The sequence below is a fragment of the Blastopirellula sediminis genome, assembly GCF_020966755.1.
GTDB classification, from domain to species: domain Bacteria; phylum Planctomycetota; class Planctomycetia; order Pirellulales; family Pirellulaceae; genus Blastopirellula; species Blastopirellula sediminis.
The window spans coordinates 576,714-692,056 of record NZ_JAJKFT010000002.1; the positions used below are offsets into that span (position 1 = coordinate 576,714).

82 protein-coding genes and 1 pseudogene (2 of these 83 cut by a window edge) are annotated in these 115,343 nt (G+C 60.0%); 31 read left to right on the top strand and 52 right to left on the bottom strand.

The window, feature by feature from the left end; genetic code table 11:
- Window positions 1–782: the 3' portion of a dihydrodipicolinate synthase family protein gene (locus LOC68_RS02775; RefSeq protein WP_230215429.1), read on the top strand. The gene continues 163 nt to the left of window position 1, outside the view; the window shows 782 of its 945 coding nt (coding positions 164–945); its start codon lies off the left edge, out of view; its stop codon occupies window positions 780–782.
- Window positions 783–791: 9 nt separating this feature from the next.
- Here LOC68_RS02775 and LOC68_RS02780 read toward each other — a convergent pair whose 3' ends face one another.
- The 11 genes from LOC68_RS02780 to LOC68_RS02830 form a co-directional block, all read right to left on the bottom strand.
- On the bottom strand, window positions 792–2,255 hold the full coding sequence (locus tag LOC68_RS02780; RefSeq protein WP_230215437.1) for a DUF1501 domain-containing protein: 1,464 nt from the start codon (window positions 2,253–2,255) through the stop codon (window positions 792–794).
- Between the two features lie 15 nt (window positions 2,256–2,270).
- A complete protein-coding gene (locus LOC68_RS02785; protein WP_230215439.1) occupies window positions 2,271–4,724 on the bottom strand; it encodes a DUF1549 domain-containing protein in 2,454 nt (817 codons plus the stop codon).
- 95 nt (window positions 4,725–4,819) lie between these two features.
- Entirely contained in the window at window positions 4,820–6,211 is a 1,392-nt protein-coding gene (locus LOC68_RS02790; protein ID WP_230215447.1) for a hypothetical protein, read from the bottom strand.
- A gap of 29 nt (window positions 6,212–6,240) precedes the next feature.
- Window positions 6,241–7,722: a class I adenylate-forming enzyme family protein gene (locus tag LOC68_RS02795; protein ID WP_230215449.1), complete on the bottom strand. Its 1,482-nt coding sequence runs from the start codon at window positions 7,720–7,722 to the stop codon at window positions 6,241–6,243.
- Window positions 7,707–9,050, bottom strand: a complete 1,344-nt coding sequence (locus LOC68_RS02800) for an aspartate aminotransferase family protein (protein WP_230215451.1) — start codon at window positions 9,048–9,050, stop codon at window positions 7,707–7,709. Before LOC68_RS02800 ends, LOC68_RS02795 begins: the two co-directional genes overlap by 16 nt.
- 40 nt (window positions 9,051–9,090) lie before the next feature.
- Window positions 9,091–10,587: an SDR family oxidoreductase gene (locus LOC68_RS02805; protein WP_230215453.1), complete on the bottom strand. Its 1,497-nt coding sequence runs from the start codon at window positions 10,585–10,587 to the stop codon at window positions 9,091–9,093.
- A 36-nt stretch (window positions 10,588–10,623) separates the two neighbouring features.
- Window positions 10,624–11,388: an SDR family oxidoreductase gene (locus tag LOC68_RS02810; RefSeq protein WP_230215461.1), complete on the bottom strand. Its 765-nt coding sequence runs from the start codon at window positions 11,386–11,388 to the stop codon at window positions 10,624–10,626.
- Entirely contained in the window at window positions 11,385–12,548 is a 1,164-nt protein-coding gene (locus LOC68_RS02815; protein WP_230215469.1) for a Rieske 2Fe-2S domain-containing protein, read from the bottom strand. The genes LOC68_RS02810 and LOC68_RS02815 overlap by 4 nt, the downstream gene beginning before the upstream one ends.
- Window positions 12,539–13,240, bottom strand: coding sequence for a 4'-phosphopantetheinyl transferase family protein (locus LOC68_RS02820; protein WP_230215484.1), 702 nt, complete (start codon window positions 13,238–13,240; stop codon window positions 12,539–12,541). The genes LOC68_RS02815 and LOC68_RS02820 overlap by 10 nt, the downstream gene beginning before the upstream one ends.
- Window positions 13,237–23,994, bottom strand: coding sequence for a type I polyketide synthase (locus LOC68_RS02825; RefSeq protein WP_230215494.1), 10,758 nt, complete (start codon window positions 23,992–23,994; stop codon window positions 13,237–13,239). The genes LOC68_RS02820 and LOC68_RS02825 overlap by 4 nt, the downstream gene beginning before the upstream one ends.
- A 422-nt stretch (window positions 23,995–24,416) precedes the next feature.
- Window positions 24,417–25,262, bottom strand: coding sequence for an MBL fold metallo-hydrolase (locus LOC68_RS02830; RefSeq protein ID WP_230215502.1), 846 nt, complete (start codon window positions 25,260–25,262; stop codon window positions 24,417–24,419).
- Between the two features lie 157 nt (window positions 25,263–25,419).
- Between LOC68_RS02830 and LOC68_RS02835 the strand changes: the two genes are divergently transcribed.
- Window positions 25,420–27,729 (top strand): efflux RND transporter permease subunit, encoded by a 2,310-nt coding sequence (locus LOC68_RS02835; RefSeq protein ID WP_230215514.1) that lies wholly within the window; start codon window positions 25,420–25,422, stop codon window positions 27,727–27,729.
- Between the two features lie 13 nt (window positions 27,730–27,742).
- Here the strand turns inward: LOC68_RS02835 and LOC68_RS02840 are convergent, their stop codons facing one another.
- The 6 genes from LOC68_RS02840 to LOC68_RS02865 form a co-directional block, all read right to left on the bottom strand.
- Window positions 27,743–28,501, bottom strand: a complete 759-nt coding sequence (locus tag LOC68_RS02840) for a hypothetical protein (protein ID WP_230215516.1) — start codon at window positions 28,499–28,501, stop codon at window positions 27,743–27,745.
- Window positions 28,502–28,641: 140 nt separating this feature from the next.
- Complete coding sequence (gene phnX / locus LOC68_RS02845) at window positions 28,642–29,457, bottom strand: phosphonoacetaldehyde hydrolase (RefSeq protein WP_230215518.1); 816 nt, start codon at window positions 29,455–29,457, stop codon at window positions 28,642–28,644.
- Window positions 29,447–30,634 (bottom strand): TIGR03364 family FAD-dependent oxidoreductase, encoded by a 1,188-nt coding sequence (locus LOC68_RS02850; RefSeq protein WP_230215520.1) that lies wholly within the window; start codon window positions 30,632–30,634, stop codon window positions 29,447–29,449. The genes phnX and LOC68_RS02850 overlap by 11 nt, the downstream gene beginning before the upstream one ends.
- A gap of 45 nt (window positions 30,635–30,679) precedes the next feature.
- Window positions 30,680–32,026 carry a DUF5690 family protein gene (locus LOC68_RS02855; protein WP_230215522.1) on the bottom strand — a complete coding sequence of 449 codons (1,347 nt, stop codon included), beginning with the start codon at window positions 32,024–32,026 and terminating at the stop codon, window positions 30,680–30,682.
- 39 nt (window positions 32,027–32,065) lie between these two features.
- Window positions 32,066–32,512, bottom strand: coding sequence for a transthyretin-like family protein (locus LOC68_RS02860; RefSeq protein ID WP_230215524.1), 447 nt, complete (start codon window positions 32,510–32,512; stop codon window positions 32,066–32,068).
- Window positions 32,513–32,541: 29 nt separating this feature from the next.
- Window positions 32,542–33,534 (bottom strand): DUF1559 domain-containing protein, encoded by a 993-nt coding sequence (locus LOC68_RS02865; RefSeq protein ID WP_230215526.1) that lies wholly within the window; start codon window positions 33,532–33,534, stop codon window positions 32,542–32,544.
- A gap of 317 nt (window positions 33,535–33,851) precedes the next feature.
- Between LOC68_RS02865 and LOC68_RS02870 the strand changes: the two genes are divergently transcribed.
- Complete coding sequence (locus LOC68_RS02870; RefSeq protein WP_230215528.1) at window positions 33,852–35,051, top strand: AraC family transcriptional regulator; 1,200 nt, start codon at window positions 33,852–33,854, stop codon at window positions 35,049–35,051.
- Here the strand turns inward: LOC68_RS02870 and LOC68_RS02875 are convergent.
- Genes LOC68_RS02875 through hslV form a run of 5 tightly spaced genes read right to left on the bottom strand, consistent with a single transcriptional unit; the run spans window position 35,048 to window position 39,046 of the window.
- Window positions 35,048–35,686: an ATP-binding cassette domain-containing protein gene (locus tag LOC68_RS02875; RefSeq protein ID WP_230215530.1), complete on the bottom strand. Its 639-nt coding sequence runs from the start codon at window positions 35,684–35,686 to the stop codon at window positions 35,048–35,050. The genes LOC68_RS02870 and LOC68_RS02875 overlap by 4 nt on opposite strands.
- A 7-nt stretch (window positions 35,687–35,693) precedes the next feature.
- Window positions 35,694–36,374 (bottom strand): molybdate ABC transporter permease subunit, encoded by a 681-nt coding sequence (modB, locus tag LOC68_RS02880; protein WP_230215532.1) that lies wholly within the window; start codon window positions 36,372–36,374, stop codon window positions 35,694–35,696.
- Window positions 36,361–37,164: a molybdate ABC transporter substrate-binding protein gene (gene modA, locus LOC68_RS02885; protein WP_230215534.1), complete on the bottom strand. Its 804-nt coding sequence runs from the start codon at window positions 37,162–37,164 to the stop codon at window positions 36,361–36,363. The genes modB and modA overlap by 14 nt, the downstream gene beginning before the upstream one ends.
- Window positions 37,161–38,507, bottom strand: a complete 1,347-nt coding sequence (hslU, locus tag LOC68_RS02890; RefSeq protein ID WP_230215536.1) for an ATP-dependent protease ATPase subunit HslU — start codon at window positions 38,505–38,507, stop codon at window positions 37,161–37,163. The genes modA and hslU overlap by 4 nt, the downstream gene beginning before the upstream one ends.
- On the bottom strand, window positions 38,504–39,046 hold the full coding sequence (gene hslV / locus LOC68_RS02895) for an ATP-dependent protease subunit HslV (protein WP_230215538.1): 543 nt from the start codon (window positions 39,044–39,046) through the stop codon (window positions 38,504–38,506). The genes hslU and hslV overlap by 4 nt, the downstream gene beginning before the upstream one ends.
- Before the next feature lie 78 nt (window positions 39,047–39,124).
- Between hslV and LOC68_RS02900 the strand changes: the two genes are divergently transcribed.
- Window positions 39,125–39,718, top strand: a complete 594-nt coding sequence (locus tag LOC68_RS02900) for an isochorismatase family protein (RefSeq protein ID WP_230215540.1) — start codon at window positions 39,125–39,127, stop codon at window positions 39,716–39,718.
- 643 nt (window positions 39,719–40,361) lie between these two features.
- Window positions 40,362–42,098, top strand: a complete 1,737-nt coding sequence (locus LOC68_RS02905; RefSeq protein ID WP_230215542.1) for an AAA family ATPase — start codon at window positions 40,362–40,364, stop codon at window positions 42,096–42,098.
- Between the two features lie 446 nt (window positions 42,099–42,544).
- On the opposite strand, the gene LOC68_RS02910 is transcribed toward LOC68_RS02905, so the two are convergent.
- The gene (locus tag LOC68_RS02910; protein WP_230215544.1) at window positions 42,545–43,018 is read right to left on the bottom strand and encodes a hypothetical protein; all 474 of its coding nucleotides are present in this window, start codon (window positions 43,016–43,018) and stop codon (window positions 42,545–42,547) included.
- Between the two features lie 568 nt (window positions 43,019–43,586).
- Between LOC68_RS02910 and LOC68_RS02915 the strand changes: the two genes are divergently transcribed.
- Window positions 43,587–44,918, top strand: a complete 1,332-nt coding sequence (locus LOC68_RS02915; RefSeq protein WP_230215551.1) for a Gfo/Idh/MocA family protein — start codon at window positions 43,587–43,589, stop codon at window positions 44,916–44,918.
- Window positions 44,919–45,015: 97 nt separating this feature from the next.
- On the opposite strand, the gene LOC68_RS02920 is transcribed toward LOC68_RS02915, so the two are convergent.
- Window positions 45,016–48,438 carry a secretin N-terminal domain-containing protein gene (locus LOC68_RS02920; RefSeq protein WP_230215558.1) on the bottom strand — a complete coding sequence of 1,141 codons (3,423 nt, stop codon included), beginning with the start codon at window positions 48,436–48,438 and terminating at the stop codon, window positions 45,016–45,018.
- A 295-nt stretch (window positions 48,439–48,733) separates the two neighbouring features.
- Between LOC68_RS02920 and LOC68_RS02925 the strand changes: the two genes are divergently transcribed.
- Together LOC68_RS02925 and LOC68_RS02930 are read left to right on the top strand one after the other, a co-directional pair.
- Window positions 48,734–50,134, top strand: coding sequence for a DUF1570 domain-containing protein (locus LOC68_RS02925; RefSeq protein WP_230215567.1), 1,401 nt, complete (start codon window positions 48,734–48,736; stop codon window positions 50,132–50,134).
- 124 nt (window positions 50,135–50,258) lie between these two features.
- Window positions 50,259–50,966 carry an FKBP-type peptidyl-prolyl cis-trans isomerase gene (locus LOC68_RS02930; RefSeq protein WP_230215569.1) on the top strand — a complete coding sequence of 236 codons (708 nt, stop codon included), beginning with the start codon at window positions 50,259–50,261 and terminating at the stop codon, window positions 50,964–50,966.
- Between the two features lie 56 nt (window positions 50,967–51,022).
- On the opposite strand, the gene LOC68_RS02935 is transcribed toward LOC68_RS02930, so the two are convergent.
- Window positions 51,023–51,802 carry a phosphatase PAP2 family protein gene (locus LOC68_RS02935; RefSeq protein ID WP_230215584.1) on the bottom strand — a complete coding sequence of 260 codons (780 nt, stop codon included), beginning with the start codon at window positions 51,800–51,802 and terminating at the stop codon, window positions 51,023–51,025.
- Between the two features lie 175 nt (window positions 51,803–51,977).
- Here LOC68_RS02935 and LOC68_RS02940 point away from each other — a divergent pair, with 175 nt between their 5' ends.
- From LOC68_RS02940 to LOC68_RS02955, 4 genes are all read left to right on the top strand, one after another.
- Window positions 51,978–53,714, top strand: a complete 1,737-nt coding sequence (locus LOC68_RS02940) for an ArnT family glycosyltransferase (RefSeq protein WP_230215586.1) — start codon at window positions 51,978–51,980, stop codon at window positions 53,712–53,714.
- Window positions 53,715–53,995: 281 nt separating this feature from the next.
- Complete coding sequence (locus LOC68_RS02945) at window positions 53,996–55,372, top strand: DUF1501 domain-containing protein (protein ID WP_230215588.1); 1,377 nt, start codon at window positions 53,996–53,998, stop codon at window positions 55,370–55,372.
- Window positions 55,373–55,414: 42 nt separating this feature from the next.
- Complete coding sequence (locus tag LOC68_RS02950; RefSeq protein WP_230215589.1) at window positions 55,415–57,868, top strand: DUF1549 domain-containing protein; 2,454 nt, start codon at window positions 55,415–55,417, stop codon at window positions 57,866–57,868.
- A gap of 18 nt (window positions 57,869–57,886) precedes the next feature.
- Window positions 57,887–61,282, top strand: coding sequence for a c-type cytochrome domain-containing protein (locus LOC68_RS02955; RefSeq protein ID WP_230215591.1), 3,396 nt, complete (start codon window positions 57,887–57,889; stop codon window positions 61,280–61,282).
- 13 nt (window positions 61,283–61,295) lie between these two features.
- Here LOC68_RS02955 and LOC68_RS02960 read toward each other — a convergent pair whose 3' ends face one another.
- From LOC68_RS02960 to LOC68_RS02980, 5 genes are all read right to left on the bottom strand, one after another.
- On the bottom strand, window positions 61,296–61,970 hold the full coding sequence (locus LOC68_RS02960; RefSeq protein ID WP_230215596.1) for a CBS domain-containing protein: 675 nt from the start codon (window positions 61,968–61,970) through the stop codon (window positions 61,296–61,298).
- A 157-nt stretch (window positions 61,971–62,127) separates the two neighbouring features.
- Complete coding sequence (locus tag LOC68_RS02965) at window positions 62,128–63,777, bottom strand: ABC transporter permease (RefSeq protein WP_230215598.1); 1,650 nt, start codon at window positions 63,775–63,777, stop codon at window positions 62,128–62,130.
- Window positions 63,774–64,721, bottom strand: coding sequence for an ABC transporter ATP-binding protein (locus tag LOC68_RS02970; protein WP_230215600.1), 948 nt, complete (start codon window positions 64,719–64,721; stop codon window positions 63,774–63,776). Before LOC68_RS02970 ends, LOC68_RS02965 begins: the two co-directional genes overlap by 4 nt.
- 4 nt (window positions 64,722–64,725) lie before the next feature.
- Window positions 64,726–66,927, bottom strand: coding sequence for a hypothetical protein (locus LOC68_RS02975; protein WP_230215602.1), 2,202 nt, complete (start codon window positions 66,925–66,927; stop codon window positions 64,726–64,728).
- Between the two features lie 85 nt (window positions 66,928–67,012).
- A complete protein-coding gene (locus LOC68_RS02980; protein ID WP_230215604.1) occupies window positions 67,013–67,303 on the bottom strand; it encodes a hypothetical protein in 291 nt (96 codons plus the stop codon).
- 156 nt (window positions 67,304–67,459) lie between these two features.
- On the opposite strand from LOC68_RS02980, the gene LOC68_RS02985 reads away from it, so the two are divergent.
- The 3 genes from LOC68_RS02985 to nadE all read left to right on the top strand — a co-directional run bounded on the left by LOC68_RS02985 (window position 67,460) and on the right by nadE (window position 70,827).
- Window positions 67,460–67,855: a metallopeptidase family protein gene (locus LOC68_RS02985; protein WP_230215612.1), complete on the top strand. Its 396-nt coding sequence runs from the start codon at window positions 67,460–67,462 to the stop codon at window positions 67,853–67,855.
- Window positions 67,856–67,970: 115 nt separating this feature from the next.
- Complete coding sequence (locus LOC68_RS02990; RefSeq protein WP_230215614.1) at window positions 67,971–68,729, top strand: putative metalloprotease CJM1_0395 family protein; 759 nt, start codon at window positions 67,971–67,973, stop codon at window positions 68,727–68,729.
- 91 nt (window positions 68,730–68,820) lie between these two features.
- Complete coding sequence (gene nadE / locus LOC68_RS02995; RefSeq protein WP_230215621.1) at window positions 68,821–70,827, top strand: NAD(+) synthase; 2,007 nt, start codon at window positions 68,821–68,823, stop codon at window positions 70,825–70,827.
- 309 nt (window positions 70,828–71,136) lie between these two features.
- On the opposite strand, the gene LOC68_RS03000 is transcribed toward nadE, so the two are convergent.
- The 3 genes and pseudogenes from LOC68_RS03000 to LOC68_RS03010 form a co-directional block, all read right to left on the bottom strand.
- Window positions 71,137–73,884 (bottom strand): hypothetical protein, encoded by a 2,748-nt coding sequence (locus tag LOC68_RS03000; RefSeq protein WP_230215623.1) that lies wholly within the window; start codon window positions 73,882–73,884, stop codon window positions 71,137–71,139.
- 337 nt (window positions 73,885–74,221) lie between these two features.
- Window positions 74,222–74,374 (bottom strand): annotated as a pseudogene (locus LOC68_RS28725) (peptide chain release factor family protein); the annotation flags it as partial.
- A gap of 78 nt (window positions 74,375–74,452) precedes the next feature.
- On the bottom strand, window positions 74,453–75,142 hold the full coding sequence (locus tag LOC68_RS03010) for an SDR family oxidoreductase (protein ID WP_230215627.1): 690 nt from the start codon (window positions 75,140–75,142) through the stop codon (window positions 74,453–74,455).
- 81 nt (window positions 75,143–75,223) lie between these two features.
- On the opposite strand from LOC68_RS03010, the gene LOC68_RS03015 reads away from it, so the two are divergent.
- Window positions 75,224–75,730, top strand: coding sequence for a DUF309 domain-containing protein (locus LOC68_RS03015; protein ID WP_230215629.1), 507 nt, complete (start codon window positions 75,224–75,226; stop codon window positions 75,728–75,730).
- A 68-nt stretch (window positions 75,731–75,798) separates the two neighbouring features.
- Here the strand turns inward: LOC68_RS03015 and LOC68_RS03020 are convergent, their stop codons facing one another.
- From LOC68_RS03020 to LOC68_RS03035, 4 genes are all read right to left on the bottom strand, one after another.
- Window positions 75,799–76,911, bottom strand: coding sequence for a thioredoxin family protein (locus tag LOC68_RS03020; RefSeq protein WP_230215637.1), 1,113 nt, complete (start codon window positions 76,909–76,911; stop codon window positions 75,799–75,801).
- A 92-nt stretch (window positions 76,912–77,003) separates the two neighbouring features.
- Window positions 77,004–77,489 (bottom strand): hypothetical protein, encoded by a 486-nt coding sequence (locus tag LOC68_RS03025; protein ID WP_230215639.1) that lies wholly within the window; start codon window positions 77,487–77,489, stop codon window positions 77,004–77,006.
- On the bottom strand, window positions 77,489–78,451 hold the full coding sequence (locus tag LOC68_RS03030; RefSeq protein WP_230215641.1) for a DUF1559 family PulG-like putative transporter: 963 nt from the start codon (window positions 78,449–78,451) through the stop codon (window positions 77,489–77,491). The genes LOC68_RS03025 and LOC68_RS03030 overlap by 1 nt, the downstream gene beginning before the upstream one ends.
- A 468-nt stretch (window positions 78,452–78,919) precedes the next feature.
- Window positions 78,920–79,876 (bottom strand): AraC family transcriptional regulator, encoded by a 957-nt coding sequence (locus tag LOC68_RS03035; protein WP_230215643.1) that lies wholly within the window; start codon window positions 79,874–79,876, stop codon window positions 78,920–78,922.
- Between the two features lie 527 nt (window positions 79,877–80,403).
- On the opposite strand from LOC68_RS03035, the gene LOC68_RS03040 reads away from it, so the two are divergent.
- The 5 genes from LOC68_RS03040 (at window position 80,404) to LOC68_RS03060 (ending at window position 86,803) form a co-directional block, all read left to right on the top strand.
- On the top strand, window positions 80,404–81,480 hold the full coding sequence (locus LOC68_RS03040) for a DUF1559 domain-containing protein (RefSeq protein WP_230215645.1): 1,077 nt from the start codon (window positions 80,404–80,406) through the stop codon (window positions 81,478–81,480).
- A gap of 78 nt (window positions 81,481–81,558) precedes the next feature.
- Window positions 81,559–82,071 carry a hypothetical protein gene (locus LOC68_RS03045; RefSeq protein ID WP_230215647.1) on the top strand — a complete coding sequence of 171 codons (513 nt, stop codon included), beginning with the start codon at window positions 81,559–81,561 and terminating at the stop codon, window positions 82,069–82,071.
- A gap of 191 nt (window positions 82,072–82,262) precedes the next feature.
- Window positions 82,263–82,664, top strand: coding sequence for an ester cyclase (locus LOC68_RS03050; protein WP_230215649.1), 402 nt, complete (start codon window positions 82,263–82,265; stop codon window positions 82,662–82,664).
- Window positions 82,665–82,717: 53 nt separating this feature from the next.
- The gene (locus LOC68_RS03055; RefSeq protein WP_230215651.1) at window positions 82,718–83,251 is read left to right on the top strand and encodes a hypothetical protein; all 534 of its coding nucleotides are present in this window, start codon (window positions 82,718–82,720) and stop codon (window positions 83,249–83,251) included.
- Window positions 83,252–83,530: 279 nt separating this feature from the next.
- Window positions 83,531–86,803 (top strand): serine/threonine protein kinase, encoded by a 3,273-nt coding sequence (locus tag LOC68_RS03060; RefSeq protein WP_230215660.1) that lies wholly within the window; start codon window positions 83,531–83,533, stop codon window positions 86,801–86,803.
- An 11-nt stretch (window positions 86,804–86,814) separates the two neighbouring features.
- Here LOC68_RS03060 and LOC68_RS03065 read toward each other — a convergent pair whose 3' ends face one another.
- The 3 genes from LOC68_RS03065 to acnA form a co-directional block, all read right to left on the bottom strand.
- The gene (locus LOC68_RS03065; protein WP_230215662.1) at window positions 86,815–87,249 is read right to left on the bottom strand and encodes a DUF7832 domain-containing protein; all 435 of its coding nucleotides are present in this window, start codon (window positions 87,247–87,249) and stop codon (window positions 86,815–86,817) included.
- A gap of 85 nt (window positions 87,250–87,334) precedes the next feature.
- Entirely contained in the window at window positions 87,335–89,071 is a 1,737-nt protein-coding gene (locus LOC68_RS03070; RefSeq protein WP_230215664.1) for a hypothetical protein, read from the bottom strand.
- A gap of 213 nt (window positions 89,072–89,284) precedes the next feature.
- Window positions 89,285–91,993, bottom strand: coding sequence for an aconitate hydratase AcnA (gene acnA, locus LOC68_RS03075; protein ID WP_230215666.1), 2,709 nt, complete (start codon window positions 91,991–91,993; stop codon window positions 89,285–89,287).
- A gap of 204 nt (window positions 91,994–92,197) precedes the next feature.
- Between acnA and LOC68_RS03080 the strand changes: the two genes are divergently transcribed.
- The gene (locus LOC68_RS03080; protein WP_230215668.1) at window positions 92,198–93,274 is read left to right on the top strand and encodes an AI-2E family transporter; all 1,077 of its coding nucleotides are present in this window, start codon (window positions 92,198–92,200) and stop codon (window positions 93,272–93,274) included.
- 211 nt (window positions 93,275–93,485) lie between these two features.
- On the opposite strand, the gene LOC68_RS03085 is transcribed toward LOC68_RS03080, so the two are convergent.
- Window positions 93,486–93,998 carry a CAP domain-containing protein gene (locus LOC68_RS03085; RefSeq protein ID WP_230215670.1) on the bottom strand — a complete coding sequence of 171 codons (513 nt, stop codon included), beginning with the start codon at window positions 93,996–93,998 and terminating at the stop codon, window positions 93,486–93,488.
- A gap of 108 nt (window positions 93,999–94,106) precedes the next feature.
- Here LOC68_RS03085 and LOC68_RS03090 point away from each other — a divergent pair, with 108 nt between their 5' ends.
- The 3 genes from LOC68_RS03090 to LOC68_RS03100 all read left to right on the top strand — a co-directional run bounded on the left by LOC68_RS03090 (window position 94,107) and on the right by LOC68_RS03100 (window position 95,894).
- Window positions 94,107–95,030 carry an Lnb N-terminal periplasmic domain-containing protein gene (locus LOC68_RS03090; protein ID WP_230215672.1) on the top strand — a complete coding sequence of 308 codons (924 nt, stop codon included), beginning with the start codon at window positions 94,107–94,109 and terminating at the stop codon, window positions 95,028–95,030.
- A gap of 10 nt (window positions 95,031–95,040) precedes the next feature.
- Window positions 95,041–95,337 (top strand): DUF971 domain-containing protein, encoded by a 297-nt coding sequence (locus LOC68_RS03095; protein WP_230215674.1) that lies wholly within the window; start codon window positions 95,041–95,043, stop codon window positions 95,335–95,337.
- A gap of 152 nt (window positions 95,338–95,489) precedes the next feature.
- On the top strand, window positions 95,490–95,894 hold the full coding sequence (locus tag LOC68_RS03100) for a hypothetical protein (protein ID WP_230215676.1): 405 nt from the start codon (window positions 95,490–95,492) through the stop codon (window positions 95,892–95,894).
- A gap of 63 nt (window positions 95,895–95,957) precedes the next feature.
- Here the strand turns inward: LOC68_RS03100 and LOC68_RS03105 are convergent, their stop codons facing one another.
- The 5 genes from LOC68_RS03105 to LOC68_RS03125 form a co-directional block, all read right to left on the bottom strand.
- On the bottom strand, window positions 95,958–97,052 hold the full coding sequence (locus LOC68_RS03105) for a CPBP family intramembrane glutamic endopeptidase (RefSeq protein WP_230215677.1): 1,095 nt from the start codon (window positions 97,050–97,052) through the stop codon (window positions 95,958–95,960).
- A 7-nt stretch (window positions 97,053–97,059) separates the two neighbouring features.
- Window positions 97,060–97,674 carry a CDP-diacylglycerol--glycerol-3-phosphate 3-phosphatidyltransferase gene (pgsA, locus tag LOC68_RS03110; RefSeq protein WP_230215679.1) on the bottom strand — a complete coding sequence of 205 codons (615 nt, stop codon included), beginning with the start codon at window positions 97,672–97,674 and terminating at the stop codon, window positions 97,060–97,062.
- A gap of 57 nt (window positions 97,675–97,731) precedes the next feature.
- A complete protein-coding gene (gene rimO, locus LOC68_RS03115; RefSeq protein WP_230215681.1) occupies window positions 97,732–99,144 on the bottom strand; it encodes a 30S ribosomal protein S12 methylthiotransferase RimO in 1,413 nt (470 codons plus the stop codon).
- A 224-nt stretch (window positions 99,145–99,368) separates the two neighbouring features.
- Window positions 99,369–100,151: a hypothetical protein gene (locus LOC68_RS03120; RefSeq protein WP_230215683.1), complete on the bottom strand. Its 783-nt coding sequence runs from the start codon at window positions 100,149–100,151 to the stop codon at window positions 99,369–99,371.
- Window positions 100,152–100,162: 11 nt separating this feature from the next.
- On the bottom strand, window positions 100,163–100,867 hold the full coding sequence (locus LOC68_RS03125; RefSeq protein WP_230215685.1) for a PTS sugar transporter subunit IIA: 705 nt from the start codon (window positions 100,865–100,867) through the stop codon (window positions 100,163–100,165).
- A 281-nt stretch (window positions 100,868–101,148) separates the two neighbouring features.
- Here LOC68_RS03125 and LOC68_RS03130 point away from each other — a divergent pair, with 281 nt between their 5' ends.
- Entirely contained in the window at window positions 101,149–102,672 is a 1,524-nt protein-coding gene (locus LOC68_RS03130; RefSeq protein WP_230215687.1) for a UDP-N-acetylmuramoyl-L-alanyl-D-glutamate--2,6-diaminopimelate ligase, read from the top strand.
- A 58-nt stretch (window positions 102,673–102,730) separates the two neighbouring features.
- Here the strand turns inward: LOC68_RS03130 and LOC68_RS03135 are convergent, their stop codons facing one another.
- A complete protein-coding gene (locus LOC68_RS03135; RefSeq protein ID WP_230215689.1) occupies window positions 102,731–103,114 on the bottom strand; it encodes a DUF4345 family protein in 384 nt (127 codons plus the stop codon).
- A 359-nt stretch (window positions 103,115–103,473) separates the two neighbouring features.
- On the opposite strand from LOC68_RS03135, the gene LOC68_RS03140 reads away from it, so the two are divergent.
- The gene (locus tag LOC68_RS03140) at window positions 103,474–105,846 is read left to right on the top strand and encodes a right-handed parallel beta-helix repeat-containing protein (RefSeq protein ID WP_230215691.1); all 2,373 of its coding nucleotides are present in this window, start codon (window positions 103,474–103,476) and stop codon (window positions 105,844–105,846) included.
- A gap of 20 nt (window positions 105,847–105,866) precedes the next feature.
- Here LOC68_RS03140 and LOC68_RS03145 read toward each other — a convergent pair whose 3' ends face one another.
- From LOC68_RS03145 to LOC68_RS03160, 4 genes are all read right to left on the bottom strand, one after another.
- Window positions 105,867–106,403: an SMI1/KNR4 family protein gene (locus tag LOC68_RS03145; RefSeq protein ID WP_230215693.1), complete on the bottom strand. Its 537-nt coding sequence runs from the start codon at window positions 106,401–106,403 to the stop codon at window positions 105,867–105,869.
- A 637-nt stretch (window positions 106,404–107,040) separates the two neighbouring features.
- Entirely contained in the window at window positions 107,041–107,370 is a 330-nt protein-coding gene (locus tag LOC68_RS03150; protein ID WP_230215695.1) for a DMT family transporter, read from the bottom strand.
- 24 nt (window positions 107,371–107,394) lie between these two features.
- Window positions 107,395–108,732, bottom strand: coding sequence for a trypsin-like peptidase domain-containing protein (locus tag LOC68_RS03155; protein WP_230215697.1), 1,338 nt, complete (start codon window positions 108,730–108,732; stop codon window positions 107,395–107,397).
- A 222-nt stretch (window positions 108,733–108,954) separates the two neighbouring features.
- Window positions 108,955–109,509, bottom strand: coding sequence for a hypothetical protein (locus LOC68_RS03160; RefSeq protein ID WP_230215699.1), 555 nt, complete (start codon window positions 109,507–109,509; stop codon window positions 108,955–108,957).
- Window positions 109,510–109,903: 394 nt separating this feature from the next.
- On the opposite strand from LOC68_RS03160, the gene LOC68_RS03165 reads away from it, so the two are divergent.
- The 3 genes from LOC68_RS03165 (at window position 109,904) to LOC68_RS03175 (ending at window position 113,424) form a co-directional block, all read left to right on the top strand.
- Window positions 109,904–111,103, top strand: a complete 1,200-nt coding sequence (locus LOC68_RS03165) for a vitamin K epoxide reductase family protein (protein ID WP_230215701.1) — start codon at window positions 109,904–109,906, stop codon at window positions 111,101–111,103.
- Window positions 111,104–111,181: 78 nt separating this feature from the next.
- Window positions 111,182–112,009, top strand: coding sequence for a hypothetical protein (locus tag LOC68_RS03170; RefSeq protein WP_230215703.1), 828 nt, complete (start codon window positions 111,182–111,184; stop codon window positions 112,007–112,009).
- Between the two features lie 290 nt (window positions 112,010–112,299).
- On the top strand, window positions 112,300–113,424 hold the full coding sequence (locus tag LOC68_RS03175; RefSeq protein WP_230215705.1) for a hypothetical protein: 1,125 nt from the start codon (window positions 112,300–112,302) through the stop codon (window positions 113,422–113,424).
- A 52-nt stretch (window positions 113,425–113,476) separates the two neighbouring features.
- Here the strand turns inward: LOC68_RS03175 and LOC68_RS03180 are convergent, their stop codons facing one another.
- Window positions 113,477–114,499 (bottom strand): Hint domain-containing protein, encoded by a 1,023-nt coding sequence (locus LOC68_RS03180; protein ID WP_230215707.1) that lies wholly within the window; start codon window positions 114,497–114,499, stop codon window positions 113,477–113,479.
- A gap of 531 nt (window positions 114,500–115,030) precedes the next feature.
- On the opposite strand from LOC68_RS03180, the gene LOC68_RS03185 reads away from it, so the two are divergent.
- On the top strand, window positions 115,031–115,343 hold the 5' end (the start) of the coding sequence (locus tag LOC68_RS03185; protein WP_230215709.1) for a Gfo/Idh/MocA family protein. 770 nt of this gene lie beyond the right edge of the window; 313 of the gene's 1,083 nt are visible here — the first part of the coding sequence; its start codon is at window positions 115,031–115,033; the stop codon falls past the right edge of the window.

A 115,343-nucleotide genomic window follows, 5' to 3' on the forward strand; every position in this document is an offset into this window, starting at 1 on the left:
GAATCTCGCTGACCAGCGACGAGCGCAAACAGGTCGCCGAAGCGTTCGTCGCCGCCACTCGCGGTCGAATTCCGGTGATCGTTCAGGTTGGGTGCGAAAGCCTGGCCGCAGCCCGCGATCTCGCTAGCCATGCGCAGCAAGTCGGCGCCGACGCCGTTTCGGCGGTCAGTCCGGTTTACTTCAAGCCGGACACGGTCGAGTCGCTGGTCGACTCGATGGCGCACATCGCCGCCGGCGCGCCTGACTTGCCGTTTTACTACTACCACATTCCGGCGGCGACCGGTTTGACCCACTCGCCGCTGGCCTTTCTCGAACTCGCCAAAGTCCGCATCCCCAATCTCCGCGGCATCAAGTTCACTTCCCCGGCCGTGTTCGACTACCAGGCCTGCGTCGAATCGGCCGGCGACGACTACGAAGTGATGTGGGGTCTCGACGAGATGTTGCTCTCCGGATTGACCGCCGGCGGAACCGCCGCGGTAGGGAGCACCTACAACTTCGCCCCGGCCGTCTATCACCACATTCTGCAGGCGGTAGAGCAGGGGAACCTGGAAGAGGCCAAGCTGTGGCAATCGCGCTCGCAACAAGTGGTCCGCGCGTTCGTTCCCTTCGGACCGCGAGCGGCGCAAAAAGCGATCATGGCGATGATCGGACAAGACTGCGGTCCCAGCCGCTTGCCGATTCGTTCGCTGACGCCGGAAGCGTACACGCAACTGCGATCCCAGCTGGAAGAAATTGGCTTCTTTCAGTGGTCGCAATTGGCGACCAGTTCCGCGAACGCGTAAGCAAGTCGCTTACGCGAAGAGTTCCTTCACCGGCTTCCCTTTGCCGTCCTGCGTGACGTAGAAGGGGCGTTCTTCGATCGTGAAGCCGGTGCGGGGACTGATCCCCATCGCGGTCATGATCGTCGCGTGCAAATCCATCACGCTGACCGGGTTCTTCGTCGCAACCAACGGGCGTTCGTCGGCCGTTTCGCCATAGACGAAGCCCTTCTTCATGCCGCCGCCGAACATCACCACGCTCGTCCCGCCGGTGAAATGGCGATGCAGACCGTAGTGCTTCATCTCGGTCACTTTGTCGACCTTGAAGGTCGCCTGATCGTTGGCGTTGGAGCCTGGCTTCCCTTCGACGATCGCGTCGCGGCTGAATTCCGACGCGACGATCACTAGCGTCCGATCAAGCAGCCCGCGTTCTTCCAGGTCGAGCACCAGCTGCGCGATCGGGCGATCGATCTCGGAGTGCATCCGGGCGACCGTTTCGTGTCCATTGGCGTGCGTGTCAAAGTGGAGGAACGGCACGTACTCAGTCGTGACTTCGACGAACCGGGCGCCTGCTTCGACCAGACGACGCGCGAGCAAGCAGCCGCGACCAAAGCGGCTGGTGTCGTACTTCGCCAACGACGCCTTCGGCTCGAGCGAAAGATCGAACGCGGCGCGGTCTTTCGAGCTGAGCAACCGATAAGCGTTGTCGAGCGAGCGGAGCATCGACTCTTGCTGGTAGTCGCTCATGTAGTCGCGCTGCGGCGTTTGGTCGACCAGCTTGCGGAACAGTTTGTTGCGGTCGGCGAAGCGATCGGCGTTCATTCCTTGGGGAGGACGAACGGCCGCGGCCGCTTCTTCCGGGAATGGCAAATTCATCGGACCAAATTCGCTGCCGAAGAAGCCGGCCGTAGTGAACGCCTTCAGCTCTTCCTTCTCGCCAACTCCTTCCAGACGCTGCCCGATATTAACGAACGGCGGCATCACCGGGTTGTTCGGGCCGAGGACCTTCGCCATCCAGGCGCCAATATGGGGACACGCGACCGTCTGGGGCGGGACGTAACCGGTGTGCCAATGGTATTGATGACGCGAATGCAAAATGCTGCCAAGGTCGGGCTGCACCGCCGAGCGAATCAGCGTCGCGCGGTCCATCACTTGGGCGACGTTTTCGAGCCCTTCGCAAATCTGCAGCCCGTCGACGCTGGTATCGATCGCCGGAAACGTGCTGAGCATGCTGTCGACCGACATGCCGGTCTCAAACGGCAGGTATTTCTTCGGATCGAACGTTTCGGGCGCCGCCATGCCGCCGGCGAGCCACAACAAGATGCACGCGTCGGCGGTCGCCTTCGGCTGCTCGACCGGACCTTCTTCCGCAGCGGAGACCAACTGCGGCGCGCCGGTCATCCACGCGGCGGCGCTGGCGGCCGATAGCTTTCGCAGGAAGTCGCGGCGGATCGCCACACGATCTTGACGCATCGATTCGTCGGTATGCTCAGCCATGATTTTCGCTCGTCACTAACGGATGATCATGAATTCGGGAAGCATCAGCACCGTCCAGAGCATATCCTGCACGCTCTGCTGGTCCGGCTTGTCGCCGATCGCCTCGGCCAAAATCGTTTGCTCGTTGTCGGTCGCATGTCGCGACAAGAGCGACATATAAACGTGATCGACCAGTTCGCGGGAACTGGCCCAGTTTTGCGTTAGCAGTTGCTGCGCTCCCCGGGCAAGCGCGGCGTCCAGTTCCGGTCCATTGGCCAAACTGATCGCTTCCAACGTCGTCAACTCGTCCGGGCGGGAAGAGACGACCTGGTCGCGGTTCGGTCGACCCAGCGCTCGCATCAGGAAGTCTCCCTTCATCAGCGCGGCTCGCACCATCGGGGTTTCTCCCGTCAGCGACAGCTTCGTGGCGCTTTCGACGCTGGCGGTCCAAACGTCGAGCGCCGGGACAATGGTCGCCGACTGCGCAGACTTCGCCCATTCGGCGAGCGGCTGCCGAGTAATTATTTCTTTCTTCGGCGCGGCGGTCCAATTCCACGACTCGTCGGAAGCGATCGTGACGATCTCTTTGCCGGCGAGATCGATCTTCGCCTGGAAATAAAGTCCCGCGGGATTCGGGCCGCTGCCGGCATTCTTGGCGATCACCACCACCTCGTTCGGCCCCTTTTTCAAATGGGGAGTCAGCGAGACAGATTGCAGGTCGGTCCACGTCGTGCTGGAGGCGACTTCCTTGCGATTCACGAACAGCTGGAACTCATTGTCGCAGGTGATCGCGGCGATCGCCGACTGCGGCTGGGCGCCCAGATCGAACGTGCGGACCAGCGCGATCGTTTCATCCGAGGGAGGAATCTTGCCGCCGGCGGCGGAGTCTCCCCAGATCCACTTCGCGACCAGCTTGACCTCGGCCGATTCCGCCGAGTCGGTCTGAAGGCGATTCACCTTGGCGTCCATCACGCGCGGCGCGGCGCCGGAGAGTCGCCAGACGGCGTCGACGAATTGCTCGGCCGTCATCCGCTTCGCTTGCGGACCGCGATAGTCGTATTCGCCATCCTTCGAGTCATCCGAGATCACCTCGGTCTGCGATTGATACGCCTGGCTGTTGGCGATCAGACGCATCAGCTGCTTCAAGTCGTAGTTCTCGTCGGCCAGGTAAACCGCCAGGTAATCGAGCAGGTCCTCGTTCCAAGGACGCGACTGCATCGCATCGAGCGGATGGACGACGCCGCGGCCCATAAACCGTTGCCAGACGCGATTGGCGATCGTGCGGGTAAAGCGGCCGTTCTCGGGCGCGGTCATCAACGCGGCCAATTGCTTCAGCCGTTCCGGTTGCGACGCTTCCGGGTCGATATTGCCCAGTTCCGGAAAGAGCCAGGCCGCTTTGGCGATTTCGCCGGTCGGCTTGTCGCAGCGATGCAGTTCGATCGGCTGGTCGGCGTAAACGGCGGCCAGTCCATAGGCGTCGGCCAGTTTCCAGTGATCAATAAAGCTGTTGTGGCACGAAGCGCACTTCATATTGATGCCAAGGAGCGACTGCGACACGTTTTGCGAAAACTGAATCGCCACCGTTTGGCCGGCGCTCACTTCGCCGCGCCACTTGATGCCGTCGATGAATCCGCGGCTACCGGCGGTTGGCGGAGCGATCAGCTCGCGCGTCAAATGATCGTACGGCTTGTTCTGGCGCAGCGCGTCGTAAAGCCACGTGGTGATCTGACTGCGACCGCCGGTGATAAAACCGGTGCCGTCGTAATCATTCCGGAGCAAGTCGTTCCAGAAGCTGAGCCAATGGTCGGCGTAGTCGATATCGCGGGCCAACAACGCATCGATCGCCTTCGCCCGTTTGTTCGGAGAGGGATCGGCGAGAAACGCTTCGAGCTCTTCAATCGTCGGCGGCAGACCAACAATGTCGAGCGAAACGCGGCGAAGGAATTGTTCGTCCGAAATTGGTTCCGGACGCGCAACCATCTTTTCTGTTAAGTACGCGTCAATGATCCGGTCGATCGGGTTCTCGCGGCCGTCAACTGCGGCCGGCAGTTCAGGACGCCGCGGCAGGAGCGGGGGCTCGTAGAACTTGTCGCCAAACGAGAATCCAGCTTCCCACGGCATATCGGCTTTGACCCAGCTTTGCAGCAGCGCGACTTCTTCCGCCGAGACGCGGGCCCGATCCTTCGGCGGCATCTGCATGTCGGGATCATCCGAAGCAATCAGCTCCAGAAAGTAGGAGCCGTCGACGTCTCCGGGGATCGCCATCTCGTCATCCAGGAACGACTCGCGATCGTTGATCGAGAATCCCCCTTCCGCTTTTCCGGCCGAGTGGCAGGCGGTGCAATGCTTTCGCAAGATCGGCACGATCTGATGCGAGAAGTCAATTTTCGCCGGGGGCTCGGCGGCTTGAAGATCTTGGTCGCTGAACGTCGATACGCCGCAAAATGCCAGGGCGCAGAACAGGACCGTCGAAGCGCGAAGAATTCTCATAGGGCGGGCAGTTGCTAGGTGGGAACAGCATCGATCTGTTCACTCTAGTACACCCCAACATCGTGCACAATCACTTATTGGCTAAATGTTTGCGTCTAACGCGCGAGCTCGGCAGTTTGGGTAACCTTCGCTGCAAACATTTTCAAAAGATCTGTCGATTCTTGTCTCGTAAACTGGAATTGATCCTGTTTTAGCGACAAATAAATCTGATCGGCAGTCGTCGTAACGCTGAACGCCGCGGCCGTCCGCGGCCGAACCGGCGGTAGCCCGATCAAAGAGTCGTAAACCAGATTTCCGGCAACCAGACCTCCGTTGGCCATCGGCAGTTTCGTGGCGAAGCGACGCCACGAGTTGCCCAAGTTCGTCAGCACCGCGGTAGCGAAACAGAAGCGACCGTTGACGATCCAGGGATGAGCGCCGACCGACTGGATTCCAGCGAGTCCTCCGATAAAGTAGCGCGACAAGCGATCGCCACGAATGGCGCTCGTTTCCCAGGCCAAGGACTTGCGCAACTCTTCCGGCTTCTGACAGAAATCGCCGCGACGCGTTAGAAAGGCAAAGCCAACGTCGTTGGTTGTGGGCATCGCATTATCTCCCTTGCCGCGAAGATTCTGCGGCATCAGCACCCGCAACTGTCGGCGTTTGACGGGATAACCTTGCGACTCGATCTGTTCATGCAGCGTCAGGAACAGGTCACGCAGCAGCAAGTCGTTGAGCGTCACCTTGGAGTCGGTCGAGAAGCGCCGCAGGGCAACGGTCGTCTCGTTGGACAGCGCGACCGTCACCGGACCGCTTTGCTTCCGTTCCGCTCCCGCTTCCAGCACCGGCAATCCGCTGGTCAGCGGCAAAGGGCGATCGGCAAAGAAGCGAAACGCCGATGCAATGCCGCTCGCCACGTCGCACAGTCCCTGCCAGACGCTGGGATTCTCGAGGGCCGAGTTACAACGATTCAGCAAACGTTCCGGCTCCAGCTTGCGCGGCGTCGCCGGCTTGGCGCCCGGCGTTGCGTTGTTGTATCCGGTGAGGAAGTCTTCGATGAAGGCGAAAATGCCGACGCCATCGGCGCACGCGTGATGAAAGTGAAACATCACGGTCGAGCGTTCGCTGCCGCTTCGGACGTAAATGCGCAGACCAACGTCTTTGGTCAGATCGATCAGCTCGTCATAGCCGGTGACGTACGGCTCGCCATATTCGCCCCAATCGACGTCGGGCTTGCGATCGGACAATCGCCAGACCAGGCCCCGCTTTTTGTCCTGCTCGATGACGCTGCGGAAGATCGGGGCGCGATCGAGGGCGAACTGGAGACCTTCTTCAAACGGACCTCGTTCGACCGTTCCCTGAAAACGGGCTTCGCCGTCGCAGAACATCGGATACTGCGTACGCCCATCGGCGAACATGAACTTCTCTACCGGCGAAAGCGGCAGAGGAAAGATCTTGTTCAGCGTAGCGTCGTAGTCCGATTTAGGAACGTCTGCGACCTGCGACATCGGCGGGCTCCCGACAGAATAACGTGGGACTAAGGAAGTTGATCGCGAACGATCTTTCCGGCCGGCGAACGGGGCAAAGCGTCGACCAGGGCGATCGCTTGCGGACGTTTGTAATAGACCAGATGCTCTTCGCAGTAAGCGCGAATCGACAGTTCGTCGACGCCCGGCTCGACGGCGATCGCCGCTTTGACGATCTCGGCCTGCGAAGCCAGGCGACTTCCATATACTTTCACTTCACGAACGCCCGGCATGGCGGCGATCGTTTCTTCCACTTCGCAGGGAACGACCTTCAGCCCCAGGACGTTGATCATTTCGCCGGTACGACCCCGCAAATGAATCACGCCGTCTGGCGCAATCCGGGCCAGGTCGCCAGTTTCAAACCAACCGTCAGCGTCCCACGGATGGAGGATAGCGCCTTGATCGTCGAGGTAGCCGGCCATCATCGAGCTGTTTTGAATATGCAGCTTACCGACGCCCGGTTCGAGACCTTGGTCATCCGCATCCGCCGGCGGACGGACGCAAACCTTCACGCCGTTCATCGGGGGACCAACCCGCCCGTCGACATCTTCGCCGTCGGCGGTGGTCGCGACCGAGATGCCGCCGGTTTCGGTCGTTCCGTAAAGGGGGCAAACGGTAACGCCGGTCTTCTTGCGGAACTGGACCGCCGAACGCCGCGGCATCATCGAGCCCGCGGTCAGCAGCCAACGCAACCGACCAAAGTCGATCGCACCGCCGAACAGAAGCATATCGATATGCGCCGGCACCATCGGCAACACGGTGACCGGATAGTCGCGGAGAACCTCGCCTAGCTTTTTGATGCTGAAGTTGGCGGTGGTCACGATGCTCGCGCCAGAGAGCATCGGGGTCATCACCGTCAGGCCATAGCCATAGGCATGGCTCATCGGCGGAATCGCGAACAGGCAGTCATCTTCGCAAATCGCCATCGTCGCGGCGTAGTGCCGCGCTTCTTCCATCGCCGCAAAGCCCGGCCGGAGGGCGATCTTCGGCAAACCGGTCGAACCGGAGGTCGGGTGAAGCGGCACGCCGCGCAGTTCCGGTCCCGGCACAAAGCTCGGCTCAGGAAAAGCGCCCCAGAGCAAGTTCCAACCGGCGAGCGGCTGGAGTTGCTGCGAAGCGGTCAGTACCGACGCCACTTGCGCGTCTCCACCGAAAGCAGCCAGCCACTTCACGCCGAAGCGTTTCGAGTAGCGAGCCAATTCGGCCGACGGCGTCATCACGTGCACCAGCAGCGGCGAAGCCTCGCAGGCCAGCAGCGCTGCAAGCACCGCCGGAAAGAGGGGCCCGTTGCCGATTGTGACCAAGACGCGATCGCCAGCGGCCAAACCCTGCTGGCGAAAGGCGCGCACGAGCGATTCTCGTGCGCGAGCGAACTCATCCGCCGAAATGACGCGCCCCGCGTCCAGGTCAATGATGCAGCCGCGATAGTTCTCGACGGCATCCAGGATCGGCGAGGCGCTCCAGATCGAATCGGAAATTACCGGACCAGACACTGACGTGCTCCATCTTCCCATCGTTCCAGCACTTCGTCGATGTCGGCCGAAGTGTGAGCGGTTGACAGGAACATCGGTTCAAATTCATTCGGATGGAAGTAGACGCCGGCACGCTGCATGTGGTGCTGGAACTTGATGTAACGTTCGAAGTCGCAGTGACGGCGAACGTCGCGGTAGTTGTACAGACCTTCGACTTCGGTCTTGGTGATCAAACCGGCCAACAGCGGGCCGAGGTGATAGACTTGGGCCGGAATGCCGAGACGGGCGTAGATCTCTTTGATGCCGCCGGCCAACTGATCGGCGATCGCGTGGAGGTGAGCGTAGATGTTCTCTTTGTCGCCCAACACCGTATCGAGAACCGCTTCCGCCGCCGACATGACGACCGCATTGCCCGAGAAGACGCCGCCGTGGAACAACGGGCCGTTGGCGATGCAGCTCATGATTTCGGCCGAGGCGCCGAACGAACCGACCGGGTAACCGCCACCCATCGCCTTCGAGACGACGGTGATGTCGGGCGAGACCATGTAGTGCTCTTGGGCGCCGCCCGCCGAGACCCGCATGCCGGTGATGACTTCGTCGAAGATCAACAGACCGCCGCGATCGTGGATCATTTCGCGGACCGATTGCAGATAGCCGTCGCGCGGCAACAGCAAACCGGCGTTGCCGGAGATCGGCTCCATGATGACCGCGGCCGCTTCGTCGCCGTGCTCTTCCAGGCAGCGCTGCAGCGCGTCCAGGTCGTTCCACTGGCAGACGATGACGTCGGTCAGCGAGTCGCTCATGCCGGTGGTGCCGGGGATCGCCGGACCGTAGCCGCATTCCGGCAACATTTCGAGCGGAGCGTGGTACTTCGTGAAGACCGCTTCGCTCCAGCCATGATAATGGCCTTCAAACATGATCAGCTTTTTGCGGCCGGTGTAGGTGCGAGCCAGGCGAATCGCCGAGGCGCACGCTTCGGTGCCCGAGTTGGCGAAGCGGAGCAGTTCGATGCACGGGAAGAGCTGCTTCAGCTTTTCGGCGACGCGAATCGTCACTTCGGTCGGAAAGCCGAGCTGGCTGCCGTGTTCCGAGATCTGACGATAGACCGCTTCGATCACTTGCTTCGGGCGGTGGCCCAAGAGCAGCGGCCCATAGGCCATGTTCAAGTCGATGTATTCGTTGCCGTCGACGTCCCACAGGCGGGCGCCTTCGCCGCGGTCGGCGACCAGCGGAATGTGGTACGGCAGAACTCGCATCGTGCTGCTGTCGCCGCCGGCGATGCTTTTACGTCCGCGTTCCAGCGTCTTCGCACTTTGCGCCGCTCCGCTTGAATCCGTTTTGGAAATCATTCCCGTCATGGCATTACCCCCGTTCATTGCAGTGTGTCTTTCAGTTGGCGCAGTTATTAGTGGTATCGGAGCAGGTCAAAGAGGCAAGATCGTGAAAACAACGAGCGAGCTGTTCGGAACTTGCCGCATGTCCCGTCGTCACCAGACGACCTGACTGCAACGCCGATTCCCAGGAGAGCTCTCCACGCGTCAAGCGCGTAAAAGTGTCGCTGTTCAAATAGCAGGTAGGACTGTCGCCGTTTTGCAGGCCCGGCCCAACGCCGACCAGTCGGCCATGATCGACGATCATGTGCCATTGGCCGCCGCCGCTGCCGCTAATCTGCAAGCTGACGTACCGCCGATCGCTCGATCCGTCGGCAAGGTCCTTGGCGTTGTCGACCAAGGGGGCCAGATCCTGAGCGATCGGATATTTAATCTTGGCCGACGCTTCACGCGGCCAGCCGAAGTTCTTTTCCAGCGCGAACGCGACCAGGCGATCCATCATCGCGTCGTCGACGGCCGGGCAGGGGAGGTAAGGCAAAGCCTGCTCCGTATTGCTCGAATCGAACGAAGGGTCGTCGCTCCAGTAGGACTGGTAAACCCACATCTGCTCGCGGAAATTCGCGGCGACGTCGTCGATCGAAATGTTCTTGGCGGCTTCCGATCCTTCGTCCGGACGAGCCAGCGCCATCACCATCGAAGCGAGCGCTCCGAGCATGTCGGCCACCGTCGCCGGATTCGGATTGGTGAAGTGATACGTCTTGCCGTGCAGTTCCGGCTTGCGGATCACTTCGGTCATCGCAGCCGACACCCAGTCGACCGGAACCAGGTTCTTCCGTTCCGAGCCGTCCAGTTTCAACGCGCCCAGCAGGTCGCATTGGACGAACAGGTCCCACGGCAACGAGGTCACCAAGGCGTGAACCAATCGCAGCGGCGTGTAGAACCCGTGGTACGAAACGGTGAAGCCGGTCAGCGCGTCGCCGACGATAATCGACGGGCGATGCACCGTGAGGACGTCGAGGAAGTCGGCGGCGCGAACTTCCTTTTCGGCCGTCAGCTTGCTCGATTCGTAGTCGTTGCTCGGTTCCTGACCGACGTCGACTTCATCCTCGCGAATCACATCGCGTCGGCGTCCGCAAACGTAGGCGGTCGAAACGTGATGCAGTTGACGAATTCCCGCGTCGCGGCAGAGCCCCAGAACGTTGCGCGTTCCCAGGATGTTGCTCCGCCACGGTTCGCCATCTTCTTCGTCGGCGTAAAACGTGAGCGACGCGGCGGAGTGGACCACCGCTTCGCAATTCTTCGCCACCCAGGCCTGATCGGAATCCGATAGCCCCAGGCCGGGCTTGGTAATGTCCCCTTCCAGGACGACGGGTCGGACGAGCGCTCGTCCGAGTTCCGCTTCCCAGTAGGCCATGGCGGTTTCGATTCGCTGAGCGGCCGACTCAAAACGAGAGCCGCGCACGACCACCGCCAGCGGAATGTCCGCTAGCGTCAGGTCGCGAATCAAGTACCGGCCGAGCAAGCCGGTTGCGCCAGTTAACAGGTGATACTTCATTCTGAAAAAACTTGCCCTACGTTTCCGAACAATCGACTACACGTGAACCGCGGCGCCGCCGTCGACGACCAGCGTTTCGCCTTGAACCAGATCCGACAATGGCGAGGCCAAAAACAGGACCGCGTCCGCAATGTCTTCGACCGACAGCATGCGATCGCCCATCATCGTCTTGTCTTTGCGATGATCGAACATCTCGCCGGCGCCCGGCAGACGCTTCGTCGAGTCGGTTTCGACCAAGCCCGACTTCACGATGTTGACGTTGACGCCCTTGTCGCCGACTTCCAGCGTCAAGTGACGAGCCAGGCTTTCCAGCGCGGCTTTCGAGCTGCCGATCAGCCCGTACCACGGCAAAGCCATGTCCGAACCGTGGCTGCTGATGCCGATCACCTTCGCGCGGCCCTTGCTCTTCACCAGCAGCGGCAGACCGGCTTGCACCAGGTAGAGCATCGCCAACACGTTGGTGTGGTAGGTGTTTTCAAAGTGTTTTTCGTTGGCGGCCATCAGCGGACGGAAACCGCCGGTCGCCGCGTTGCTGACGATGATGTCGAGCTGCTGGATGTGCTCGCCGATGTATTCCATCATCGATTCGACGTCGTCTTTCTGGCTCACGTCGGCCTTGACCACGAAGGAGCGTCGCCCCATCGCGCGAATTTCTTTGGCCGTTTCCATCGCGGCGGTACGCGAAGTGACGTAGTTGACGATCACGTCGGCGCCTGCTTCGGCCAGTCGCAATGCGCAAGCTCGCCCCATGCCGCGCGAACTTCCGGTAACCAGTGCGATACGTCCGGAGAGGTTAATCATGTTGCGTTTCCTGAAAATCGATTTTGAATTACATCGCTTTCGTCTCGACAGCTCGCGACTCCGCTCGCTTTCTCGACGTATTTCTGAAAATGAAAAATGCGTTCTTCACGCGTGGAGATCAGACCGCCCATCGGCTCTTCCGGGGCGGAAATCCCCTCTTGAACCTGCACGAGCACGCCGGCGTCTTCCGCGCCGACCTTGGTCAAAAAGTCTCGCGCCCATTTCGTGATGAAATAGCGATTCCATACGCGTCGCAGACGTCCTTTTTCGCCGATGTGGCACATCAAGCGGACGACGGACAACGACTGGCTGGGCGAAACCGGAATCACGCACTCCACCCAGCGATACAGCGACAATCGCGCCATCATCACGTTGGGGTAGTGCAGGATGTGTTCATACGATCCGTCGCGCGGACGGCCGACCAGCAAGTGGCCGATCGCATCCATCGTAGCGCGAACCGAACGTTCTTCACTGTAATCAACGAACATCGACGTCCAACTTTCTTCCATGGTGTGTTGGATATCTTTTTCTTCCGGAAAGGTTCCGAATGTTTGCGGATGCACGGTTGTAGTGTGGTAGCTTTCCAGCGCGTTCTCGACCAGGCACTTCCAGTTGGCGTTGATCGTCCGCGTAACGGTGATCGCCGTATGCATTTCGGGCGTGAACCAGCTTTCGTACAGCTCGAACTTGTCGCCGAGAAACTCTCGCAGGCTCGGGCCTTCGTCGGTCAGGTTCAAAAAGATCAATTGGCCGCAGCGCTCGATCCGAAATTTGCGCAAACCAAGCATTCCCTGGGCGAGCGGACGGAACGTCTTCGCGTCGGGGATCTTGCGAACGTTGCCGGTCTCGTCGAACTCCCAGCCGTGATATTGGCAGTGGAGTCGTTCGGTCGCGCCGCACGGTTTGCAGGTCAATTTGGCGTAGCGATGCGGGCAGACGTTCAAGAAGCCGCTGACCTCATCTCCCTTGCGCCACAGGATGATCGGACGACCGAAGATCTCCAGCGTCAGGAACGAGCCGTCTTTCGGCAGTTCGTCCATCAGCGCCACGGCATGCCACGTCGGCATCATCAGCGTTTCCATCTCCTGATCGAAGACGGATTGATCGAAGTAGGACTGACGCGGCAGAACCTGGGGATGATGTTCCTTGCTTACAAACATGATGAAAGCTCCTGCTGGGGATAGGCTGGAGTATCATTGGCCGTCGCTTGCCAGACGGCCGTCGCCATTCCCCGACTCGACGGACGAGTCCACATCGCCAGGGGAGCGAGTTGGCGTCCGTACAACGTGCAGCGAACTTCATGGTCGCAATACGATTCGATTTCGACGCCGCGGGGGTTCCACGTTTGACCGGCGCCTTGCGATTTGAAAATCGCTTCTTTCAAGCCCCACAGCAGCGAGGCCGACTCGGGGCGTTCGGCGAGCCAGGCTTGCTCCCGCTCGGTAAACCAAGCGGCCGAGAAGTGCCTGTCTTGCGGAACGTCCCAAGCGAGATCGACGCCGATCGAGGTCGCGTCGGTCGTCATGCCGACCAGCAGCGCGCCGCCGGCATGCGAAACCGAAATGCGGTAGTTGGTCGGCTTGCCGTCGACGAAGACTTCCGGAGCTTTCCCCAGCCCGTCCGACGAACGCGACAAGACTTCCACGCGGCGCAGGTCGGCCGGTTCGCACGAGCGCGTAATCAAACGCTTGGCGATCCAGCGCCCGCCGAGCCATTGGCTGCGGCGGTCTGCGTGGGCGAAGAAGTCCAGTTCGTGCCGTTCGGCGGCGCTCAACCAAGCGGCCGAAGCGGAAATGGGGAGGTTGCCCGCATCGGCGACATAGCGCACCAGCCGGGCAGGAGCATACGTCATGCAACGCCTCCTCGGCCGAGAATGACCTTTTGATAGCCGTACGCCTTCAGGATCACCTCTCCGTTTTCGCCAAAGAGGGTCAGATCGTAGAGGGCCGACTTTTCGGCCACGTCGCGGCAAACGAAGTGGACATAGCAGTTTTCGCCGTCGCTGGGCATCCGTCCCAGTTCCAGCCGTTCAATCTTCCGCGGCAGGGAAACCGCGCCTTCGCTGTGCATGTACAACTGGCAGCCGCAAGCGTAGAGGGCCGAATCGAGGATGCACGACGGAACCCGCCATCCTTCGACTCGTTCCGGCTTCGTCAAATCGGCCAGCGGCTCGGCGACGATGTGACCCCAACCGCCGGAAGCGTCGCAGCTAAGCGCCTTCAGGCAGCGGAACGGAGTTCCATGGTAGATCGCCGCATCTTCCGGATAGGTGACCGCGCTCCACTCGGTCGGGAACGGCGGCAGTTCCGCGGTCAGCGCCGCCGGTTGGTCAGCCACTTCGACCTTCGCTTGCAGGTAGAGACGATCTTTCTGGATCAGTCCGCCGGTACGGTTGCGGAAGTCGCAAGTCCAGCGGCATTCGGCCAGGTTATCGCCGACCATCTTGGCTCGCGCCTGGGCGGTCGTCGCGTTGTCGGTATGGAAGGCCAGCCCGTCGATCATGTCGACGTCGCAGAAGGCGACCGTCTTCTTGCCCGAGGCCAGCTCGGCCGCTTCCCGCAACGCTTCCAGGGTGACCACCACCGGCATCAGCGGTTTGCCGCGCAGACGATGGAGGGCCAGGAAGGGATCGTTGATCGGATCGAGCGGAACGTCGCCGACCAGTTCGTCTCCCTCGGTCCGCGAAGTCGCGACCAGCGGGAACGAGCCATCGACCGCTTCGCCGCTGCGCGGCTTGAATTCGCCCAGCGGGAACTGTTCGTTCGGGTAGAACATCGGGTAGAAGTCGCCGAACGTGTAGAGCGTTTCCGCCTTGTAGCCGCCGCCAGCGAGTTCTTCTTCGAGACGACGAACTCCTTCTTCCGGCAGCATGTATTTCATCTTCATCACCGAACGCGGGCCCCACGCGAACCGCGACAACGTCGCGATGCCGGCGCCTTCCCACGATTCCCAGTGAATGCAGAGCGTGGTGCAGTCGGGTCGAGCCGCGCGGAACCAGTCGAGCGCCTTCGACATCGAGTCGTTCCCCGCCGCGTAATCGCTCAGCCCATTGCCGCCGAAGCGACCGCTGATCGAACCGAAGCCGATGCAGTGGGTCAGAGGATCGTTCTTCGTCAGAGCGAACAGATGCATCAGGCCGTCGAACTTCGCCCGAATCAGTTTTTCGACGAACGGACGACGCTTGTGGTCGAAGCGACCCGGCTCGATCAAGCCGGCGCCATGCATCAGCCCGGTGATCGGACCGTCGGTCTTGCGAATTTCTTCCAGCACCGCGGCGACCGCATCGCGATCGGTGACGTCGCACTGGTGATAGGTCGCTTGCACGCCGGCGTCGGCGAACTTTTGCAGGTTGTTGAAGATCTCGCAGTCTTTCAGGACGCGGTCCCATGCCTGACCGGGCGAACCGCCCGAGGCGACCGCTTCGCGCGTGATCTGCGTCTTGTAGGTCTTCAGTTGCTCTTCGTCGAAGTTGCGCCACACGGCGTCAGCTAGCGGCGCCGGGCTCTTCCCGAGCAAATGCAGCTTCCAGCCATATTTCGCCGCTAGTTCACGAGCCGCGATCGCGGTGATGCCGCGAGCGCCGCCGGTTACCGCCCAGACCCCGCCACGCGGAATGTTCGCGTCGGGTCCCATCGCCAGCGGAGTGCCGATCGGGCGAACCACCCGACGAACGCCGCCGATCCAACTGACTTCGACTTCCGGCTGATCGGCCGCCAGTTCGCGCATCATCGCGTCGAACAACGCCGCCGGCGATTCGGACGCGGGAGCGTCAATCACCTTGCAGCGAGCGCCGCGGTTTTCCAGCCGCGAGTCTTCAATGTGCAACGACTTCACGAAGCCGGCGACGCCGCCCCCGTCCGGAAGTTGCACGGTCGATTCAAAACCAAAGTCTCCGCCGAGCGAGATCGCCGCGACCAGGTCGCCGGTCCCCGCTTCCGGGAATTTCAGATTTCGCTTGTACCAGTTCTGCGCGACGAAGTAGGGGAAGATGATCCCTTCGTGACGGCGACGATCGATTTCGGCGGCCGAAAGGGGATCGGTCGACACGGCGTCGCGGCTGGTCATCAGGAAGAGCCGTTGGGCCGGCTTCTCCGGATGGAGCGAATCGAGCCAAGCGAGCGTTTCGTCCAAGTCGGCGCGAGCGCCAAAGCGATAGACTTCGACGCCGGCTTGCGCCAGACGTTGTTCCAGTTCGACCGCGTCGGCGTTTTCGCCCAAGATCCAGACCGGACCGGTGAAGGTCGGCGCCGCGGCGGTTCCCGTCGGCAGCGGAGCGTCAATCAGCTTCAGCTCGCAACGTTCGGTCCGCAGTTCGACCGACGCGTCGGCCGGACCAAGCGGATCGCTCGAAACAGGTTCGGCCGGTTTCGCCGGAGCGGCGGCCGGCGCTTCGGCGCGGCTTTCGGCCAACACGCCCAAGCCGTCGGCGAATCGCTGCCAGTGACGACGTTCGGTGATCAAGATTTCGCCGCGGGGGACGTCCGCTTCGATTTCGCGAATCAGATGGCCGATCCCTTCCGCCAGCGGCATCAACTTCAGGGCGCTCTTGTCGTTCAGAACGCTCTTCGTTTCGGGGCGAGCGGCCATGCCGACTTCGTCCCAACCATGCCAGTGGAAACCGACGGCGCGAACCCACGGTCGTTGACGACGATAGGCGCCCATCAGTTTGCAGAGGAGATCGCTCGCCAAGCAGTAGTCGGCCTGACCGAAGCTGCCGAGACGACCCGCGATCGAACCGAAGCCGATGAAGTGGCGGATCGGATCGTGCTGCGTCAGCGCGGCGAGATGCACGATGCCGCCATCTTTGATGCCGATCGTCGCATGAACGACGTCACGGCGTTTCTTTTCCATGCGGCACGACTTGTCGATGCCGGCGCCATGCAGGATGCCGGAGATCGGACCGTCGACCCGACGAATCTCGTCGAGCGCCTTGGCCAGCGATTCGCGGTTCGAGACGTCGCATGCGTGGTACGTGGCCGAGACGCCGTTGTCGACGAACGCTTGCAGCGACTTGTCGATTTCCAGACTCTTCTGCACCCGTTCCCAAGCCTGCGGCGCTTGCTGTCCCGCTTTGCGGGCCGCAATCATCGTGTCGGCCTTCAGCTTGTTCAGTCCCGCTTCGTCCAGGCTACGCCAGGCCGGATCGATCGTCGGCAGTTCGCTGGAACCGATCAAGTGGAGCTTCAGCCCGTAACGTTTGCCAAGTTCCAGGGCACAAGCGGCCGTGATGCCGCGGGCGCCGCCGGTGATGACCCAAACCCCTTGCGGCAGTTGGGCCGTCGCATTGGCCACGCCAGGTCGATCCATCGCAAACGGAACGCGACGAACGCCGCCGGCGTACGAAACTTCGTAGTCTTGATTGCCCGAAGCGAGTTCAACCAGGATGTTGCTGGCGATCTGCTTCGGCGCGTCTTGCAGGCTCGTGTCGAACGCTTTGACGCGCGGGCCTTTGCCGCCACGCATGACGGTGAACTCGATGAAGAGCGCCTTCATCAGGCCGGTCAGGGCGCCACCTTCAACAGCGGTCGCACCGCGGCTGAAGCCGAAGTCGCCGCCGAGGGCGGTCACCGCCACGACGGTCGTCTTTTCGAGCCAACCGCCCGCCTCGGCGAGGGTCAACCACTTCTGACAGACGAACAGCGGAGTTTCCATCGCAGTCGGTTGCACCCCGTTCCAGCTCGCTTCGACGCCAAACTGCAGATGCTTCCGCTCGTCGCGAGCAGTCGTCATAAACAGATGAGGCGCCGGACCAGCCGCACAGATCGCTTCGATCTGAGCGACGGCGCTGTCGATATCGCTGGCGTCCGCAATCTGATAAACCGTGACGCCGGCTTGCTGCAGTTGTTCGATGAGAGCGGCGGCAGTCTCGCCGCTACCCAGAACAATCGCAGCCCCTTCGTAAACCATCGAGGTAGGTGCGGTCTGCGCCAGCGGCGAATCGCACATTTCCAGCTCAAAGCGAGCCGTCACATTGGCCGGAGCCAGCGGAGTCGCTTCGCCGCGCTGCGGAGCGGCCGGAGCCGACGAGTTACCGTCGTCCAGCAGTCCGGTGAGCGAGTAGCTCTCGATCGAGCGCGACATGGTCGTGCTCTTCAGCGATAGTTGACCGGCGCCGAAATCGAAGAGGAACGCCAACGCGTCTCCTTCGGCCGTCAACAACAAGTTGGTGACGTCGGTGACCGAGATTTCGCCTTGTTCGGTGGCGGTCGATCCGCCTGCCAGCGCCATCAGGCGATTGCCGCAGTGGATCGTCGCTTGATCGCTGACGATTTGACGATCGCCGCCGCACGATTGAACGCTCGACAGTCGACCGGTCGCCAGTTCGCCCAGGATCACGCTGCTCGCGCTGCTGGGCGTTTTCAACGCGACGTCGATCGCCGATTCCAGGTTCACGCCGTTTTGCAGGACGGCGGCGGAAGCTTTTTCGCCGCTGAAAGTCAGTCCGGCGGCGTTCACGCCGCCCAGTACGAGTGCGGTGCCGATTGGCGCCACAGCGACGTGCGACAAGCCGCTGGTCGGCTTACGCAGGAACGCCGCCAGGCGAATCGTCTCACGCATCGGATTGATCGCAGGGGACTCCATCTGAGCGGCATGCGCCAGCGAACCGTCGCTCGCCGCGGCTTGCTCCATCGAGGCCAGCGTTTCCGCGACCGCGAAGTGATGGGCCACCACATTGCTCAGGGGAGCTTCAATCGCGTTGGCGATGCCGAGCAATTCGTCCCATTGATCGGGCGAAAGGGTTTGGATCGCATTGGCCGATTGAGTCGAGCCGGGAAGCTCGTCGATCGACTCGCCGACGTACTCCGCATAAGTGCGGAGTACGCGACGAATCTCGTCCCGATATTGGCTACCGTGACGCCACCCCATCTCGTACGGCGTACCGACGAGAGCGAGCGGCGCTGCGGCGCCATTGTCCAAAGTCTTACCAGAGAGTTCCGCAGGAGCGCCATTAATAACGCTCACCGCGGCCGGCGCATCTTCTTTAATTTCCAGAGCCGGCGCCGGAGCGGCCAGGGAAAAAGATGCTGGTTCCTCGGTGGTCGCCGAAGCGGTGCCCGAGAGGAAGTTCAAAACGTGACGCAGGGTCGGGAAGTCGTCGAGCGACAAGTCAGTCGCCGACGTGCTGATCTCGAAGTACTCCTGCAGTTCGCCGAACAGCTGAGCCTTCTTGATGCTGTCGATGCCGAGGTCCGCTTCCATGTCAGCGTCCAGGTCGACCACTTCCGGCGGGTAACCGGTTTGTTCAACGACGAAGTTGATCAGGAACTTTTCGAGTTCCGCCGTGCTGGCTCCGCCCGAAGCCGGGGCTTCCGCAACCGGAGCAGCCGCCGGAGCCGGGACGACCGGAGCGGCAGGAGCCGGAGCAGCGACCGGGGCCGCGGCGACCGGTTGGCTTTCGCTGGCTTGGCCGTTGGCCGAGAGGAAGTTGAGCACGTGACGTAGGGTCGGGAAGTCGTCGAGCGACAGGTCGGTCGCCGACGTGCTGATCTCGAAGTATTCCTGCAGTTCGCCGAACAGCTGAGCCTTCTTGATGCTGTCGATGCCGAGGTCGGCTTCCATGTCAGCGTCAAGGTCGACCACTTCCGGCGGATAGCCGGTTTGCTCGACGACGAAGTTCACCAGGAACTTCTCCAGCTCGGCCGTGCTGGCGCCAGTCGAAGCGGCCGCGGCAGGCTGAGCCGGGGCAACCGGAGCGGCAGGAGCCGGAGGTGCGACCGCAACCGGGGCGGGAGCAACTGGAGCAGGAGCAACCGGAGCAGGAGCAGCGGCCGGAGCGGCGGCGGCGCCTTGTCCGCTGGCGTTCAGGAAGTTCATGACGTGACGCAGGGTCGGGAAGTCGTCGAGCGACAGGTCGGTCGCCGACGTGCTGATCTCGAAGTACTCCTGCAGTTCGCCGAACAGCTGAGCCTTCTTGATGCTGTCGATGCCGAGGTCGGCTTCCATGTCAGCGTCCAGGTCGACCACTTCCGGCGGATAGCCGGTTTGTTCAACGACGAAGTTCACCAGGAACTTCTCCAGGTCGACGCCGTCGCTCTTGCTGGCGGCCGCCACCGGCGCAGGCGCCGCAGGGGTCGGAGCAGGAGCAGGCGGCGCTGGCATCGGCGCCGGCGCCACCGGAGGCGCAGGTGCAGGAGCGGGCGCTGCCGCAAACGTCGGTTTCGGAACAATTGGCGCTGCGACCGGTGCCGGCGCGGGAGGCGCGACTGCGGCCGGAGCCGGAGTCGGTGGCGCTGCCGCAGGCGGAGCCTGAGCAGAGCCGCGCATCTTCGCGCGTCGACGCTCGGTAGCGTCAAAGTGCGGAATATCGTCCATCAGGTTCTTCTCGTTGGTGCTAATCGGACTACGGGAGGAAGCGACTGGCTGCGGCTTAGCTGGCGCGCGGTCGGTCGAAGAAGACATCGTTTGGGAGACGGCGGCGGCGGCCGGCTGCGGCGGAGCGAACTTCGCACGCGACTCGGTCGCCGTCACGGCAGCGGCCGGCTTCGGCTCGCTCGCGACTGCGGCGCTGACTCCCAGGCATTCCAGCAACGCTTCGACGCACAAGATCGGCTCAATGCCGCCGCGCTTGGGATTGTCGGAAGCGATGACGGTAGCGTCGCCGGAGAGAATCCGGCGATTTAGCTTGGTAAGCGTTTGCTGCGGCCCGACCTCGACAAAAATTGTCGGAGTTTCGAGCGCCAGTTGTTCGATCAGCGGCGCGTATTTGACCGGCGTGGTCAATTGCACGCCCAGGTTGCGGCGGATTCGCGCCGGATCGTCGGTCAAGTTGTTGTCGACGGTGCTGATGAACGGCGTTTGCGGCGAACGCAACTCGGCCGTTTCCAGCGCCTGCTGCAACATGCGGCTCGAGCCGGCCATCAGCGGCGTGTGGAACGCCGCCGGAACCGCCAAAATGCGAGCCGGATACGACTTCGCGGCGAGCGCCTTCGACAATTGCTCCAGCGCCGTCAACTTCGCGCCGATCACCGTTTGGTCCGGAGCGTTGTAGTTGGCCAGGTAGGCCTGGCAGCCGCACGCGGTAATGATCGACTTGATCTCTTCCGGCGGAGCAGTCGTCGCCAGCAAACCGGCGTTATTGAGCGAGGTCGCGTTGATCCCGTCGCAGCGAGCGCGGGTCATACGAATCACCGCGTCGAGGTTCCAGACCCCAGCGGCGTAGAGGGCCGGGAACTCGCCGTAGCTATGTCCCAGCACCACGTCGGGCTTCACGCCTCGTTCGGCGAGCGCCGCCAGACAGATCAGGTCGGCCAACAGCATGGAGATCTGCGTCTTCCAAACGTCGGCGCCCAATTGGGTCGGAGCGTTCCAGGCCAATTCGGCGAAGGTCGGGTAACCGAGACGACGCATCGCAGCGTCGGCGTCGGCCATCATCTTCGCGGCGGCCGGCGATTGGCTCACCAGGTCGCGAAGCATTCCTTCGTACTGCGATCCCTGGCCGGGGAAGAGGAAGGCGATGCGCGGTTTGGTCGAAAGCGGTTCGCGGCAGAAAATGCCTTGTTGTTCCAAGACCTGGCGCGACGCGGCGTTGCCCAGTTGCGGCGACGCCATGGTCAGCTTCTTGGCCAGCGACTCGGCGCTGTCAGCGACAATCGCCAAACGGATCTTGTCGCTGGGCGCGAATTTGACCGTGTCAGCGGCCGAGAAGGCATGGCTTGGGTCCGCCATCGCAGCGTTGATCATCGTCTTCAATGCCGGCAGCGAAATGGCGCCAAAGCGGACGATCTTGGCCGACGACGAAGTCGGTTTCGCGACGGCCGGAGCCGCAGCTTTCGGCTTCGGCGGAACCGGCGTGCCGTCATCCAGAATCAGGAAGAAGGCTTGTCCCTTCGACCAGTTGGCGACGGCGCCAAGGCCGCGACCGTTGAGTTTGACGTTGAACGAAGCGGTTTGCACGCTCGACGAAGATCCGTTGAACGCCGCAGTCGGCTGTTGCAGCTGACGCGCCGCGGCAACTTCATGGTTTTGCGCTTCGAGCGCCGCTTTCAACACGGCGATCAGAGAGCTGCCGCCCCCCATGTTGCCCAGCTGCGCGGTCGCCGAGCTCAAGTGGAGCGGCTGTTCGCGTTCGGGCGACGAGTGTTCGTGGGCGATCGTCGCCAGCGCCTGCGCGACGCTCGCATTGTTTTCATCCGTTTCAATGTCGACGAATTGGATTTCGCCGGGGGCAATGTTCGCCATTTCGGCGGCTCGCTGGACCGCCAGACGCATCGCTTCAGCCGGCGACTCGTCCGACGCGACGCCGAGTCCGCGAATCACCGCACGAATCCGATCGCCGTCGCGACGCGCGTCGGCCAATCGCTTCAGCACCACCACCGCGGCGCCTTCGCTCGGCACAACGCCGTTGTAGCCGGCGTCGAGCACGTTCTTCGGAGCCCCGTCGCGATGCAAGTGGCCCGACTCGCTCAAGCCTTGGAACATCGTCAGCCCCATCCGGCGTTGACCGGCGGCGCAGATCATCATGTCGTTGTCGCCCGACAGCAGCGAGTCGATGCAGAGCGAGATCCCCGACATGCCGGAGGTGGTGCCGCTGTCGATCGCCACGGCGCCGCCGTTCAGGTCGAGCGTCTTGCTGATTCGCGAAGCGAGCGTGCTGCTGGTGAAGCTGCCGGTTTCGTCCACCAACGCGGGCCACTTCTTCAGCAGCACGTTGGCGAAGTCTTGGTTGATCGCTTCAATCTTCTCGGCCGACAGACCGCGTTCGGTCAGCATCCGCTTCAGCTTGTGCTGCATCTCGGGGAGACGCAGACCCATTTCGAGTTGGTCGCCAAAGTCGCCGCCAAACTCGGTGCCGATCACGACGCCGCAAAGTTCGCGCTGGATCGACTCGCGCGTGTAGCCAGCGTCGGCCAGCGCCTGTTCGCTGGCGTCCAGGAACATGAACTGCAGCGGGTCGGCTTCGGTGACTTGCTTCGGCGGAACCTTGTGTTTGCGCCAATCGTAGGCGTAGTCGTTGATGAAGCCGCCGAGAACTTTGATGCCGCTCGCTTCCGCCTTCTGGCGAGCCTTGGCCGACCAACGATCCGCCGACGGTTCCCCCTTCGGATCGGTCCCGTTCTGCAGGAGATCCCAGAACTGATTGATTTCGCTGGCGCCCGGCGCGATGCAGCCGAGACCAATGATCGCCACGGCGCGATCGTCCGCCGTTTCCGTAACGGGACGCGGACCGCCGGTGATTTGCTCAGCCGTTTGACCGACGTATTCGTCGATCACGACGTGCATGTTCAAGCCGCCGATGCCGAAGGCGTTGACCGCAGCGGAACGAGGACCGCCGTCGGCCGGGGCCGGCCATGGCGCCGATTGCATCGGCACGAAGAAGGGCGATTCGCTCCACGGCACCTTAGTGTTCAACTCTTTGATGTTGATCGCCGCCGGGAAGCGCTGGTGCTGCATGCTGAGGATCGTTTTGATCATCCCCGCAATGCCGGCCGCTTCGAGCGCGTGGCCGATGTTGGCTTTGGCGCTGGTGATCGGAATCTTCTTGCCGCTCGGGAACTGCGGCTCCAGCACTTCGCGGAGCGTTTCCAGTTCGGTCGCGTCCCCCAGCTGGGTCGCCGTGGCATGGCATTCGAGATATTGCAGACGCGAGACGTCGACGCCGCGGCGATAGGCGCGACGCATCGCCCGCATCTGACCTTCTTTGCGGGGCGCCCACAGGCTCTTCCCTTTACCGTCGGTCGCGACGCCGAGACCGCGGACGACCGCTTGAATTTTGTCGCCGTCGGCGATCGCGCGTTCCAGCGTCTTCATGACGAGCGCGACGTAACCTTCCGACATGATCAGGCCGTCGGCGTTCGAATCGAACGGGCAGCTGTCATTCTTGGTCAGCGTCTGAGCGGCGGAGAAGAGGACCAGCGAGTCGGACTTGCAGTCCGAAGCGCCGCCGACCACCACCATGTCGGCGCGGCCGCGCTGCAGCGCTCGGGCGCCCATCAGCATCGCGTGGAGCGACGAAGCGCAAGCCGAGTTGAGCGCCAACCACGAGCCGGTCAAGCCAAACGCACGGGCGACGGTGCCCGAGACCATGTTGCAGTTGAGATAGCGGAACCCTTCGGCGCCGTCCGGAATCGTCGCCATCAGCTCTTGCAGCAACTGCTGTTCGACTTCCAACCGCTGCTGCGGCGGCAGATCCTGGAACTGCGGCGTCGCTTCCAGCAGATCGATCGCTTCATCGAGATAAGCGCGGAAGGTCAACTCACCCAGGCGCGAGCTTCCTTGGGCGTGACCAATAAAGACGGAACAATTGCGATCCTTGAGCTGGAACGGATCGTATCCCGCGTGACGAAACGCTTCGGCCGCCGTTTCCGTCATCAACAAGTGCGTGTTGTCGACGGAGTCAATCAGGTCTTGGGGCAACGGGCAACGATCGCGATTGAACGTACGATCCGCAAGCGTCGCCGCTTTGGTCGAGTAAGTCTTGCCGCGAACGCCTTTGTCCGGATGGTAATAGATCTCACGGTTCAGACGGTCCGCAGGGACTTCGCTGACGGCGGACCGACCTTCCGAAATCAGTTGCCAATACTCATTCAAATTGGCTGCGCCGGGGAGACGGCACGCCATGCCGACAATCGCCACCGGGATATCGGTTCGATCAGTCGAGATTGTCATATTTTCCTATCCTGATTTCGTTCCATGACCTGCATGCGTTTCACAATGCGCAGTGCAGGTAAACATTGGCGATTCACAATCAAACCGTCAGCCCATCGTGGGCTGTTAGTCTGGTGAATATCGAAGTTAAGAGTTCGATTGCGAGGTGGGGCTGATGTAGGGGTTTTCCCATGCGTCACCGCATTGAAACTCCCATGATTACACAAGATGGGGTAAATGCAACATTTTGATAGAATGCGAGGGCCCATTTTTATCTACCTATGGGCCGTTTGTCTGCATCCCCCCCGAACCTCCAGAAGCAATCAATCAGGTAGGGCAATCTAAACCACCTAGTTTATGACAAGGCGGTATTTAAATTCTCTCTCAGAAAAGCGAGTTTCCGTCCTATAGTTTCGCTAGCAAATTACCCAATACCAAGAACTTTAAAGATTTTCTCGGAGTTCCACCGGCACATACTCGCGCCGAAGATGCCGCTCGATCCGGCTAATCGGGTTGTAACGGTCGTGATTCCAAACAACCCAATAACCCCGGTCCGCCGCATGGCCAAACAGCTCCGATTTCACCCGTCGGGACTGGGGTAAGTCGAGGTCATACGAGGTACACCACATCCGCCGAATATGGGCGACGGTCGGCGCGATATCCCCCAAGAACATCAGCCCTTCGCTACCTGAGGTCACTTCAACCGCCTGGTGGCCACGGGTATGTCCGCCGGTTTGAATGACTCGCAGTCCTGGGACAATTTCGTGCGAACCGTCGACCAACATAAGTCGACCTTCACTTGCGAGCGGGAGATAGTCGTCATCCTGATATCCCCCCGAAACCTCGAGTGAATTCGAAGTCGCGTCGGCCCATTCCTGTCGTTGAACGTAGTAGGTCGCGGAAGGAAACGTCGGCCGCACGTTGCCGTCAATCCGCGACGTCGCTCCCCCGGCATGATCCCAGTGCAAGTGACTCAGCAGGACGATGTCGATATCCTCCGGCGCCACTCCAAGTCGCGCCAGATCGGTCAGCATCGGCCAACCAGGTTCGAGACTGTGCGACTTGCGGTCGAGCGGCGAAAGCTTGTCGCCGTGCCCTGCGTCAATCAACACCGTATGCGTTTGATTGCGCGCTAAGACGCAGTTCATCGCCAACGGAACGCGGTTCTGTTCATCGGCCGGGGTGATCGTCTGCCAGATCGACTTGGGGACGACGCCGTACAGAATTCCCCCGTCGTGCAGAAACCTTCCGCCCGAGACCAGGTCCACTTGCCAATCGCCAATCCGCATGATTCATCGCCGCCGGTGGTGTGAGGGAAGTTCTTGATTACTATAGGTTTATCCTATTTGAAGCTCGGGCGATCTGTTATGCTCTTTCGACAAAATCGACGAGCAATCGTCCGTTTCTCCCTCACTTCGTCGCTGTAGTCCTATTTCGTAAATCGACATGTCGTCTCCTCCTCCACGCGCCTGGCAAGACCGGTTCGGCTGGCTGATCATCGCTCTCTTTCTCGCGGTGACGCCCGTTTTGACGTATGGCGCCAAAGGAGCGTGGGACAGCATCAAGAACCGGCTAGAGGACTGGCTTCCCGATTCGTTCGAAGAGACGCAGCGGCTTCGCTGGTTTTATAATCAGTTCGGTACCGACGAGCTGCTCATGATCAGCTGGGATGGTTGCACGCTCGACGATCCGCGTCTTGAACAATACAAAGCGGAACTCACCAAGCCGGACGAAAGCGGCGATGAGCCTGTCTCCTGGTTCGGCGACGTCGTCAGCGGCAAAGACGCCCTCGAATCGCTAACCGCAGATCCGCTGGAACTTTCGCACGACGAAGCGCTCGCGCGGATGGAAGGTTGGCTGATCGGCGGCGACCATTCGCAAACCTGTCTGGTTGCGATCGTCTCGAAGGCAGGCGAAGGAAATCGGGCCGCGGCGATTGATTACGCTTATCGCTGCGCCGATCAGGTCGAGGGGGTCTCCCGCGACGAAATGATCATTGCCGGTCCGACCAGCGACGGCGTCGCTGTCGACAACGCCAGCAAGAACTCGCTCGACTTGCTCAATGCAGGCTCCTTCTTCGTCTGCATCACGATCATGTATCTCGGTTTTCGCAGCATGCGGGCGACGATGATCGTCTTTCTGATCGCGATCTTCTGCGAACAGCTCAGCATGTCGATCATGTACTTCAGCGGTCAAGCGATCGACTCGGTGTTGACCTTGGTCGCCAACCTGACCTACGTCCTCAGCATTTCGTCCGGCGTTCACCTGGTCAATTACTATCGCGAATCGCTCGTCGATCGTTCGCCGAAAGAATCGGTTGGGTGGGCGCTCCGTGCGGCGCTCGTTCCTTGCTTGCTCTCCGCCGGAACGACGGCGGTCGGCATGCTCTCGCTGATGGTCAGCCAGATTCGCCCGGTCACCAACTTCGGCATGTACGCGGCGGCGTCCATCGGCGCCGGGGCGATCGTCCTGTTACTCCTCGCGCCGGCGGCGCTCTACAAGTTTCCGGTCGATCCAAAGGGTTGGCACGATCCGAATCATGGCCCTCGCTGGTTGCACGTCGTTTGGAACAAGCTGTCGATCGGCATCGACTCGGCGCGGTGGGGAATCTTCCTCGGTTCGCTGGCGGTGATCGGTCTGTGCCTGGTCGGCGTCTCGCGCATCAAGACCTCGGCCCAACTGCACGATCTGTTCTGGCCCGAAGCTCGCATCATCCGTGACTACAACTGGCTCGAAGACAAAGTCGGCCCCTTGGTGCCGATCGAAGTCGTATTGCGGATGCCGGCCAAGACCGATGAAGATTCGAAAGGTCTGAAGCTCGACGAAGAGTTTTTCATCCTCGACAAAGCGCAAAAGGCGATTGCCGACGTCGAAGGCATCGGCGCATCCATGTCGGCCGCCACTTTCGCGCCGGAGTTTCCCGATCCGAAGCAACGCGGGATCATCGCCATCTCCCGCCGCGCCTCGTTCCGCAAGATCCTCGAAAGCCGTCTCGATCAATATGTCGAGATGCACTATCTCAGCACCGAAGGGGACGATCATCTCTGGCGGATCAGCGCTCGCGTCTCGGCCGGCGATCGTCTTCACTACGGCGACTTGATGGAACGGGTCAAAAAGAACGTCAATGCGACGCTGGCCGAACATCCCGAAATCGAGCCGATCTACTCCGGTTCGGTGCCGCTGGTCTTCAAGGCGCAGACCGAGATGCTCAACGACTTGATCAAGAGCTTTGGCCTCGCCTTCGTCATGATCGCCGCCATCATGATCATCCTGCTGCGAAACCTCTTCACCGGCTTCTTCAGCATGGTCCCCAACATCCTGCCGACGCTGATCGCCTTCGGCACCATGGGTTGGCTCGGCGTGCCGGTCGAAGTCGGCTCGCTCTTGACCGCTAGCGCCGCGCTCGGCATCGCCGTCGACGACTCGCTCCACTTCATCAGCTGGTTCAACAAGGGACTCGCCGCCGGCGCCAGTCGCCGCGAAGCGACTCGCCTGGCGTACGAACATTGCGGCGCCGCGATGATCCAGACGTCGCTCATCTGCTCGTTCGGCTTGCTCGTCTTCGCGCTTAGTCCCTTTACGCCGATCTCACGCTTCGCGTGGATGATGTTCTCACTGCTGTTGATCGCGCTGCTGTGCGACCTGTTCATCCTGCCGGCGATTCTGCTCTGCTTTTCCAAGGACAAGCCGAAGGCGGAAGGGGAAACGATCATTGTGCCGGCTCACGAAGAGTCGCCGGCTCGGACCGAGTCGTAAGGCGGCGGATTTGTTACAACGGCGTTGCGATCAAGTGGGGAAAGCTGCAATCGGAAGTTTGCTGCAGATAGCGGATCGCCTGACGCATCGCTCCCGCAACGTCCCCGCGCAAATGGCTCGCCCAGGTCGGTCGACTTTCTCCCCGTGCCAGCGTATAGATCGCCAACGTATAGCCGTAGGCATTCAAGCTGAGGCTGGAGCCCCGACTCATGCTCCACCAATAGACATTGCCGACCCGACCTGTCGATTCCTTCACCGACTCGTTCGCCGTCAAGATTCCCAGGCCAAGAAAAACGGTCAGCATTTCCGCGAAGACCATCATCGCCCCTTGCTCTTGTTCCAACTGACAATCGTCTTTGAGCAATACGAACGCGATCTCGACGGCGAGGGACGCGACGAGCAGCAGCGGGTCTCTCGCAATCGATTCTTCCAGCCAGATTTCGATCCGGCCATCGGCCGGTCGATTCGCATCTAACGCGGTCTTACAATCGTCCACCGCATGGACCGGGTCGTTGTCGGAATAGAATTGAACGACGACGCGCCCTGGAACGACTCCCATGTAACTAGCGACGAGATTCTTCAGATTTTCCACTTCTTCCGGCGTCTCCTCATAGCTCGCCGGAAAGAATTCGGTCGTCGGTAGAATCGTTGTGGCCGTCCGTAAACGTTCGACGCCTTGAACGCTCGCCAGCCAGGAAAAGCCTTCTTCGATTCCCCGCTTCTCGTCATTCGTGACAGGACAACTCGCGGAGGAGAATAGCCAACCGAACATCGCGCAGCATCCTGCTCAACGGGGAAGGGGGCGGAGTAAAAAGTTCCTCAAGCATATCGCCCCCCGATTGCGTGTCAATTTCGACGACGAAATTGCCGGGACGCCGGCGCACATTGGGCGGCGTCCCCAATGAAAACCGCTTACGGCCGCTCGCCGGCGGCCAGTTTCGCGTTGATCTTCGTCAGCACGTCCGGCAACTCCGTGACGCTGCGAACAAAGAAGTGCGGCTTGACCGACTCGAAGCGAGCGACGATCGCCGTGCGGCGTTCTTCTTTCTCCGCCTCCGATAGGGCGTCGTATTCGGCAAGCGTCAGTCCCATTTCGTTGCCGGTATCAGTGACGGCGACGGTCCAAGTTCCCGCCGCGTGACCGGCCGCGATGCCGACCGGCGTGTCGTCGACTTTCACGACGCACGACATCGGATAGACGTTGGTCCGCTGGGCGATTTCAAAAATCATCCACGGGGCAGGGCGCCCTTCGCGAACTTCGTCGGAGCAGATCTCCGCATCCGGGGCGTAACCTTGCTCGGCCGCCGCCGGAGTGACGACGCTCATCAGCTCGCGGGTATAGCCGGTCGTTCCGCCGACGGCGATCTGTCGCGAGCGCAACTTCTCGACCAGTTCGGCGACGCCGGGGATCAAATCGCAATGATCCGACAGCACTTGCTTCTGCAGCGGCAAAAACTCGCGATAGAGAGCGTCGACCTCGGCGTCGGTCGGCACTTCGCCGAACTTGTCGGTCCACGCTTGATAGACTTCCGGCATCGCCAGCACGGCGGCGATGTGAGCTCGCTTCGCCAGGCCCATCGGCTCGCGGGCCTGACGCGCGGTGATTTCCAATCCCTTTTGTTCAAAGACGCGGCGAAAGACGCTGGCCGGGGCGCAACAACCGAAGTCGATCACCGTGCCTGCCCAATCGAATACGACCGCTTTGACTCTTAGTTCGTTACCCGACATGTACCGCCTCTCCTGCGTTGGCGCCAATTGCCTGCTCGCCAATCAATCGACTAATTACCTCTTCGCCGACTCCCATCGACAACGTCATGCCGGCTCCGCCGACGCCGTTGACGATCGTCACGCCGGGCTTCGGCTGTTCAAACACGATCGACTTTTTCGCACTCTTCGCATAGTACCCATGCCAACGTTGTTGCACGGTCCAGTCGGGGAGGCGAATGATCTTGTGCAATTCTCGCAGCATCAGCCCTTCGATCTCGGCCAGGTCGAACGGTTCGATCTCGTCCCCATACTGGTGCGAATCGCCCAGCACGACTTCCCCTTCGTCGGTCTGCGAAGCCATCACATGGATGCCGTACTGATCCAGTTCCGGCGTCTCCCGCGATACGCGCTCGTTCAACGCCGCCAGCGAATCGCAGCTGCGAAACGCTTCGTAGTGCCGCAAGGTAAGTCCGCCGGCCAGGTGCGGACCGATCTTGAAATCGCCCAACGGCGCCGTTCGCAACATTTGCAGCTTGCAGTTGTAGAGTCCCGCTTCTTCATGCGTTTGCGGAAACAAGTTGGCGAAGTCGGCGCCGCTGCAAATGATCGTATGATCGGCGAGCCAGCGTCGACCGTCGGCCGCCTCCACTTCGCCGTCGCCGACCCGAATCACCGTCGTCGAAAACTCAAACTTCACATCAAACTGATCGATCAAGAAGCTCGGGATCGCCGCGACCGCGACGCGCGGATTGACCCGCATCTCGGTGTTGCTCCAGAGAGCGCCGATCAGACCTTCCGGTTTCGCGGCCGGGGTCTTTTGATGGACATCGTCGGCGCTGATCAGTTCGGTTCCGTATTGGGCGCCTTGCTTGGCTTGAAACTCTTCCAGGACCGCCCATTCGTCATCGCGAAACGCCAAGTGCAGCGATCCGCACGTGTGAATCGGAATGCCCGCCTTTTGCGCCAACTCGAGCCACAGACCGCGGCTTTTCATCGCGGTCGACCACAGCCCCGCTTGCGTCTGACCAACCGGCCAGATCATGCCGAAGTTTCGAATCGACGCGCCGCTGCCATAAGGTCGCCGATCGAGCACCAATACGCGCAGTCCGCGCTGCGCCGCGCGCCATGCGTGCGCTAGTCCGACGATGCCGGCGCCGACGACCGCCATATCGTAACGCTCGCCACCTGAGTTCTTCATTGCCTGATCTGGTTTCACTAGCCTACTTTCGATCCAAGAGAATCTTTAGACGACTTCCGCCGCCGTGTTGTCGACAACCGACGCGTCAGCAGGCAGCGAGTTCGCCTCTTCGCTGTTGCCCGCCGCACTCGGCAGCCGCAAAAAGAAATAGCCGCTCGAAACGAGCGAAGCGACGCCGATCGTCGCCATGAGTAACGAGAACGTCGTAAAGAAGCCGACCCGCGTCGCATCGGCGGCGAAGCAGTCTTTGTAAAGCATCGCGCCAATCGAACTGATATAGCCGAACGAGTCGGCGATATAGATGCCGAAGACGGCGGTCCCAACCGATCGGGTCGAGGCCAACAATCGCTCGAACAAAACCGCGTTATACGGGACGTAGGCGAGATAGCCTCCCAGCCCGATCGCGATCATCCAGGTCAACCCTTCGATCCAACCGAGCATAAAGGCCGTCGTCGCAGCGCCGATCAAGACGGCGCCGCCGAGCATCGAGCCGAAGATCGCCCATAGGCTGACGCGATGGTTCTTGATCATGATCAGCGCCGCCAACATGCCGGTCACGATAAACGCAATCGGCGCTTCGACTGCCGTGAAAATCCCTTTGACCTCGCCGAAGCCGATTTCGTCCAGGATCTCTTTGCCGAAGCTATCGCGAAAATCACGAAACGCCGTCAGGACCGCGTAGAAAAAGAAGAGCGGAATCAGGCCGGGCCAATACTGCCGCAAGAACGACATCCGGTCCGCTTTGCCCATCGACTTCCGCTCGGTCCGTTCCTCCTGGTCGCCAACGCTCGGTTCCGGCAGACGTTCCAACAGCCAAACGGCGAGCAGAAACGGCGCGAAGAACGACAAGCCGGTCACGGCCGGCATCCAGAAGTCGCTCACTCCCATCCGAATCCACAGCAAGCCGGCGTCTTTCACCACGCCGCTGGAGATGATGAACGAGCAGCAAAGGGCGGCGAGCAAAAAGTCGGACGACTTTCGTCCTTCCAAGTACCGCACGACCAGGCCCCAGATCATCCCGAGCGGTAGCCCGTTCAAGAAGATCGCGGCCACTTTCCAGTCGCCCGGCACGATCGCGAAGAGGACGAGCGCCAGCTCGGCCCAGACGATCAAGCCAATCAGCCAGAAGGCGCGCCGCTCGCGGGCGACTTCCGAACAGAACCGAACGCCAATGAATTTGGAAAGAGCGTAACCAAGCACCTGGCTGATCACCAGCGCCGACTTCAGCGCGACTGCGCCGCCGAGAAAGAACTGCGCGTCGTATTCGATCGCCGTAAACGGTTTGCGAAACGCGTACATGCAAAAGTAGGCGGTGAACGCAATTGCGGCCGCCGCCAAACTTCCTCGCCAATGCAATGCGCTGGAATTGCCGCTGCTAGTGGATGAGCTCATAGCCGCAACTACTTTCGACCCCCAATACAATTCGCCAGTTTACGATTTACCGGAAGTAATATCGTACTGGAAATCGTCGATCGGAACGGTCGTTTTTACCGGGCTCTTTTTCGGATCGCGCAAAATGGCAGGCGCCAGGTCAATCGCGTCAATCTCCGATGATTTGACGTCTGTTGGCAGATCCTTGCCATTCTTTAGCGCGGGCTTTGAGAAGGTCACCACGCACTGCCGAACGTCGCCGAGCGCAATGTTCTGAACTTCAAAGGTTCCGTCGGCCGAAGTTGCAGTCGAGAAGAGAAACTGATCGGTCTGCCCCTCATTCCAAAAGGTGACCTCCACCCCTTCGCGCGGAGCGCCATTGAGCGACACCCGCCCCCGAATCCGGGCGGTTTCCACTTCCTGGCTGCATCCCGAGCAAAGCAAAGCCGCGACGCACAGGACGCCGCTGATCCATCCTCGGATCAGCGGCAATTCGTTCTTCGTCATCGTCAAATCTTCTCCAACTTCTATCCCTGTTAGTTCTCAGAAATGACTTCGCCGCCGGCGCGGGTTCCATACCCCTTACGCGTGTTCGCGTCGATCGTTTCGGCCAGAAAGCGGACCGAACCGTCGGTCAGGCAGAACATCGCGCCGCCGGGATGCAAGCTGCTATAGCCGAACTCGTAGGCGTCGAATCCGCTGGCGCCGCCGGCGACCTTCGGCGAGTTGATGGCGACTCCCAGCGTGCCGAGCATTTCCGACATGTCGCGGGTAACGTCGATATCGTCGCCGCCGATGTACCAGTGGTCCTTTTGGGCGCCGGAGCCGTTGTTGCGGTCTTCGGTGGCGCCGGTATCTTTCGGATCGGGAACCGCTTCGCCGAAGGCGACCGTATTCGAGGTGCCGTCGGTCACGTCCGAAAAGCCGAGCGTCTTGGAGTTCTTGAAGATGCCGTTCAGGTCGGTTCCGTTGGTCCAGTCGATGCCGGCCGAGCTGCTGTCGGTGGTCAGCGTGCCGGAGCAATTGCCCAGGTAGCTGCCGGGGACGCGCTTCAAGGCGAACCAGTTGTCGGTCGACTTGTCGCGGACGTTCTGCGGAATCGGCGCCGAAGGACAGCGAAACGCTTCAATGACCGTTTCCAAAGCGGCGACGTTTCGTTCGGTCGTGCTGCTCGAAGAGATCGACGCGTTGCTGATTCCGCTCCCCGATCCCCAGTTGGCGCCTTCGACGTCCAGGGTCAGCGCTTCGAAGATGTTGTTCTGTTCGATGAACGGCAGGAGGTAGGCGCTCCACATCGCGCCGTAGGCTGCGCCGTTCGGTGCGCCGGCGCCACGGGGGAATTCGCCGAAGGTGTCGTGATGGTTGTGGAGGGCCAAACCGAGCTGCTTTAGATTGTTGGTGCAACTCATGCGGCGAGCCGCTTCCCGCGCTTGTTGAACGGCCGGCAACAACAAAGCGATTAACACCCCGATGATGGCGATCACCACCAACAATTCGACCAGCGTGAACCCGCGCTTTTCACGTTTCATGTTCCGTCAGCTCCCAGTAGTTTCCGATTGGAAAAAGCGAATAGATGAATGACGCCGATCAGAGCGAGACGGCGTCAAAACGCGCCGCACCCCTCGACTTCTGGACAATCGTAGCTCTGAGGGGAAAACCGACCCATGACAATACGCGCATATCTATTGACAATATGCACGCACGGTTTACGCTCTCCTAACAGGCGTCGCGTAGATCCTTAACAGGCGAATTAAAACCGGCGATAGTCCCCCATTACCACTAGTTTGAACCGCATTTTCCGCCATTGAGCCGACTCGTTGGCGACAACCTTCTGGCTGAGCTTGTTATGTCGAATTCACTATTGGGCGTTCCCGCTCGTCGTTCCATCGCGTTGATCGTGCAAACCGCGACCGAATGGAGCCGAGACGTGCTGCAAGGCGTCGCCGACTATGCCCGCGAGCAAGGTGGCTGGGACTGCTTTATCGAGCCGCACGGCTTCTGGGACGAACTTCACCTTCCCACCGACTGGAAAGGGCACGGCGTCATCGGGCGTTTGACCCACCCGACCCTCGTTCGCTCGATCACGCGGCGAAAGATTCCCTGCGTGAACGTCTCCTGGTCGCGCGAGCATTCGGTTCGCTTTCCGAACGTCGTCTCGGATCAGCGGGCCTGCGGCGAAATGGCGGCGCGGCATTTTCTCGATCGCGGGTTCCGCAACATCGCCTATGTCGGCGCCGCGCCTCACATGGGATACAGCACGCTGATCGAAGATACGATTCGCGCCACGGTCTCGGAGGGAGGCTCCGAGCTCTACAGCTTTCAATACAGCCCGAAACAGACGATGATCCGCGAACATGGGATCCGCACTGATATCGCCGATCTGCAGCGGTGGCTGCTGGAACTTCCCAAGCCGGTCGGCGTGATCGTCTGGAGCGCCATGATCGGGCGATCGGTCATGACGATGTGCGCCAACGCGACAATCGACGTGCCGGACGATGTGGCGATTCTGTGCGTCGAGCATGACGATCTGATGTCGGCGCTGGCCCCGGTCGAACTCTCGAGTCTCGATCAGGCAGGCCGCACCGTCGGTTACAAAGCGGCGGAACTGCTCGACCAGATGATCCAAGGAGAACCGGCGCCGGATCAGCCGATCGAAGTTCCCCCGCGCGGCGTCGTCGCGCGGCGCTCCTCCGACGCGACCGGCTTTCAGGACGAAGTGGTCACCGAAGCGATCCGCTACATTCGCGATCACGCCGACGAGCCGATTCAGATCCACGACGTCGAGAAGGCGCTCAATGTCTCGCGCCGCGTGTTAGAAAACCGCTTTGAACGATTGGTCGGTCGCTCGCCGGCTGATGTGCTACGGCGCGTGCGCGTCGAACGCGCCGCCGTGCTGCTCCGCGATACCGAGTTGTCGATTCCCGAAATCGCGTTTCGCTGCGGGTTCAATCACCCCGAGTCCTTCATCCGCTGTTTCAAACGAATGATGGACGACGTCCCGAGTCACTACCGCCGCACCAATCGAGAAGGGGAACGCAACGGTTAACCGCTAACGCTCCCGTCTTTCACCCAAAACGTCCGCTCCGCCATCTGCTCGACCAGTTCCACCGAATGGCTGACCAGCACGATCGGCGTGGCGAACTCTTTGGCGACCCGTTTGACGTATTCGGCGATACGCTCTTGCAGGGAGGGCTCAACCGAAGTGAGCGGTTCGTCCAGCAGCAGTAGTTCCGGCGAACTGACGATCGCCCGGGCGAGCGCCACCCGTTGCTTTTGCCCGCCGCTCAGACTGCCGACAGGACGCTTCAAGAGATCGCCGATCTCCAGCGTTTCAACCGCTTTCGCCATCTGCGTCGCTTCGCCCCGGCGGCGTTGGAAACCGTAGTTTAAGTTTTCCTGCACGTTGAAATGCGGGAAGAGCCGCGGCTCTTGGAACATCACGCCGACGCGGCGCTGGTGGGGCGGCACAAACTTCTTTTCGGCGACGTCCACCCAGCTGGTCTCACCATAACGAATAACGCCCGACTGCGGCTGCAGCAAACCGGCGATCAGCATCAGGATCGTCGTCTTGCCGCTCCCCGACGCCCCGCAGAGCGCCGTCACGTGCGCATCGGAGGCGAGCTCGGCGTGCAGCGAGAATCCTTGCTCGTAGCGGAAGGTGCAATTCAACGACAGCGACATACGTTTCTCAATGCGCGGCAGGCTCGACGCGGCGTTCCAGGTACTCGCTGACGAATAATGCGGCAGCCGAAATCGCGATCGACGCCACGATCAGGGCGATAATGTTGCGCTCTCCGCCGGGGGTTTCCAGTTCGCTATAGATCATCAGCGGAATCGTTCGCGTTTCGCCGGCGATATTCCCGGCGATCATGATCGTCGCGCCGAACTCTCCCAGCGCTCGAGCGAACGCGAGCACCGCGCCGGCGATCACCCCGCGTCGCGCCAGCGGCAACGTCACGCTGAAAAACAGATCCCACGGCGCGGCGCCCAGCGTTCGCGCCGCATCTTCCAGCCGCACATCGACGCCGGCGATTGCGGAACGAATCGAGCGGACCAGTAGCGGAAACGACACGACCGCCGCCGCCAACGCGGCGCCTTTCCAGTCGAAGACCAACTGCACGCCGAACCACTCTTGCAGCCAACTGCCGATCACCCCTTCGCGTCCAAACGCGACCAGCAGCAAGTAACCGGTCACCACCGGCGGCATCACCAGCGGCAAGTTGACGCACGTTTCCAGCAGCAACTTCCCCGGAAACCGCTTCCGCGCCAGCAGCCACCCTGCCGCGATCCCCAGCGGCAAGCTGCAGATCACCGCGACCAGCGATACCTGCAAGCTGACGGCGATGGCGCTGATCTCAGCGGGGGTCACTGGACTCTCCGGACTCGGCGGGCAACACGACGAAATGATGACGCGCGAAGATCTCCTGCGCCGCCGGCGATTGCAGGAATGCGAAAAACTCCTTCGCCTCCGCAGGCTCCGCCCCTTTCAACAGGATCGCGGGGTAGCGAATTGGATCATAGCTGGCCGGGTCAAGTTCGCCTAACGTCGTCACGCGGTCGGTGATCGCCGCGTCGGTCGCATAGACGATCCCCGCGTCGACTTCTCCTTGCTCCACATAGGCGAGCGTCGTCCGCACATCGTTGCCGCGGACAATCCGCTTGGCGACCTCGTCATACAACCCGGACGCGTGCAGCGACTGATCGGCGTAGATCCCGGCCGGCACGTTTTCGCCGGCCAAGGCGATCCGCTTCGCTTTCGCAGCGATCTCACTCGGGTCGGCGATGCCGGCGCGGTTTTCTTTCGGAACGATCCAGACCAAGCGATTCGACAACAGCGCCACTCGCTTCTCGACCCGATCCTGCTCGGCCAACGCGTCGGCCCATTGCTCGTTCGCCGAGAGATAGATGTCGGCCGGTGCGCCTGCCAAAATCTGTTGCGCCAGCGCATTGGACGGGCCGAAGCTGATGCGGACCTTTTCCCCGGACTCTTCCTCCCAGGCGTCCGCCGCTTCCTCCACCGCATCGGTCAAACTGGCGGCGGCCAACACCAGGATCGTACGGCGAGAACGAGCCTGATCCACAACCGGGCCGCAAAATAGCGTGGAGAACAGCACCACGCAGACCGCAGCCCCAATCGCTAGCCAGATGTTCCGCGTCATAGGATAAACCTGCTCAGATCTTCATCTTGCGAGACCTTCGTCAGACGCTCCCGCACATAGTCGGCGTCTATCGTCACCTGTTTCTCTTTCCGATCAGGCGCCTCAAAGCTCAGCTCTTCCAGCAGCCGCTCCATGATCGTGTACAGCCGGCGAGCCCCGATGTTCTGCGTCGTTTGATTCACATGAAACGCAAACGCCGCCAACTCTTCGAGCGCGTCCTCGGTAAACGAGATCTTCAGCCCTTCCGTTTCGAGCAGCGACTGGTACTGCATCGTCAGCGACGCGTTCGGCTCGGTCAGGATGCGAACGAAGTCCTCCTTCGTCAGGTCGTTCAGTTCGACCCGAATCGGGAAGCGGCCTTGCAGTTCCGGCATCAGTTCGCTGGGAGAAGTCTTGTGGAACGCCCCCGCCGCGATGAACAGCACGTGGTCGGTCGAAACGTAACCATGCTTGGTCTGAACGTTCGTCCCTTCGACGATCGGCAGCAAGTCGCGCTGCACCCCTTGGCGAGAAACGTCGGCGCCTTTGCCGTCGGTCGCGATGATCTTGTCGATTTCGTCCAGGAAGATGATCCCCAGGTTCTCGGCCAGTTCGATCGCCGATTGGCTGATCGCTTCCTTATCGAGCAGGCTCTCGCTTTCCTGCTCCAGCAGCACGTTGCGAGCCTCGGCGATCGTCATTTCGCGGCGGGTCGAATTTTTAGGAAGGATCTTTTCGAACATTCCCTGCAGGTCGACGTCCATCTGTTCCAGTCCCATCCCGCCGATCATCATCGGGGTCGACTTTTGCTCGATCGTCAGTTCAACTTTGCGTTGCTCCAGTTCGCCGCCGCGGAGCATCCCGCGAAATCGCTCGCGGGTCCGCTCGTAGTGATCGGTCGCGTTTTCCTCTTCGCTCGCCATTTCGTACGAAACAGGGCGGGGGACCAGCAGATCGAGCAGCCGCTCTTCCACGCGAACCGCGGCGTCCTTTTCGACGTTCTTCCGTTCCCGCTCGCGGACCATCGCGATCGACGTTTCGACCAGTTCGCGAACCATGCTTTCGACGTCGCGGCCGTAGTAGCCAACTTCGGTGTACTTGGTCGCTTCCACTTTCAGAAACGGGGCGCCGGTCAGCTTCGCCAACCGCCGCGCGATTTCGGTTTTGCCGACGCCGGTCGGGCCCATCATCAAGATGTTCTTCGGCGCAATTTCGTTTTGCAGCTCTTCCGGCAGTTGCTTGCGGCGCCAGCGATTGCGGACGGCGACGGCGACGGCTCGTTTGGCGTCGGCCTGGCCGACGATGTTTTGATCGAGCGCCGCGACGATCTCGCGCGGCGTCAGCTCTTTCGGCGCGGAACTCACGATGGGCACTCCATGCTTTCGACCAGGATGTTGTCGTTCGTATATATGTCGATGCCGGCGGCGATCTCCAGCGACGACCGGACGATCTCGTCGGCCGTCAAAGTGCTATGCTTCACCAAGGCTCGCGCCGCGGCCACGGCGTAGTCGCCGCCTGATCCGATCCCCAGCACGCCGTCGGTCGGCGCGATGACGTCTCCGGTCCCGCTGATCAAAAAGGTATGCTCGCCGCTGATCACCGTCATCAGCGCTTCCAACCGCCGCATCGCCCGGTCGGTCCGCCATTCTTTCGCTAGCTCGGTCGCCGCCTTGGGGACGTTGTTGGGATAGTCCTTCAGTTTCCCTTCAAAACGTTCTAGCAGCGAAAACGCGTCGGCGGTCGAACCGGCGAAGCCGCAGATTACTTTGCCGCCTAACAAGGGGCGAATCTTGTGCGCATCCGATTTCATGACCGACGAATTCATGGTAACTTGACCGTCGCCGCCGATCGCGACGCGGCCGTTGTGCCGCACGGTCAAAATCGTGGTAGAACGTATTTTCATCGCAAAGAATTCCTGGGTTTCGATCCTTGCTATTGTGACGGATCAACCTTCTCGCGGCTAGGACCGCTCGCCCCGCTCATGAACGCCTCGTCCGACTCTTCCGGCTACTTCCGTAGCCCGCTGCTGATGTCCCGCACCGATACGGCGCTGCTGATGATCGATCTTCAGGAACGGCTGGTACCGGTGATCGACGACTCCGAATTGATTATCGAAAACGTCGAGCGTCTCTTCCTGACCGCTCAGATGTTCGATATGCCAATTCTCGGAACCGAACAATATCCGAAGGGACTCGGCTCAACGGTCGAGCCCCTCAAGTCGATGCTCCCGCCGCTCCCCGAGAAGCTCGCCTTCAGCGCCGGCGGCGTCGCAGGTCTACTCAAGGACCTGCCGAAGCGGGCCATCCACAAGCTGCTCCTCGTCGGCGTCGAAGCGCACGTCTGCGTGCAACAAACGGCGCTCGATCTGATCGCTGCCGGGTTTGACGTTTATATCGCCGTCGACGCCGTCGGCTCGCGATTTCCGCTCGAAAAAGAGATCGCCCTCCGCCGCATGGAAAACGCCGGCGCCGTCCTCACGACAACCGAAGCCGCAATGTTCGAATGGTGCGAAACCGCCGCCACGTCGCACTTCAAAGAACTAAGCCGCCTGGTCCGGAAAAAGCACGCCGAATAGCGATCTAACTAGCCCGCAGCGCAAGCAAGGGAATGCGTCCGAAGGAAGAATAGAACACGGAAGCCACGGACGAGTCACGGTAAGAACACGGCAAGAATAGTAGCCCGCAGCGCAAGCGAGGGAATGCGGCCGCAAGGGAATGACGAATGACGAAGCTCGAATGACGAACAACCAACGATTCGTCATTCTGGTTTCGATATTCGTCATTTAGAGGTAGCGTGCGTCGAGACGCACCACGGACCTGCCGCATCGCCGGTTTCGCACCTCGCGTGGCAACCCAACTCTGCGGCGCCTTTGCGTTACCACGCGATGACAAATCGACATCGTTCGGCGCCTCTTGGTGCGTCCAGACGCACCCTACCCGGAGCAACTTTCTCTATTGCAAAACCGGGCGACTTTTGGGACATTACACCCCTCAAGATGCGGGCGTCTGATCAACCGCTCGCACGTCCATTTTTCTACCCGCCTCAAACTCGGACTGAGGCGTTTCTCACAGCACGAAACCGCTACGACAGCAGCTCCGTGTGCGTCGCGACGAAAAAGGGGTCAGGTCTCTTTTTCGCGACAAGATTTTCTACACCACAAACTTCCAACCGCGAAAAAGAGACCTGACCCCTTTTTCGTTTTCGAAGAGGAACGCCAAATGCGAAAGGCCCGAATCCGGCGCCTCGGCGCCCTGCTGCGCGCGAAGCAAAAGAAGAACAAACAGGCGAATAGCACCGCGGTGCACGAAGAGCTGGTCGAAGCGCAGTGGCTGGCCTGCATGATGACGTATCCGGAGCGCTTGAGCGAAGACGCCCTCCCGCTCCAAATTTTTCAGGTGCAATATCATCGCGACATCTACTCGGCCCTCCTCACGCTCCACATCACCGGCGACACGGACAAAGACGCGCAGCAACTCCTCGCCGACCTGCTCACTTACGGCTACGACAAGCTGACCGCGCCGGCCCTGATTCAAGCCGTAATGCATTCCGGCGGCAACATCGACCACCTTGCCGACTACGCAGCGACCTTGCGCAAACGACTGACGCCCGAATCGGAGCCGGTCGAGTTGCCGCCCGATGGCGAAATCGTGCGCCTCGAACTGGGCGGCGGCAGTTCGTTTCGAACGCTCACGACGGAGGAACTCTTTGCCGAACAACAGCCGCGCGAGTGGCTGCTATCGAACTTCCTCACGCGCAACGAACCGGCGGTGCTCGTCGGCCCCAGCAAAACGCTGAAGAGCTCGCTCGCGGTCGATCTATGCGCGGCGCTCGCCAGCGGCGGAAAGTTTTTGAATCATTTCGCGGCCGAAAAACCGCTGCGCGTCGGCTTCGCGTGTAGCAGTAATCAACAGCAAACGCTGACCGATCTTGCGCAGCGGTGGGGCGAAGCTCGCAAGGAAACGCCAAGTCGCAACAATCTGATGTGGCTGCTCACCACCGACGATCCAGCCGATCCCGAGACCTTGGGAAAACTCCGCGATTGGATCACGAAGCACGAGTTAGAAGTGGTGGTGATCGACGCGATTCACTTAAGTTCGACCGGCAAACGCAAACAGGCCGAGGCGCTGCAGACGCTCGCACAGTGTTGCCTCGATTACGGCGCCACGCCGATTCTTTGCATCCAAACGCGGAAAGAAATGAAGCCTGGCAAGTTGGAAGCGTCCATCCTCGCCGGCAGTCTCGACTTCGCCCAGCAATGGCTGTTGGTGAATCGTCGCCAAAGTTATTCGCCAGGCAGTGGAGAACATCGCCTCTGGCTCACACTCGGCGGTTACGCCGGACAAGGTGGCGAGTGGGGCGTCGATGTCGAAGAAGGAAGATTGACCAGCGTAGGGCAGGCCGTGCCTGCCGAGATGTTGGCGCTCGCAAGCAGAGCGGCAGGCACGGCCTGCCCTACGACTACGACCGTGCGACGCTGGCAAACGATCGTGCATGAAGCGGAAGCGTTACAAGATGAAGCCGAACGCCTGAAAGACGCCGCGCTCGATCAGCGGATGCGATCCCGAATTCGCCTGGCGATCACCGACCTCGGCGAGGCGCATGCGACGAAGCTCCGCGTCCGCGAAAACTGCGGCATGAACGGCACGAAGTTCGCTCGCGGTTGGGATCGGATGGTGGCGGCGGGGGAGATTGAAAAGATCGTTGACGAGAAACGGTTTTACGATCCGAGGTATCGATTGATCATGCCGGCCCCAGAAAAAAATGACGCGGCCGAGTCCACTCCGTTCGTAGGGTCCGCTGTGCGGACCATGGGAAGCGATAGCAGATTGGCCACGTCGATTGACGCCTCTGCGGTCCGCACAGCGGACCCTGCCGTAGATGCGCTACGCGACGAAAAAAAATTGGGAGCTGCGGTCCAGTCGGTTGATTCTCGTTGCGCGTCCATCGCGAGTTGACGCGCGCGGGCGATCTTTGGCAATTCGATCTTGGCAATTCGATCTTGGCAATTCGATCTTGGCAGTTGGCTTGCGGCCGCATTCCCTTGCTTGCGCTGCGGGCTAGTGTTTTGCTTCTTGGCCGCTTTCGGCTCTCCGCTTTCCGCTTTTCTTCCCGACCGCATTCCCTCGGCTTGCGCCTCGGGTTAGTGTTGGGCTAGTGTCGGGCGTTGCCCGCCTTCGTCATTGGCGAATTCGCGCTTGATTCGTCATTCGAACTTCGACATTCGTCATTGACTTGCGACCGCTTTTCCCTCGCTTGCGCTGCGGGCTACGATGGGGCGAGCATGCTGCTCGGGGGCTTACTCTGACCGTGTTCTTACCGTGACTCGTCTGTGGCTTCCGTGTTCTATTCATCTTCCCGGCCGCATTCCCTCGGCTTGCGCCTCGGGCTGGTGTTGGGCGATTTACGCGGCGAGCTTTTCGAATTGGGCCAGGATCTCGCGATCGTCGTCCCACATTTGGCGGCAGCCGTCGGGTTGTTCGAGCCAGACCGAGCGGGCTGCGTCTCGGCCGACGACGCGCCACGTTTCGCCGCCGCGGTGGACGCGGATGATTTTGCCGGAAGCGTCGAGGATCGGCAGGGAGTTGCGGAGGCGAATGCGATCGCCTGGTTCCAGAGCCGGGCAATCGGAAATGAGACCGGCCGAGCGTGCGATCAGCGCGTGCAGGGTCTCGTGCTGCAAGGCGCATTGCCAAACGGCGCGGCGGACCGCCGGCGAAGTGAGGGGCCGGAGTCCTTTCGTGCGGCTGTCGAAGAGGGCCCGATTCAAGCCGTCGCGAGCCGGGGTTCCCCGCGTCTCAAACCACCACTGAATCAGGTTTCGCGAAGCGCAATCGGCGACATACGCCTGAAGCGTTTGTAGCTCCGAATTCAGCACAGGCGACCTTTCCCAAAGTCCAAAGCGGCACGTCACTCTCCCTTCATCGACCGAAAGGAGCATCGGACTGCAAGATCGACGGCGATAGCTGCCTGGAGAAGGAGTGGAACCTAGGAAGAGTTTGCCGGTAATTCCGCGTCCCGTGCGACAGGCGCACGAAAAAGGGCCGAATCGCTTCGGCCCCGATGGCGATCTGGGAGGATTTCAGAATCGCTATCGTGATTTTGGACGGTCGATCGGGGCGATCTCGGAATGGGAGCCGTCGGCGAGATTTATATCTGGGACAAGTACAACTCCAACACCGAATTGGGCGCCGGCGTCACTGCGTACGGGAAGAATCATTTCGACTTCGCTCTGCAGTCGAAGCAGGGGGGCTTTCCACCTCCCAATCGGTCGCGGGAAATAGCGGCCCCAACGCTAATTTGCGGCGATTTGATCTCAGGTGATATCTTTTTGGCCGATCCAATGCCCCTATTTTATAAAATCAGGTTGACGGCGACTATTCTCGTGGGGCAGACTAGGGGTTCCTACCTGGATGCCCCACCTAACTTCTCTGTTGAGAAAACTCATGAATCAAAAGACAAGTCGACGTCACTTTGTGAAACAGCTCGGCCTGGCCGGCGCCGCTCTCGCACTTCCTGCCGTCTCTTATTCGCGCGTGCTTGGCGCCAACTCGAAGTTGCGCGTCGCCAGCGTCGGTACCGGCGGTAAAGGTTGGAGCGACTTGCAAGGGGTCGCCGCCAGCCCGGCCGTCGAAGTGGTCGCGCTTTGCAATATCGATAGCTCGGCCCCGCATCTCGGTCGCGCCGCCGAAACCTATCCGTCGGCTCGCACCTATGCCGACTATCGCAAGATGCTGGACAAATCGGACGACATTGACGGCGTGATCGTCTCGACGCCTGACTTTATGCACGCCCCGGTTTCGCTCTCGGCGATGGCGCTCGGCAAACACATCTTCTGCCAGAAGCCGCTGACCCACACGGTCAAAGAAGCCCGCCAGATGAAGGAAGCGGCCGAAAAGAAAAACCTGGTGACCCAGATGGGGAACCAAATTCAATCGCATTCCGCCTATCGCACCGCGGTCGCGATTGTACATGCCGGACAGATCGGCAAAGTGCTGGAAGTTCACTCGTGGCAATCGGGTCAGCCGACCTGGCCGCGGAACATCGATCGCCCCGCTGGTTCCGATCCGGTGCCGACGACCGTCGCGTGGGATCTGTGGCAAGGGGTCGCGCCGCATCGTCCTTACAAAGAGGGAATGTACCATCCGTTCAACTGGCGCGGTTGGCAAGCTTACGGCACCGGTCAGCTGGGGGACTTCGGCTGCCATATCCTTGACCCGGTCTTCAAGGCGTTGGAACTGACCGCGCCGCTGGAACTGACGGCTGACGCTCCGCCGATCAAAGCCGAATCGTGGACCGATAAAGCGACGGTCAAATATCTGTTCCCCGGCACCAGCCGCACCGCCGGCGATACGATCAAGGTGACGTGGTACGACGCCGCCGGCATTCGTCCGCCGGCTGAGGCGCTGACCACGCTTCCGGCCTCGGCCGAGTTGCCGGGCGCCGGTTCGATCCTGATCGGCGAAAAGGGAACGCTGATCATTCCGCACGTCGCGATGCCGAAACTGTACCTCAAAGGGGAAACGGCCGAAGCGAAGTACGACGTCGTCGCAGGGGTCGATCACTACGTGCAGTGGGCCGACGCCTGCCGCGGCGAAGGAAAGACGACCTCGAACTTCGACTATTCGGGTCCGCTGACCGAAACGGTGCTGCTAGGCACTGTCGGGATTCGCTTCCCGGGCCAAACGCTGAAATGGGACGCCGCCAAGCTGACGCTCCCCGGCTTCAGCCAGGCCGAACCGTTCCTGACCAAGCAGTACGCCAAGGGCTGGATGTAAGCGCAGCTTCGCAACACGCGAAACAGGACATTCTTGCCAAGAAAGAGACCGCACGCTTGCACGTGCGGTCTCTTTTCGTCTCTTGGCGCGATGAGTACTAGCGACCGCCGCGGCCGCCGCCTCCTCCGCCAGGTCCCCCACCAAATCCACCGCCTCCGCGACCGCCGCGATCGCTACCGCCGCCGCCGCGTTGTTGTTCCATCGCTCCGCGAATGCGGTTGAACATTTCCATCCGCTGACGCATCGCGTCGGCGTCAGCCTGGCTCGGCTGTTGCGGTTGGCTGCTGCCGCTCGGCTGGCCGCTGCTGCCGCTCGTGGGTGTGGTCGACGTCGTATTCGAGGTGACGTTCGGGCCCAGGATTGACTTCAGGGCGTTTTGCACCGTGGTCGGGTTCGACTTGCGGATGTTAACCACCTGCATCGTTTCCTGCGAATCGGTGCCGGCTTGATCGAGCTGTTCCACCAACAGCTTTACTTCGTCGTAGAGCGGATCTGGCGCCGAAACGACCAGCGAGTTGCTGCGGGTATCGACGCCGATGGTCATCTTGGCCGGTTCGCTTTGCGCGCCCCCTTGGCCTCCTTGTCCGCCGCCGCGACCACCACGTCCGCCGCCCCCCAAAGCGCGGATGAAGTCTTCCGGGCTCGGCTGACGCTGTTGTCCGCCGCCGCTGGCCGATTCGGCGATGCGGTCGGCGTAAACCTGCTTCACGACGTTCAGCACGTCATTGGCCGGTTGATATAGCACCGGGATCATCCGCGGCTTCGCTTTCGTCTGGACGTCTTCGGGGCTGTGCGGTTGATCAATGATCTTGAGCAATTGCTCAATCACTTGGACGTCGGCCGGCGTTCCTTTGACGACCAGGGCGTTGAGTCGACCGTCAGCGACGACCGAGAAGCTGCCCGAAGCGGTATAGCTGCTGCCGCTGGAACCGCCGAGACCAAGCAGCGATCCCATCAGACCACCGCCGCCGCCGAGCATGCTCGACGCCATGTCTCCCAGCAGTCCGCCGCCACCGCCGCCGGCATCACCACCCGAAGCGGACTGGCCGGTCAGGATGCGGGACAGCAAGTCGGCCGCCACATCGGCCGGGGCATGCTTCAGATAGAAAACGGTGTAGTCGGCGCCGCTGTTGGAAATGCGGTCACCCAGCATTTGGATCAATTCTTCCAGCTGATCGAGCGCCTCGGTATCGTCCGAGGCGATCACAATGCCGCCGGGGCCGGGCATGATGATGATTTCGGCCGGCTTCTTCGGTGCGTCGGTCGTTTTCGTTTCGTCGGCGGCGGTCGGGGTCGCTTCGGTCGCTTCCGTTTCGGCGACGGTCGTCTCGCTCACGAAACGAAAAGGAGTGTTGTAGACGCGGGCCGATTCGTCTTCGCGCGGCGTCGTCTGCGGCTTGGTCGGCGGGAAGAGGAGACGAAGGTTCTCACGGAACTCGGCGTCCTCGGACGATTCCCCTTCCGGGGCGACGGCGCGGATCGGCGGAGCCGAAGGTCGCACGACCCGAATCCGCGCGGTGCTGACCGTCGGCCAGATCATTTCGAGTTCGTCCAGGATCTGCGTCGACGTGGCGCTCGGGAGCGACAACGTACGAACGCGACCGCGATCAAGCGAAGAGGCGAGCGCCGCTTCCGGGTCTTCACCCATCTGCTTCAGCAAATCGTTGATCTGCGAAATCTGATCCTGCGTGCCGCGAACCAACAGCATGCCGTTGATCGGATCGGCGTCGACGATCGGAGCGCTCGGGTTCGGCGTTTCGCCGCTGCTGCCGAACAGCTTGGCGATCGAAAGAACCGCTAGTTGCGGATCGACCGTCTGCAATTGAATGACCGCAATCTTCTTCGCATCGCGCTGCATCTGTTCGAGGGTCGCCCGAATCGTCGCATGTTGCGACGGCTTGGCGAGCGCCACCAGGTTGCCGGTGTTCTCGTCAATCGCCAGACGGACTTCCGGCAAACCGGCCAACAGCGTCTGCATGACTTGCAGCACCGTTTGCGGTTGCGAAGAGCCGACGGCGTAAACTTCCAGCTGCGGTTGTTCGCTGATTTCGGTCGAACCGCCCGGCTGGTCGACCATCTTCAGGATCTCTTGCACGCGCTCGGTCAGTTCCGGTTCGCCGCTAACGAACAACCGGCCCCCCAAGGCGTCGACCGCAATACGGAGCGTCCCGTCGTCGGTGCCATTGGCTTCCGGCGGCAGATCAAGCAACTGACGAACGACCGTCAACGCTTCTTCCGGCCCGACATGCGTCAGCGAGACGATATGCACTTGTTCGCTGAGCGGACGTTCGACGGCGTTGATGACGTTGCGAATCGTGCGCAAACGCCCAGCCGTTTCGGTCACATAGATCTGTTTCGACTTCGGCAGCACGACGACTTGGCCTTGCGGACCGATCAGCTTCGAGATCTCCGCTTCCGCTTCTTCGGCGGTCATGCGGGTCAGCGTGAAGAGGGTGCTGACCAGTTCGTACTCGCCCCGTTCGTCCAGCTTTTCGGCCGGGACGTTGGTGACCAGATTCGGCGGAATGCCATCTTCGAGGTTGACCACCAGCAACATCTTTTCGCGGCGAACCAGCGTGTAACCCTTGGTCAGCAAGACGCTGTTGAGCAGGTCGATCGCTTCGGCCGGAGTGTAAGCGCGGCCGTCGGTGTAGTTGAACGTGCCGGACGGGGGGGCGTCCATCACCATCGACAGGTCAGCTTGTTCAGCGAACCAATCAAGCACGTCGCGCCACGGAGCGTAACGGAAGCTGAACCGCAGCAGCGGTTCGCCGTTGGGGCCCAGTTCCTGTTTCGGTTTGTCGGCCGGCTTGTCGCTGGGAGAGGGCTGGGCGTCGGCCATTTTCGGCGGCATGGCGCCAGGCGCAGGAGCAGAGGCGACTTCGGTTTTGTCTTCCGCGCCCGGCGGCGTCACTTCCGGCAGCGGATCGCCAGGTGCGCCGACCAATCCGGCCAACTGATCCCAGCCAGCTTGCTGCGAAGGGCTCAGCACTTTGCGAGCGTCCCGTTCAAAGTCGCGACGAGCCGCTTCCACCGCCGGAGCGCCGGCCGCTTGGGCGGCATCGATCTTGCCGGCCAACTGGGCGATTTGCGTTTTTTGATCGGCGGTCAGCTTCAGCGCCTCGGCGATCTCCGAGGTCTGTAGCGATTTCAGGCCCGCCGCTTTGACGCTGAATTGCTTCAGGCCGGCTTGCTGCTCGGGGGTCAAAAGGGCGAAGCCGATCTTTTCGGACTCGGCGACGAACGGCGCAAGCTTGGCCGTCTGCTCCTCTTTCGGCAGATCGCGGATCGAGAGGGCCAATTCCAGGGCCTTGTCTTCGCGATCGGCGATCAGCTGCTTTAGCTTATCGTGGGTCTCGGCGTCAATTTTCAGCTTTTCCGCCGTGCTCGCGTCCAGCGCGTAGGCCAACACCCCGACAAAATCTGGGTCAGCCGCCGACAAAGACGTTAGAACGGTGGAAAAGCAGACGAGCGTCGCCAGCAGTAGCACGCCAAATCGATAAGGGGAGTTCGCGACCATCGTGGTTTGCATCGGACCCGAAAAGGTGGAAATTCGCCAAATAATGCCGTAAGCTCTTCCAAAACAATAGTTTAGAGATCCACGTTTGGCGAGATTCAGCAGTACAAGTTCTGCGGAACAAATAACTGTCCGGTTTGTTTAACCCGGAAAGGCCGCGTTTGTGTCCGCAATCTGGTCGTTTTTCTCAGAATTCCCCTGTGGGAAATTCCTTGCCAGAAAGGAGTTTCGCCGCAAAATGATATCAACCGCTCCAGGCCTCGTCTCAAACGCCCCCAATCGCAGCCCAAAGCTTGCCATGAGAAAACTAGCGATTTACGTCGCCGCTTGGACTCTCCCCCTCCTGCTAGGGGCAGCAAATCTGCAAGCTCAAGGGCTGAAAGTCCCCAATCCTCGCGCCTTTGGGCTCGATCTGCCGCCGGGGATCGTCTCGCATGATCTCGCCGGCAGCGTCGAAGTTCGCGACGAGGAGGGGAATCAAGTCGTCGGTCGAATCCACGTCGCGATCGGCAGCAACATGGTGATCGAGTTGCCGGATGGCACGCTGGTTACTCGCGGCGTCACCGAGGCTCGCCGGACCGACGCTCCGTTCAAAGCGATCGACAAAAAAGAGCTGGCCAAGCGGATGGAGAAGAAGTTCCCGGGGTTCCAAACGCGGACCAGTCGGCACTACGTCTTCGTCTACAACACGTCGGACGAATTCGCCGAGGTGACGATGCGGATCCTTGAGTCGATGATCCCCGGCATGCAGAAACATGCCAAAGCGCAGCGGATCGACGTCCACGAACCGGACGTTCCGCTGGTCGCGATCATGTTCGCGACCGAGGCCGAATACAAAGCGTTTAGCGAACTACCGGACGGGATCGTCGCCTTCTACGACACGCTGGCCAATCACGTGGTGATGTACGAACGGCCGACCGATCCGCCGCTGAAACAAGACCTCTACCTCAAGCAGGCGATTTCGACGATCGCGCACGAAGGGGCGCATCAGATTCTGCATAACATCGGCGTCCAACAGCGACTTTCTCGCTGGCCGATGTGGATTTCGGAAGGAATCGCCGAGTACTACGCTCCGACCGATTTCGGTACCCGGATGAAATGGAAAGGCGCCGGCGACATCAACGACATGCGGATGTTCGAGCTGGAGTCGTACATCAAAGGGAAAGACGCCGAACAAGCGGACGGCGTGATGGTCGAGCAAACGGTCAAAGCGGCCCGTCTGACGTCGACCGGTTACGCTTCGGCGTGGGGATTGACCCATTATCTCGCCTCGCAGCGGCGGTCCGACTTCAACCAGCTGATGCGCGAGCTAAGCGAGATCAAACCGATGGAAGGATCGGTCAACGTCACCACCGGCGGGATTATCCCCTCCAATCAGGAAGACTTCTCCAAGCATTTCGGGACGGATCTGAGCGAAATCGAAAAGGGGATGATCCAGCACCTCAAGTCGCAGCAATATAGCCACCCCTTCGCCGAGTTTGCCCACTTTGCCGCAACGGTCCGAATCGTCACGGGTGGCAAAGCATTTGGAACGGCAAATGTGTTCCATTCCCAAGAACTGGCCTCCCAGTGGCAAACGCAACAGGTGAAGAAGCTGCCGCCGGAACAGCAGGCCGGCGCCCAAAGGGAAATCCGCTTGTTCCCGAATCGGGGCGCGGCGGAACGATTCGCTTCGCAATGGCTGCGAACCGTCCAATAGCTCTCTCTTCCCCGATTTCCAATTCGCGGCCGATCTCCAATAATAGAGACTTGTTCAGGCGCGTCCGCGAGCGTCTACCCACCTACTTGCCGCCAGTAGCGGCCTCTCCTGGAAAGGATTACTTATGAAACGCGTCCTATGTTTGACGCTGGCGCTTCTCTCGTTTATTCCGGCCGTTCTGCGGGCTCAAGAGCCGGCCGCGCCGCAAGAAGGACTTAATACCGTGATGCAAAAAGCTTCCTACATCATTGGCCGTCAGTTCGGCGCCGATATCAAATCGAACCTGCCGAACGTCGACGTCAAAGCGTTGCTGGAAGGGATCAACGAAGCGATCGAAGGGAAGCCGTCGCAACTGACCGAAGAGCAGATCCAAGCGACCCGCGTCGAACTGCAAAAGGTCATGATCGCCGAACAGATGAAGATGGCGGAAGCCGACAAGAAGAAGGGTTTGGACTTTCTGGCTGAAAACGCCAAGAAGCCGAACGTGAAGACCACCAAGTCGGGTCTGCAGTACATCGTCGAAAAAGAAGGTACCGGCGCCATGCCGAAAGAAACCGACGACGTCGTTTGCCATTACAAGGGGGAACTGATCGACGGCACCGTCTTCGACAGCTCGTACGAACGTGGCGAACCGGCCCGCTTCCCGGTCAACGGCGTGATCCAAGGTTGGCAGGAAGCGCTGCAGCTGATGAAGCAAGGCGCCAAGTGGAAGCTGTTCATTCCGTCGGAACTCGCCTACGGCGAACGGGGCAACCCGGCCATCCCGCCGAACTCGGTGCTGGTGTTCGACATCGAACTGCTGGAAGTTCTGCCGCCGGCCGCCAACAAGTAAGCGGTTGAGCTGTAAGAATCGAACAAGAGCGGACGTCCAACCGGGCGTCCGTTTTTTTATGCGCGTTTGGCCCCGCGCCAGATCTTGGCGACTTGCCCCGTCCAAGCGCTGGTCCAGCGAATCAGACGATCGTGATCCAGGATCACCGCCGCGAAGAGCGCCCCAACCGCCCAGCCCCAGACGACGTCGCTGGGAAAGTGCGCCCCGACCAGCACACGCTGGCACCCCGCCAAGAACGCCAGAACGATGAACAACCACTTCCCGTGCGGATAGATCGTGGTAAGCGCCACCGCCAAAGCCGCCGCAGTCGCCGAATGGGCCGAAGGACAACCTTGGAAGTTGTGCTCGCCCAAATGGGACCACGCCGCCGAATTGAACAGCGGAAAGGGAGCGTAAAACGAATCCCAGACCGACTTCGTGAAATCGAACGCCTGGGGCCGAATCCGCGCCAGGAGCGAGACCTTCAAGATGTTCGCCATCATCCCGCCGCCAAGCGCCGTCAACAGCGGCACGTAAAACAGCTGGCGGTTCTGGCGATCGAGTACGGCCAGCGCGATCACAATCATCACCACGCCGGTTCCGTGAGCGAACGTTTCGCTCAGCAGCAACAGCGTCCGCAAGTCTCCCTTCACCTTCCAGGCGAACTCGCCAGGGGCGACGAAATTGGCGCCGACCGGATGGTCAATCGGCAACGCAAGAAACCCGAGGACAAACAGCGCTGCGGCCAGGTAAAAGACGCGCCGCAGCGAAGTCGGCGCGGTCTCCGGCTCTTCGTGATAGACCGCCAGTTGCGGCGAATCGGTCACCGACGCATGCGTTTGGGGTTCGCTGCCCATCAATTCTCGCGAAACCAAGTGGTAAGTGGTTACGTAGTTTTCAAGTCGAACAGTGTAGCGAGCGGCGGGCCGCGGCCGAACAGCAAATTCCAGCCTGGGAATTGACGTTGCTCTCCGCTGGCGCCTTCCGGTAAGCTTCGACAGCCTATTTTCACACGATAGCAAAGGATTGCTTATGAAGGGGGGACGATTTACCCCTTGGTTGTTGGCGAGCGTCGCGGCGATTTCGTTTTTTGCGAATCTCGGCGGCGCACGACTCTGGGATCGCGACGAACCGCGGAATGCGGGCTGCGCGGTCGAAATGCTCCAGGCGAATGACTGGATCACGCCACGTTTCAACGCCGAGGTTCGTTCCCACAAGCCGGTCCTGCTCTATTGGTTGATGATGACCAGCTACGCCGTGCTCGGCGTCAGCGAATTCTCCGCTCGCTTCTTCTCGGCGGCGCTCAGCGTCGTCGGCGTCTTGCTGACCTACGACATGGGGCGGCGTCTCTTGAATCGGGAAGCGGCCTTTTGGGGCGCTCTTGCGCTGGCGACTTCGCTGATGTTCGCGATGGCGGCGCGGATTGCGACGCCGGATGCGCTGTTGATCTTTACCGTGACCCTCGCGATGTGGACGTACGTCTGGGGCGTCGGCGATTGGTCCGATCCCGAAACGAAATACTATCCGCAGTCGTGGTGGAAGCTAACGCTCCTCTACGGCGCCATGGGTCTGGCGATGCTCGCCAAAGGTCCGATCGGCCTGGTCTTGCCGACGGCGATCATCGGCATGTTCCTGCTGATTCAGCGTTTGCCCGAAGAGACGGCGACCGGCTGGCGACGTTGGCTGACGCCGCTTCGTCCGTTCGCGCCGCTTCACTTCCTGAAGACGGTCTGGTTCATGCGTCCCCTCTTAGCGCTCGCCGCTGCGCTGGTCGTTGCGCTCCCGTGGTACTTGTGGGTGGCGGTGCGTGAATTCGCGTGGATTCGCGGATTTTTCTGGGAACATAACCTCGGCCGCGCAACGGCTGCGATGGAAGGGCACCAAGGCCCCTTCATTTTTTACATCGTCGCGATCTGCATCGGCTTCTTTCCGTGGTCGATCTTTTTCGTGCCGACGATTCTCGATCTGACCGCCCAGATTCGCCGCCGCGCGAAAGAAATGCCGGGGCTGATCTTTCTCGCTTGTTGGTGCTGCGTCTGGATCACGTTGTTTACGATCGCCAAGACGAAGCTGCCGAGCTATGTGACTCCGTGTTATCCGGCGCTGGCGCTGTTGGTCGGCGCGACCTTGGCCCGGTTCGTCTCGGGCGAAACGGAAGTGAGCCGCCGCTGGAACTTCGCCGGCTTTGCGATCTCGATCGTGGTCGGGCTGGGCTTTTTGATCGGGGCGCCGCTGGCGCTGGATCAGGTCATCCCCGGCGAAGCGATTCTGGCGATCGTCGGCATCGCGCCGCTGGTTGGCGGCATCGCTGCGATCTACTTCTCCAGTCGAAATCAGACCGGCGTTGGACTCGGCGTCTATGGCGGAGCGAGTCTCGCCTTCGTACTGCTGCTCTTCGCCTTTGCGGCGCAGCGGGTCGATCGCCATCAGTTGAATGAGTCGATCATTACCATCCTCCGGGACAGCAGCGACGAAGAGTTGTTCGCCTACAACGCGCTCGAACCGAGCTGGATCTTCTACAGCGGCCGTTCGATCCAAGAGATCCAAGGTGACGAACAACTACTTCAGCAAGAAATCGCTGCGAGTCCGGCGCCCCTGATCGTCACCACCCGCGGTCAGTACGAAATGTTGTCGGACCAAACTCGCAAACAGTTGCCGGTGGTGGAGTCGGTTCCTTACTTTCTGCGTAAGGAAGAACTGATCGTCATAGCGCCAAGCGATTCTCCGCTGGCAAAAATGGCGGCGCTGCGTAACTCGGACGCTCGCTAAAACCTGGCGCGATGTCTGGTGCCATGCTCTTGCGGCGTCTTCGCCGGATGAGCATGTCTTCGCACTGGAACGCTCACTCGGCTATCGCCTCAAGACCATGGCGCCAAAACCCCGTACCCTCACTAATGTTGCGTCGAGGTCGCAGCGGCTCTCGATTGTATAAAACAGCGACAAACTTCAGCGAAAAACTCTCAAAAAACATTGACGCCCCCGGTGTGGATCGATAGCCTGAAGGAACGTCCCCTCCTTTCTGTCGCATCCTTCCTACCCAGCGCGGCGATATGCTCCAACTAACCTCTCGCGCCAAAACTGTTACTTGCGACGGCATGGTCCGCCGCGACTTTTTGCAGGTCGGCGCCCTGGGTGCGCTTGGTTTGTCGCTCCCCCAGTTGATGGCCGCCAAAGCGCAAGGCGCCGTCGCCGACAATCATGACGAACGTAGCGTCATCATGATTTTCAATCTCGGCGCGCCGAGCCAAATGGATACCTTCGATCCGAAGCCTGACGCGGCGGTCGAAGTCCGGGGGCCGTTCAAGCCGATCCAGACGAAGAGCCCTGACATCCAGCTGACCGAGATCCTGCCGAAGCATGCCGAGCTGGCCGATCAGTTCTCGTTGGTTCGCAGCTGTTATCACACCGCGGCCGCCGTGCATGACACCGGTCACCAGATGCTGCAGACGGGTCGTCTGTTTACCGGCGGCGTCAACACGCCGCATGCCGGCTGCGTTCTCGAGTATCTCCGTGGTCGCAAGACCGACCTGCCGGCGCATGTGATTCTGCCGGAACCGATGGGAAATACCGGCGGCAATCTGCCGCATGGGCAAGATGCCGGCTTTCTGGGGAAAGCGTACGATCCGTTCGCCCTGATGGCCGATCCTTCGAAGCCGAACTTTCAGGTCCCGGACTTGCTGCCGCCGAAAGAAGTGGGCCAAGCGCGACTCGAGCGTCGCCGCCGGCTGCGTCAGGTGGTTGAAGGGACCATGCGCGACTTCGAGACGAGCGAATCGGCCAAGCTGATGGACGCCAACTTTGAGTCAGCCTATCGCATGATCACCAGCCCGGCCGCCCGGGACGCGTTTGACCTGACCAAAGAACCTCCGGCATTGCGCGAACGCTACGGCATGAATCGCTTTGGCCAAAGTTGTTTGCTCGCGCGACGTTTGATCGAGGCGGGGGTACGCTTCGTGACGGTCAACACCTTCCTGACGGTCTTCAACGAGATCACCTGGGACATCCATGGCTCGAAGCCGTTCACGTCGATCGAAGGGATGAAAGAGATCGTCGCGCCGATGTACGATCAGGCCTATTCGGCGCTGCTGACCGACTTGATCGATCGCGGCTTGCTCGAGAATACGCTGGTCTGCAATCTGGCGGAGTTCGGCCGAACGCCGCGGGTCAATCCGGCCGGCGGTCGCGATCACTGGCCGCAATGCTTTACCGTCTATTTCGCCGGGGGCGGAGTCCAGGGAGGTCGCGTCGTCGGACGTAGCGATCCCAACGGCGCCTATCCGGCCGAACGTCCCACGCCTCCGTCGGAAGTGGTTGCGACCATTTATCGCAGTCTGGGACTTGATCTGGAAACGGCGCTGCCTGGTCCTGCCGGTCGGCCGTTTCCGCTGGTTGATTTTGGAGCGCACGCGATCGATGAACTCTTCTAACGCGGCGCAAAACCCGACCTTTTTCCCCTTTCATGAGGATCCATGCGCGCCTATCGTGTTTTCCTGTTACTCGCTCTGGCCGCGGCTTATGCCGCCGTCGTCGGCGATTTGCACGCTAGTGAGCCTGCGCTCCGCGTGCTGCCCGGCGAGATCGTCCTCGATACCGTCAAATCGACGCAACGAGTCGTTGTGCAGCGATTTGATGGCGACCAGGCGTTGGCGGAAGCCCAGGGCGTGGTCTGGAAATCGTCGGACGCATCGATCGCCACGGTAGAAAACGGAACGGTCATTCCCCACGCTAACGGCACGGTCACCATCACCGCCGCCGCCGGCGAACAAACCGCGACCGCCCAAGTGAAGATCAGCGGCCAAGACCAGGAGTTCCACTGGAACTTCCGCAACCAGATTTTGTCGATCTTCTCGAAAGCGAACTGCAACGGGGGTGCGTGCCACGGTGCGCTCGCCGGCAAGAAAGGGTTCAAGCTTTCGCTCTTCGGCTATGATCCGCCGGCCGACTACGACGCGATTACGCGCCATGCCCGGGGTCGCCGCGTGAACTTCAGCGAACCTGCCCACAGCTTGCTGTTGCTCAAACCGATTGGCGCCCAGCCGCACAAAGGGGGCGTCCGGTTCGCCGCCGATTCGCCGGAGTTCATGGCGATCGCCGAGTGGATCGCCGACGGCGCTCCGCAACCGCAAGAGTCGGACGCACGGCTGGAGCGGCTCGAAATCTTGCCGGCCGGAAGTCGGCAGACGCCAGGCAATCAGCAGCAGTTGGTCGTCATCGCCCACTACAACGATGGCCGCCAAGAAGACGTCACCCGCTGGGCCAAGTTCGACTCGGTAAACACCTCGGTCGCCGAAGTCGACGCGAGCGGTCACGTCTCGATCGTCGGTCCCGGCGAAGGCGCCGTGAAGGCGTGGTTCCTCAACGAAAACGTCCTCGCCTTCGTCAGCGTTCCCTATCCGGGCGAATCGACCGCCGCAGCGATCGCCGCCGCGCCGAAGCGCAACTTCATCGACGAGATGATCCTGGCGAAGCTCGAAAGCTTGAACCTCCCGCCGTCCCCTCCGGTCGACGACGCGCAGTTCCTGCGGCGCGCTTATCTCGATGCGATCGGCGTTTTGCCGACGGTCGAAGAGACCCGCAAGTTTCTCGCCGACGAAGATCCGAACAGGCGCGACAAGCTGATTGACGCGCTGCTAGAACGGCCGGAGTTCGTCGACTACTGGGCCTACCAATGGTCGGACTTGCTGCTGGTCAGCGGCGATCGACTGCGTCCCGAAGCGGTGAAAAGCTATTACGGCTGGATCCGCGGGCAAGTCGAGAAGAATCGTCCGTGGGACGAGATGGTGCACGAACTGGTGACCGCCAGCGGAGGAACGTACGAACATGGCGCCGCCAACTTCTACGCGCTGCATCAAGATCCGACCGTCATGGCCGAAACGGTCGCCCAGGCGTTTCTCGGTCTCTCGATCAACTGCGCCAAGTGCCACAATCATCCGCTCGAGAAATGGACCAACGACCAATACTACGGCATGGCGAATCTCTTCTCGCGCGTCCGTGGCAAAGGTTGGGGGGGCGATTTCCGTAGCGGCGATGGGAAGCGGACCGTCTTTACCGACACCGCCGGCGAATTGGTGCAACCGCGAACCGGCAAGCCGCAACCGCCGCGTCCGCTCGATGGCGAAGCGGTGCCGTTTGACGCCACCGACGACCGCCGCGAACATCTGGCCGATTGGCTCACCTCGCCGGAGAATCCTTATTTCTCCCGCGCGATCGTCAATCGCGTCTGGGCGAATTTCTTCGGCGTCGGTTTGGTCGAAAAGGTGGACGACGTTCGTTTGACCAATCCGGCCAGCAACGAGGCTTTGCTCGCCGCGACGCAAGCCTACCTCGTCGAACATGACTTCCAGCTGAAAGACCTGATGCGAACGATCATGCAGTCGGCCGCCTATCAGCGAAGCAGCGAGTCGTTGCCGGCGAATTCGAACGACCAGCGATTCTATTCGCACTACTATCCCCGGCGACTTTCGGCCGAGGTGATCCTCGACGCTTACGCGGCGGTGACCAAGTCGCCGTCGAAGTTCGAAGGATACGACCCCGGCACCCGCGCGATGCAGCTTCCCGACGCCGCGATTCAGTCCGACTTTTTGGCGACCTTTGGTCGTCCCGAACGGCTGATCACCTGCGATTGCGAGCGGAGCGACGAACCGTCGATGACGCAGGCCCTCCACCTATACAACGGCGATACGCTGTTGAAGAAGTTGGGGTCCGAAGGGAGCGTCTCGCACGAACTCGCCAAGAGCGAACAATCGCCGCAACAAATCATTGAAGAGGCCTACCTGGCGACTCTTTGCCGCTTCCCGACCGCCGCCGAAACGGAAGCCCTTTCCGCGGAGTTTGAGCTGCTCAAAGGAGAAGACCGTCGCGAATTGGTCGACGATCTTTTCTGGAGCCTGCTCACCTCAAAAGAATTCCTCTTCAATCACTAAATTACCCCCCGGCGTGCGATGCGTACCTATTTGCTAACGACCCTGATGCTGATCGTCGCCGCGACGGCGACGGCCGCCGAGCCGAACGTCGACTACACGCGCGACGTTGCGCCGCTGTTGACCAAGTACTGTGCCGGCTGCCACAACCCGGATGACGCCAACGCTGAGCTAATCCTCAGCTCCTACGACGGGCTAAAAGCGGGAAGCGAAAGCGGCTCGATTCTTTCGGCGGACAAACCAGCCGACAGCCTCCTGTTGTCGGTGATGTCGCCAAACGGCAAGCCGAAGATGCCGCCCGCAGATGAACCGCAACCGACCGCAGAAGAGATCGCGCTGCTAACGCGGTGGGTTATGGAAGGCGCCAAAGGTCCGCAGCCCGGCGACGCTGCGCCGATGATGAACATCCCGAGCGTCGCGCCCCGTGCCGATCTACAGCCGGGTACCAGTTACATCGCACTTTCGCCGGACGGGAAGCAAATGGCGATCGCGCGCTACGGCAAGGTCGAGCTCGCTCCCTATCCCGCCGGCAAGACGACGCACTTCCTCGACTTTCCTGGCAAGGTCAACCAGATCGCCTTTTCGGCGGATGGTTCGCTCGTCGCCGGGGCAGGGGGGCAAGTTGGCGTTAGCGGCGAAGTCCGCATTTGGGAGGTCGCGACCGGCGAGCTGAAGCAAACGCTCCGCGGCCATCGTGACGCGATCTATTCGGTCGCCTTCTCCCCCAACAGCCAATGGCTCGCCACCGGCAGTTACGACAAAGATGCGATCCTCTGGGATCTGCAAGCGGGCTCGCCGCTGAAGACGCTCGCCGGGCACAACGACGCGATCTATGACCTGGCCTTCCGCAATGATTCGAAAGTGCTGGCGACTTGCAGCGCCGATCGAACCGTCAAGCTGTGGGACGTTGACTCAGGAAAGCGGCTCGAAACCTTCGGGGAAGGGACCGACGAAACGAACGCCGTCGTCTTCTCGCCGGAAGGTAAACGAGTCGCCGCGGCGGGCGTCGACAATCGTATTCGCGTCTGGCAAGTCAGTCCCTCCGCCGCGGAAGGAACCAATCGGCTCCTCTACGCGAAGTTCGCCCACGACGCGCCGATCCTTGACCTGGCTCTCTCGCCCGATGGCAAGCTCCTCGTTTCGTCGGCCGAAGATCACACGGTCCGCTTCTGGCGGTTCGCCGACATGCAGCTATTGGGAGAAACGCCCCGCCAGGCTGACTGGCCCGTTTCGCTGGCGGTAACGCAAGACGAGGCGCTCGTGGCGCTGGCTCGCGGCGATTGGCGCGTCGAACCTCTGGCGGCCATTCGCGCGAAGTTGAGCGACGCCACCGAGACGATCGGCCAGCCCTACCATTTCCCCGCCGCGACTCGAGCGGCGGAGAACGTAGCTTGGGACAAGTTGCCCACCGCGGATGAAGCGGAGCCAAACAACGCGCCCGATACCGCGGGAACGTTGGCCTGGCCGCAAGTGATCCGCGGCATCTTGCAGGACGACGCCCCTGGCGGCGACGTTGATCTTTATCGCTTCTCGGCAAAAGCCGGCGAGCAGATCCTCTTCGAAACGCGTGCGTCTCGCGACAGTAGTCCCGCCGATACTTGCCTGGAGATCTTGGACTCAAGCGGCGAGCTCGTTCCAAGCGTCCTGTTGCGCGGCGTGCGGGACGCGGAAGTGACTTTCCGCGGAATCAACTCGTCGACGATCGATTGCCGCACCACCAACTGGGAAGAGATGGAGCTGAACCAATACCTCTACATCCAGGGAGAAGTGGTTCGGCTTTACCGGATGCCGCAAGGTCCTGACTCCGGTTTCAATTTCTATCCAGGGCAGGGGACGCGGCATTCCTATTTCAATACGACCGCTCATTCCCACGCGCTGTTTGAACCATGCTACATCGTCGAGCCGTACGCCCCCGGCTCCGACTTGCCCGACAACGGCCTGCCGAACTTTACGCTCTATTACCAAAACGACGACGATAGCGAGCAACGAACCGGCGGAGACTCGAAGCTGACCTTCGTCGCGCCGCACGATGGCGACTACCTCGTTCGCGTTCGCGACGTCCGCGGCTTTGAAGGCGCCGATTCCAAGTACCAGCTAATCGCACGTCGCCCGTTCGCCGATTTCTCGGCCAACTTGCAAGGCGCCAATCCGACGATCAACGCCGGCAGCGGCAAAGCCTTCTCAGTCAAGATCGAGCGGTTCGACAACTTTGCAGGACCGGTCGAGCTGGAAGTGACCGGCTTGCCTCCCGGTTTTCAGGCGACGTCGCCGCTGGTGATCGAAGCGGGGCATATCGAAGCGACCGGCGTGATCTCCGCGCTTCCCTGGGCCCCGGCGCCGACTTCTGCGAATGAGTCGACTTCCAAGGTGATCGCCAAAGCGCTGATCGACGGCCAGGAAGTGAAGAAAGAAATCGGTTCGCTCGGCAAGATTCAATTGGCCGAGCGCCCCAAGCTGACCGCCTACCTCTCGCCGCAGCCGACGAACGGCAGCCCGTTCGGCAATCCGCCCCCTTCGCGAAGCTGGCGCACGCTTCGTCCAAGTCAGTTTGTAACGAGCGACGAGAAGTCGGAGCTCGCCATGCTCAACGATGGATCGCTGTTGGCGCTGGGAGCGAATCCGGAGCATGATCAGTATCGCGTCGAAATCCCGATCGCCGCCGGCGAAACGGTCAGCGCGATTCGACTCGACGTCCTCGGCCACGCTTCGCTCCCGAGCGGTTCGCCGGGACGGGGGGACGGCAATGGCAACTTCGTGTTGACCGGCTTGAAGCTGTCCTATAAGGCGCCCGGCGAGGATCCGCAGCCGCTTCCCTTCGCGTCGGTAAAGGCCGACTACGCTCAAGATGGACACCCGGCCGCCAACATCATCGACGACAACCCGAAAACCGGCTGGGCGATCGCCGAAGCGAAAGATGGCAAGTACCCGGTCAAACGGCAGGGAACCGATCCCTCTCACTTTGCCGAACTGGAGTTGGCCGCGCCGCTGACGACCACCGCAGCCGGTACGCTAATTTGCGAACTGGCCCATGAAGCGAACGCCGGTCATCAAGTCGGACGGTTCCGCTTGTCGGCTAGTTCGGAGACGCCGATCGCCATCGATTGGAAGTTCCCGATGGTCGAAGATACGACGATTACCGCTGGCGAGACGATCGAGTGCCAACTGCGGGTCGATCGCAATGGTTTCGAAGATCGCATTCAGTTCGACGTGACGAATCTGCCGCATGGGGTGATCGTCGACAACATTGGGCTGAGCGGGGTGACGATTCCGGCCGGGCAGTCGCAGCGGACGCTCTACTTGACGGCCGCAGCTTGGACGCCAGCTTCGGAGCGTACCTTCCAAGCGACTACCAAAGTGGAAGGGAATCAAACGTCGCTGCCGATGCGGCTGAGAGTCGTTCGACCAGAAGCGCCTTAAGAGATTCCGCCGCTTAGATCATGCAATCGGCGTATTCTTTTTCCGGAACGACGCCGCCGCTGCGCGAAATCCGTTCCATTTGCAGGATGCGGAGAATGCTTTGCAGCGTCAGCAGCAAGTCGGTCGTCGTGATGATGCCGACGACTCGATCTTCTTCCACCACCGGAAGGCAGGAGATGTTGTTTTCAATCATGTGCGACACAGTCGGCAGCAACATCGATTGCGGCGAAATCGCCATCACCGGGGCATGCATGATGTCGGCGGCGATCCCATCTTTGACCGCCAGCAAATCGCGGTCGCTGATTACGCCGACCGCTCGTTCGGTCTCGTCGACAACCACCAGGTGACGCAAGTGCTGGGTGGTCATCAAGCGGCGCATTTCGGCGACGTTCCGTCCCGGTTGCACGCGAACGACCTGCGTCGACATCAGATTGCGAACTTCGATCTGGTTTTCCAACAACATATCGAGGTCGTTTTGCAGACGGCGCAAAATGACTTGCCGCTTCTCGTACAGAGTCGAACGGCGGGCTTCGTGCGCGCTCGGCGCCGGGCGAACCACTTCCTTCGACTTGCTCCAGCGAACTGACAGCAGATAGCCGACCAACACGCCGATGGCGAGCGACATCACAGCAACCGAGATCGTCGGCGAAACCGCCTGATCAAACGCCGCCATCGATCCGAACCACATTTGGACGCCGCTACCCATGGATCTGCCCTCGCCTCTGAAACAGCATACTCTGTTCGAAGAGTAGGGCGAATTCGGACCAGCGGCGGAAAACGGCGATTAAATCACGCCGTCTCCGCGGGGGGCCGCAGGGTCAAACTCGTCGAAATCGGCGCAATCGTTACTCCTCATCCCAGGGGCTTTGCGGAATTAACTGCGCCTCAGGCTCAAGCAGTCGATCCTCTTCCGCAACCCGATTGGGCGCCGCTTGGGCGGTCGGAACGATGTCGGGCGCCGAGAGGATGATCTGCAGGCCGAGCATGGTGACGGCGCCGCCAAAGAGGAGCACAATCGCGATTCCCAGTTCCGAAATCCAGATCACCTGCGGTTCGTCCAGGATCATCGTAAGGGTCCAGAACGGATTACTGATCTGCACCAGACTATATTCGTCGTTCGGCAGCCAATAACTCGACAGCTGAATGATGATCGGGATGAAGACGCCGAAGAGCAACAGCAGCAAGTGAATGATCGCCGATAGAAAGATGTCGCCTGATCCGAGCCGCCGAATCCCCATCATCAGCAATCGTCCCACGCCTAGGTAGATCGCCACGTAGCTGGTCGCAGCGACGGCGTAGGCGGCGACCATTCGAACGTCGTAAGAGCCTCCCGACCCAAAGTAAGGCCAAAGCAGACTGAGCGCGAAGGCCGAGACGGCGCCGCTGATCATGCCGCTGACGGCGAACAAATAACCACGCGCCGGTCCTGGCAAAAACCAATTGGAACAAAGCCGCGCCAGAATGGTCTTGGGAATCGAGCGACGGACCCGCGGCGATAGGACTGGGCTTTCTCCCACCATGAGCGCGCCATGGATTCCCCAGTGAATCGCCAGAAACGTGATCATCGCGCTCAAGACGACGTTCTCGTACCCCGACTCGATGTATCCCCAGCAAAACCAGACGATAAACAGAAAGTGCTGCACCAGCATCACCATTCGCATTTTCGTCGAACGGTTTTCGCTGGCGAACGAAATCGCCGCCGCGGCGGCGTAGTAGAGCAGCGCCAAGTAGCTGAAATAGAACGTCAAGGCGCAAACGGTCAACACCCAAAAATTGGCTTCGTCATACTGTCTCCACGACGTTTCTTCGACAATCGCTCCGACCGACAGTCCAATCGCCCCAAAAAAGGCGATCAGAAACAGCACGATTACGGCGACCGAGAGGACCGATTGCCACGACTTGGAGTTGGTCACCGTCGCCAACAACAGTCCCGCCATCGACAACATCACCGAAGCGAACGTCGCCGCGATCATCACAATGCAGATGGTGATGATGTCGATCCCCCGCAGCAGATAGGTAAACGCCACGCAGGGGGCCAGCGCCGACAGATAGACGATCATCTGCAGGATGGCGCTTCCCAGCTTGCCGCTGATGATCTGGGTTGGAGGTAACGTCGAAATTGAAAGTAACTCGTAGGTCCCGTCTTCCCGCTCTCCCGCCAAAGAGCGAAACGCGGTGAAGGGAATAATCACGATCAGCGGAAAGAGGAGAATGTCGACGTAACCGACCAGCATCATCGGCCCGTTGGCCGAATAGAAAATCGCCGGCGAGTTAAGCGCGACGCCCAGCAGCGACCAGGCCCAACCGCAAGCCAACACCAACGTGAAGGTGACGGCGAATTGACGACTCTTGAGCGCCTGACGCGTCTCTTTCACCAGAATCGGGTTGAGAAACTCGCTGCAGTATTCGACCCACTCGTCAAAGCGGCGCCAACGACTCGCAGGCGTCCCCTCCATTCGGTCTTTGAAACTTGCGGCCGATTCTACGGTCGTCATTGCACTCTTCCTTGGGTCACCGTCAAGAAGACGTCTTCCAGCGACGTATGCTTGGCGCCAAATTCCGCGATCAGGAAATTCGCTTCAATCATCTGTTTCAAGAGCGCCGCTTCCGAAGTGCGATCGCCGGTATGCGAAAACATCAACAGCTCGCCGTCGACGATGACGTTGGAGATGTCTTCGCGCTCGGTCAGCCAATTGGCCAGTCCGATTGAGTTCTCCAGGCAGCGAACGCGGACGGTCGAATGTTCGACGCGTCCCCGCTGAATGTCGGCGACGCTGCCGGTTGCGAGCAATTGCCCTTGCTCGATGATGCCGACGATATCGCACATCTCGGCCAGCTCAGTCAAAATGTGCGAACTGACCAGGATCGATTTGCCGTCGCTCGCCAGGCGAGTAATCATCTCGCGCAGTTCAATGCGAGCTCGCGGATCAAGCCCCGCGGCCGGTTCGTCCAGGATCAAGACGGCCGGATCGTGGATCATCGACCTCCCCAGACAAAGCCGCTGCTTCATCCCTTTCGAGAGCCCGTTGATCGGCTTCTTGGCCAGGACGTCGAGCCCGGTGAAGTCCATCGTGTAATTCAGCGCTTTTCGTCGCTCGTTGCCGCGGAGGCCGTAAGCGCGAGCGAAGAAGTCGAGGTACTCCCAACAGTTGACGTTCGAGTAAGTGCCGAAATAATCCGGCATAAACCCAAGCCGGCGGCGGACCCGATCGGGATCGTTGATTACCGAAAACCCGTCAATCAGCGCATCGCCGGCGGTCGGCAGATCGAGGGTCGCTAAGATTCGCATGCTGGTCGTCTTGCCGGCGCCGTTCGGGCCGATATAGCCGAAGACTTGTCCGGCGGCGACTTCAAACGAAATGTCGTTTACCGCCTTCGTCGAACCGAAAAAGCGATGCAAACGCCGTAGCTCGATCATCGGGTGCGAGGTCGCGATCATCGGTTCACCAACTTCCTCGAACGAGTTCGACGCTCTGTTCCGAACGAAACTTCGTAACGCCGACCGGCGTCAGCGAAGTCCGTTCAACCAGCGCTTCGTAAGTGTGCGGGGCGCCAGGAAACGTCGAACGAATCGACTCGTTCAGCTCGCGTTCCAGCCGACTTGTCCCTTGCGAGACTCCCATCGATTCTTCCGGCAGTTGCTGAAAGTAATAGCGATTGCGGTTTCGATTACTTGCGTTGTAGGCGTACTGATTAAATCCAATCGGCAATTCCAGATCGTATTCTGCTAACAGTTCGCGAATCTTCCCCGCCTCGGCCGGAGTGCTGATCGCCAGCGTGCGCTTCTCGCCAGCCTTCAGATCGCTCGTGACGAAGAGATGCTTGGGGTCCTTGCCGTTGATGACGACCTGCTTGATATCGGTCCCCAGCAGGTTTTCGACTTCCAACGAATCCCCTTTCTCGGTGATCGCCAGTTTCAAATCGGTCTCGGTCGGGCGAACGACCAACATTTGATGCGTGACGCGCGAACGGAAATAGCCTCGTTTGAAATGCTGCGAATCTTCGCTGAGCACCATTAGTTGATCTTGGCCTCGATCGGTGGGGGTCTGATTGATCGCAAACACCGCCGCATCGCGGGGAAACTTGAAACCGGACGATGGGGCGAGCCCGGCGTAATAGGCTTGTCGCGACCAGACGACCGCTTCGCCGGTTCGTTGATCGAGGAGCGTTACGCCGCGCGTACGCAACTTGATGCCAAATCCGTCAGAGAATAGCGCGAAGCCGATCAAGGTGAGCGTCACGATCGCCGCGCCGGCCGGTACGGTCACGATGATCCAATTGAGTCGTCCGGCGCTACGGAGCAGAAAATAGTTGACCGGGCCGATTACGATCACGAAGAGTGAGATCAAGAGCTGGAAAGAGCGGACCGGCGCCTGGCCGACGCCAGGAATCATAAAGTGCCAGTAATGTTCGTTATCGCGAAGTTGCGACAGCCCAAACCGCTGAAACCACATCCAGCGATCGCTCCCCATCCGGTCGAGCAACTCGCGCCACTGCCGGACGTCGCCGGGAAAGGGATCCCCTTCCATCGCCACGACCAGGCCAAACTGCCAGGGACGCATTTGGAAATTGGGAAGCGGCAGATTTCCGCGGGGATCGGTTCCAGCTCGAAACGAACCATCTTCCGCGACATACGACGCGAGATAGCTGTTGCCGTAAAAGCCGCGCGTTCGCAATTGCTCGAGACCTGTTCGACGTGCGTAGGGACTGCGGTCGGTCCAGGCCTTCTGATCGTCCGGCGATGGCATACCGAGCAGCTTCGCCAATTCGACGCTATCTTCGTCGAACGAACTGCCGTCGGTTCCAAGTTCGGTCACCAACAGATTGCCGCCGCTGCGAACCCACTCGGTCAGCGCCGCAAACTGCGGCGGCTGATTCTTTTTCATTCCCTGCAAGTCGGCCAGCGAGATGAAGATTATGTCGACCGAAGTCAGGCTCAGCCATTGCTGCGGCATTTCGCCAGGGTTCAAGATGTCGACGCGTCCCAACGACCAGAGCGAGTTGAGCACCACCAGTCCCGATTGCCCACCGCCGACTAAGTTGTTGATGGAGCCACGTGCGGAGACGCCGGTCTCGTTCAGGAAGACGCGCAAGTCAGGGATCGGCGACGTTCCATCTTTATCGAGGATCACCTTGATCTGTTCGTTGTACCAGGGGAGACGTTGATTTCGATTCGGCGCATCGGAGTCGATCAGGATGACCGCAGGAAACGCTTCGCTGACGTCATTCACCCCGTCGGAAATGGACACGCTGCCGTCATTGCCGGTCGACAGATCCTTTAGTTCGACCCCATCTTCGTAAGTGGTGACCTGCATCTGGTACCACAGCGCCGTCCCGGGCGCGGGAATCTCGGTCGTCGCCGTCGTCGCTCCTTGCGGCAGTTCGACCACAGCGCTGATCACCTGACGATTCCGCCAATACCATTGATCCCAACCGCTCAGTTCGACGGTCAAAACGCGGTCCGCTTTGGTCGGCAGGCCATTCGACGTGTTCACCGTCACCCGAATCGGACGATAGCCGCTGTTCTGAACCCAGTCGGTGTTAATGGTCATCGTCAGACCATGCTTGATCGCTTTGCCGGCGGCGGGAAAGGAGGCGACGCCCCGATTTTGTCCCCAGACGGTCGACGCAGAGGCCAGAACCATGGCGACAATCCCCAGCGCACGCCATGTCGGCTTGGACCCTTGCATCGGACGATATTTCCTGAGGAGAGCGAAAAGCGGAGGAGCGTCAGTCGGCGACATGATGGTCGGTCGGCAAAATCTGCGGAGCTGGGGTCTCATTAGCGAAGGGAGAGGTCAGCGTCTTGCGCTGCGTCACGCTGAAAATCGTCGAGGCGAGCGCTGCAACCGCAAACAACATGACCTGTCCCAGAGCCCAAACCACCAGCGCGAGAACCGTCAGCAGCAAGGCGATCGCCCAGGTTTGCCCCATCACTGCGCAGGCCGCGACCCAGCAGAGGGTCGCCACCACCGCCGTACCGATCAACATGACTCGAATCGAGAATTGCAGTCCTAACATGCCGCTTATTGTCTTCGACTCTGCGAGCTTTTCAAGAATAATGTCGATAAGGCCGCCAATCCCTTGTTCGCTCGAGCGGACGTAATCTTGGCTTGGGGGCGTTTTTTCCCTATGGTTGTCGTTAGATCGCTGCGTTGGCCTCGAGAATCTCCGCTGATGAAACCGAAATTACGCCAGCTGTTCGATACGGAATTAGAAGCCGTATTAGCCCAACTTCCCGCAGCGATCCACGAGATCCTGGAAGAAGTCCCTCTCTACGTCGAAGACTTTCCGTCCCTCGGCTTGATGAAGCAGCTGCACATCGAGCGCCGCGACGAACTATGCGGGCTTTATACCGGCGTCGCTCTCACGGAGCGAACCAGCGAGGATAGCGGCATGCTTTCGGACGCCGTCCAGATCTTCCGCGAGGGGATCATCGCCAAGACGATCGACGTCGCCGGCGAGATGAACCTGGAAGAGCTCCGTAACCAGATTCGGATCACGATCCTGCATGAGCTGGGTCATCATCACGGCCTGGATGAAGATGACCTGCACGAACTCGGTTACGGCTAGCAGCTGCGCGATTTCGGCAGCATAACCGCTACTTTCGGAAAACTGGCCAAGTCGCCGCCCCCGGGGGCCGACACAGAAAGTGGATCGGTCCATTTTCTCTGGCGCTATTTCGGCCATGCACGTTCAACCGCTGCTCCTGACCTCGGTCAACCTGGTTGGTTCGACGCTGCGCAGCAGTCGATCTTCGTACTCCAGCTGTTCGTCCTGCGATGAGGCGCAGAAGTCGTCGCAACCGGAAGATGAGCTCTCCCTATCTCCCGAAGCCCAGGCCGCTGCAGCGGCCGAAGATCCGACTGCGAGCACCAGCCCAACCGAGCTGACGCCGGAAGAGGCCGAGCAGGTCGACAAGCTGAAGTCGCGCGATCAGGAAGTCCGCCAGCACGAGCAGGCACATCTGGCCGCAGCCGGCGGTTTCGCCCTGGGCGGCCCGACTTTCACCTACCAGAAAGGCCCAGACGGCCAGCAATATGCGATTGGGGGCGAAGTCCAGATCGACACCTCGCCGATTGAGGGCGATCCTGAGGCGACGATCCAGAAGGCCCGCGTCATTCAAGCGGCCGCCCAAGCTCCCGCTGAGCCCTCGTCGCAAGACAAAGCGGTCGCCGCCGCAGCCGCTCAACTGCTGCAGTCGGCCCAGCAAGAGCTGCGCGAGCAACAAGCCAATCCAGAGGACGAACTCGACGGCGAGCAGCTGCTCTCCGCAGTCGACGTGAATGCGTCGGCCAAGCCCGGCGAAACCGACGCGAATTTCACCCCCAGACAAGCCGACGCCGCGGCGAAATCGGCGGTGATCAGCTATTTTCTGGAAGAGGCTCAGCAGGCCTATTCGCAAAGCTCCCCCCAGGCATCCGGCAATCTCTTTCTGCTAGCGTAGAATAGAGAACCCGCGGCGAACCTCTTTTCTCCGAGCGGCATCTAGATATAGTATAGATAGTGTTATTTTGACACATTAAAGGATTCGTCAGGTGAAACTGGTCAAGGTCGCCGCCGCCGTCGTCAACCAAACGCCGCTCGATTGGCAAGGAAATCGAGACCGGATACTGGGAGCGATCGAAGAGGCGAATCTCAATGAAGCGTCGATCCTCTGCTTGCCGGAGCTCTGCATCACCGGCTACGGCTGCGAAGACGCGTTCCTGTCGGCCGACGTTCAGCGCACCGCCTTGGCGGTGCTGAAAGAGATCGCTCCCCAGACGCGCGACATGTTCGTCACGCTTGGTCTGCCGATGACCTATCGGGGCGTCCTCTACAACGTGGTGGCGATTCTGGCCGACGGCGAAATCGTCGGCTTCGTTCCCAAACAAAATCTGGCCGGCGACGGCATCCACTACGAACCGCGATGGTTCAAGCCCTGGCCGGTCGGTCTGCGAGCTGAAGTCGAGATCGACGGCCGCGAGTATCCGTTCGGCGACTTGGTCTTCCGCATCGACGACGCGTTGATCGGTCTAGAGATTTGCGAAGACGCATGGGTCGCCGATCGCCCCGGCAGTCGCCAGGCCCGGATCGGCGTCGACATCATTTTGAACCCCAGCGCCAGCCACTTTGCCTTCGGCAAACATGAAATCCGCCAGCGGTTTGTGCTGGAGGGTTCGCGAGCGTTCCATGCCAGTTACGTTTACGCCAATTTGCTGGGGAACGAAGCGGGCCGCGCCATCTATGACGGTGATGCGATGATCGCCACCGGCGGACGAATGCTGGCCGTCGGACCGCGACTCTCGTTTCATTCGTTCCTCGTCACGACGGCGGTGATCGACCTCGACCTGACGCGGATGTATCGAGCCCGCAGCGAAGCGTTTCGCCCTGACTATCAAGGCTCGCAGCAGCCGGTCGTGCATGTTCCGTTCGTCTTGCCCGAGATCGAACCGGCGCCGGCTCGATTTGATCGCGCCGAGTGGGAAATGAGTCCGGATCTGAAGCAGGAAGAATTCACGCGAGCCGTCGCGCTCGGTCTCTACGACTACTTGCTGAAAAGCCGTTCGGGCGGGTTCGTGGTTTCGATGAGCGGCGGCGCCGACTCGGCGGCGACGGCGCTGCTTTGCAGCTTATCGCTGCGAATGGCGGCGGAGGAACTTGGCTTTGGCGCCTTGAAGGAATCGCTCGACTTTATCAAGGCGGCCAAGAATGCCGATTCGGTCGAAGCGCTGATCGGCGCGATCCTCGATTGCGTCTACCAGGCGACGCGCAACAGCGGCCAGACGACGCTCGCTGCGGCACGCCAGGTTTCCGACGCGATCCACGCCAAGTTCCACCATTTCCACGTCGACAAGATCGTCGAGCTCTATACCGAGCTTGGCGCCCAGGCGATCGGCCGTCCGCTGAACTGGGCGACCGACGACATCGCGCTACAAAATATTCAGGCTCGCACACGAGCACCCAGCGTCTGGCTGCTGGCGAACCTCCGCGGCTCGCTGTTGCTATCGACCAGCAATCGGTCGGAAGCGGCGGTCGGTTACGCCACGATGGACGGCGATACCAGCGGCGGCCTTTGCCCCATCGCCGGCATCGATAAAGCGTTCCTGCGAAAGTGGCTCGCTTGGATGGAGACGACCGGTCCGAATGGATTTGGGCCGACGCCCGCGTTGAACGCGATCAACGTGCAAGCGCCGACGGCCGAACTCCGACCGCAAGAGTCGGGACAAACCGACGAAGCCGACCTGATGCCGTACGATTTGCTCGATGCGATTGAACGGGCTGCGATCCGCGACAAACAATCGCCGCTCGAATCGTATCGCCAAATGCTGGCTCTCTTCCCACAATACGACGAAGAGCAACTAGCGCACTGGATCGAGCGGTTCTTCAAGCTCTGGTCGCGCAACCAGTGGAAACGGGAACGATACGCTCCGAGCTTCCATCTGGACGACGAAAACCTCGACCCCAAAACCTGGTGCCGCTTCCCGATTCTCTCGGGCGGTTTTGAACGAGAACTAGCCGAGATGTGGCGTGCCGTTCGGCATGAAGGGGAAGAGGAGAATTAGGCAAGGCGTTTGAGGCTCCGTCGCCGTATCTCATTCGCCAACTCGGCTCCGTAGTGGAGTTCGATAAACTTAAGGCCTACTTGGACTTCGCTGAAGTGCGGAAATCGTCGTCGAATCGCAGCTTTGGAGAGCTCCCGAACCTCGACGCTTAACTTCAACGCCAACGCACATCTTTCCGTTGGCGTCATCTGCGCCATCAACGATCGCTGAACTTCCTCCGCGTCGACCGTCGTATCTTTCGCGTATCGTTCGACAATCGGATCGGATATCGACAACTTCGTTCCAATTTCCTCGATCATACGGCCTGCCTTAGAACTCCTGCCCTTGCGTTTTCGGCGGGGGAATCTCCTCCCCCTTTTTCTCGGGCTTCTTTTCGGTCTTCGGTTTCGCCGGAGTGCCGCTGCCGAAGAAGTTGAAGGTCGGCAGTTTCAACGTCGGCTCGGCCTTTTCGCGCCACATGTCGATTTCGGCGTTCAGGACCACCTGGCCGTCTCCCATGCTGACGCGCGCGTTCAAGCCGCGGAACCACTTCATGAAGTTGGCTTCAAATTCCAGCTTTTCGTCCCCCCACGCGGTCGACTGCCAACGCTCGGCGTCCCCTTTGCCGACCGTTTCGTACTTGCCGTTGAGCGGACACACGAACTCCAGCGCCAGCAGGTCTTCGGCAAAGTCCTTCGCCTTACCGATCGGCACGCCAAGTTGGTTGGAGACTTGCTGGAAGTAGCGGACGTTGCTGAGCGACCCCTTCTTCGCCCATGACTGCGCCATCGCATTGGCGAGCGGCGTGACGTTGGCGTCCGAAATGTCGCCGATATGAATGCGGGCCTGGGCCGGATAGTCGTCTTCGGCCAGCGACAACTGAGGAGTCACGTATTGCAGGATCTCGCGATGGAACGAGAGGGTCGAAAACCCGTTGTACTCGCGCCGCCACAGCCCCAGCGGAAACTGCGAATATCCGTACTGGTCAGGCGCCGCCATTTGGCCGATCACCGGGATACGGTCAATCAAACCAGGTTTCGGCCACGCGGTCAGATAACCCGGTGTCGATTGCATCATCCGGAGCGTGTTCAACAATCCGCCGTTGGCGTAGCTGTCGATCGGAAATGGCACGTCCTGCAGACCGACGCCGTAGTGATACAGCTGATTGTCGAAGTCTCCCTTGAGGACGAACTGAATCATCGCCACGTCGCCGGGGGCGGGAGCGATCTGACGCTTGATTGGCGGTCCCAACCGTTCGGTCAGCATCCCATATTTCTCCTGCACGAACGGCGTCATTCGCGCGTCGATCGTCAGACGTTCCGTACCCTTGTCGTCCAGCTTGAAGCGATAGATCCCGGCCATTAGCGGATCCATTTGGCTCCAGTGCGAAACGTGGAACTCACGAACCCGTTCAAAATCGCGGGCTTCTTCCAAATTGACGCTCGTCACCGGCACGTCGGCGATCGGCAGGAAATTGCCAGGAGCGCCGCGGAGCGAATCGCGCAATTGGCCGTCAAATTCCACGACGTGACTTCCATCCGGACGGCGACCGAACGAGGTCGGCAGATATCCGTTGGCGATCAACTCTTCGTCGGTAAAGTTGACGAGCCCTTCATTCATCGCCGCAGCGCGGGCCAACTTTAACAGTTCAATCTCGGTCGTCGCTCGCAATCGTCGACGCAGTTCGACGCGATATTGCGGGCTGTACAATCCCTGAAAGAATTGCGACGACATGTAGCAGAAGATCGTATCTTCCCGCTTCAGCGGCAACAGCATGCGAGCCTGAAGAAACTCGGCCGTCGCGCCCAGGCTTTCGGTCTCGGCGTTCAGCGTGATAAATTGCTCGGCGATCGTGCGCGAACTGGTCACCAGGTGAAAGTCGCCGCGTTGCGCGTAAAACGAGCGAATCGTATTGTCCGGCGTGGTCAGGGCCGAAATTTCTTGGCCGGCGACCTTGATCGTTTCCAGCTTCGCCCCCAACTTTTTGTTCAGCCGAAGCGCCTCTTTGCGGTTGGTATTAATGTCGTTGGCGAGCAAATCGTTCGCTTTCGCCTGGAAGAGCATCCCGATGGCGGCGCCTTCGCGGGTGTAGGCGTCGCGGCCGATCAGCGCCACGTCGGCGACGACCGTATCGCCGAAGAGTTCGGAGAGTTCCGATTGCTTCAGCGCCAGTTGCTTCTGAACCACTTCGTTCAGACCGATCTTCACTCCGCGGCTCGCGATCATCATCCCCAGATCGCCGCCGTTTTCGTCAATCAGCTTGTTGAGCCAGAGATAGTTGCTGAGCTTGCCGAAGCGGACGTAAAAGCAATCGGGCGGAACCGCTTTCGCGAGCGGTTCAATCGGCACTGCATTCACCGGACGAGGTGCAATGATGTCGGTCCAATTGATCGGGCGCGGCGTCGGCAGATCAGCCGGCGCTGTGATCGACTCGTCCATCATCACCGAACGCATCTCCGCGGCGCGGACCTTGTCGGAGTTCATCAACACGAAAACCGATTGATCCGGGCTGAACGCGTCTTGGTTTTCCATGTCGCTCTTCGAGAGCGGCGGCATCGGCAGTCCTAACCGCCGCGACAACATCGCGGTCAGATAGGTCTCCATCACCATCGGATAATTCGCCGACTCCTTTTGATCGCGAACCGCCTCGTGGTACTTGCGCCACCAAAGCAACTCCATCGCGGTCAGCATCGACTCGTGCGGCGGAGGGGTTGGCGTCACGCGAAACGTTTGCGGCGTCGGCGTCGAAACCGTGATGTTGAGAGGCTCGTTCCCCGTGAACAAAAAGTAAACGGTCAGTCGCTGCGGCGGAGTCACCGCGTCGATGCCGGCTAGCGCTTGCAAGAAGCCGAGAACGCGTTGCTTTTCAAATGCGGGGTAGAAGATGCGATTATCGGCCTCATGGATCGAGAAGCCGCTGCTGTCGACCGGATCGCCGAAGTCCGCTTTTTGAAACGAGACCGTGATCTGGCCGACGCCGAACGGCTGTCCCGAAATTGCGACCGCTTCGGCGGCCTGGACCGATGCGCTCACGAGCGTCATCGCCATGATTCCGAACAAAGCTATCCAAATTCGCATCACGCTTTCCTTGTTGATAAAACGTTCCGCCAGTCGCGGCTGGCTCGCTTCAGGTTAAGGGACGGAGTCCCCGCTCCTTCCGCTGCTCGTTGAGACGTTGAAACGCGGCTGGTTCATCCTTGAGAAACCGGACCAATTGCGTCGTACTGCAGGATAACGATTGGGCCGCTAATTTGGCATCCCAATCGGCCGCCGCCAGGTAGTCGAGCCCCTCCGCCAACATCGACGGAAAGTCGTCGTGCGACGGATTTACGGCAATTTTTCCGCCGCGAACCCGCGATTTCCAGAGCGAGCTGGGGGGATCTTCGAGCGAAACCGGCGAACGCAACTGGTCCGCCAGGCGTAATCTTAGTCGAAACAGGGCAATTTGGCGATTTTCGGCCTGGCTGCGCCGCTCGTTCGCTTCGGCGCTGATCCCACTCGGCCGATGGGTTAATACGACCGCCGTTTCCACTTTGTTCCGGTGCTGCCCCCCCGGGCCACTCCGCCGCTCGCGGCGCATATCGCACTCGGCCAGCAATCGCTCTTCGGTCCAATCGGCGGGATGATCGCGCATTCCACTGGTCACTTAGACGGAACAGGTCAGCGACTTGCCGTTATCGGCCGGTCCCAGGTTGAGCAGAAACGGCGCTCCAGCCTCCGCCCATTTGTCGGCCGTGGAAAACCCTCCGGCGCTTTCCCCGATGCAAGCCTGCAGCATGTCGGTGTTGACCGCGCCGGGGCTAAACGGAACGGCCGCCATGCCGCGCGGCAATTCTTTCGCGAGGGACAGCGTCATTCCTTCGACCCCATACTTCGTGCAGCAGTAGGGGGCAACCTTGGGCGAGACCGATCGTCCCCAGCCGGAACTGAAGTTGACGATGACTCCCTGCTCGCGCTCGACCATCGCCGGCACGAACGAGCGGATGACGTAGAACATTCCTTTCAGGTTCACGTCCATCAAGTCGTCGAATTGATTTGGCTCGATTTCCCACAGCACTTTGGAATCGTTGATCAGCGCCGCATTGTTGACCAGCAGGTCCGGCGGTCCATATTGGCCGAGCACTTCGCCGGCCCAAGCGGCGACCGCTTCGTAGTTGGTCACGTCGAGCACATCAAAGCGATGCGGACCGCCAAACGTCTCGGTCAGCTGAGCGACAAGGTCCGCATTGCGCCCGCAGCCGATCACCGTATGTCCCGCTGCAATAAACTTGGCGACCATCGCCCGGCCTAGCCCGCGCGTCGCTCCTGTGACCACAATAACCTTCGCTTCGCTCACCTCTAGTTCCTTATTCGCCAGCGGCATGGGTATCCAGTTAAGCATACGGCCGCACGCTGGCGACGAAAACCAGAGCCGCCGATGAAACGTTACCTCCCTGATTTGCCGTTTCCCGCTTACTCCTATGTGCCAGGGATGCACGTCCATCCCATTTCCCATCCGGATGGGCACAGCTACCAAGCCGAGACGGCGGCAATCGAAACGCCAGCCGATCTGCGCAGCTGCCAACAATTCTTGCGGGGAATCGATCTGTTCAACGGCGGCTTTTACTGGGAAGCGCACGAGGCCTGGGAGCCGATCTGGCACGCCCAAAAGAGAGCAGGGGCGCCGGCCGATCCGATCCAAGGATTGATCAAACTGGCCGCAGCCGGCGTGAAAGCTCGCGAAGGTTCGGCGACCGGCGTCTCGCGACATGCAGCCCGGGCGCTACAACTTTTGAGCAGCGCAGATGCGTCCGACCTGCCGATCAATCTCGATGAAGTGCGAGCGCTCGTGCAACAAGTCGCGACGCGCCCCGAGAGGTTTTTGAATACGGAAGCGGCGCCGGCACGAATCCTCTTCACAACGGCGATTCAGCTTTCCGATTGACTTGTTGACCGCGCAAAAAAAGAGGCTCGCAGATTCGCGAGCCTCGATTGGTCAATTCTGGCGGCAGACTATTCGCCTGGCTTTATCATACGAATCGCCGGAACGCCGGCCGGCTGGCCTTGCTCCTTGAAGCGGGTCATTTGCTTTTTGACCGCCTCGGTCATCATTTTCTCCCGCTCTCCGGCAGCTTCGGAAGCGAGGATCTCATTGGCGATGGCGATCCCTTCGTCGTACTTCTTCACTTCCGAGAGATAACGCATCTTCAGAAACTTGACGGTCAATACGCGGCTCGGATAATCGGCCGCGTCGGTCGCCGCTTCGTCAAAGTAGGCGAGCACATCCTCCGGCGAAGCCCCTTCTCGTTTGAGCTTCATGAACCCAGCGGCCAGGTCAGAGTTAAACTGTTGCTCAGCGATTTCGCGCTCAAACTGTTCCAGTTTTTCCGACCACTTCTGGGCGATCGCGTCATCGACCCCGCGGCTGGCGTCGATCGTCTTTCGCATCGTCTCCATCCAACCGCTCTTCAGCACCTCTTCCGGAACGGCTTCCAAGATCGCGTTCAGCTGCTTGTAGTCGGTAATCTCGGCGACTTTCGCCCCCGCCTTGGCGGCCGAAACCTTTTCGCCGACGGCGACGATTTCGTCAAACGAATTCCAGAAGTCTTCCGGCGCCTTGTAACCGACCATCTGCCCCTGCGGCATCAGATCAGCGTCGACGAAGTAGAGGGTCGGGAAGCCGCGGACCGCCAACTTTTTCTTAAGCTCATCGTTCTGCTTTTTCAGCTCTTCCGACTGCGGCTTGCCATGCGGAAAGTCCAGCACGACCGGCACGTAGCGTTCTTCCAAACGCTTGGCGGTTCCCGGTTGCAGCAAAACCGCTTTCTCCAGTTTCACGCAGAATCCGCACCAGTCCGATCCGGTAAAGAAGAGGATCAAATCTTTGTTCTGGCTCTTGGCCAACGCCTGCGCGGCGGCGACGTCGGTCATCCACTCAACATGGCTCGGTAGCGGCGCCGCTTCTTCAGCTTCCGTTTCCGCGACCGCCGGCTCTTCGGCGACGACAACCGGGGCCAGAGTCATCACGAGCGGTAGCGCCAGCGCGTAAACGCGCGCATGCAGCCGCAAATGGGAAACTACCGAATTGGCGATTCCGCTCGGGACCGCCCACTTTTCTTTCTTCATACCGAAAACTTTCGCCTTAGAAATTGGATTGTGTACTTGGCCGTGACCCACCGATCACGCGCCTGCTATTTCTTTAACGCGAAATCCGCGGCCTATTTGGGCATTACCAGAGAGGCCGGTTTCGCATTTGATTGTTTTAGTTCGATGTTCGTCAGTTCGACCGGGGAGATTTCGTTGCGTCCGCTCTTGATCGTCACCGTCATATGGGGGCTCTCCGGATTCCAGAACTGCTCCCCCAGCTGATCGGTGGTGAACGCCGTCAAATGGACGGGCCACCGAATGATCCAGGCGTATTCGCCGGCCGGAGCGCCATCCCCCGGCTCGTAGGTAGTCAACACGTACGTGCCGTCTTCCTGAACGATCCCCCAACAGTCCGACTGCCGCGTATCGATCGGCTCTCCCAACTTGATCAGTTTAACAACCGCATCTTTGGGAGGGGCGCCATTGATCGTGACGCTTCCCGATGTTGGGTAGGTCCGCGATTTCCAGTCGCTCCGACCGCAGCCGATTGCCGACAGCAAAACCAGCCCGATGGCCGCAGCCCCAGTTGATAAATGGATATTGCGGTCCATTCGCATTAGTATTCTCCGACGATGTCGCCATTGTTGCAGGAAACGATGCTCGCAACGGTCGTCGGATCAGTACCGTCGCTCAAGAAGCGAACCGAGCCGTCGACCAGGGCGAACTGAATACCGCCGGGATGGAACGAAAAGGGCGCCCCGTTCCAGTTGCTGACGTTCATCATGCCGCCGGTAAACGGAATCGGCGTCGGCGATACGCCGGTCGGGTTCGACGCATTCAATACGAGCGAGCAGCGGAGAAACGAGCCGAACGTCGGCGTCGACGACTCGGGGTTGGTCCACGATTCTCCTTTCGATCCCCACTCGAAGATATTGAGAACTTTGACGGTCGAAGCCATCTTCGTTTTGCCGACCCACCAGCCCGACCGCCCCGCCGATTCGTACGTCAGCATCGTGTTCGAGAGCCCATCCGTGATTTTGGCGAACCGCATCCATTCGTTATTGCTGAAGGCCGCCTTGTAGATCGACATCGCCGGCGGCGCCGTGCTGGTGACCGCCGCCATCTGCACCGGAAACGCATAGTCCGGCGTCATAAAACCATTGTAGGTCGCATTGGTGCTGGTGATCGGCGTTCCCGCCTCCGGCGCTGAGGGACACATGTAGACCGTCGGCATCTTGTCCTTCATCACCTGGTTGTTTGCATGACTCCAGTTGACCGAGTGATCGTAGAGATCGGCCACGTTGCCCGCTTCGAGAAACGGCAGCAAGGCGACGCTCGGACCAGCATTCTTGTAGGTGAGCGACGTTGACGCCGCGATGTTGCCGGCCCGCGGCATCGACTGAAAGGTGTCGTGATAGTTGTGTACCGCCAATCCGGCCTGTTTCAGGTTGTTCTTGCAACTCGAGCGGCGAGCCGCTTCACGGGCTTGCTGGACTGCCGGGAGCAACAGGGCGATCAGAACGCCGATGATGGCGATCACCACCAGCAATTCCACCAGCGTAAACGCGTGACGTTTCATGGGATCTCCGATCGATAAACGTGACCAGTCAGTCGAATTTGCGAGCCGACAAGTCGGATGAATGAGGACGCGAGACACTCACGCAGCGCGACCATGTAACCATGGCGCCCTCCTGGTTTCGGTTTGCGTCGCGCCACGAGTAGGACTCCGCCGCGTCCGCAAATTCGCCAACCAGGATTGGGGGCGATCGAAAAGCAAAACCAATGCCGAAACGAGCCGTGCCAGAGGCTGCGGTTGTCCGAATTGCCGCCAAATGAATATCCGCAACTCTTTTGTGAAATTAGACTTACAACATCACCCACCAATCGAATACCCATTCCAAACCAAGCATGCGTCAGAGCGCTCGAAAAACGGATGAGAATAATCGGCGCATGAGCGACCGCTGCCGCAGCCAGGAATGAGTAAAAGTGATGCAACCGGGCCGCGTCTGCCCAAAATCAGGTCACAAGAAACGCCCCACGACGCCCCTTAGCCAAGCAGGCTTTGGCGAAACGCTCCCGGCGTCACGCCGAACGCCTGGCGGAACTCGCGCGAGAGATGGGACTGATCGCAGTAGCCGCAGCTTTGCGCGATCTGCAGAACCGATAACTCCATCTGCGTCGGGGAAGCGAGGAGCGTCTTCGCTCGCTCCAGCCGCAGCTTCATCAGGTATTGCTTCGGCGACTCGCCGAGCGTCTGGCGGAAGAGCCGCACGAAGTGGCCGCGACTGACCCCCGCTTGCTGAGCGAGTTGATCCAGGCTCAGATCCTGCGCGTAATTTGCGTGCATGTAGTCGACTACGTTCTTCAGACCGCCGGGCTGTAGCAGCGCGGCGTCCGACGGCGCTCGATCTACGTTTCCGGCCAGTTCCAACAGCCGCTGCAAGATGCTGGTCTGCAAGTGCTGCTGCACCATTCTGCGGCCGGTCTCGGGCGCCGTACGTGCGTGGATGATCAGCTGCTTCATCAAGACTCGCAGCACCTCGTCACGGAACGACTTGCTGAGCAGCCGCTCGGGCGAGACCTCTCGCCCCTGGGTCGCCGTGCGGAAGTATTCGTGGACGACCTCCTTTTTGATGTAGATCATGCAGGAGTGATATGGACCGATTCCCTGCATGCGGACGACCGTTTCGTCATCCCCAAAGACCAGATTTCCCGGTTGCCCCTGGCGAATGAAGCGGCCGGCGCCAAAGTCGGCCTCCAGCGGAACGCGCGAATCGCAATCTTCCAGCAGCGACAAAAAGAAGTAGTCGCGATGCGTCCCGTCGTGGAACGCTTCCGAAAGAAGCATCTCGGAGAATTCCCACGAGTCTTCCAGGTCGACGCGATAGTCGATCGCCAGCACGCGATCTTTAAACCATCCCGGCGATTGGCGGAACATCTTGCACGAGTCGACGTCCGACTTCAGCGACTGCCGCAACCGCAGGAATTTGGCCAAATCATCCATTCACGAGTCCCCACGCGCAGTTGTTTGGAAACAACGGGCTGATCGTTTTCTGGTTTGCGTTGCGGTCCTGATCGGGAGACGTGGGGCTGGGCGCCGCAACACTTTTCGATGATAGACCATTCCACGAAATCTAGAAGAGAAGAAACTCCAACGAGCGCCAGAACCCTCCTTTTGCGCCAACGCTCTCCCGTCCGTAGAGCAAAAACGTCTGCGCATCTCGCAACGCTAAACGCCGTACGCTTAGAAACTTTCGTCGCCGTCGCTTGTCAAAATATGCAAGCAGTTCGCGAGGCCTCTTCCGCTATTGGTAAGAGATTTTCATTTAGCCTGATGATATGGCGGGACTTTAAGACATTCACACTGGCGTTTGTCGTTATTGCATGAATTGCAATGCGACGTTTCAAATTATTGTATCAAATGAATTGTCGATTTTACGTGAAATCACGATACACTCGGTTCTGTAGTCAAGGCGGATGATTGCATCGCACGCGGTAATTTCCCAGTACTTTAGGTGGAGATTTCCTCTTATGACTCTCTCTCCTCATTCATCTTTTCGTTTTTTCTCTCGCAACTCGCGTCGTCACGGCGCATCCAAAGTCGTCCAAAAATCGACCGGGTTCACCCTGGTTGAGTTGCTGGTGGTGATCGCCATCATCGGCGTGTTAATCGCGTTGTTGCTTCCCGCGGTACAGCAAGCCCGCGAAGCGGCCCGTCGCATGCACTGCAGCAACAACATGAAGCAGTTGGGGCTGGCCCTGCACAACTACGTCGATACGCATAAAGTGCTGCCGGCATCGAGCCGCGGTTATGGCGGCTGCGTCGGCACCGCCGTCAACAGCGAAATCAAGAACGCCAACGGCATCGTGGCGATTCTCCCGTTCCTCGAGCAGAACGCCGTCTACGACCTCTTCAATCACAAGGAAGCCTATTCCGTAAATCCCGGCAGCTACCAACGAGCGACCGGTACGGTGGTTGGCGATCCCGCGACCAATGGAAACGCCGCGGCGGCTCAGACCGAACTGCAAGCCCTCCTTTGCCCGTCCGACAACAACGAAGTTAAGGGACGCTGCTCCGGCGGCGCGTATGGTCCGGCCTCCGGTTTCTCGGGTGCGGCCACCAACTACGACTTCATCGTCAACTGCGGTCTCGAATTCGGTACGTGCAACGGCTACGCGACCAGCGCTTCCAACACCAAGCGGATGTTCGGCGCCGACGTCAATACGAAGTTCGGCGATGTCACCGACGGGCTTTCCAACACCTTCATGATGGGGGAAACGACCAAGTACCACGTCAACGGCGGCGCCTTTGCGTGGGCCTATCGCGCCTGGGTGATGACCGGCATCGACCCGCACTACTCGGCCACCAACGGCGGCATCAACGTCTGGCACCAACCTTGGGTCCACAGCACTTGGCAAAGTCCTCCCTTCGTGCCGATTCGTGGACGCGCCCGCAGCTGGTGGGTCGCCGCGGCCAGTCTGCATCCAGGCGGATGCAACTTCCTGATGGGAGACGGTTCGGTTCACTTCATTCCTGAATCGATCGACAAGCCGACGCTGCTGAACTTGACCTGCATGTCGGACGGCGAGGTGGTCAAGCTCCCCTAAAACTCGCTCCTACCCCCGGAACAGAACTCACGACGCTTCGTTACCAACTTTATTCATATTCTTTGGTAGGTGAGATCCATGTTTCAGTTATGGAAGATCGGCGCATCCCTCGCCGTTATCGCCATGGCCGGTTGCAGCGATTCCGGTCCACTCCGCTTTCCCGTCGAAGGAACGCTGATGCTGGACGGACAGCCGGTTCCGTTTAAGAGCCTGACCCTGGTTCCGACCGATGGAACCATGGGACACGGCGCCTCCGGCTTTTCGGACGCCGAAGGGAAATTCAATCTGCAGGCGATCGTCCCGGGCGCCGTCCGCGACTATCGCGGATGTCCCCCAGGCAAATACCAGGTCGTGATCAGCGAGCCCCTTATTCCCGTCTCCGAATCCATTTCGCAAGAAGCGATCCAGGGAGAGGCGATCGGAGAAGAAGGTCCTGCCGCGGCGATGGCGATGGTCATGCCGACGCGCCGGCGGGCGAAAAGAGATGGCGACATCCCGCTCCATTACACGTCCGAACGAACCTCTCCGCTGGTTGTCGAAGTAGCCGAGGGAATCGAATCATATGAGTTGGTGATGCTGTCAAAGCGGTAATCAGCCGCTTCCGCAATGTCTTCGCTGCGACGCGACTAGTCCACTCTTCTTTTCTACCGAAGTCATGGCGCGACCCAGTCGGCGAACCTTTCCCCGACTGGGCCGCGCTTGACCCTTTCGCCGCTTTCGCTATCCTACGTTCCTTCAACGTGGAACGTACGTCTCGATACCAATTGGATTAGCTGCGGCACATGGATGCGAATACTTCGCCGGAATCGGTAGTTCTTCAATACGTCGACGCCTTCAATCGGGGCGATCTCGACGCGCTCGCCGGACTGCTGGCGGATGACGCGGAGATTCAAGGAGTCCTCGGACGCGGTAAAATCGACGTCGTGCTGCCGATCTGGAAGCAGCTGATCGAAGGCTACGGCATGCAGCTGACGATCGAAGAAATGATCTCTTCTGACGACGTCGTCGCCGTTCGTTACACCGAACGAGGAACGTTCAAAGCGCCCGCCTTCGGCCAGCAGCCGACCGGCAAATCGTACGAGCTGCCGGCGATGGAATGGTTCACCATTCAAAACGGCAAGATCGTTCGCCGCTGGGGCGCACGCGACGGCGCGTCGCAGGCGCGGCAGTTGGGGCTAGCGTAGTTCGCGTTGATGATTCTGGCCTACTTTTCTCTCGCCGCATTTCCGGGGATCGCATGTTCCGTCAGCTGCAAAGAAAACGGCTCCTCTCCGTTGCTTTTGTCTCGTTCTTGGCCGGTTGCAGCCAACCGCCGCAGCCTACCAATTCGTCCGGTCCGAACGTCGCCGCCGCGTCGGCTACGCCGCAGCTGACGGCTTTTGGCGCATTCGCGACCGAAGCCCCGCAAGATTGGCTCATCGCCCGCACCAACACGCCGCAGACGATGGCGTTCTTCGTTCAGCTGGGCTCCGACGGAAAAACGCCCAACGCGATGATCAAGGTCGACGTCGGCAAACCGGTCCTCCCGACCTTGCAAGCGACTGCCGAAGCCTTCGCCGGCGAAGATGGAACGATCATCCCCGGCGCTAAAGTTGGCGACGAAGAGGCGATCCTGGTCGAAACGCCAAGCGCCACCAATGCTCGTCCCTGCGTCATCGTCGCTTGCGTGCACAACGACAAGCTCTACCTGATCATGGGGTCGAAAGAAGGGGACGTCGACGTCAAGCTTGCCGTCGAACATCTCGTGAAGACCTGGCAGTGGACGGACTAATGGCCGCGTCCCCGGGCCTGAGCCATTCGACATTGCGCACTTCGCGCAATTGCGCCCCTTAACAATTCACCGAAGGGTCCCCGGAACGGGGAGAATTTCTGTCCACTTATCCGCATCGATTCCGCACTCTTTTCGTAGGCGAAGCTGGTCCCCCTCCAATTGGTATGGGTACAATCAGTTTCGCCTGCCAAAACGGGGCAATTCGCAGCTATTAGGACTCGTTGCGAAGTCAGCTCATCGTTCCTGGCCCCTGATCACACTGATGCGAGACGTTGGATAATGCTCGACGACCGGCTGTTGGATCTGCTGGAGCGATGGGAAGAGTCCGCCAGCCGGGGCCAAATCATAGACGTCGCAGAACTGGCTGCCGGTGACGACGACTTGGCGTCTCGATTGCGTCAACATCTTAGCGCTCTCCATCGGATGGTCTGGCTCCAGCAGGAAGTTGCGGCAGGAGAAGAGCTGCCCATTCCTTCTTCCGACGAATTGAAAAACGCGCTGCTGCTGCCCGACGAACTCGATCTGGCGACCTTCCAAGCGAATCTGACCAAGGTCGACCTCCCCGATCCAGCGGCTCTTGCCGCACTGCTGAAAAAGCATCGGGTGAAAAACGCCTATCAGCTCGCCAACTTGCTTTTGGAATCGGAACTGCTGACACGTTTTCAACTCCGCGCGATTTCGCGCGGTCGCACCCGCGGTTTGCGATTGGGTCGTTACGTCATCCTCGACAAGATCGGGGAAGGGGGGATGGGCCAGGTTTACAAGGCCCGTCATAGCCGGATGGATCGCGACGTCGCGATCAAAGTCCTCCCGCGCGAAGCGATGAACAAAGCGAACGGAGTCGAGCGCTTTTATCAAGAGGTCCAAGTCGCCGCCCGCCTTAGACATCCCAACATTGTCACCGCCTATGACGCCGACGAAGGGGAAGGGCTTCATTTCCTGGTCATGGAGTACGTCGACGGTCGCGACCTCAGTTCGATCGTTCATCGCGAAGGCCCGTTGTCGCCGGCCAAAGCGGTCGACTGCGTGCTGCAAGCGGCGCAAGGTCTGCAGTACGCACACGGAGTTGGTCTGGTCCACCGCGACATCAAGCCGGCGAACTTGTTGCTGAACCAGGCCGGCGTGGTGAAGATTCTCGACATGGGGATCGCCCGGATGCAGAACGACGCCAACTCGGCTGGGCTCACCCAAAACGGGACGATCATGGGAACGGTCGACTACATGTCGCCGGAACAAGCGATCGACGCCAAGACTGTAACGCCGCAAGCCGACCTCTATAGCCTTGGCTGCACGCTCTACTATCTCCTGACCGGACGTCCTCCGTTCGGCGGCGATTCGATCATGGCGAAGTTGCTCTGCCACCGCGAACAATCGCCTCCCAGTTTGATGGCGATTCGCAGCGACGTCTCGCCCGCGCTCGAAGCGATCTATCAAAAGTGCGTCGCCAAATCGCCCGCCGACCGCTACGCTAGCGCCGAAGAACTGATCGCCGATCTGGAGCAGATCCGACCGCAACTTTCCGACGCTGCGGCGCCGCTTGCCTACAAACCAGTCGAGTCAAACGTCGACACTTCCTCGACCGGCATCTTTGCGACGATGATCCACGCGACCAGCGCCGCAATTCCCGGTTTGACGATTGATCCAGGTCAAAAGTCGCAACCGGCGCCTCGGCGGCGAGGGGCCGCGTTCTACGGCGGCGCGCTGGTGATCGGACTTTTACTCGGCAGCGTCGTCTTCTTCGGCGCCGGCGCCCTCTTCAAATTGGGCACGCCGAACGGAACTCTCGTCGTGGAGGTGGATGGAGAGGACTACGTCGCTCATCTGCGTGGTCACGAGCTGAAGCTAATCAACGAGAAGACGCAAGACTCTCTAAAGATCACGTTACTCAGTACTGAGGAAACGCAATCGCTTCCCCCAGGCGACTACAAGTTTGCTGTGGAGACGAGCAGCGGCCTGAAAACCAACGTCAGCGCGTTGACCGTCACCAGCGGAGCCGAATCGAAAGTCCAAGTCTACTGGGAAGACGCCGCTGCCGTCGCCAACATACCGGCGGAACCTGCGCCGCCGGTTAGCCAAACGCCAACTGCCATGGCGACCAATCCAGCGCCATTCAATTCGCCATCTTCCGCTCCGTCGACTCCCGCCGTATCGACGGCAACGCTTTCTCGCGACAATGACGACTATGCACAAGGGGAGTGGGTCTCGCTGCTCACTTCGCAAGCGGAGGTGGATCGTCTCATCGCCGCCCAAGAAAATCCTCCGGCCGACTACGAGCAAGCGACGTTCAGCGACGGGATTCTGACGACGAAAGAAACCAACGTTATATTCACGCCGTTTACTGCGAAGAACCTGATCTTCCGAGCTCGCGTCAAACGCCACGGCGGCAGCAATGGAATCCTTCGCATTAAACAAGGGATTGAGTACGGCGCTTTCTGGACTTACCCAGTTACGAACTTCTTCATCGGCAAGAATCTTCCCGGCGGAGGATTTCAAACGCTGAAGCGAACGCAAACTCCGGCGGCGCCTCCCGAGTTCTTCGAGATGGCGTTTGTCGCCATCGGACGAACGCTGATCCTCTACATCGACGGCAAAGAGCTGTTCCGTTTGGATCGAGATGAGGAGCCGACCGACCAGGTGCGACTAAGCATTGGGACCCATCGTGGCCATGAGATGCAGTTCAAGGAGATCCAAGTGATGGTGCTGGACGATGACGTTAAGGCGCCGGAGACGAAAGCTGCCCAGGATCCTGACTACATCGCCGCCAAGCGGATCCTTTCCGCAGGTGGAAGAGTGACCGTCAATCGGCAGGAAATCACCTCCGAGTCGCAACTTCCCGCGCCGCCGTTCGAGATCAAGAGCGTTCATTTCGTCCACAGCAAAACCGCGACCGATGCAGACCTGGCGCCGCTGGCCAACTGCCGTAGCGTCGAAGATCTGTCGCTATTCGGCTGCTCCAACTTTACCGCGAACAGTTTGAGCGCGCTGCGCAATTGCCGGAACCTGCGGAACGCAAATCTCAATATGACCTCCAAGGTCGGTCCTGGTTTGGTTCATCTTGCCGATTGTCAGCAGTTGGAAGAACTTCAACTCTGGATGGTCAAGGTGACGTTGGCCGACGTACTTCCGGTGGCCGATCGAAAGTACAAACGTCTCAATCTGGGAACGACCGCCGTCACGGACGATTGGCTCCCTTATTTCAAGCAAGTCGCCGACCTGGAATTCCTCAATTTGCGATTCACGCGCGTCACCGACAAAGGTCTGGCTCAATACCAGACCTGCGAAAAGATCAACAGCTTGTCGCTCGGCAGAACCGGCGTCACCGACCTGGGATTCTCCTATTTCAAAAACTGCCGCGACATGGAGCTGCTGATCATCGCAGAGTCGGCGATTTCGGACGCCAGCGTCGACCAGATCTGCAGTTACAAGAAACTGACCGGCCTCGAAATCGAAAAGACGAAGATCACCGCCGCCGGCGTCGAGAAAATTCGCCAAGCGTTACCGAGATGCAAAATCAGTTGGGACGGGGGAACGATCCAGCCGGCGCAGCGGTGACCCCGCCGCGTCTAATCTTCCTCCTGATCCGCAATCCAATCGCGAAACTGCTCGTCCAGCACCGGCTTCAGCAGGTCGAAGTTTTCCCACGTGTCGGCGACTTGGTAGATGTCGTCCAGATCTTCGGCGAGCGTCTCTTCGTAGTCGGTCAGGTATTCGCCGGTCGAGAAGTCGAAATAGTCCTGGGCGAAGCGGTTGCCAATCGGGTTCAAATCGGTGTCGCTGAACTTGCCGTCGCAAACCTTCAGAAAATAGGCGCCAGGGGTGATCTCGCGCCGCCGGAGCGTCTGCAGATCGCCTTCCAACTCCTCGGTATGGAGCGGGCTCCCCAGTCCGCGAAGTAGCGCCCACGCGAGGAACATCCCGGTATGCGTGGCGCTCGCTTCAAATGGGAGCCCCTGGGGAAAATCTCCCTCGTAATGCCACGAAGCGTCGTCGTACTTCATCGGGCGCCTCCTTGTCAGCCAGAGGATAGAGCGTCGCCGGAGCTTGTCGCATCAAGCGGCAAAAGGCTGCCTTGAATGTCCCACGCTACTCCTCCGCGTGCAAGTCGCTTTCGTCATACCACGGGTCCATTTCGTAAAGATCCATATCGCCCATATAGAAATCGAAATCGTCTTCCTCATGCACCTCGATCTTCTCTAGCAGCAGCTCAAAGCGTGGGGAAGGGGCGGAGAGAACCCAATCGGTCCCGCCGTAATGTAACCGCTCATGGCGGAACGCCGTCTGACCTCGGTAATATTCGGATCGCCAATCGGTACCTAGATCATCACGTTCATTCCATCCGAGAAGGTACAGCAGGTACCCCTCGTCGGTTCGTCGATAGCGACAGTCGGACAGCGCAAACCGATCTTTCGTCAGCATGGGAGGGAGCTCGTCCGGCAATTCGGCCCACGTCGCCGGATATCGTCCGTTCCTCAAATAATAGCGCTGCAGCGCGATCGATCCCTGGAGCAACTGCAACCGACCTTCCGCCTCGTCACAGTAGAAATCCGCATCGCCGCCGAACGTGTATTCCAGCGTATAGTTGTCAGCCGGCACGCGAGTTCGAAGAACGGGACTCAAATAGAGACGCCATTCTGAGTCCGAGTCATGATAGTTGGCCATCGCATTGTCCAATTCATTGCGAAACTGGATGATTGCCGCTCTACGTTGGGTGACGTCACTTATCGAAGCCGCTGCGGCGACCTGGTCAAACCAGTAATTGATCCGCCGCAGCAATTGGTTGCCATTGATTGGCAGCCGACTGATCGAATACGCCTTCCGATAATAGAATTCTTGCTCTCCCTCGGAGTCAATGAATCCTTGATAATCGTGACCGACCCCCTGCAACAGTTTTAGCCGCTGAAACAAGACGGTCCCGGGCTCGTAGTAAGGGGGACGGACGCCGCGAATCGTCGACTCGATCTCCTGAAGAAGCGCCTCATCGCAACGGGGATGAATTACCAATTGATGCAGCGCAAGCGAACTCTCGCTCAATCCGATACGGCGATAGAACTCTTCCGAATCCGACGATAGGGGATTGGCGAGCAAGCAAAACTGAAACTCAGCCCGCAAGTCGCGCCACGCCGAATTGAGGTCTCCGTTTCCTAGATGGAACATCGCTCGCATTCGGAGCAGATTGCGGGCCTCGCAGATGAGGTCTCCGCTACATATTTCGGCATAGAGGAACCGGTCTGAGTTCGCCTGGCTCGCATGCTGCGGCAAATACCAATAGGTTCTTCCTTCCACCTCGCGCAACCGGTCGATGGCCGGCCCATGGCGCGTCAGCCAAGCGGCCAGCGGCGGAAAATCGCCAGCTGTCCAAGGTGAGCGTGAAACGGCGCGCAGTGCATTTTGCGTGCACCATTCGTTATGTACGACGTCGCCGAACTGAACTAACGCCTCTTCTGCAAACCATCGCTCCGCTTCCGCTTTCAACTGCTCATCCCGCAGGGGCAACGACACCGTCGCTGGAAGGTCGCTCAATCCCAACTGTTCCATGGCGAAGCTTCGTTGCTCGGCGTTGACCCAGGGCTCGAGATCCATCGCCATCAAGACTGGAATCGCGCCGTTATTCTCCGGCGTCGCCCCTTTCGCTCGCTCAGTCTGGACATACTCCCAGTAGTCGACATTCCCGTCTGGTCCGATCGGCCCCGTCAGATAGGTCGTCTTCTTCGAGATCACGATCGGCCGACTTGGCCCGAACAAGGCCCAGAGCGAACCGCCCACCAGCGTGCAAACCAGCAAGGCGCAGATCAGATACCACGTCTTCCGCTTTTTCAGCATGCTGAGATCTCGCCGTTACGTCAGAAAACGGTCCATTGGCCGCATTCTAGCAACAGCGCGCGATATCGCCCCGGAATTTGCACGCTCGACTCTTACCGTGCTCGTCCGAGACTCCCACCGTGGCCTCCGTGTTCCATTCTTCCGCAAGAAACAAAAACAGCCGCAGGAATCGCTTCCTGCGGCTGTTGAATCTTCACGCGAACCGAGAGCCAATTAGCCCTTCAGCAGCTTTCGCAGCACGGTCTGCAGGATACCGCCGTTGCGGTAGTATTCCATTTCGACCGGGGTGTCGATGCGGCACTTGGCCGTGAACTCCAGGACGCTGCCGTCGGGGCGAGTCGCTTTGACCGGGACTTGGCCGCCGGGGAGCAGATCGTCGGCGACGACGATGTCGAACGACTCTTCGCCGGTCAGGCCCAAGGTTTCCCACGACTTGCCGGCGGGGAACTCAAGCGGCAGGATCCCCATGCCGACCAGGTTGCTGCGGTGGATCCGTTCAAAGCTCGACGTGATCACCGACTTGACGCCCAACAGGAAGGTTCCCTTGGCGGCCCAGTCGCGGCTGCTGCCGGTACCGTATTCTTTGCCGGCCAACACAACCAGCGGCGTGCCGTCCGCTTTGTACTTCTCGGCGGCGTCGTAGATCGCCATCACTTCGCCGGTCGGCAGGTAACGAGTCCAACCACCTTCGGTGCCGGGGGCCAGACGATTGCGGATGCGAATGTTGGCGAAGGTGCCGCGATGCATCACACGGTCGTTACCGCGACGCGAACCGTAGCTGTTGAAGTCGATCGGCTGCACCCCTTTTTCGATCAGGTAACGGCCAGCCGGGCTGTCTTTGGCGATGGCGCCAGCCGGCGAGATGTGGTCGGTCGTGACGGAGTCGCCCAAAAGGGCCAACACGCGAGCGCCGGCGATCGGCTGCAGCGCGTCCGGCTCGACGCCCATGTCGACCATGAACGGCGGCTCTTGGATGTAGGTGCTGTCGTCGTTCCAGTCGTACAGCTCTCCTTCGACGACCGCGATCTTGTTCCAAGTCGGGTTCGATTCGAAGGCGGAGTTGTACTGCGTCTGGAACATGTCGGGCGTGACGGCCGAATCGATCGTCGCCAACACTTCTTCGCTCGTCGGCCAGATGTCTTTCAGATAGACGTCGGCGCCGTCGCTTCCCTTGCCGATCGGCTCGGTCACCAGGTCGATGTCGGTGCTACCGGCGATCGCGTAGGCGACGACCAGCGGCGGGCTGGCCAGATAGTTCGCCTTCACCAGCGGATTGACGCGACCTTCAAAGTTACGGTTGCCGCTGAGGACCGCCGAAGCGACCAGGTTGCCGCTGGTAACCGCCGCCGCGACCGGATCCGGCAGCGGACCGCTGTTGCCGATGCAGGTCGTGCAGCCGTAACCGACCAGGCTGAAGCCGAGGGCTTCGAGGTCGTCCATCAGACCGGCCTTGTTCAGGTAATCGGTCACCACGCGCGAACCAGGCGCCAGGCTCGTTTTGACGTACGACGGAACGCGCAGTCCCTTGGCGACGGCGTTGCGAGCCAACAAACCGGCGGCGAGCATCACCGACGGGTTGCTGGTGTTGGTGCAGCTGGTGATCGCGGCGATCACGACGGCGCCGTGGCCGATCGTTTCGGACGAGCCGTTTTCTTGGACCGTGCCGGTCTTCGCCAGCTCTTCGTCGGCCAGGGCGAAACCGCGCTGATCGATCGGCGCCTTCAGCGAGCGTTGGAATTCCGACTTCATGTTGGCGAGCGCGACGCGGTCTTGCGGACGCTTCGGACCGGCCATCGACGGTTCGACCGTGCTGACGTCGAGCTTGAGCAGCGTGGTGAACTTCGGCGTCGGCGCGTCGTCGCTGCGGAAGATGCCGAGCTCTTTCGTGTAGGTTTCGACCAGCGCGACCTCTTCTTCGGTGCGGCCCGTACGACGCAGGTAGTTGAGGGTCTCGGCGTCGACCGGGAAGAAGCCCATCGTGGCGCCATATTCGGGCGCCATGTTGGCGATCGTGGCGCGATCGGCCAGGCTCATCTTGCTGACCCCTTCGCCGAAGAACTCGACGAACTTGCCGACCACCCCTTCCTTACGCAGGATCTGGGTGACGGTCAGCACCAGGTCGGTCGCGGTGACGCCCGGCGCCAGTTGACCGGTGATTTCAAAACCGACCACTTCCGGGGTGAGCATGTAGATCGGCTGGCCGAGCATGACCGCTTCGGCTTCGATACCGCCGACGCCCCAACCGACGACGCCGAGGCCGTTGATCATGGTCGTGTGGCTGTCGGTGCCGACCAGCGAGTCGGGAATCGCGACCGGGCCCTTGGCGTCGTCACGAACGAAGACCCCCTTAGCCAGGAATTCGAGGTTCACCTGGTGGACGATCCCGACGTTCGGCGGAACGGCGCGGAAGTTGTCGAGCGCCTTTTGGCCCCAGCGGAGGAACTCGTAACGTTCGCCGTTACGCTGGAATTCGAGCTCGACGTTCTTCTCGAGCGAGTCGGCGTGGCCGAAGGCGTCGACCTGCACCGAGTGGTCGATCACGAGGTCGACCGGAATGAGCGGGTTAATTTTGTTGGGATCGCCGCCGAGACGCTTCATCGCGCTCCGCATCGCGGCCAGGTCGACCACGGCCGGCACGCCGGTGAAGTCTTGCAGAACGACGCGAGCCGGCATGAAGGGGACTTCGCTCGGATCGGGGTTCTGCGGATTCCAGGCCGCCAGACGGCGAACGTCATCTTCCGAAACCACAAATCCGTCGCACGATCGCAGCACCGCTTCCAGCAGGATACGGATCGAATAAGGAAGCGAATCAATGTCGCAAAGTCCCTGATCCTGGAGGCGGCGAATCCGGTAAATTCCCAATTCCCCCTGAGGAGCCGAAAACGTATCGCGAGCGCCAAACGGATCGAAAACCGTACCCATGCGTCAATCTCTTTCCACAAAGTTGCACAAAATGAAAACGAACGGGCCGCCTTCACCCAGGGGTCGAGTTTACCGCAATTTTTGTTCGCTGTCTGCTAGGAATAAGGGGTCGCGGAGGTTGTAAATTCGGTCCCCAGCCGGGCATAATCGGTCGCAGTTTGTTCACCCAATGAGCGGCCCAAGGGCGAAAGCGCGGAATAATCGATGAATTCGGAACCAGCGACCCTCCCCAAGCTGAATGAAGAGCGCTCGAACCTCCAGACCGGCGCCCTTTTGATCCTCGCGGCGGTCGCCGTCTCGTTCGCCGTCGCCTATGCCCGCAGCATTTTGATTCCCTTTACGCTGGCCGTTTTCTTGAACTACCTGGTCGCGCCGATCGTCGATTTCTCGATGGTTCGGCTTCGATTTTCCAAGTTCGCCGCGGTCACCGTGGCGCTCTTGGTGGTGGGGCTGGCGCTTGTCGTCATGAGTTTCTTGGTGATGCTGGTGATCCAGAGCATTTCCGATCCACAGATGCTCCGGCAGCTCGAATTTGACCTGACGCGGAAGCTCGATGCGATCGTCGTCCAGGGGTATGCGATCGCCGACAGCTGGTTTGGGGTCGAATTTGACCGCCCTGACTCCGAATTGATCATCGCCGCGATCAAAACGAACCTGATTTCGCAGATGCCGTCATACGCCCAGCAATTGGGGGCGCTGTTGATGAGCCTGGTCTCGAGCACGGTCCTGACGACGATTTTCGTCGGGTTCATGCTGGCCGGTCGCGATCCCTACAAGGTCTCGAAAGGGATGTACGCCGAGATCGACTTGAAAATCCGCCGCTATATCGCCACCAAGTTTATGATCTCGGCCGTAACCGGCATCCTGGTCTGGATCACGCTGGCGATGATGGGGATGCGGCTCGCTTCGCTCTTCGGCCTGATGGCCTTCATGCTCAACTTCATCCCCTCGGTCGGCTCAATCATCGCGACGCTCCTGCCGATCCCGCTGGCGATCGTCGACTTCGAAAGCGTCTGGATGATCATCCTGGTGATCGCCATCCCGGGGGCGATTCAAATGACCCTCGGCAACGTGATCGAACCGATGATCATGGGAGAAGGGCTGCAGCTCCACCCAGTCATGATTCTATTAAGTCTGACTTTCTGGGGGATGCTCTGGGGACCGATCGGAATGGTGCTGGCCGTGCCGATCACCGCCACGATGAGAATCGTGATGCTCCGCTTCGAAACAACCCGCGTCATCGGCGACCTGATGGCGGGGATCTTCCCCGAGCATCTGTAAAGGCCTCGTTGGTTAGCCCAGATAGCTCCGCTATCTGGGCCGATAACGTCGGCCGGAAACATCAATCCGCGGCCGAATAGAAAACCGGCGATCGCCACACTCGTTCGAAATAGAAAAGGTCCCAGCGCCACGCGCTGGGACCTGATGCTTCTGGCGGCTACGCCGCCCAGATAGCGGAGCTATCTGGGCTAACCATGCGCCGCACTATTTCCTAGTTGCCGTAGACGCCGACCCAATAGGTCGAACCATCGCGAGCGACCGCGTAGCCGTAACCGACTTCACGAGCGCCGCCGAGCAGAATGGCGCGATGGCCGGGGCTGTTGAGCCAACCTTGGAAGCACGAGTCGATCGACTTCGCATTCCAGAGGATGATCTCGCCAGAGGGGCTACCTTTGTAGTGGTGGCGACGAGCGCGAGCGACGAATCCGCCGTTCACCGAGTGGCTGAACTGACCTGTCTTCGCCATGTACCAGGCATGATCCTGAGCGGCTTTGGTCAGTTCCGGGTTCAGTTTTTGCGACGCCAGGCCATACTGGCCGCGAACGACGTTCGAGTGATTCCACATCTTCACCAGAGTCGGGTGATTGTGGAGGAACTCGTCCTTCACCTCGGCGTCGGCCTTTTCTTCTTTGGCTTCCGGTTTGACGCTAGCGTCATCGGCAACCAGGGTCGCAGCGAGGGTCAAGAGCAGGGTCAGGGAGAGAGCTTTCTTCAGTTCCGTCATTTTCTTTCGGGGGGAATGGGTGGTAGGACTCCGTTCGAAGAACGAGCATTTTTGCGGCCTGGGTAAGATGGTTCAACTCTCCCAATGGGCCGTGGGCAGGAAAAATCGATGTTGCAGCGGCCGTGGATCGGTTGCTATAACCCGCGGCGAATTAAGCACTTGAGCCCGCAAGCCTTTGCCGTGACGCCGATTTACCGCGGAAGTCCGCTCTCTATTTTTTCATCCAAAATGCTCTGCATTTTGGTGGTGGGAGCCGTTGCGCTCCTCTTTTCGGGCTGCGCTTCGCTCACTCCCAACAACGGTCGCAACTGGGCGCCGGATCAGACGCGGTTGCCGACGTACGACAACGTGGCCGGCCAAATCACCATCCACAACGTGCGAAATTGTCGTTACACGTCGTCCGACAACTACGTCGTTCAGTATTACGACAAGCAATTCAATCTGAGCGACATCCAGACGGTCGACTTTCTCGTAGCGCCGTTCAACGACACGCCGTCAGTCGCACACACGATGCTCAGCTTTGGCTTGGCCGACGGCGACCAAATTGTCTCGTCCGTCGAGATTCGAAAAGAAGCGGATGAAGAATACTCGGCCTGGAAAGGATTCTTCAACCAGTACGAGCTGATGTACGTCATCGGCGACGAACGCGATATCATTAATCTCAGTTCCAACCAATACAAAAGCGACGTCTATCTCTATCGGACGATGGCGACGCCTCAGCAGTCGCAAGAGTTGTTGCTCGACGTATTGGAACGAGCCAACAAATTGGCGGTGAAACCCGAGTTTTACAACACGGTCACCAACAACTGCACCACCAATATCGTGCGGCACGTCAACGACCTGGCGCCCGACAAAGTTCGCTACAACTACAAGGTCCTCTTCACCGGCTATAGCGATGAGTACGCCTACGAACTAGGCTTGCTAGATCAGAGCGTGCCATTTGAAGAGCTGAAGAAGCGCTCGCTCATCAACGAGCTGGCGGCCAAATACGAGTACGATCCTGACTTCTCCGCCAAGATCCGAAGGCGATAATACCATTACTATGACGCCAGCTGATATCCAAGCCGACCGACCTAATCACACTTTGAAGATCAAGTGGTCGGACGGTATGGATAGCTCGGTCGACTTCTGGTCGCTGCGATGCAGCTGCCGCTGCGCTCGCTGCATCAGCGAGCATACCGGCGAGCGTCTCTTGAACCCCGACGACGTCCCCCGCGACGTCAGCATCGAGTCGATGGAACTGGTCGGCGGTTACGCCCTGCGAATCCGCTGGACCGACGGCCACGACACCGGTCTCTTCACCTGGGAACATCTCCGCGAAGCGACGCTCGCCAGCTAGCACTGCCGTCGTTTTACGCCGAATTCGTGCGGAATTACGCCAAACTTCATAATTCTTGATAGTTCGGCGTTGCTGCATGACGAAATTCGGATTAGATACGCCCTACTGTGATTTTGCTGCCAGTTCAAGTGCTTCCGGCAAGGAGGTCGGCGATGAATGGCGTTGCATTCGCGTTCGCGGCCATGATGGCCGCCGTATCGGCACAGCCGAGAGATCCTGCGGTGACTGATCGAGTCGACCTGGTCGAGATCAATCACTATTACGACGTGCAGGGAAGGCTCGTGTTCGATCAGGTGATTTTCTACGAATGGTCGTCGAAGAACGCTCGCTTCGACGTCGTCGCCTGGCGTCTTCTCAAAACGCCTGCCCAAGTTCCGACACGCGATTGGAAACGGGGCGGATACGTCACAAGTTGGCGCGATGGCGACGTGCTCCGCGAGGTCCGCTCTACCCAGCGTCGCGAGACCTGGACGCAGCATGACCCCGAACTGGTCGAGCGCGATTACTTACCGCGCGAGTTAAGGCGCGGGCTCAGCAGACAACTAGTCGAACGTTGATTGACCGGCGCCATGCTCTTCTCGCGTCTTCGCGAGAAGAGCATGGCGCCAACATGATTGGCGTTACTTGGCGACCAGGACCCCTGCGTCATCCCCGATGACGAAGACCTGAATCAAGAGCAGCGCCATCGACTGACCGTTCAACAGAAAGTGAACGACAACGCACGGAGTGAGCCTCCGCGTCCGTTGATAGAGATACCCTAGACCGAGCGCGAGAAAGAAGAGGGGAATCGGCGCGAGCCCTTGTCCCAGGTGCATCAGCGCAAACAGGGATGCGCTCATCAGGATCGGCCCGAACATCTGCAGCATGGTTCGCTCGATGTTCTCTTCCGTCGTTGCGACTTCGCTCGTCATCTCAAACGACGGCGGCGACGAGTAGGGATTCCCCATCGACGAAACGGGCACGGCTGCGACGATCGCTTCGTCCGTCTCCTGCAGCGGCGCAGCGAATTCTTCCGCCGAATCGGTCGCAGCGTTCAAAAAGCGAAAACGTCCCAGGAAGACGTTGGCGATCTTCAAACGCCCGTCGACCACATCTTGCAGCCAACCCTGGAAGAGCCCGCGAAACGCAAACTCTTCAAACAGCGGCGCGGCGATCACCGCGGCGGTCACCGACGCGAAGGCCATCGGGACGCTCTTATCTTTAATCAGCATGTCGATGAGCGGATGTTCGTAAGGTCGCAAATAGGCGAGTATCGCCTGCAGGATCAACGTCGGCACGACCAGCATCCCAAACGCGCCGAAGCCGAGCGCCAAGTCGCCGATAAAGCGTTCGCCCCGTTCGCCAAAGAACTGCAGCCCATAGCCGCGCAAGAAGATCAGTCCCGAGACCGCCAACACGGTCAATAGCTCAGCGCCGGCGAACGCCATGATCATCGCCGCTTGTTGGTTGGCCGTCAGCAGATCGGTATCGATCGGAAACTTGGCGCCGGTCGCGGCCAAGGCGAATCCCTGAAACGTCATCAGCAGAATGCCGACGATCACCACCGTCGCAAACAGATCGACCAAGCCCCAGCTGATCGTCTCTCCCGACTCTTGCTTCAGGATCGGCTGACCGCTCGACAGACGAAAGAACGCCCAGGTCCAGCCGGTGACGCAGACCGTCAGGAGCACTAGCATCAGGGCGAGCGCCCCCAACCCGAAAATTATCTGTCCCATGCGAGACTCACGTGCTAATCGCCTGATCGCGAATCATCCGCGCTGCAGCGAAGATGTAAATAACCCCAGAATGGACCGTCGACGCGACCGCCGCCCAAGCGGAAATAATCGTCGTCCATTGCAGCGCGGCGGCGTAAGGCCCATCCGCCGCAACTTGAAGATACGCCAAAAGGGTCATCGATGCGACCGCGGCGACGCATTGCAGCACCATCTTGATCTTGCCGGGCATGTTGGCCGAGAAATCGCCCCCATGTCCTTCGATAAAGCTGCGGAGGACGGTGACCAGCATCTCGCGTCCGACCACCACGACAGCCATCCAAGCGGCGATCTCTGATCCAGACAAAGTGGCCAGGTAGATGAACGTGCCGCAGATGATGATCTTGTCGACGAACGGATCAAAGACGCGGCCGACCTGGGTCACCTCGTTGTATTTGCGAGCCCAGTAGCCGTCCATCCAGTCGGTCGATGCGGCCAGAATAAAGACGACGTTCGCCGCGATGAACTGCTCTAGCGACAACAACACGAAAACGGCGATCGACAAAACGAACCGGATCATGGTGATCACGTTCGGCACGTTGACGATTTTCGTCGAGGCCGTCGGTTTGGCGTCTGCAGTAGTCATGTCGCTTTCGTCAGGATGGAGAGTTCGGCCGCGAGAAGCGTAACTATCGTCGCTCAATTAGCGAGGCGTATCAACCGCCGCGCCAATCAAGTCGTATTCGTGCGTCGCGACGATTTCGGTCGTCACGATCTGACCGGCCGCCAGTCCTTCGCCCGAGACGAAGACGACGCAGTCGACGTCCGGCGCGTCATGCTTGGTTCGCCCAATCCACGCGGTCGCTTGTCCCGGAACCTGCTGATCGATGATCACATCCATCTTGGTTCCGACCAGCGAATCGTTCCGGTCGAAGACCACGTCCTGCTGCACTTCCATCAAGCGGTCGCGACGCTCGGCGGCGACTTCTTCCGGAATCGCGTCAGGCAGCTTGACCGCCGGGGTGTCTTCTTCCCGCGAATAGGTGAAGACGCCGACCCGTTCAAACTTCTGCTCGGCGACGAACTCGGCCAGTTCATCAAATTGTTCGTCCGTTTCGCCGGGGAATCCAGTGATGAAGGTGGTCCGAATCGCCAGATCCGGCACCAGATCGCGCATCATCCCGATCGACTCTTCGGTCGAACTGCGGGTCACGCGGCGGGCCATCCGGCGGAGCATGTTGTCATTAATATGCTGCAGCGGCATGTCGACGTACGGGACAATTTTGTCGGCGTCGGCGATCGTCTTCATCAGGTACTCGTCGATGTACATCGGATAGAAGTACATCAAGCGGATCCAATCGAACCCCTTCACGTCGTTCAGTTGCTTCAGCAACTGCGCCAGACGGGGTTCGCCATACAGGTCCATACCGTAGTAGGTGGTGTCCTGGGCGACGACGATCAGCTCACGAACGCCGTCGGCCGCCAGCTCTTCCGCTTCGCGGATCACTTCTTCCATCGGCTTGGTCGCATGCTTGCCGCGCATCTTCGGAATTGCGCAGAACGTGCAAAGTCGATCGCAACCTTCCGAAATCTTCAGATAGGCGAAGTGCTTCGGCGTGATGCGGAGACGGTGACGATCTTCCAGCGCGCGAACCGGGGCAGGGCGGAAGATTTCGCGCTGCTCGTCCAGGTTCCCGACCAACCGATCGGCCACCTTGGTGATTTCGTCCCGCCCAAAGACGCCGACCACCTGGTCGATTTCGGGGCAGTCGATCAGCAGTTGTTCTTTTTGACGCTCAGCAAGACAGCCCGAGACGATCACGCCGCGGATCTTCCCCTGACGCTTTAGCTCCAGCATTTCATGAATCGCCGCGAACGATTCATTGCGGGCCGCTTCGATGAACCCGCACGTGTTGACCACCACAAAGTCGGCGCCGACCGGTTCCGGCACCAGCGAGTAGCCGTCAATCTGCAACAGTCCCAGCATCCGCTCGCTGTCGACCGTGTTCTTCGGACAGCCGAGGCTGATGAACGAGTAGGAGCCTTTCGCCTCGCCGGACGATTTGCACGAGGTAGCAGGCGAAGCGGATTGATTGAGGATCGGTAGTTGCGTCATCGGTAACTTTTGGTTGGCTTATTGATTCGGCGCCATCAACGGGTGCCACTGCTGGCTTGTCCAGCAGTGTGAACCTTGTACCCGCTCTCCACTGCTGGACAAGCCAGCAGTGCCACCCACGCTTTGCCCGTAATTTTCTGCACTCCCTCTAGCGAAGAGGAAGGGGCGCGCGGAAAACCTTTATCGTACTCTTCCCGGGGGAAAACGGCGAGAGGCGAAACCCGCTAAGATGCGGTATTCCCCGTCTCGGCGGCCGCCGAAATCGCCAGCTGAAGGTCGCGCAAACGGAACGGGCGCCCCAGAATCGCCGTAAAACCGACTTGGTCGGCCAATTGCTGGTCCTCCCAGCGGGGAAGTCCGATTCCCAGGATCCGGCTCTCGGCCGGATGATCGGCCAGAAACCGGGACGCATCGGCCGTCGCTGGCGATCCCCAATCGGTCGGCAAATAGATGACGGCCGCGATCTCCGCCGCCCGGATGTGCTCGCCTGGCGCCCGCCAAACGGCCGACATCCCGAGGCTTCGCACCGCATCGGCCCAATACTGAAAGTCGCTCTGGCGATTCGTCGCGATCACGACCAGTCCCGACAGGCTCTCCAGCTTCTCCAAATCCCGCACAATCGCCTCTTCCGGTGAAGCGGTCAGGGGAGGAAGTTCACCCGGCGAAGAGAGGAGGGCCCGCAAACGTCGGCTGGCCACGTTCCAGGGAATGGTCATCACGCCGGAGAGGGGCTGACCGGTTCGCAGCTCGCCGGCGGTCCAGAATCCGCTGATCGCCACGACCGTGGCTAGCGGGTAGCGACGTCGAACCGCCGCGACCTGCTTGGCGGTGAACTCCCCGATCCGGCTTTGCAGCAGCACGATCCACACAGGCGGCTCGCCAGGGATCGCCCCCGCCAGTTGGTCTGCCGAGGCAAAGGTGCACTCCCCCAGTTCGCGCAAGGTGGTCACGGCATCGGCAAATTCTTTCGCTTCCGCGTCACCGACGACCAACACCGACCGCTGCATGAGGTTCGCCCTTACAGATCTTCTTCGAACTCGGCGATCATCTCGATCGTCGCGATCGGATCGGCCGCGTCGCGCAGCTTCGTGTAGAAGGCGGAATCGCTGATGATGCGGCTCAAGCGAGCGAGCGTCCGCAAATGGCTCCGATCATCCACCGACGCGATCAAAAAGAAGACGTCAGTCAAAATGCCGCGGCTTCCACCAAACGGAACGCCTTGATAGGTCCGTCCCAAGCAAAGGAAACCTTCGCTGATAATGTCCGGCAAGGGACGTCGCGGGTGAAGCAGCGCGACGCCGTTATCGAGCGCCGTCGTATGCATATTTTCGCGAGCGAGAACCGCGTCGGCCATTTTCGCCGGATCCCACAACAGGCCTGCTTCCGCCGCCAGGTCGCAAAGTTCGACAATAATTTTTCGCGGCGACTTCCCCAAGAGCGGCGTTTTGATCGTTTCGGGACGCAACATTCCGGCGATCGAGACCGCTTCGTCGTTATCCGGGCCGCTCCGATCGAGGACGTTTTCGACCTGCAGCAGCTCCGCTTCGTCCGAGAGCCCAATCCGGTCTTCCAGCCAGTGGTGGATGTCCCCTTTGCTAAAACGCCACAAACCGCCAACCTTCCGGCCGGGAACGGTCCCGCGGTTGGCGAGTTTTTCCACTTGCTGCGGCGTCAGGTGAAGGTACGCGGCAAGTTGATCGATGTCGAAATCCTGATTGGCCATCTAACGGAACCCAGAACGTAGTTTGGGGGCGTCCCTCCAATCTATGCGACAACCCCCGTTCCTCCAAGGCGAGTCCGCTAGCAAAATGTTTGCCGGCAAAGCCGGGTTGACTCTTTAGCCGTTTTGGGAAACATTCTTGGGAAATCGAAACGGCCGCAAACTGATTTGCGAAATGATTCGCTTCTCAGAACATCTCGGCCGCGGCGACGTAGTTTCTGTTGGAACGGATTCCGATAGCACGTCCCATTCGATCAAAGTCGCAGAAGGCAAGGAGGCCGAGAATGACTTTGTCCACGCAGCCTACGTCCGCGGTATCGCTTCGCCGGTTGTTGCCTGACGCCAAAATTCTTGGCGCCGAGGACATCGTCGTCCGCTCTTGTGCGGCGAATTCCAAGCTTTGCCTCCCCGACGAACTCTTCGTCGCGATGGTCGGCGCCCACGAGGATGGGCACGATTACGTCGAAGAGGCGATCGCCAATGGAGCCTCAGCAATTCTCTCGGAACGAGCCTTGCCGACCAACGTCCCGGTCTGCATCGTCGAAAACAGCCACTCCGCCTACGCCAAAATCTGCCAGGCCTTGGCTGGCGACCCGTCGAAACGGATGCGGGTCATCGGCGTCACCGGCACCAACGGCAAAACGACCGTCTGCCGACTCATTCAATCGATCATGGAAACGGCCGGCGCCACCGTCGGCATGTCGTCGTCGCTCGGTTACGACAACGGCTACGATCGCCAACCGTGGGACTGCGACACTCCGAGCGCCGCCATTCTGGCCGACCTCCTTTCCCGCATGGAATACAACGGCTGCACCCACGCCGTGATCGAAGCTTCCAGCGAAGCGTTGTCGCGCGATCGTCTCGACGGGATCGAACTCGACGCCGTTGCGATTACCAACTTGCGCAACGATCATCTCGACGTCCACGGTTCTGTCGCCAACTATCACCGCGCCAAGAAAAAGATTCTCGGCCGTCTGCGTGAGACCGGTTTCGCCGTGGTCAATGCGGACGACGCAGCTTGCTCGAAACTGCTTTCGCAAATCGATACGCCGGCTCTGTCGGTCGCGCTGCATGGCGCCGCCGAAATCACCGCCAGCGTCGTCGAACGTCATAAGAGCGAACAAACCTTCCTGCTGTCGGCCGGCGACGAAACCGTTCCGGTCTGCACCCGGATGATCGGCGATCATCACGTCTACAACTGTCTGGTCGCTGCGGCGGTCGGGCTGGTCTATGGCGTCGACCTGAAGACGGTCGTTCGCGGCCTGGAACGAGTCGAATCGATCCCAGGCCGGATGCAGCGAATCGAATGTGGTCAGCCGTTCGGCGTCTTCGTCGATCAGGCCGACACACCGGACGCGCTGGCGATGGCGCTGAAGTCGCTCCGCCGCGTAACGCACGGCCGCGTGATCTGCGTTTTCGGCAGCGATGGTCATGACGATATGAGCAAACGCCCGCTGCTGGGACGCGTCGCTGAGCGAGGCGCCGATCTCTCGCTGATCACTAGCTCGGCGATTAGCGGTCGCGGTTCGCTCGAAGTGATTCACGACGTCCTCGACGGTTACGAACGTCCGGCCAAGGCCCACGTCATGCCCGATCGCACTGCCGCCATCGAATGGGCGCTCAGCGAAGCCCAAACCGGAGACACCGTCCTGATCGCCGGCCGCGGAGCTCCGAACCTGCAATCGCTCCGCGAAGAAGAGCTGCCGCTCGACGACGTCGCGATCGCACAAACCTGGCTCTACCGCGAACAACCAGAAGCCGAAGTGGAAGACGACGGCCCGGTGCTGCTGAAGTTCCCCCGCGGCTAAAGTTCATTAGTAGCCCGAAGCGCAAGCGAGGGAAATACGGCCGCAATCGTTGAGTTGGCTAACGCTTCCAAAAGAACAACACGGCGGAGGTCAGAAAAATCACCCACTCCGCCGCGGCGACGTTATAAGTCGTCGACGACATACCACTGAACGAAAAAAACCCAATCGTCCGAAACAGGACCAGACACGCGTGCACCATCAAGCACGCCGCCAGCGGGAATTCAAAGTCCCCGCTCCGATAAAGGGGCCACAGGAACAACAGGCCCAGCCCCACCTCTAGCCCACCGTAGACCGTCAAGAATTCCGACTGTCCAGAGCCCGGCTGCAGCGTGAAGCCGACGACCGCGGACGTCTTCTGCGGCGCAACAGCGCACCAGATTCCCAGTCCCACGTAGAGGCAGCCCACGAGCGCCAAAAACACGCGCGCGATTATCGTCACCATCGCTTTTCGTCCTCCACGAACTTTTCCATCCGTCGATTCTCGACGTCATCGCGGATTGTAGACGGCTCCTAGAAAATGACGACTTCGCTGCTCTTGCGCGAATCCGCGGGGCGGCGGACCCGCCGTTGATTTTCCGCCGATTACGGGCGTTTTCGCCCCTCGCGGCGAACCACCGTTGCCCGGTCTGCGCATTTGTTCGCGCGATACAAATTCGCATTTTGCAGGCATTAAGCTTACAACTTCCCACTACAGCTCCTCGCAAATAGGCTGGGGCTTCCAACTCCGGCAGCTTTCGAAAGCGTAAAACCGCCTGCCTGGCGCCTGCGTTCCATCCCGCCTGAATTTCCGAAGACATCGCTATGCGCTCGCTTCCCTCTTTCGTTCTCTCCCTGTTCCTGCTGTCGATCGCTTCTACGCAATGCCTCGCTGCAGAGCTGTTCGTCAGCCCAAGCGGCGACGATGCGCAGCCCGGCACGAAAGAGAAACCGCTGCGAACGCTCGCGGCCGCGCAAACTGCCGTTCGCAAATTAAAAACCGATCAGGCAGTGACGGTCACCATTCGCGGCGGCCGCTATGAACTGGCCAAGCCGCTGATCTTTACGCCGGAGGACAACGGTACGAAGAATCATCCGATCCTCTGGCAAGCGGCAGCCGGAGAAGAGGTCGTCCTTAGCGGCGGGCAAACGCTGCAGCTCACTTGGCAGGCATATCGCAACGGCATTTTCTCCGCGGCGCTACCGGAAGGCGTCACGGTTGATCAGCTCTTCCTCAACGGCGAGCGGCTTACGCTGGCCCGTTATCCCAATTTTGATCCCCACGTTTCGATCTTCAACGGCTACGCCGCCGACGCGATCGATCCGCAGCGGATCGCTCACTGGTCCGATCCGACGACCGGGATCTTTCACGCGATGCACCCCGGCAAATGGGGCGGCTTCAGCTATTGGATCAAAGGAAAGAAGGGAGACGGCACGCTTGAGCTTGAGGGAGGCTGGCAAGGCAACCGCCCCGGCGATCCGCACAAGCAGTTTCGCTTTATCGAGAACATCTTCGAAGAACTCGACGCCCCCGGCGAATGGTTCGCCGATAAGAAAACGCGTACGCTTTACGTCTATCCGCCTCAAGGCGTCGATCTCTCCACAGCCGTCGTGCAAGCCGTTTCGCTCCGCAGTTTGATCGAACTTCGCGGCAGCCTCGCTACGCCGGTCGAGTGGATCACGTTCCGCGGACTAACTTTCACGCAGACGGCTCGCACCTTCATGGAGACCCGCGAGCCGCTGCTCCGTACCGACTGGACCATCTATCGCGGCGGCGCCCTGTTGCTCGACGGAACCGAAGACTGCCAGGTCGACGATTGCGACTTCGACCAGGTCGGCGGCAACGCCATCTTCGTCAACAACTACAACCGCCGCGTAACCGTCCAGAACTGTCGGATCGAACGTTCCGGCGCCGGCGGCGTCACCTTCGTCGGCGATCCCGCGGCGGTCCGCAGCCCGCTCTTCCGCTACGAAGAACGCCAGCCGCTCGCCGAAATCGATCTGACGCCCGGCCCCAAAACCGAAAACTATCCGGCCGATTGCCTGGTCGAAGATTGTCTCATTACGCAAGTCGGACGATTTGAAAAACAATCGACCGGCGTCGGCATCGATATGGCCGCGCGGATCACCGTTCGCCACTGCAGCATCTACGACGTTCCCCGCGCCGGAATTAACATCGGCGACGGCTGTTGGGGCGGGCACCTGGTCGAATTCTGCGATGTGTTCGACACGGTGCTCGAAACCGGCGACCATGGCGCGTTCAACTCGTGGGGACGCGATCGTTTTTGGCTTTCCAATGCCAAAGAAGTGAACGCCCGCGTCGCCGCCCATCCCGAACTTCCGCTCTTGGATGTCGTCGAGCCGATCGTCCTCCGCAACAATCGCTGGCGGTGCGACCATGGCTGGGACATCGACCTGGACGACGGTTCGAGCAATTACCACATCTACAACAACCTTTGCCTCAGCGGCGGCATCAAGAATCGCGAAGGGTATCGCCGGACCGTTGAAAACAACATCGCCGTAGGCAATGGCTTTCACCCGCACGTCTGGTACGCCAACAGCCACGATCGTTTCGAGCGGAACATCGTCTTCCGAAAACATGCGCCGATCGGCATGCCGGCCGCTTGGGGCGATTCGATCGATCGCAATCTGCTTCACAGCGAAGCGGCGAAATCTCCGGAACCCGCCAAAGTGCTGCAGGCCTCCTCGAAACAAGACGCCGACTCCATTTCGGCCAACGCCCTGTTCGTCGATCCGGCCCACGGCGACTTCACGGTCCAGTCCGACTCGCCGGCCCTGAAGCTCGGCTTCCAGAACTTCCCGATGAACCAGTTCGGCGTTCGCACCGCTAAGTTGAAGGCCCTCGCCCGAACCCCTTCGTTTTCCAGCGGCAAAGAGGAAAAGTCGAAACGGGATCAACGACGCAGCAAGTGGCAAGACCTGACCGTTCGAAACGTCATCGGACTCGGCGATCAATCGGCGTTCGGCCTCCCCAGCGAAGCCGGCATGATCGTCGTCGCCGCGCCGGCCAACAGCGCCCTCGCCAAAGCCGGCGTTCAAGTTGGGGACGTCATCATTGAGTGCGACGGCAAGGAGATCGCGGAGATCGCCAAGCTGCCGAAATCGATCACCAGCATGAAGACCATCACAATCTGGCGCAATCAACAGGCAGTCGTTTTGCAGCTCGCAGGCGCATAGCGCGTCCCGGGAAAACTTCCTCATTCAGGCAATCGTTGGAGCTTCCCTAATAACTCGTCAAACGAATCGGTCGCCAGGTAACAATTTTCGTAACCCCACGGACGTTCCGGCAGTTCGTCTTCGTCGCGGAGGCGAAAGAACTCGATGATCGAAGGATCAAGGTGCGGAAGCGCTTTAATGTCCCTCTCGCTCCAATAAAACCGCATATTGCAATCAAAAGCGTAGCACTTGCCATGATCAAGGCCGGCGATCGAGATGCAGGTCGACTGCCCCAGATGCCCTTCGCCGATGCAGAGTAGATTCCAGGGAATCGTCTCCGAATAGATCGTCGTCTCCATATCCCGAGTGCCGGCGATTTGTACGATGTTCCCATGTCCAAACGGCGTCGGCATCTGGCACTCATAGATGCAGTCGTCCAGATAGCCGCCCCCATGCAGCAGCAAGTGACGGCGGAACTGACTCGGCAGCGGCACTCCCAAGAGCGACTCCAGGTGCGAAATCGACTCCTCGGTTTCGATGCCCGTTGATTTGAATCCAAGCTCGGCCAGATCTCGCATTCGCTGCTCGCTTCACGTTCTCGCTGTTTATCCAACGTCGATGCTCCGGCCATCAGAACGGACGGCGCTAACCCCCGTCAAGACGCGCGGAGAAGTCTTCGACGATTGGAAGAAATCGCCGATTTCTCCCTCGCAGTCCGTACGATCGACGGCGACGTTTCGCGCCGCCTTTGTCTCTTGACAAAGCGCACGGATTCGTGGTCGAGTGCGCGATGGCGAAGATCTCGGCGACGGCAAGCGCCGGCGCCTCCTCCGTCATCGCCTAGGATTTAGGACCCGGGGTCCCATTTTGCGGACCTCGCCAAGCAGTCCGGTCCCAAAAAGAGGTCCCAATTCGCTAAATCGCGTGACCGGTTCAGCGAGATGACTTGAATGACTTCGCTTGGAAGCGCAATTGTCCCAAGTAGTTGCGTCAACAGCCTGCTGGATCGTCCCGACAATCGAACAACGCCAGCTTCCCAATGTTGGTCCGAATAAAAAAACGAAGAGGGTCCGGTCCTATTTTTAGAGCGGACCATTCGCCGGCAGGACCAGAGATCCGAATTAGACATTCGTCATTTTGACCCGCGGCCGCATTCCCTTGCTTGCGCTGCGGGCTAGTAAAGAGAGAGATGACGACCGGCGGGTGCAAGCCGTCCTAGTGCTTCGTCCCGCACATGTTCAGGCCGACGACGCCGAAGATGATCATCAGGATGCTGGCCAGTTTGATCGGCGAGAAGGTCTCGCGGAAGAAGCACATGCCGATCACCGCGATCAGGGCGGTGCCGACGCCCGACCAGACGGCGTACGCGTGGCTGACGTCGATCTTGTTCAGTGCGAAGGTGAGCGACGTGAACGACCCGGCGTAAAAGAAGAATAGCAGCAGCGACGGCAGCGGCCGGGTGAACCCTTCCGACAACTTCATCGACGTGGTGCCGGCGACTTCCAACAGGATGGCGCCGGCCAGAAAGACCCAAGGTTGCATCATTTCATGTCCCTCGGGTCACCCATACTAGCGAACGCGATAGTTGGCCACCGCGATGTCGCCGTAGAAGGTTTCGTTGTCGCGAAGAATGTAGAACTTGATCGGTCGCTTCTGAGCGATGACGTCGCTCTTCAGGATGTACTCCAGGTTGTCGACCGAGATCGTTTCCCATTCGTGCATGCCGACCAGCACGTCGCCGACGCGAATCTGCTGGCGAGCGGCCGGGCTGTAAGCCTTGACCGCGGTGATGCGAAGGCCGCCGCGATAACGCGAGTTGTTGGCTCGGAATTCGTTCGACGGAACGGACTGCACGCGGATGCCGAGCAGTTCCCAGGCGGCGTCGACATAGTTGCCGCCGGCGCCTTGGCCTTGCAGCACCAGCGACATCGACTTTTCGTCTCCTTCGCCTCGCGACACCTTGAACGAGACCTCTTCGCCCGTTTCGCGATCGAGCAGGGCCCGTTCGACGTCGAGCATGCGGCAGACTTCCAGGTCGTCGATCGCGGTGATGACGTCGCCGGTCTGAATGCCGCAGAGCGAAGCGGGGCTGTTCGGCTCAACCGACTTCACATGGAAGCTGGCGACGCCGTTGACGAATTTGGTTTCGCCGACGATGCCGTGCCAGTGAGCGTCGAGACGCTGAATCGACATCAGCTGCGACGCGACTTCCATCACGGTGTCGGCCGGAATCGCAAAGCCGATCCCCTGGGCACCGACGCGAACGGCGACGTTGATGCCGATCATTTCGCCGTCGATGTTCAGCAGCGGGCCGCCGCTGTTGCCCGGGTTGATGCTGGCGTCAGTCTGGATCAGGTCGTAGTACTTCTGCGTATCGCTAACCTGGACGGTGCGGTGCAGGGCGCTGATGATGCCGCGGGTAACCGAGTTTTCGTAACCGTAGGCGTTGCCGACGGCGATGACGGTTTCGCCCGGCATCAGGTCGGACGAGGTGCCGGTGGTGACGACCGGCAGGGCCTTTTCGGCGTCGATCTTGATCAGCGCCAGGTCGGTCTTTTCGTCGAAGGCGATCAGCTGGGCGACGTAGGTGGTTCCGTCATTCAGCGTGACCTGAATGCGGCGAACTCCTTCAACCACGTGCTGGTTGGTGATGATGTAGCCACGTTCATCGACGATTACGCCGGTGCCCATGCCGTTCACTTGCCGGGGAGCGTCGCCAATCGCGCTGGCGGTAGAGATCGTTTTATGACCGTGAATGTTCACGATCGACTCTTTCACCCCTTGAACCGCTTTGACGATCGGCGTCATGCGGAGTTCCGTCCCGACCGCATTGCGAACGGTCATGCCGGACGCGACGCAAACGAGAACGAACAAGGTCAAGAGATGACGCGAGGCAGGGTGACGCATAGGGGTCTCGTCGTTCCGTGAGTCGAGTCGAGGTCGGCTTTCCATCGCCCTGCCGGCGCAAAGGTGCAGGCAATTAGGCGTGAAACTTTCATCGGAACAGGGGGACTGCACGCTTGATCGATCGACCTTCAGCCCGCAGACTCAACCCAACTTGACAACGCAATCGCTAGCATCGCGCGCAGGAAGTGCGCAGCAGCGCAAAACTTGAGGATTAGCTGGAGCTTACGTCGACGGCTTCGTACGCCAGGTTCCCTGGATCGTACGGAATTCTTCCGGCTGATCGAGTTCGACGTCAAGCAGCAACGGCTGCGGTAGAGGAGCGATTATCGGCTTCGCCGGAATGGTCGGCCGCGGTAACGGCAGCGGCGCCGTTTGTTCGATCGGCTCGGTATGCGGCAGCGTCTCGGCAGGAACCGATTCGACAGGAATCGGTTTCAGCGGCGGGGTCGGCTGCAGCAAGATGGGGCCCGGAGGGACTTCCGCCAAGACCGGTACGCGGATCAACTGCGGCGGCGAGTACTCAACCCGCGGCGCGAAGGCGGGGCGAGTTGGCACTGGATGGAATTTCGGTCGCGGCGGAATCATCGGCTGATCGTAAGCGATCAACTGATTCTCTTCGCCATGTGCTTCAGCGTCATGGTGGTGACCATGAGCAGCGGTCTGGCAAGTCGTGTCGCAAGTCGGCAGCGCCATCGAGTCGTGATATCGCACGCCGAAGCAGCCAACGGCTTGCGTTGCAACGAATACGATTCCGAGATGGCGCCAGCTTGCCTTCATTGTTCCCATCCACAAGGCGCAATGTTACCTGGCGTTATTCATCGTCGCGGCGATAGCGTTAACTTCGCCGAAATCGGCAAAGTCGGCCTATTTTTCCAGCAACTTGTTCAGGGCGACGCCCCTTCCCGAGGCAGAAGCCAGCACGGCTAGCGGTCCGCAGCTTTCAGAACCCAGTCAAATCCGCCGCCGACGTTGGTCGGCTCGAACCGTTAAAAACGATCGCCAGCCAACGCCAAAAGCAGGCTTTTCGACGCTATTCCCCTCCCAAAAGGCGGGAATTCACGGCGATTCGCCCCGGTTTTCCCGCCCGGCCTATCGTCTCGCAGGAAATGGGATAGGGCGGCAACTACAATGGAGCGGAGCATTTTCCTGAGTCTTCACCCCTGATCTAGCTATGCTTCGTTCCGCTTTGTTGGCCGTCTTGATCGTCGGCCTTGGGCTGTGCGGCTATTTGACGTACGCCAGCCTGACCGCTTCGCCTGTCGCTGGTTGCGGCTTCAACTCTTCGTGCCATGACGTGCTCAATAGCGAATGGTCGAAATGGTTCACGCTGCCGGTCAGCGTCGTCGGCTTTGCGGTCTACGCGTCAGCGCTCGGCATCCTGGCGTTCACGTTCTTTTCGATTCCGGACGAGAGCAAACGTCAGGGTGAGCAGTTCGTCGTTGTACTGATGACGCTCGCGGCGGTCTCGGCCGTTTGGTTTATTGGCATTCAAGCTGGCGTGTTGGGGAAGTACTGCCCGTTTTGCATGGGTGCCCACGCTTGCTCGCTCATTGGGGCGGGACTGGCCTGGGCCGCATTTCCGCCGGGAGTTCGCCAGGCGACGTCGGCCGGCGTCGTCAGCTTCCTCGGTCTGGTGATGCTGATCTTTGGTCAGGTCGCGATGCCGGAACCAGATGGTCCTCGCAATGCGACCGTCCAGCAGAAGCAAGTCGCCGAGGTGGAACTTCGTTTGAAGTCCCCCGATGAAGATCGGATCGAAAAGTCGCGTAAGGTGTTGTTCGCCGGCGGCGCCGTCGAAGTCGACACGTACGCCTGGCCGATCATCGGCGATCCAGAGGCGGAGTTCGTCGTGATCGACGTGATGGACTACACCTGCGAGTATTGCCGCGACGCGAGTCATTTTCTCGATCAGGCCCGCCAACAATACGACGGCAAGCTCGCCGTGATCGTGATGCCGCTTCCCCTTTCGGATAACTGCAACGCCTACGTCCCGGAAACGTTGCCGGAACATGAAAGCGCCTGCCAACTCGCCTACCTGGCGATCAATCTCTGGCGAATGAAGCCGGAAGAATACGAAGCGTTCCATCACTGGCTCTTCGAAGGAGAAGACTTTAAGAACCAAGAGGAGGCGCTCGCTTACCTGGACGAGAGGTTTGGCAAAGAGTTCGTCGACGAGTTGATCAACGACAATGCGCCGGCCGGCTACATCAACGAGGCGCTCCGCCTGGCCGATCCCGAGCGTGAGAATCAACTCTTCGGCCTGATGCCGGCGATCGTCGGCAAGACGCAGATTTCGGAAGGGGCTTTCTCGAAGCTGGACGAAATCATGCAGCCGTTTGAGTTCGACTTTGGGCCGCCGGCGAAGAAATAAGGCCCGCGTCTGGCCGCCAAATTGCGTTACAATGCCGGGGCAAGACTCGATTAGGGAATCTGGCGCCGGGAACGCAACATGGCCAAACGCATCCTCTCGATCATCGGACTGATCTTCGGAACGATCGGCGTGATCGCCTGCACGGTGGTGATCTTTTACATCTGGAGCGTTAGCTTCCGTCTGGCCGACGCGACCGTCACGCTGTTCGACGTTGGCGACAAGATGCTGCACGGAGCAGGGGAGCGCGTCGAGCAAATTGACAGTCGCGTCCAATCGCTGAAGATCACGACCAACGAGATCGAACAAACCGCCAAGAATTGGGTGAAGAAGGAAGCTGCCGAAGCAGTGGGGTCGAAGCTTCACGTCCAGGAGAAAGCGGAAGCGCTACTTGTCGAACTGGATAAGGCGGAAAAATGGCTCGAGATCACCGAACAGTCGGCGCTCGTCATGCAACACGGGATCGACGTTACCCAATCGTTGGGACTGAACGTCGACGTCGAGCCTGCCCAAAAGTTGATGACCGAAATCGACGGAATCCAAACGCAACTCGACGAAGGGCTTGAGATCGCGAGAAACATCAGCCAGCGAGTTGCGGAGCTTGGGGATGAGAAACTGGAAACGAACGCAACGGAGCAAATCGCCAAACTTGCCCTGCGAGTCACGGCAACCTTGGGCCTGATCGACGGCCGCATCGAACAAATCAAAGGAGCGCTTCAGAAACTCGAAGTGGCCCTTTATCACTACGAAAAAGAAGTGCTGATGTGGGTAAACCTAACGGCATGGGGCCTGACCTTTCTCTTCGTCTGGCTCGGCGCGGGACAAGGCGCATTGTGCTACCTCGGCTGGCGCGGCTTTCATTCTCACAAGCCAACTGCCGACGACAGTCAAGCCGCTAGCACTCCCTGATTCTTCACGATGCGACTAGTATTAAGGTCTTTGACAAGCGCCGCATAAGGACTTCCTTTCGCTAGCGTCTGCGTCCGCCAAAAAGCCTCATGATTTCCAACGGCTCACCCGATAGTTGACGCTGGGACCGCCCGCTGGCAGGGATAAGGCCCTGCGCCGGCGACATTGAATTCGTACTAAGATCTACCTTGCTTGTCTTCGCCCGTTGAATACGAATTCCATCCCGTGGAACGCGGGCGTTAGTTGGCGCTCGCGTTCCAGCGAACTTGTAGTCCACGGGAATCATTTTTATGCTTACGCGCGTCTGGATCGCCGCTCTCTTGCTCCATTGCGGATGCGGCGTCGCATTTGGCGTCGAAGCGTTCTACAAAACGCTCACTGTCGACGAAGCCTTCGTCGACCGCGGCGCCACGTACAACTCGGCAAGTGATGGCTGCGATTGCGGCTGCGATTGCAGCGAATGTGGATGCGGTTGCGCCGGCGGCGACGGGGACGAAGAAGACAATTACTGCGTGCCGTGGGATTATTGCGACAGTTGCAACCAGCGGATCGAGTACTGGGCGCTTCATCCTCAGTACCGCCGCCATACGCTGCTGGGGCTCTTCGGCCAGACGCAGAAAGTGGTCGGCGGCTTCGTCGACTATGTCATTCCTGAAGCGCCGCTGCCGTTTCCGCTTCTCTCAGGACTTGCGGAAGGGAGCGGAATGACGTTGCCGCCGGAATTGGGCACCGGCGTCGTCTTTACCGAGATGAATCGAACCGTCGCCGTTTCGGACGTGCGACTCGCCTTCGGCAACAACACGCCGCAGTCGGTCAATCGCGTCGACGTTCCCAACTCGAAGTTCCACGCGTCGAGCCAGATCGCGCGACTCGACCTCTGGATCGTGCCCTTCTTCAATTTGTACGGCATTGTGGGCCATACCCGCTCGACCGGCACCGCCCAAGTGATCGTCCGCGATTTCCCCATTATGATGTCGCCCGATCGAATGATCACTCTGGATGTCGACATCGAAGGAACGACCGCCGGAGCCGGCGGTACGTTTGGCATTGGGGGTAAGCGGTGGTTTGCGACGCTTGACTACAATAAGACCTGGACGACGTTCGACAAGGTTGACAACACGCTGACCGCCGAAGTCTGGTCGCCGCGTGTCGGCGTTCCAGTCGACCTGCCGTTCTTCAAGGGCGCCTTCTATGTTGGCGCCATGTACCAAGACACCGCTCAGACAGTCGACCTGACGCTCGATGTCCCGCTGATTGGCAACGACTTGCATGTCCAGGTCGATCAATACGAGCCCGAGCCGTGGAACTTCCTCACCGGCTTCTATTGGGGAATCAGCGAGCGGTTGCAAGTGATGGTCGAAGGGGGATCTGGCGGACGCAACTATATCATTACCGGAATCACGCTGCGGCACTAAACGCCAGACTTTTTGCTGCACGGCGAATCGAGTTCAAAGTAGGCGCGGCGCCCTAAGGCTGCTTGTGGTGATGCGCATGCCCTGGCTTCGCGACCGCGCCAACATGTTTCGACGCAACCGGATCTCCCTCGACAATTGCGGGCGGTTTGCAGCGAGCCAGAAATCCACCGGCGATGAATACCACTCCTTCGTCGACGACCAGATTGAAGACCGGCTCGATTCGGTCGGTCGGCTTCACTTCGCGAACGACGCTTTCGCTTTTCTTTTCATCCCGCCATAACCAGATGCGATCTCCGGCTTGCAATTCGCCCGCCGCGCGGAACCCTTGCGTAACGTGACAAAGAGGCTGCGTCTCGGTCGTCGTCAGCTTCCCAGCGTCGGCGATCACCTCAACCAGTCGGTTGCGGGTAACGAAGACGTCGGCCACTTTCTGCGGCGTTACATTTCCGTCAGCGCCTACCGTCATGACGGGATCACCGACTTGAATCGCGTCGACCCGCTTTTCGCCTCCCGGAACAACGACCATTGTGCCGGCCGGAAAACAGCCAGGGTGGCATGGCAGCGGCAACGGCGGCTCGCGCAGCCAAACGACCGCCAGCGGCGCCGGCTTGTCGCTCCAGATCACAAGTCGGCAGCTGCGCAGACTGCCGTCAGGCGCCGAGATATAGAGCGGGTTGCTGATCTTCGGACCGGTCAACCGATAAAGCATCCACTCTTGAGTCTCCGGAGGAGGTCCGCCCGGATTCATGGTGAAGCTCTGCTTTTTGACGAAGCCCATCGTGCAATCGAGCTTCAGCGGCGGCGCTGCGTTTCCCATGTTGACGTTGCCGAAATCGTCGATGGCGGGAGCGGCCTGAGTCAGCGTCAGCGTGCCGGAGTAGCGGTCGTCGCCAACTTTGCGAACCGCCAATTGAAACTTGCAGATCGGCTGCGGCGCACTGCTGATGCGTATGCCCGGAGTAAAAACGTCGGACGCTAATTCATACGTTTCGGCGGCAAGCGAGTCAGCCGCCGTCAAACCAAAGAGCCCAAGAAGTGCGAGCACCGCGACGACGACATATTTGCGACTAGACATCGCTGATTCTCCCGAGTCGGGAAACGTCCAAAGAGATATTCGAAAACGTAAGCGTCGCGTCAGGGCTCGTCAAACCTTTTCCGGCGGAGATGAAAAGGAAGCAAGAAACGAAAAAGGGCGAGAACCAAACGATTCTCGCCCTTTCGATATATCCAGCCCCTGGAGCTTGTGGGAAGCAAGTTCCAGGGGCCTAAAAAAAGGCTCGCCGTGAAGCCAATGTCGGCGCGGTCGACCCAGTTAACCGCGTGCTCCGACATCAAAGCAGCTTCGACCCAGGAGGGGGGCTCTCGCTCGTTCCCGCAAACTTGCGAGCAACGACGAGCCTTTCCAAAGTTCAAGCTTTTTTCGCTCGCCGCATCCTTGTCAGCGATCGAGCGGGGCAATAAATAGCTAATCGCCAAACGCGTGTCTGCGCCAATTTTTTTAAGTTCTGAGCCGGGCTTCGCCGGGTACTCCAAGGCGGGGAAGCGTCTATAATGAGCGACTTTCCTCGCGTAAAGACTCTCATCCTGCCTAAGAAAGGACGACAAGATGTCGCTCGGCTTTGCCATCGTCGGTTGTGGAATGATCGCCGATTTCCACGCTCGCGCTATCGCGGACCTACGCGGCGCCAAACTGGTCGCCTGCTACTCGCGTAACGGCGAGCGTGCCGCTGAATTCGCTTCCAAACATGGCTGCGCCGCCTACTCCGACCTCGACCAGATGCTGGCCGATCCGGCGGTCGACATCGTCTCGATCTGCACCCCGAGCGGCGCTCATATGGAGCCCGGCGTTGCGGCGGCTCGCGCCGGCAAGCACGTGATCATCGAGAAGCCGCTCGAAATCACCCTGAAGCGCTGCGACA

Excerpts from the sequence above, each read along its gene's own strand:
- LOC68_RS03045 (WP_230215647.1), top strand. The coding sequence starts at position 81,559 with ATGTTTCAGTTATGGAAGATCGGCGCATCCCTCGCCGTTATCGCCATG.
- LOC68_RS03070 (WP_230215664.1), bottom strand. The coding sequence starts at position 89,071 with ATGCTGAAAAAGCGGAAGACGTGGTATCTGATCTGCGCCTTGCTGGTT.
- LOC68_RS03050 (WP_230215649.1), top strand. The coding sequence starts at position 82,263 with ATGGATGCGAATACTTCGCCGGAATCGGTAGTTCTTCAATACGTCGAC.
- LOC68_RS03150 (WP_230215695.1), bottom strand. The coding sequence starts at position 107,370 with ATGATGCAACCTTGGGTCTTTCTGGCCGGCGCCATCCTGTTGGAAGTC.
- LOC68_RS02940 (WP_230215586.1), top strand. The coding sequence starts at position 51,978 with ATGAAGGGGGGACGATTTACCCCTTGGTTGTTGGCGAGCGTCGCGGCG.
- LOC68_RS03025 (WP_230215639.1), bottom strand. The coding sequence starts at position 77,489 with ATGCGAATGGACCGCAATATCCATTTATCAACTGGGGCTGCGGCCATC.
- LOC68_RS02785 (WP_230215439.1), bottom strand. The coding sequence starts at position 4,724 with ATGAGAATTCTTCGCGCTTCGACGGTCCTGTTCTGCGCCCTGGCATTT.
- LOC68_RS02935 (WP_230215584.1), bottom strand. The coding sequence starts at position 51,802 with ATGGGCAGCGAACCCCAAACGCATGCGTCGGTGACCGATTCGCCGCAA.
- LOC68_RS03065 (WP_230215662.1), bottom strand. The coding sequence starts at position 87,249 with ATGAAGTACGACGACGCTTCGTGGCATTACGAGGGAGATTTTCCCCAG.
- LOC68_RS02790 (WP_230215447.1), bottom strand. The coding sequence starts at position 6,211 with ATGTCGCAGGTCGCAGACGTTCCTAAATCGGACTACGACGCTACGCTG.
- LOC68_RS03100 (WP_230215676.1), top strand. The coding sequence starts at position 95,490 with ATGAATGGCGTTGCATTCGCGTTCGCGGCCATGATGGCCGCCGTATCG.
- LOC68_RS03160 (WP_230215699.1), bottom strand. The coding sequence starts at position 109,509 with ATGAAGGCAAGCTGGCGCCATCTCGGAATCGTATTCGTTGCAACGCAA.
- LOC68_RS03080 (WP_230215668.1), top strand. The coding sequence starts at position 92,198 with ATGAATTCGGAACCAGCGACCCTCCCCAAGCTGAATGAAGAGCGCTCG.
- LOC68_RS02975 (WP_230215602.1), bottom strand. The coding sequence starts at position 66,927 with ATGGTTCTGGCCTCTGCGTCGACCGTCTGGGGACAAAATCGGGGCGTC.
- LOC68_RS03055 (WP_230215651.1), top strand. The coding sequence starts at position 82,718 with ATGTTCCGTCAGCTGCAAAGAAAACGGCTCCTCTCCGTTGCTTTTGTC.
- LOC68_RS03060 (WP_230215660.1), top strand. The coding sequence starts at position 83,531 with ATGCTCGACGACCGGCTGTTGGATCTGCTGGAGCGATGGGAAGAGTCC.
- LOC68_RS02985 (WP_230215612.1), top strand. The coding sequence starts at position 67,460 with ATGAAACCGAAATTACGCCAGCTGTTCGATACGGAATTAGAAGCCGTA.
- LOC68_RS02840 (WP_230215516.1), bottom strand. The coding sequence starts at position 28,501 with ATGTTCGGTTGGCTATTCTCCTCCGCGAGTTGTCCTGTCACGAATGAC.
- phnX (WP_230215518.1), bottom strand. The coding sequence starts at position 29,457 with ATGTCGGGTAACGAACTAAGAGTCAAAGCGGTCGTATTCGATTGGGCA.
- pgsA (WP_230215679.1), bottom strand. The coding sequence starts at position 97,674 with ATGACTACTGCAGACGCCAAACCGACGGCCTCGACGAAAATCGTCAAC.
- LOC68_RS03180 (WP_230215707.1), bottom strand. The coding sequence starts at position 114,499 with ATGTCTAGTCGCAAATATGTCGTCGTCGCGGTGCTCGCACTTCTTGGG.
- LOC68_RS03130 (WP_230215687.1), top strand. The coding sequence starts at position 101,149 with ATGACTTTGTCCACGCAGCCTACGTCCGCGGTATCGCTTCGCCGGTTG.
- LOC68_RS02780 (WP_230215437.1), bottom strand. The coding sequence starts at position 2,255 with ATGGCTGAGCATACCGACGAATCGATGCGTCAAGATCGTGTGGCGATC.
- LOC68_RS03145 (WP_230215693.1), bottom strand. The coding sequence starts at position 106,403 with ATGCGAGATCTGGCCGAGCTTGGATTCAAATCAACGGGCATCGAAACC.
- LOC68_RS02870 (WP_230215528.1), top strand. The coding sequence starts at position 33,852 with ATGTCGAATTCACTATTGGGCGTTCCCGCTCGTCGTTCCATCGCGTTG.
- LOC68_RS03030 (WP_230215641.1), bottom strand. The coding sequence starts at position 78,451 with ATGAAACGTCACGCGTTTACGCTGGTGGAATTGCTGGTGGTGATCGCC.
- rimO (WP_230215681.1), bottom strand. The coding sequence starts at position 99,144 with ATGACGCAACTACCGATCCTCAATCAATCCGCTTCGCCTGCTACCTCG.
- LOC68_RS02855 (WP_230215522.1), bottom strand. The coding sequence starts at position 32,026 with ATGAGCTCATCCACTAGCAGCGGCAATTCCAGCGCATTGCATTGGCGA.
- LOC68_RS02990 (WP_230215614.1), top strand. The coding sequence starts at position 67,971 with ATGCACGTTCAACCGCTGCTCCTGACCTCGGTCAACCTGGTTGGTTCG.
- LOC68_RS02905 (WP_230215542.1), top strand. The coding sequence starts at position 40,362 with ATGCGAAAGGCCCGAATCCGGCGCCTCGGCGCCCTGCTGCGCGCGAAG.
- LOC68_RS02960 (WP_230215596.1), bottom strand. The coding sequence starts at position 61,970 with ATGTGGTTCGGATCGATGGCGGCGTTTGATCAGGCGGTTTCGCCGACG.
- LOC68_RS03175 (WP_230215705.1), top strand. The coding sequence starts at position 112,300 with ATGCTTACGCGCGTCTGGATCGCCGCTCTCTTGCTCCATTGCGGATGC.
- LOC68_RS02830 (WP_230215502.1), bottom strand. The coding sequence starts at position 25,262 with ATGCGGATTGGCGATTGGCAAGTGGACCTGGTCTCGGGCGGAAGGTTT.
- LOC68_RS02920 (WP_230215558.1), bottom strand. The coding sequence starts at position 48,438 with ATGGTCGCGAACTCCCCTTATCGATTTGGCGTGCTACTGCTGGCGACG.
- LOC68_RS02950 (WP_230215589.1), top strand. The coding sequence starts at position 55,415 with ATGCGCGCCTATCGTGTTTTCCTGTTACTCGCTCTGGCCGCGGCTTAT.
- LOC68_RS02820 (WP_230215484.1), bottom strand. The coding sequence starts at position 13,240 with ATGACGTATGCTCCTGCCCGGCTGGTGCGCTATGTCGCCGATGCGGGC.
- LOC68_RS02805 (WP_230215453.1), bottom strand. The coding sequence starts at position 10,587 with ATGAAGTATCACCTGTTAACTGGCGCAACCGGCTTGCTCGGCCGGTAC.
- LOC68_RS02965 (WP_230215598.1), bottom strand. The coding sequence starts at position 63,777 with ATGACGACCGTAGAATCGGCCGCAAGTTTCAAAGACCGAATGGAGGGG.
- LOC68_RS03000 (WP_230215623.1), bottom strand. The coding sequence starts at position 73,884 with ATGCGAATTTGGATAGCTTTGTTCGGAATCATGGCGATGACGCTCGTG.
- LOC68_RS03020 (WP_230215637.1), bottom strand. The coding sequence starts at position 76,911 with ATGAAGAAAGAAAAGTGGGCGGTCCCGAGCGGAATCGCCAATTCGGTA.
- LOC68_RS03040 (WP_230215645.1), top strand. The coding sequence starts at position 80,404 with ATGACTCTCTCTCCTCATTCATCTTTTCGTTTTTTCTCTCGCAACTCG.
- LOC68_RS02860 (WP_230215524.1), bottom strand. The coding sequence starts at position 32,512 with ATGACGAAGAACGAATTGCCGCTGATCCGAGGATGGATCAGCGGCGTC.
- LOC68_RS02925 (WP_230215567.1), top strand. The coding sequence starts at position 48,734 with ATGAGAAAACTAGCGATTTACGTCGCCGCTTGGACTCTCCCCCTCCTG.
- LOC68_RS02810 (WP_230215461.1), bottom strand. The coding sequence starts at position 11,388 with ATGATTAACCTCTCCGGACGTATCGCACTGGTTACCGGAAGTTCGCGC.
- LOC68_RS03095 (WP_230215674.1), top strand. The coding sequence starts at position 95,041 with ATGACGCCAGCTGATATCCAAGCCGACCGACCTAATCACACTTTGAAG.
- LOC68_RS03135 (WP_230215689.1), bottom strand. The coding sequence starts at position 103,114 with ATGGTGACGATAATCGCGCGCGTGTTTTTGGCGCTCGTGGGCTGCCTC.
- LOC68_RS03035 (WP_230215643.1), bottom strand. The coding sequence starts at position 79,876 with ATGGATGATTTGGCCAAATTCCTGCGGTTGCGGCAGTCGCTGAAGTCG.
- LOC68_RS03085 (WP_230215670.1), bottom strand. The coding sequence starts at position 93,998 with ATGACGGAACTGAAGAAAGCTCTCTCCCTGACCCTGCTCTTGACCCTC.
- LOC68_RS02970 (WP_230215600.1), bottom strand. The coding sequence starts at position 64,721 with ATGATCGCGACCTCGCACCCGATGATCGAGCTACGGCGTTTGCATCGC.
- LOC68_RS02815 (WP_230215469.1), bottom strand. The coding sequence starts at position 12,548 with ATGTTTGTAAGCAAGGAACATCATCCCCAGGTTCTGCCGCGTCAGTCC.
- LOC68_RS02865 (WP_230215526.1), bottom strand. The coding sequence starts at position 33,534 with ATGAAACGTGAAAAGCGCGGGTTCACGCTGGTCGAATTGTTGGTGGTG.
- LOC68_RS03125 (WP_230215685.1), bottom strand. The coding sequence starts at position 100,867 with ATGGCCAATCAGGATTTCGACATCGATCAACTTGCCGCGTACCTTCAC.
- LOC68_RS02850 (WP_230215520.1), bottom strand. The coding sequence starts at position 30,634 with ATGAAGAACTCAGGTGGCGAGCGTTACGATATGGCGGTCGTCGGCGCC.
- modA (WP_230215534.1), bottom strand. The coding sequence starts at position 37,164 with ATGACGCGGAACATCTGGCTAGCGATTGGGGCTGCGGTCTGCGTGGTG.
- LOC68_RS02800 (WP_230215451.1), bottom strand. The coding sequence starts at position 9,050 with ATGATTTCCAAAACGGATTCAAGCGGAGCGGCGCAAAGTGCGAAGACG.
- LOC68_RS03090 (WP_230215672.1), top strand. The coding sequence starts at position 94,107 with ATGTTGCAGCGGCCGTGGATCGGTTGCTATAACCCGCGGCGAATTAAG.
- LOC68_RS03120 (WP_230215683.1), bottom strand. The coding sequence starts at position 100,151 with ATGCAGCGGTCGGTGTTGGTCGTCGGTGACGCGGAAGCGAAAGAATTT.
- LOC68_RS02875 (WP_230215530.1), bottom strand. The coding sequence starts at position 35,686 with ATGTCGCTGTCGTTGAATTGCACCTTCCGCTACGAGCAAGGATTCTCG.
- LOC68_RS02945 (WP_230215588.1), top strand. The coding sequence starts at position 53,996 with ATGCTCCAACTAACCTCTCGCGCCAAAACTGTTACTTGCGACGGCATG.
- LOC68_RS02835 (WP_230215514.1), top strand. The coding sequence starts at position 25,420 with ATGTCGTCTCCTCCTCCACGCGCCTGGCAAGACCGGTTCGGCTGGCTG.
- LOC68_RS03170 (WP_230215703.1), top strand. The coding sequence starts at position 111,182 with ATGGCCAAACGCATCCTCTCGATCATCGGACTGATCTTCGGAACGATC.
- LOC68_RS02955 (WP_230215591.1), top strand. The coding sequence starts at position 57,887 with ATGCGTACCTATTTGCTAACGACCCTGATGCTGATCGTCGCCGCGACG.
- LOC68_RS03165 (WP_230215701.1), top strand. The coding sequence starts at position 109,904 with ATGCTTCGTTCCGCTTTGTTGGCCGTCTTGATCGTCGGCCTTGGGCTG.
- acnA (WP_230215666.1), bottom strand. The coding sequence starts at position 91,993 with ATGGGTACGGTTTTCGATCCGTTTGGCGCTCGCGATACGTTTTCGGCT.
- LOC68_RS03015 (WP_230215629.1), top strand. The coding sequence starts at position 75,224 with ATGAAACGTTACCTCCCTGATTTGCCGTTTCCCGCTTACTCCTATGTG.
- LOC68_RS02825 (WP_230215494.1), bottom strand. The coding sequence starts at position 23,994 with ATGACAATCTCGACTGATCGAACCGATATCCCGGTGGCGATTGTCGGC.
- LOC68_RS03140 (WP_230215691.1), top strand. The coding sequence starts at position 103,474 with ATGCGCTCGCTTCCCTCTTTCGTTCTCTCCCTGTTCCTGCTGTCGATC.
- LOC68_RS02900 (WP_230215540.1), top strand. The coding sequence starts at position 39,125 with ATGAACGCCTCGTCCGACTCTTCCGGCTACTTCCGTAGCCCGCTGCTG.
- hslV (WP_230215538.1), bottom strand. The coding sequence starts at position 39,046 with ATGAAAATACGTTCTACCACGATTTTGACCGTGCGGCACAACGGCCGC.
- LOC68_RS02915 (WP_230215551.1), top strand. The coding sequence starts at position 43,587 with ATGAATCAAAAGACAAGTCGACGTCACTTTGTGAAACAGCTCGGCCTG.
- LOC68_RS03105 (WP_230215677.1), bottom strand. The coding sequence starts at position 97,052 with ATGGGACAGATAATTTTCGGGTTGGGGGCGCTCGCCCTGATGCTAGTG.
- LOC68_RS02930 (WP_230215569.1), top strand. The coding sequence starts at position 50,259 with ATGAAACGCGTCCTATGTTTGACGCTGGCGCTTCTCTCGTTTATTCCG.
- LOC68_RS02980 (WP_230215604.1), bottom strand. The coding sequence starts at position 67,303 with ATGTTAGGACTGCAATTCTCGATTCGAGTCATGTTGATCGGTACGGCG.
- LOC68_RS03155 (WP_230215697.1), bottom strand. The coding sequence starts at position 108,732 with ATGCGTCACCCTGCCTCGCGTCATCTCTTGACCTTGTTCGTTCTCGTT.